A 115,343-nucleotide genomic window follows, 5' to 3' on the forward strand; every position below is an offset into this window, starting at 1 on the left:
TGTCGCCGAGCTCACCGGTCAGACCAGTCCGCCGTCGTTGGCCAGGTCCCGGCAGCGCCGCTTCCGAGGGGCGCTGCTCCCGGCACCGGAGGAGAACCCCAGGACGTCACCAATCGACGTGCTCAGCGTGACGACCACGATGGAGGTGGGGGTCGACATCGGGTCGCTCAGCGCGACGGTCATGGGCAACATGCCACCGCAGCGCTTCAACTACCAGCAGCGGGTGGGCCGGGCCGGCCGGGCCGGCCAGCCCTTCTCCTACGCTGCGACCCTGTGCCGCGACCGCTCGCACGACGACTACTACTTCAGCGATGCCCACCGCATCACGGGCGATCCGCCCCCGCAGCCGTTCCTCGACACCGCTCGGGAGACGATCTTGCGCCGGGTGGCAAGTGCTGAGGTGATGCGACAGGCGATGCGGGGCCTAGCTGAACCTCCGCCCTCACGTGGCAGCGTGCACGGGTCGTTCGGGCGGACCGACGAGTGGCCCTCCCGACGGTCGGGTATCGAGTCCTTCCTTCGGGGATCACCCGAGGTCGATCGGGTCGTGGAACGCCTTGCGGTACACACGGGCCTCTCCGGTGTGCAGGTCCGAGGCATCGCCTCATGGATCCGGAACGAGCTCGTCCCGACCGTCAACTCCGTGACGACCGACCCGTTGTTCACCCAGTGGGAGCTGTCGGAGCGGCTTGCCAATGCAGGGGTGCTGCCCATGTTCGGGTTCCCCACCCGAGTCCGGGAGCTCTACTACCCAGGGAGCGGAGGTGGGAAGGCCGAGGAGATCTCCCAGCGCCCCCTCAATCAGGCGGTATCCGTGTTCTCCCCGGGCTCGCTGGTGACGAGAGACGGTTGGGTCTACACCGTCGACGGCTTCGCTGACTACAAGCGGGGCGGCAGGTCGCGTGACCCGCTGGAGGCGAGCGTCGTCATCGAGCGCTGCGTCGAGTGCAGCTACGCGGTGAGCGGCTCCGAGATGGACCCGGGGTCCTGCCCGGTGTGCGGAGGATCGCTCCGGCGATCACGGATGTGGCAGCCGGCCGGGTTCCGCGCGTCCCCGGAGCGGAGCGACCGCCGGACCGAGGAGCACGTGTCCACCAGCGCGTCACGTCCCGTGCTGGGCTGGGTCGAGGCACCAGAGAATCCGACGAGGGTCGAGTGCATGGACGTCTGGGTCATCGACCAGGGCACGCTCCTCACGGTGAACGACAACGCCGGCAACCTCTTCGCCACCGAGCGGCAGCCCGACGGCAGTCACGTCGTGGTGGACGGCCCCGCAGGGCCCGGCCCCCGGGGCGCCATCGGTGACATCCGGGTAACCGACGCTCTGCTCGTCCTCCCCCGGGGGATCGGGCTCGCAGACGGTGTCGTCGCCACCGCGTCGCACAGGTGCGCCAACGGACTGGCGGCCCTGCAGTCGTTCGGCGAGGCCCTGCGGCGCGGGGTGCAGGCCGAGCTCGACATCGATCCGGGAGAGATCACCGTGGGCCTGCAAGGTCGTCGGGTCGCCGACGTCGTCACGGCCAACGTGTACGTGGCCGACATGCTCGAGAACGGGGCGGGGTACGCTTCTGAGCTCGGTCGACCCGAACGGCTCTCGGCCGTCGTCACCAAGATCACCGACGAACTAGGCGCCTCGTGGCTCGCGCTCGACCATGCGGACTGCGACTCATCGTGTCCTGACTGCCTCCGCTCCTACGACAACCGTCACCTGCACCCCGCCCTGGACTGGCGGCTGGCTCTCGACGTCGCCGAGCTGGTGCTGGGCCGGCCGCTGGTCGAGTCGCGCTGGATGGGTCTCGCGGAGGCCACCGCCGCCTCCTTCATCCGGGACTTCGGCGACGCACTGTCCACGCCGAGGGTGGAGGTGACGGAGGGGCTCGTCGTCGTCCTCAGCGGGAGCCGCGCAGTAGTGCTCACGCACCCGTTGTGGCGTCTCGACCCAGCCGGTTGGAACGGTGCACAGGCGGCGTGCAACCGCCGGCTGGCCGACGCGGGCGTGTCCGTCTCGATGAAGGACGTGAGGTCGGTCCGGGCGTACCCCGAGAGCCTTTACCAGCTGCTGGTCTGATCAGGGCGTCGGAGGCTAGGCATCGGGGGTGTCGCGTCGGCGCGCCGCGAACAACGCCTCGTACTGCTCCCGCTGCTTCGCGTAGAGGTTCGGCGGTTGTGAGACGGCGAAGTGCGCGAACCATGCGGGGAAAGCCGTGTAGAACCCCTCCGCCTTAGCCCCGAGCAGGAGCTCGCGAACGGCGACCGGGTCGAACGAGTGTGCCCGGTTGTTGGCCACCATGGGTACGTCGACCATCGCCGACGCGGGCACCACGTAGATGCCGGGGAGGAGGCTGGCGGGTCCGAGGGCGAGCTCAGCGCCCTGGGCGACACCGGCGAGCGGCCCGAGACCGGCGCGACCGTGGGCGTACTCGCGATCGAGCCACAGGTCGCGCTCGCCGATCCCCGGGCCGCCGAGGATGGGCCATAGGTCGTGGAATCCCAGGGACGTCCACTCGTCAGACCGCCACACCCGCTCGACCAGCAGCGTCCCCGGGTCCGACTGCCTGGCCAGGACGAGGGAACACGCTCCAGGCGCCTCGCGGCCAGCGATGGCCCTGCAACCGAGTGAACCGACAAGGGTCCCGCTCCGCGGTTCCGGCTCGCCGGACAAGCGGGGAGCGGCTAGTACGTCAGCGGACGCCGACCAGTCGAGGGCTCCGCAGCCGGAGTACACCATCACGATCGGGTGCTCGGCTGTGAACGTGCGGTACTCGGGCTTGGGCACGTAGCCCCTGGACGAACCAAGCCGGTCGCCAGCGGTCCACCAGACGGAGATGTTCGCGCTCAGGCTCTCCTTGTGGCTGAGGCGCAACCCGTCCACGCCGTAGTCCCACACCTCCTTGCCCGTCCTGCGCTCCAGTGCGACCGCAGGGTGGTTCTCGCGCACGAACATGCCGAGGGCGTCGAAGAAGAGGTCCTCGAGCAGGGCGGCCGACGCCATGTTGTAGTTGTCCTGCCGGAACTGTCGCTGTCCGGCCGCAAGCGGCAGCAGGTAGTCCGAACGCTCGAGCATCTCGCTGACCAGGTCGACGAACCGGCCGATGCGCAGGGCCTCCCGCGACGGCTCTGAGATCACTCCATCCACCGGTCGAACCTACCGTTCGCGCCGGTAAGCCGAGCGGGAATGGCGCGCCGCCCAGGATGGTTCGGCTCCCGGGGGCACGATGTGGATGGCGGCTTCGCGCGACGCCCAAACGGGGGTAAGCTTCGAACATGAGCTCGACGGCCACCTTCACCTTCGCCGACCTCTTCGCGGGGGTCGGTGGATTCCACGCCGCCTTGCACGCAGCCGGCGGAACGTGGGCCTTCGCTAGCGAGATCGATCGCGCAGCGGCAGCGGTCTACGACCACAACTGGCTGCGTCCCCTGCGGGAAGCCGCTGCGGAGCTGCCAGCCGGCGTGGACCGGTTCGCAGTGAGCGGGGACATCGTGGAGCTGACCGATCCGAGCGTCGCCGTGCCGCACGCCGACGTCCTGGCCGGGGGCTTCCCGTGCCAGCCGTTCTCCAAGAGCGGTTTTCAACGGGGGATGGACGAGACAAGAGGCACGCTGTTCTGGAACATCGCCCGGATCCTCGCCGAGCCCGCCGTGCGTCCGTCCGTGGTGCTCCTGGAGAACGTGCGCAACCTCGCCGGCCCCCGGCACAGGGACACGACCTTCCGCACGATCGTCCGGACCCTTCGCGAACTCGGGTACCGCACGGCCGACGCGCCGGCGGTCTTCTCGCCCCACCTGCTCCCGCGTGAGCTCGGGGGACGCCCACAGGTGCGCGAGCGGGTGTTCATCCTGGCCCACCACGTGGGGACGGACGTGTCGATGGACCCCTCGACCCGTGACGACCCGATCGTGTCGACCCGCGGCCTCGCGTTCGATTGGTCGAAGGAACGGTGGGACCTTGCCGCCGACCTGCCGTTGCAGCTGGATGCCGAGGTGCCCGACAAGTACTCCCTCGAGTCTGCCGAACTGAAGATGATCCAGACCTGGGACTCCCTCCTGACCGAGGTGGCGGCCAGCCTGGAGCCGGGGGAGCGGTTGCCGGGCTTCCCCATCTGGTACGACGCGTTCAAGCCCGTCGCCGATGCCGAGGACGAGATCGAGGCCGCGGCGCTGATGGGCGACCCCATTCCGCGCTGGAAGCAGGACTTCCTTCGCAAGAACGCCGCCTTCTACGAGCGTCACCGAGGGGTGATCGACCGGTTCGCGCCGATCCTCGACTCCTTCCCGCCGTCCCGTCGGAAGTTCGAGTGGCAGGCGGGTGAGCACCGTCCCCTCGGGGACACGATCATGCACTTCCGCCCATCCGGAATCCGCGCAAAGCGTCCCGACTACGTCCCTGCGCTGGTCGCGATCACACAGACGTCCATCCTCGGCGAACGGCGTCGTCTCACGCCGCGTGAAGCGGCGCGGCTACAAGGTCTGCCCGACTGGTTCGAGTTCTCGCAGAGCTCGCCCGACACCGGTGTCTCGGTCCCGCAGACAGACGCTGCGTCGTACAAGCAGATGGGCAACGGCGTGAACGTCGGGGCGGCCTACTACGTGTTCCGCGAGTACGTGAACCGGCACCGGCACGAGATCCCGGCCCACATCGTGGCCGCGGTCGATGCGTCGCCGACGAACCCGGACGTTCGACTCGCGCGCCCCGTCACCCGCTAGAACCCAGCGGCCTTGCGGTGGGCCTCGAGGGAGCTCGCTGCCGGCCGGTCCGCCGGCTCGGCCGGGAGTCTCAATGGCGCCTCGTGGAGCTCTTGGCCGAACTTCCTGCTGCGGATCTCGGGATGCGCCACGAGGGTCCATGCCGAGGTGTCCACTGCGATGAGCCGGAGATCGAACAGGGAGTGCAGGTCGGCCCGCAGGAGGATGCCGTTCGAGGTCTCGGTCGTGCCCCCGTCGGCGTGGGCAACGATGTGGGCCGCTTCCAACGTCTCCGGGACGTCGGTGTCCGTGACCGCGCAGCGCCCGCCGTAGGCGGCGAGGAGCCGTGCGCGGAAGGCAGGCTGGCCCATCCGCAACCGGATGCGTTGGAGGGACCACCGCGGCTCGGGCAGCTGCCCGCCGACCAGCGACTGCAGGGGATCGTCCGTCGCCGCGGGTCGGTGCTCCGAGGTGAGCAGACCGGACGTGTGGAGCAAGCCCCACAGGTCTTCAAAGGCCTCCCGTCGGACGTTGCCGCCAGCCTTCTTGCCGGGGACGTCCGAGCTGTGCCGGTCGGCGACCCACGTCCCGCCGACGGCCTGGATGATGGCCCGCATCGACCGGATGCGCTCGCCGGGGTAGTCAATGCCCAGCAGGTCGCACATGGCGTGGAACCATGCGAGATCGACCGTGTCACCGGTCGAGTGCCACGGGCCGGCCTTGCCTCGGATACTGGGGATGCCGAGGGCATCGGTGATGTGGACGGGCCACTCGGTCTTCTTCAGCTTCGGTGTGTCTGGCAACGTTCCCCCGTCAACAGATGCGGTCGAGGTATGCAGTCTCGACGGCGTCTGCTGCGGCGGCAACCGGCTCGTGCTCCCAGACTCGGAGGATCTCCCAGCCAGCGGCGCGCAGCTCGCGGTCGGTGTCGCGGTCCCGCTCCTTGTTCCGCTGGACCTTCCAGCGCCACCACTCGGCGTTGCCCTTCGGGGCGTGGTGGTGTTGCGGGCATCCGTGCCAGAAGCAGCCGTCGACGTAGACGGCCAGCCGGACCCGCGTGAACGCGGTGTCGATGGTGCGGCGGTTGTTGCCCGGGACCTTGACCTGGACGCGATAACGCAGTCCACGGCGGTGCAGCTCACGACGGAGCCCGAGCTCCGGCGCCGTGTCCCGGCGGGCGAGGGTGGACATCTTGCGGCTCAGCGCCTCGCCCGGGCTCGTGCGCGCCGGCTCGGCACCGGGGCTCCCGTCACCGCTCACCCTGCAAGGGAAGCACGGTGGGCTGACGTGGTCGCGGCAGGTGGGACGGCTCGCTGGACCGCCCCCGCTGGCGTGTCCGCCGACGACGCCGGTCCGGTCCTTCGGTGGAGGCGTACCGAACTTCGACGCGGTGCGCCGCGAGCACGTCCTGCAGGGGCTCGACAAGCACGACGCCGTGGGGGTTGACACGTTCCGCGACCGCTGCGGGTTCCGTGCAGCCCGCGAGCACGTCCTCCGCCACGAGGGATACGACTCGAAGTCTTCCTCGGTGTCGCGAGCCGGAGCATGCAGCGTCGGACCCGGCGCGGGTGAGGTGTGCTCGTTCTGTCACTACGAGACCCCCGCCTCAGGGGCCGCGCGACTGCGAACAAGACCCGTTCCCCGCGAGATGTAACAGCCGACGAGCTCGTCCAGCCCCTGACGCGACGGCCCCGTCGTGGCCGCGAGCGGTTACCCGAGTCCCGCCGTAGAGGGGCTTGACTGCCGTGCGGCGTCGTGATCCACGCGAGGCAGATTCGGGCGCAGGGGCCGCACTACAGAGTTGATTAGGTCCAATGCCCGACGCACGGGGACCCGCGGTGATAGGACAACGCTATGAACGCTTCGACGGAAGCCGCCCCGGCCACGCTTGTCGAGGTAGAGGGCTGTCCTGGACTGGCGCTCCTCTTCGCTGACGGGCCGGTTGCCGGCATCGACCTGGTACCCCAGGTGCTTCTTCCAGCCGGGGCCGCGCGCTCTGCGACCAACGCGGTCAGTGCACTCTCGGGCGCTGGAAGCGTCGTCGCCCAGGCCAGCCAGGCGACAGCTGGACTCCAGGGTCTGGTCCGGCTCACGCCAGAGACACTGAAGGCGCTGCAGACGGCGACGCCCTTGACCAATGCGGCAGGGGCCAACCTCGGCACCCTCGTCAATACCTCGGGGAAGTTCGCCCACTCCGTCCAGTGGGTCCCGGCAGGGACCGCAGGCGCCGTCACTGTGGCTGCCTCGTTGGGGCCTGCCATTGCGCTGCTCATGATCCAGATGCAGCTCGCCAGCATCACTCGTCTTGTGCGGGAGAACATCGAGCTGACCGACGAGCTGCTGCAGACGGTCAGACGCGAACAGTGGGCGAGCGTTGATGGGCTCCAAGGCGCGATGCACAAGGCCATCGAGGAGGCCGGACACGTCGGACTGGTGACCGGACACATCTGGGAGAACGTGGCGGGTCACGAAGCAGAGTTGCGCGCGAGCCGCGCACTCTTCCGCGCCAACGTGATGAATCACGCGATGGCGCTCGCCGCCAGGAAGGATGCCCGAGGTCGAGCGGACTACCTGACGCACCACGCGGAAGCCATAGTCACTGATGCGCAGGCAATGCTCCGGGCGCAGGCTGCGTGGTTCACTTATCAAGCAATCAGGGCTAGCCGTGTGCACGCCGATCCCAACGAACCCGACTCCCTGGTCGAGAAGATCGTGACCGACGCCCGCGCAGAGCACGACCGCGAGCTGGACGCTGTGGACACGCTGCTCCGCCAGCTTCATCGGGAGTGCTCGGTGCTCGCCGATCTTCCTGGGAAGAGGACGATCCCCTTCACCAAGGCTCGCCGCGATGCGAAGAACGTTGCCCGTGTTTCAGGTGCGTTGAGGAACCAGGTCGGCGCGCTGCGCGAGTCGGTGCGCGCCCAGGAACCGCCGGTTCCGCAGCCCGCGATCGTCGCGTTCGCGGGTGCGCCACCGGAGCACCTGACGAAGGTTGTCCGCTGGCACCTCGACGACGAGGACCTCCTCGCGATCGCCGGGACGAAGGTCAAGTGGTCTGGCCGGTCCTGGACGCACTACCTGGCGGTGACTGACAAGCGGCTGCTCGTCCTGGCGAAAGAAGACTTCGAGCGGTACGGCGAGATCAACCGGTCGGTCAGCCTCGATGCCGTCCGCTACGTGCGGTACCAACCTGAGGCAACACGCAAGAAGGCGCAGTTGACGGTGGTTACCCCAGACGACAACTTGCCGTACGACCTCGAGATCGGGGACTCGGCCCAGGAATCAGCCGCACGGATGCTTGCGGACCTGTTGGGCAGCCACATGAACCTCCCGCAGAGCGAGATTCCAGACTCCCCGATCGTAGGCCCGTCGTTGGCCGTCCCACCTGCTGACGGTGGATCCTCGACGGGTGTCACGGCGCGAGGCACGGAGGATTGAAGGGTGGAAGCGCCGGCCGGAGGAGAACGCGTCTGTGGCGGCACCAGGTGACGAGCCGATGCGGCCTCGTGCGGTCCGCGGATCTCGCGGACTACGAGAGCGACGCGTCGGTACCACGCGCACGCCAACACGGTCAACGAGCGGTACGGGGCGCGTGTCGCGGTGAAGATCGACAAGTGGCTGTGCTGCTGGGGACCCCTCTTGGTACGACGCGACTCAGCCGAGGCGCCCGCGGTAGTCGTCGAACGTCTTGATCTCCGGGGCCCGCGTCGCAACCTGCGTCCACTCCTCGCCCCCTGCGAACTGCGTGCGGTTGCCGTTCGCGAAGGGCTGCGTCACCCGCTGGAGCAGCGCCTCGAGGTCACGGATGGTGACTAGGTCCTCCGCCTCGAAGCTCTACCCCCCGCTCCATCTGCAGCACGCCGTCGTCGTCCGTCTCGTCGTCAGACGGCATGTCGAAGGCGAACCACGAGAAGCGCGACCAGCCGGCGCCGTGACTGTCTGCCGTATGATTTTGCAACCGCCCGCCCAGTCCCTGGCTCCCGGAAGCCAGCCCGACGAAATAGACCCCACTTCGTTGTAGAGCACGTAGACGCCACGCGCCGTCCGGAAGTCGGCGACCCGGAGAGTGCCAGCGTTGTTGTCGCGACGGCCGGGCAGACGCCACCCGCGGGAGGCGAAGTCGACAAGATCGCGGTCTCAGAACTGGCCGTACGCACCGATGATCACGTTCGTCGCTCCTCGTTCGCCTGGACAGGAACCTCTTGTCGCCACAGTAGGTGAAGGGCAAGGACTCGCCGGTCCGTTCAGGGGCCGGCGGGTCCCGTCGTCGCCCGGGTCGCAGCTCCCTCGCCGTTGTACGCCGGACGAGCCCGCGCGCTACACAGCGGTCGACTGCAGGACGGACGCCCATCTGTATGTCCGCGCCCGCCCGGCGCCATCTGAACGTGTGGTGCATCGCCAGGAACGGGTTGTGGTCTCTCACCACGACCGCGTCTCGAACCAGGTTGTGGATTGCTGGCTCAAGGTTCTCGGGCGGCAATCGGCTCACAGTGCGGATCGAATCCTCGTCCGTCCGCACCCTGTGACGTCCAGCGCGGTGCCGCCGCGATAGAAGTCATCGTCCTCGATGCGCACCGACAACCCGTTGACCTAGATCCGTTGCGCGACGAACACCCTTCGAGCAGCCTGAGCAGCCGCCGTACCCACCCGGTCACTACGAGCGGCGCCGTACGCAACGGACGCCACGGGCACGCCGAGCACCCCGGAGATGACGTCGACGACGTCCCCCTCCACCGCCTCGACCACGGGCCGCACGCCGAGCAGCGCCCGTGTCAACCGCTCCTGGTGCTCCAAGTCCTCCAGATCCCCGAGCGGCAGCGACGCGTACCCCCGGGCCACCCCGACCCGCCCCCCGGCAGCCTCGACCACATCGACGTGGCTCACCGCCACCCGATCGAGCCCCCCACTCACCCGGCAGACGCGCGCGGCGTACTCGAGGAGCACGAGGTCGAGGTGGCCGACGCGCCAGGAGCCCTGGTACTCGCCGTACCCGTTGTGGGGCTCGGGCAGGAACACGGCCAGGGCCGGGTCCTCCGTCGGGAACGGCCCCGCACCGTGCCGCGTGGCGTAAGCCCGCGTCGAACCCCAGACCTCGCCCCGCTCCAGCCCGGCCTCCGCCAACAGACGCTGCGCCGGCAAAGGTGTCACGGTCGACCACGTCGTGTGCGGGTGGAAGCCGCGCCACTCGTCGAGCAGCACGCCCTGCGACCCCTCGAACACCAGCGAGCCGCGCTCGGCGGCCGACCGCAGGTAGGCGGCGTCCGGCACGATCGCCACCGCGGCGCCGAACTCCAGCAGGTCGACCGCCATCTCCCGCACGCTCGGCACCTCGTGGGTGCCCTGCGCCAGGAGCGGCGCGTAGAAGTCGACCAGCGCCATCAGCTTCGTGCGCAGCCCGGCCGGGTCGAGGCAGTCGCGCACCCGGACGGCGGCGTGGCCGGCGGTCTCGGGGAGGGCGTACCACTGCGTCTCCCCGATCCCGAGCCCGCACGAGCCGTGCCGGCCGTCGCCGCGCAGGTCCTCGCGGGTGCGGTTCGCGGCGCGGTGCACCGGCGTCACCACGAGGGCGTCGGGGCTGACGGCGACGAGGCCGAGAGGATCCTCGACCCCGAGCGCCGCCAGCTCCTCCGCCTCCACCGCGAGCGCCTGCGGGCTCACCAGCACGTGCCGGCTCAGGTAGGACGCCACCCCCGCGAGCGTCCCCGACCCGAACTGCCGGAACGTGTGGTGCAGCCCGTCGACGACGACGTTGTGCGCCGCCTGCGCGCCGCCCGAGAACCGCACGACCGCGCTCACCCCGCCCTGCGCGCACAGGTGGTCGATGGTGGCGCCCTTGGCCTCGTCGCCGAACCCGAGGCCGACGACGATGCGGTGCGGCTGTGCCATGACGGATCTCCTCTCAGTGCAGCTCAGAACAGCTCAGACCGGGTCAAGCCAGGTCGTCGGGTGCGTCGAGGTCGCAGGCGAGCGCGGCGGGGAGGGTCGTCGTACCGGCCCCACCCGAGCCTCCGCGGGCGCCGACCGTGGCGAGCGCCCGACCGACCGCGGGGCCGCTGGCGCTGCCGACCTCGCGCAGGTCCTCGAGCCCCTCGTCGAGGTCGATGGCGTCCTCGAGCAGGCCGACGGTCAGCGCGATGAGGTCGCAGACCGCCGCCGGGTCCTCCAGGCGCAGCAGCCGCTCGCCGAGCACGTCGGCCCAGTAGCCGTTGACCTTCGGGTTGTCGAAGTGCGTCGTCTGCTTCGGCAGCACGAAGAACACCTCCCAGCGCTCCTGCACCTCGCGCCACAGCGCCGCGCTGTCGAGGTCGCGGGGGAGCCGGTCGCCGATGAGGTCGCGGACGTAGCGCGCCCGCAGCCTCGGCTTGCCCATCTCGTCGCCGATGACGAACAGGTAGCCCTTCTTGCCGCGCTTCTCCCACGCGTCGGTGGCGGTGTGGCGGGCCATGAAGTACGCCGCCAGCTCGTAGGACTCGCTCAGCTGCCCGCCGCCGTTGCCCTCGAGGAAGATCGAGCGCAGCTGCTCGTCCATCCGGTTGTCGGACTCGAACTGGCCCACCTGCAGCGGCACGTAGTCGGTGTCCGCGTCGCCGAGCGCGCCGAACATGATCTGCGGGTCCTCGGCGTACCCCTTGCGCTGCAGCAGCCCGTGCAGCTTGGCCAGCTCCGCCTGCATCTGCCGCGGCACCGTGCCCATCGAGCCGGTCACGTCGAAGAACACCGCGATCGGCGTGCTGTTGGGGTGCTCGACCGAGTCGCGCGACTCGCGCACGCCGACGTCCTTCGGGTCCAGCGTCGGGTGCGCCCGCCACTGCGACGCCGGCCGGCGCCGCACGTCGTCGCTGTAGCCGAAGTCCGCCGCCCCGCTGCGCCGGCGGAACGTCGCCGCCGCTCGGTAGCTCTCGTCGCTCCACGCTCCGTTGCCCATGGCTGTCTCCTTCTCTCGTCTCTTGTTCGTGTCGTCGGTGGTGGGTTGGTCGGTGGGTCGCGGCTCAGACCGCGACGGCGAAGGGGCGGAACCGCCGGGCGCCGTAGAGGCGGTCCAGCAGGTCGTCGTACTCCTCCAGCAGGTCCGCGGCCCGCGGCCGCATGGCCGGCGCCGCCTGCATGCAGCCCTCCGCGAACCGGCGCTGCGCCCGCTCCTCGGGTCGCAGCAGCGCGAGGCCGAGGGCGCCGAGCATGAAGAGGTCGCTCGCGGGGGTGAGTACGCCGGTGCTCGCCTCGGGCGGGTACGCCGCGGCCTGCGACGCCACGCGCCCCTCGGCCGGGCGCCCGGGCCGGGTCGCGAACGACCAGCCGGCCAGCACGACGCCGTGCTCGCGCGGGTGGATGAGCACGTTCTCCGGGAGGAGCGCGCCGTGCACGAGGCCCGCCGCGTGGGCGCCGGCCAGCGCGCGCAGCAGACGCCGCTGCATCCACGCCCAGTCGCGGCCGTCGAGCCCCTCAGGTGCGGCCTGCTGCACCTGGGCCAGCGAGTAGAACCCGTCCGCACGGCCCAGCGAGCCCAGCACGTTCGCCTCGCGGCGCTCGGTGGGGGAACCGACGGTGGCGGTGTCGAGCAGGCGCGGGAAGTACGGCGCCAGCCACCCGTTGCCGGGCTGGTCGGTGAAGGTCCGCAGCGCCTGCAGGGCGTCGCGCTCGTTGCGGACGAACCGCGACGAGGCCGGGCGCCGGGCGATCTTCACGACCGCGTCCTGGCCGGGTACGGCGTGCACGTTGGCGACCGTGCCCCGGGCGAGCAGCGGGCCGGCGGCGTAGGTGCCGCGGCGGCCCTGGAGCGCGTCCGTCGTGTCTCCGTCGGCCTCGCGTCCCCACGCCTCGTGGAGCTCGGTCGCCTTGGCGAAGGCGGCCGCCGCCCGGGCGCGGTCGACGCCGGGCGCCGCCGTGGCGAGGCGGTCGGGGTGGAGGTGGAACGCCAGCACGCGGAACGTACGACGCGCCCTCCGCCGCGCGCCCGCGTCGGCGCTCGGCGGGCCGAACAGGTCCGTGGCGGTCGTGGCCGCCTCGACCTGGCGGAGGAGGGTCTTGGTGTCGCTCATGACTAATAGTCTGGACGACAATTAATAGGATGGCAAGGGGTTCTGGTCAGAAAGACAAAAAAGATCCGGCGGGGCGGTGCGGGGCCTGGCGGGTCGCGGTAGGAGCGGTAGTGGATGACTACCGCTGATACCGCGACCCGGATGCGGCCCGGCAGAGCCATCTCGTCGCGGTAGGAGCGGTAGCGATCCACTACCGCTGACACCGCGACCCGGATGCGGCCCGGCGCGGCGGAGGCGTCAGTCGAGCCGCTCTACCAACGCTCGCCCCAGCTCGTGCCCGGAGCGCCACGCGGTCGCTACCCTCGGCTTCGGCCCCCACCCGTCGCCGCACACACCCACGCACCGCGGGTCCAGCAGGAACGGCTCGTCGCGCTCGCCCATCGGGCGCGCCAGCCCCCACCGCTTCACCTGCACCGCCGCGGGCTCGCCCAGCGACAGCACCGACCGCAGCGCCGCCACCATCTCCGCTCCTGCGGCGTCGGGGTCCTCGAGGTGCCGCCCAGCGAACTCCGGCGTCGAGTGCGCCACCAGCACGGGCGCGCCGTCGCCGCGGCGCTGCCCGTCGTCGGCCACGAACGACAGCACGCGGTCGCCGTTGACGAACACGCCGTCGACGTCCCAGGCGCGCTCCGGCCAGGTCGCGACGAGGGCCAGCACCGGCTCCCACTCCCGGTCCAGCCGCGCCGCCACGTCATCGAGCGACGCGTCGAGCAGCCGCCGCGCCTGCGGGTCCGGCATCGCCAGCACCACGGCCCGCGCCGGCTGGCCGTCCACGACGACCCCCGCGTCGCCGACGGCGACGGACGACACCGCGGCCCGCCGTACGTCGAGGGGCTCGGCCAGGTGCTCCACCAGCGACCGCAGCGCGCCCGCCGCGCCCCAGCGCACCGGCCCGTCCTTCGCCTCCAGCCGGCCGTCGTCGAGCGCGTGGAAGCGGCTCGTCCACTCCCGCGCCAGGCCGGCCGCGCGCCACTCCTCGGCCACGGCAGCGAAGGCGGGGTCGTCGTCGGGCACCGTGAAGTACGACGCGCCCAGGTCGACTGGGCGGTCGTCCACGCGCCGCGACGCCATCCGACCGCCGATCCGCATGCCGCGGTCGACCACGACGACTGGTACGCCGGCCTCCGTCAGCGCCCGCGCGCACGCCACCCCGGCGATGCCGGCACCGACGACGAGGACCGCGTCCTCGGGCCGGGTCACGCCGCGCCGCCGATCGCGCGTCGTACGGCGGTCGCAGCCCGGTGACCGCTCACCAGCGCGCCCTGGATCGAGGCGGTGTCGCGGTGGTCGCCGGCGACGAACACGCCGTCGCCGAGGTCGGTCGGGCGGGTCAGGGTCAACGGGGGCTCCTGGGCGGGTAGGGCGTGCGGGACCTCGTCGCGGCGCAGCAGCTCCCACCCGCGCGGGTCGCTGCCGAGCAGCTCGCCGGCGTGGTCGTGCATCGCCGCGGACGGGACGGGGCGGTCGGGGCCGAGCAGCGCCGATGCCCCGATCAGGTGCCGGCCGGGCGGCGCGTAGCTCGGCGCCGCCGCCGACATCACCGCCGCGTTGACGAGCGGCCCGTGCGGGCGGCCGCGGCCGTCGACGTGCAGCAGCCGCGCCCGGTCGCGGGGCGCCGGGGGCTCGGTCGTCGAGTACCACTCGGTGACCACCCCGTGCGACGCCGGCGCCGGTACGCCGAGCAGCGCCTCCGCGCCCGGCGCCGCGGTGGCGACGACGACGGCGCGCGCGACGTACTCACCCCCGGCGGTGCGGACCCGCGGCCCGCCGGAGCCCGTACTGCGCTCGACCGCCTCCACCTCGACACCCGTGCGGACGGGGCCGGACAGCCGCGCGGCGAGCTGGCGGGGGAGCGCCTCCATGCCGTCGCGGGGCAGCGCGGGCGTGGCCTGGAGGAACGAGCTCACGAGGAGGCGGGCGTACTGCGCCGAGCTCGCGCCCGCGTCCTCCAGCAGCACACCGGCGAGGAACCGGTCGAGCACGGTGCGCGGCAGGCCACCCACGCCGGCGGCGTCGAGGCTCGCCGCGAGCGTGGCGTCGGGCCGGGCCGCCAGGCGCCGCCCGAGCGACCCCCGCCCCGGCGTCAGCAGTGGCGCCGCCCAGCGCAGGAGGCCGAGCGTGCCCGGCACGCTGCCGGCCACCGCCCGCACCGAGGCCGGCAAGAGCCCCGGCGCGTGCCACGGGTGGCCGAGCCTGCGCACCCCGTCGGCGCCGCGCGCCGCCACGCCCGCGTCGAACGCGTGCAGGTCGAGGGCCGCGGTGTCGACCCAGCGTCGTACGGCGGGGTAGCCCGGGTTCAGCAGCTGGAAGCCGCGGTCAACCAGGTGCCCGTCGACGACGGCGGTGCGGATCCGCCCGCCCGGCGCGTCCTCGCGGTCGAGCACGACGACGTCGAGCCCGGCGCGCTCCAGCTCGTGCGCGCAGCGCAGCCCTGCGAGCCCCGCTCCGACGACCACGACGTCGGCCTCCGCCACCACAGCCATGACGACAGGATGGAGGGGCGCGCCAACCACGTGTTCCGACGTGACCGCCTCAAGTCGGAATAGCGGTGATCCTGTTCCGACTTGGCCCTCCTCCGCCCGCTCACGCGGCGCACCCGCAACCAGGTCTGGGTCGCCGCCGTCGCGGACGAGCTCGACGACCTCGGGGTGCGGATCGCCCAGCGCGCGCGGCTCGGGTGAGCTGCGCCGTACCACGCCACCCCGCTAGCCCACCGCCGCCCGCGTCACCTCGGCGTCACCTGGCGCACCCATACTGACCGGGTGGTGGACGAGAGGGCGTGGCTGCTCACGCGCACGGAGCGCGGCAACCCCGACACCGACATCGATCCCCCCGACGGCGACGTCGCCTGGTCGACGGGCAACCGGACGCTGGCCCACATCGACGGGGCGTCCTACTTCGAGGCGCTGCACCGCGTGCTCGAGGCGACCCGCGCAGGCGACCTGGTGCTCTTCACCGACTGGATGGGTGACGCCGACCTGCGCCTGACCGGCGAGCCCGGCAGCGAGGTCGTCGAGGTCATCGGTCGCGCCGAGCAGCGCGGCGTCGACGTGCGCGGGCTGGTGTGGCGCTCCCACACCGACCAGGCCGGGTTCTTCGCGAAGAACAACCGGCACCTCGGCGAGCAGCTCAGCCGCCGCGGCGCCGAGGTCTCCCTCGACATGCGCGTGCGCCCGGGCGGGTCGCACCACCAGAAGTTCGTCGTCGTGCGCCACGCCGACGACCCGTCGCGCGACGTCGCCTTCGTCGGCGGCATCGACCTGGCCCGCAACCGCCGCGACGACCAGCACCACGAGGGCGACCCGCAGGCGCGCCCGCTGACCGCGGAGTACGGCGAGCGCGCGCCGTGGCACGACGTGCAGCTCGAGCTGCGCGGTCCCGTCGTCCGTGACGTCGAGACCACCTTCCGCGAGCGCTGGGACGACCCCGCGCTCCTCACCCGGGCGCCGTGGCGGCGGGTGGCGGACGCCGTACGACGCGTCGAGACCGACCCCAGCCGCCTCCCCGCGCAGCGCCCCGCGCCCCCGCCGGTCGGCGGCGTGACCGTGCAGCTGCTCCGCGCGTACCCCCACCTCGGCCCCGGGCGCGGCTACGCGTTCGCCCGGCAGGGGGAGCGCAGCGTGGCCCGCGGCTACACCAAGGCGATCCGCCAGGCGCAGGAGCTCATCTACGTCGAGGACCAGTTCTTCTGGAGCCACCGCACGCAGCACAACGTGCCGTGGCGCCGCCGCAGCGACGACAACGAGCCGCGCGGCAACGACGTCGTCGCCGCCCTCGAGCAGCAGCTCCTCGCCCGGCCCGGGCTGCGCGTCGTCGTGGTCGTGCCCCGCCACCCCGACAAGGACGGCCTCAACCGCGCCGCGCAGCGGCTCGCGCGCCACCGGGCCCTCGCTCGCCTGTACGACGTCGCGCCGGGCCGCGTCGCGGCGTACTCGATCGAGAACCGCGCCGGCGTCCCCGTCTACGTGCACGCGAAGGTCTGCATCATCGACGACACGTGGGCCACGACCGGCTCCGACAACTTCAACCGCCGCTCCTGGACCCACGACTCCGAGCTGACCGCCGCCGTGCTCGACCCCACGCACGCGGCGACGCTGCGCCTGCGGCTAGCCGCCGAGCACCTCGGGCGCCTGCGCACCCGGCCGGCGTCCGGCGCCGACGGCACCGAGGACGCGCTGGCCACCGACGAGCTCGACGAGGTCGCCGACTGCAAGAGCGCCGAGGGGATGTTCGAGGCGTTCGTCCAGCACGCCGAGCGCCTCGACGCCTGGCACGCCGGCGGCCGGGTGGGGGAGCGCCCACCGGGGCACCTGCGCACGCTGCCGTTCCAGCAGCCGCCGCGCCGCGTGCGGCCCCTGGCCCGCTTCCTCCTCGCCGCCGTGCACGACCCCGACGGCCGCCCGCGCCAGATGCGGCGCGAGCACTCGTACTAGCCGGCGACCAGCCGCCGACCTGTCGGCAGACCCTCAGCCCACCGCGCGCCGCACGAGCTCGGTGATGCGGGCCGCGTCGTCGTCGGTGATGTCGCGCAGCGCGAAGGCGGTGGGCCACATCGTGCCGTCGTCGAGCGCGGCCGTGTCGTTGAAGCCGAGCGTGGCGTAGCGCGCCTCGAACTTCGCCGCGCCCTGGAAGAACACGACGACCTTGCCGTCGCGGGCGTAGGCGGGCATGCCGTACCAGGTCTTCGCGGCCAGCTCCGGCGCCACCTCGACGACGATGGCGTGCACCCGCTCGGCGAGTACGCGGTCGGCGTCGGGCATCGCGGCGATCGCGTCGAGGCACTTCTGCGCCTCGTCGGCCTTCTTCTTGCCCCCGCGTCCCTCGCTGCGCAGCTCGTCTGCACGCGCCCGCATCGCCTCGCGCTCGGCGTCGCTGAAGCCGCCCTGCGTCGTGTCGTCCCCGCTCATCGTCGTCTCCTCCCGTGCGCCGGCGCCCGTCGGCCGGTCGACGGGAGCGACGCTAACGACCCGGCCGCCCCGGGGCTTCTCGGATCCTGACCAGTGCGGGTCAGCACCGCACTCAGGCCACCCACTGCCCGGCGGCGAGCTCGATCCACGCGGCGAGGTCGGCGCCGCCGTCGACGGTGTAGAGCGAGAACGGCGGGCACCCCTCCCGCTGGCTCACGCCCGCGTAGGCGTGGTCGGGCGCGAACATCACGACCTCCCCGGTACGGCGGTGCGCGGCCGTCAGGTTGCCGTTCGCCTCCTTCGCGACGAGGGCGAACTCGGCGGGGTCGATCGGCACCTGCAGGTCCTCGTCCTCCCAGGCCCAGGCGTAGAGCTCCACCGCCTCGACGAACGTCCGCTCGTCGGCGGCGGACGACGCGGTCAGCACCTCGCGGTGGTTCGGGCTCCACCAGGTGTCGTCCCCGCCGTACGTGTTCTCGTGGGTGGGCGCCCCGAAGACGTTGATGATCCCGCCCCAGCTGCGCCACAGCTCCTGGTGCAGCGGCAGCACGTCGACCGGCAGCTCGCCCTGCGGCGGTCGGCACAGCCAGCCGCGGCGGCCCGCGGGCCCGTCCCAGGCCAGCAGCTCGGCGTCCTTGCTGCCCACGACGACCGGCGTCACGGTGGCGCTGGTCAGCAGCCCCGACAGCACGGGCAGGGCGTCGACGGCGCCGCGGTCCCACGCGTAGGGCTCACCCACCGTCACCGCGGTGTCGGGCCCGACGAGGCGGGGGTGGGCACGGACGTAGGTCTCCCAGTCGCTCACGGCCCGGGACCCTGCCCCGGTGCCGGCGGGGGAAACCCGTCGCTCAGGCGGGGTCGGTCGGGGCCGGGGCGAGCGGGTCCTCGCCGACCTCGGTGCCGACGGGCCGGCCGCGGGCGGCGCGCCGCAGGCTCTCCTCGAGGCCGGTGAAGCGGAAGTCGGGGGGCAGCAGCTCGCGTCGTACGTCGTCCTCGGCGCACACCATGTCGTGGCGCAGGCTCTCGACCAGCGAGCGCGTGGTGGAGGAGTCGAGGCCGGTGAGCAGCGACGCCGCGCGGCCGACCACCCACTGCGGCACGAGGGGCACGACGACCTGCGGCCGCCAGCGGCTGTCGAGGCGCGCCGTCAGGGCGACGAGATCGGGGTAGCTCAGCACCTCGTCCCCGCCCAGGTCGTAGTGCCGGTTGCGCGGCTCGCCCTCGAGCGCCGCGACGATGGTGGCCAGCACGTCGTCGACGGCCACCGGCTGCACGCGGCTCCGCATCCAGGTCGGCACCGGGGTGACGGGCACGCGGTGGGTGAGGCGCGCGAGCAGCTCGTACGACGTGGAGCCGGCGCCGATGACCATGGCCGCGCGGAGGACGGTCGCGGGGGTGGCCGCCTCGAGGAGGATCTCCTCGACCTCCAGCCGCGACGCGAGGTGGTCCGACAGCTCCCCGTCGGGCACGAGGCCCGAGAGGTAGACGATGCGCCCGACCCCGGCCCGGTCGCAGGCCGCCGCCACGAGGCGCGCGGCCTCGCGGTCCTTCTCGACGAAGTCCCCGCCGTCCATCGAGTGGATGAGGTAGACCACCGCGTCCGTGCCCGCGACCGCGGTGGCGATCGCCGCCGGGTCCTCGACGTCGAACTCGCGCACCTCGACCTGGTCGCCCCACGGGTAGTCGGCGACGCGCGCCGGGGTGCGGGCCGCCGCGACGACGTCGTGCCCCGCCTCCAGCAGCGCCGGGACGAGCCGGGAGCCGACGTAGCCGGTGGAGCCGGTGACGAGTACGCGCACAGGGGGTTCCTCTCGGGGTACGACGCCACGCGGCGCCTGCCGTCAGCATGCCCGCGCGGGGGTAACGGGGGCGCCGCTCGCGGGGCGAGGTGCATGAAGCACACACCTTCGGGTTACCGTCCCTGAGAACCGGCTGCGTTTTCTCAGCACCACTAGGCTCAGCCGTTACAGCAGCCAGCACCCCCCGGTGCCGGCTGGAAGAGGCACAACGACACACGGAGGTCCCTCATGAACACTCGTACCATCGCCATCGCCGCGCTCGTGATCGCCGTCGTCATCCTGCTGATCTTCCTGCTCTGAGCGAGCCGCTCCCTCGGGGGAGCACCAGGTGAGCGACGTTCCACGTGGAACATCGGCACCACCAGCAACGGGAGCGCCGTACCTCGGTACGGCGCTCCCGTCGCGTCCGGGCACGTTCCGGCGGGTGGGGCGAGCGGTCCGGTTCGGGCCCGGGTGCCGTCCGGCGCCGCGCTGTGCGGCGCCGGACGCACGGGTCACCGCACGGTGAAGGTGCGCGTCACGGTCGACGGCAGCACGTTGCTGTTGCCGCGGTGGTGGATCACGGCGCTGTAGGTGCCCCGCGGCAGGTTGGGGAGGCGGAACATGTTGTCGACCGTGCGGGGGTGCGACTGCACGATCCCCGAGTACCAGATCTCGCGCCGCCCCGAGAGCAGGGTCACCGTCATGCGGCCCGGCTGGGGTGCCGCGGTCGGACCGACGGGCGTGTAGAGGCCCTGGACGCGAAGCAGGCCGGTGTAGCGGGGGGTGGGGGTCCGCACGAACGACGAACCGACCCAGGCCTGACCGCGGTCGACCTGCATGTGGTGCGTGACGGTGAGGCCGTCGCCCGGCCGGCCGTCGGTGTCGAGCGTGAACGTGGCCTGGTGAGGCCCCGCGGGGACCTGGTAGGGGTCACGGACGATGCTGACGGGACCTGGCTCGTCCGGGTCGTTCTCCCGGGGACTGCGCAGGACGGTCTGCACCTCGGTGATGGTGCGCCCCAGGAGGTCGTCGGTCTTCGTCATGGTGCCGCACCAGCTCGCGACGCCCTCGGGGACGACGCGCACGACCGCTCCGGGCCAGAAGGACGGTCCGGCGGACTCCTGGTAGCGCCACGACGAGTCCGCCGTCAGCACGAGGCGTGGGGTCTCGGTGGTCTGCAGCAGTGTCTCGTCCACCTCGGGCAGCGGCAGCTCGACCTGCGAACCCTCGACGCCAGGACTGGCCGGCTGCGCGACGTACATCGAGAAGTCGCGCTGGGGATCGGTGTAGGCGCACGACGGCACCGGGAAGAACCGGCCCGGGGACCAGCCCGGGTGAGCGGGTAGGCGGTGGTCGGGCGCGGCGAGCGCGTCCTCGAGGCCGGACGGGGCTGCGAAGACCTGGATCGGCGCACCGCCCTGCTCCGCCGGGACGGCGCCGGACACGTTGATGGCGACCTCCACGCCGTCGACGAAGCTCACCCTGTCGACACGGCCGTACGACGCGGTGAGGTCGCCCTGCACCGGCTCGGCCGCTCCTGCGAGGGGAGCGGACAGCAGGCTGGCAGCCACCGCCAGCCCTGTACCGCCGGCCACGGCCGCCCCGCGCCGCCGCAGCTGCAACGTGCTCGTCGTCATGATGTGCCCCCGTCCCGGCGGCCGACGGCCGGCCGCCACCGCAGCCTAGGTCGCCCGGCGACCGAGGGCGAGCACTTCTCCCACGCGCAGGAGGGGGCCGTGAGTGGCCCCGCTCCGGCCGTCCTCAGGCCGGCTCGGTCTCCGGGATCGGCGGCGGCGTGCTCGGCACGACGTCCGGGTCGGGACCCGGCTCGATGACGGGGTCGGCGCCCGGCCCCGGGTCCGGCACAGGCTGGTCGGGCACCGGGTTGGGCGGCAGCGGATCGGTGGGCGTGGGCGGGGTCGGCACGGTGGTCATGCCGACCGGTACCCGCGGCCTCTCGGCACGACCCGGGTCCGCCGCCGCCCGTTCGTGGTAGCAGCGCCACGGAATGTCTGGCGCTGCTACCACGAACCGCCGGCGCCCCTCCACGAGCCGGGCGCCCCGGCGTACATGGATCCGCGCATGCTGCACGCCCGGACGGCTGCGCGTAACACGCGGGTGACGCGGCGCGCCTACCGTCCGGGAGCGTGACCGTGTTCCGACAGACCCTCGGGTCGACGACCTACCGCTTCGACCACCTGGTCGAGCTCATGGCGAAGGCGTCGCCGCGCCGCTCCGGCGACGAGCTGGCGGGCTGCGCCGCCGCGACGGACGCCGAGCGCGCGGCCGCGCAGTGGGCGCTCGCCGACGTGCCGCTCGACCTCTTCCTCACCGAGCTGCTCGTGCCCGGCGAGACCGACGACGTGACGCGCCTGATCCTGGAGCAGCACGACGCCGCGGCCTTCGCCGCGATCTCCCACCTCACCGTGGGCGGCCTGCGCGACTGGCTGCTCGACGTCGTCACGCAGCCCGACGCCGCGCAGCGGCTGGCCGCCGTGCGCTGGGCGCTCACCCCCGAGATGGTGGCGGCGGTCAGCAAGCTGATGCGCAACCAGGACCTCGTGCGGGTGGCGCGGGCGGTCGAGGTGGTCACGGCGTTCCGCACCACGATCGGCCTGCCGGGGCGCCTGTCCACGCGCCTGCAGCCCAACCACCCCACCGACGACCCGCGCGGCATCACCGCCGCGACCCTCGACGGGCTGCTCCTGGGCGCGGGCGACGCGGTCATCGGCATCAACCCGGCCACCGACTCCCCGCAGGCGGTGACCGACCTGCTCCACCTGCTCGACGACGTGCGCCGCCGCTACGACATCCCCACCCAGTCGTGCGTGCTCACCCACGTCACCACGGCCATCGGGCTCATGGAGGCCGGGGCGCCCGTCGACCTCGTCTTCCAGTCGATCGCCGGCACCCAGGGCGCCAACGAGGGCTTCGGCGTCACGCTGTCGATGCTCGCGGAGGCGAACGAGGCCGGGAAGGCGCTCGGGCGCGGCACGGTGGGCTCGGACGTCATGTACTTCGAGACCGGCCAGGGCTCCGCGCTGAGCGCCGGGGCCCACCTCGGCACCGGCGGCCGCCCGGTCGACCAGCAGACCCTCGAGACCCGCGCGTACGCCGTCGCCCGCGCCTTCGACCCCCTCCTCGTCAACACGGTGGTCGGGTTCATCGGCCCGGAGTACCTGTACGACGGCAAGCAGGTCGTGCGCGCCGGGCTGGAGGACCACTTCTGCGCCAAGCTGCTCGGCCTGCAGATGGGCGCCGACGTCTGCTACACCAACCACACCGAGGCCGACTCCGACGACATGGACGTGCTGCTGACGATGCTGGCCGCCGCCCGCGTCGGCTTCGTCATCTGCGTGCCGGGCGCCGACGACGTGATGCTCGGCTACCAGAGCCTGTCGTTCCACGACGCGCTCTACGCCCGCGAGGTGGTGGGCGCCCGCCCGGCGCCCGAGTTCGAGGCGTGGCTCTCGCGCGTGGGACTGATGTCACCGGAGGGACGGGTGCTGCCCGTGGACCCGCGCACCTCCGCGCTGCGCACCCTGGGGGCCGGGGCATGAGCGACGAGGACTTCTGGGCGGCGATGCGTCGCACCACGGCGTCCCGCATCGGGCTGGGCCGCACCGGCGACACCGTCGCGCTGCGCGACGTGCTCGCCTTCCGCGCCGCCCACGCCCAGGCCCGCGACGCCGTGCACGTCCCGGTCGACGTCGCGGCGCTGAGCGCCGACCTGGAGGCGCGCGGCCTGGGCACGCCGTACGTCGTGCGCAGCCGCGCCGGGGACCGGGGGGAGTACCTGCGCCGCCCCGACCTCGGTCGCGAGCCCCTCGACCTCTCGGCGCTGCCCGCAGCGGCGGAGGGGGAGGGTCCCGACATCGGCGTCGTGCTCGCCGACGGCCTGTCGGGCCAGGCGCTCACCGACCACGCGCCCGCGCTCGTGGCGGCCCTGCGCGCGACCCTGCCGTCGTCCCTCACCTGGGCGCCCCTCGTCGTGGCCACCGACGCCCGGGTCGCCCTCGGCGACCACGTCGGCGCGCGGATGGGCGTGGGCACCCTGCTCGTGGTCATCGGCGAGCGCCCGGGCCTGTCGGTGCCCAGCAGCCTGGGCGTCTACCTCACCCACCGGCCGCGGCCGGGGCGGCGCGACTCGGAGCGCAACTGCGTCTCCAACGTGCACCCGCCCGACGGCCTCGACCACGGTACGGCGGCCCGCGTCGTCGCCGCGCTCGTGACGGGTGCGCGCGCCCTGGGGGAGTCGGGGGTCCGGCTCAAGGACACCTCGGGTGCCCTCGCCGGGGGGCCCGGTGGCGTGCCCGACGCCCCCGCGGTGTCCGAGAACTGAGACGAGCACCGCCCGACGGCCCCCGCCGACGCCCTTCCACGGTGTCGGCGGGGGCCGTCGCACGCGGTCGTCGTGGCCTGGGTCACAGGCGCGCGGCCCTCAGTCGGGCGAGACCTGGATCACATCGCTGACCAGCGGAATCGCCTCCTGACGACCTCGCGAGCGACCCGGATCGCACCCGCCGTGACGCCGGCGTTGCCCTCGTGTCACCGGCGCATTACATAAGCGATCACCTATGTTGCTGGTCAACAGACGTATTAGACACGCATGTTGTCGCTCGCGCAGGATCCTCTCCGACCCCCCGCCTGACACTCGGATCGAGGCGGAACGCGTTCGGTACCGGCCGGCCCCCGCGGCCGGCCGGGACACCTCGAGAGGACCCCCATGCGCACCTCCACCACCACGCGCCTCCGTGCCGCCGCACGTCCCCGTGTCGCGGCGCTGACGGCCGCCGCCGTCGCCTCGCTGACCCTGGCCGCCTGCGGCGGCGGGAGCAGCTCCGCGAGCGAGAGCACCCTGCGCTTCGGCCTGTCGGCCGAGCCCGTCACCCTGACGACGGGCGTCTGGCAGGGCTCCGCGACCAACTTCGTGCTGACCCTCGTCCACCGCGGGCTCATGACGCTCGACGAGTCGGGCGAGCTCGTGCCCGGCCTCGCCGAGTCGGTCGAGACGCCCGACCCCACGACGTACGTCTTCACCCTCCACGAGGGCCTGACGTTCTCCGACGGCTCGCCGCTGACGGCGCAGAACGTGAAGAGCTCGCTGGAGTACTACGCGGACCCCGAGTCCGGCTCCACGCTCATCGCGGGCCTGCAGGACATCGCCGAGATCACCGCCGACAGCGACACCCAGGTCACCATCACGCTCGCCGCGCCCAACAACGCGTTCCTCGAGTACCTCGCGGTCCCGACCGCCGCGATCGTCCCCGACGCCAGCCTCAACGCCGACACGCCCAACAACGTCGGCGCCGGCCCGTTCGTCCTCGAGGACAGCCAGGCGGGCGTCGGCATGACGCTGGCGAAGTTCGACGACTACTACGACGCCGAGGACGTGGCGCTCGAGGAGATCGACGTCTCCTACTACGCCGACGGCGACGCCCGCGCCAACGCGCTCGTGAGCGGCGACGTCGACATGATCGACTACGTCACCTGGGAGAACTTCGACCGCGTCGGCGACACCGACGGCGTCGAGCTCGCCGCCCAGCCCGGCCCGTTCCAGTACGTGCAGTTCAACACCGTCGAGGGCCCCTTCGCCGACCCGCTGGTGCGCGAGGCCGTCGCCCACGCGATCAACCGCGACAACGCCCTGACCGCCGCCTTCCAGAGCAACGGCGAGCCGCTCTACGGCGTCGTGATGCCCGAGGACCCCGCGCTCGAGGGCGTCGGCGACGACCTGTGGAGCTACGACCCCGACCGGGCGAAGGAGCTGCTGGCCGAGGCCGGCTACCCCGACGGCTTCTCCGCCACGCTGCTCGCCACCTCGCAGTACACGTTCCTCCAGGACACCGCGCTGTCGGTGCAGCAGGACCTGCAGGCCATCGGCATCGACGTCACCCTCGACGCCCCCGACTGGTCGGGCCGCCTGGAGAAGGGCGCGGCCGGCGACTACGACCTCGCCGTCTCCGGCGACGTCGGCATCGTGACGAACCCGTCGTACCTGCTCGGCCACGTGCAGGGCCCGGACAACTTCAACCGCAGCTTCGGCTACCAGAACCCCGAGATCGCGGCGGCGCTGACCGACGGCCTGCGCGCCACCGACGACGCGGCCCGCGTGGCGGCGTACGAGGAGGCGTTCTCGATCTTCGCCACCGACGTGCCGTTCGCGACCATCGACACCCGCGACCAGGCCTGGGCCCACAGCGACGACGTCGAGGGCTTCGCCAACCTGCCGGGCTTCCACACGTTCTTCAGCGGCTACACGCTGGCGAACACCTCCATCGAGCGCTGAGCGACGCCGGAGAGGGACGACCGTGTTCTCGTACGTGCTGCGCAGGATCGGGGTGGGCGCCGGCCTGGTGCTCCTGGTCCTGACGCTCATCTTCCTGGCCCTGCACCTGGTGCCCGGCGACCCCGCGATGCTGCTGCTCTCCCAGGGTGACGGCGCGTCCGTCACCCCGGAGGCGGTCGCCCGGGTCCGGACCCAGCTCGGCCTCGACGAGCCGCTGCTCACGCAGTACTGGCAGTTCCTCTCCGGCGCGCTCACCGGCGACCTCGGCGAGTCGTTCCGCAACCAGCAGGCGGTCTCCGAGGCCATCGGCGAGCGTCTGCCGCGCACGCTGGAGCTCGTCGGCCTCGCGACGCTCATCGCGGTCGTCGTCGGCGTGCCGTGGGGCGCGCTGGCGGCCCGCAAGGGCGGCTGGTTCGACTCGCTGACCTCGGTGCTCACCTCCATCGGCGTCGCCCTGCCGGTCTTCGTGTTCGGCTCGGTGCTCATCCTCGTCTTCGCGCTGAACCTGGGTTGGCTGCCCGCCGGCGGCTTCGCCGAGTGGGGCGAGGACCCGGGCCGCCACGCCCAGGTGCTCGTGCTGCCGGCCATCGCCCTGGCGGTGGGCTTCGCCTCCACGGTGGCGCGGATGACCCGCTCCGCGGTGCTCGAGATGCTCCACCAGGACTGGGTGCGCACGGCCCGCTCGCTCGGCCTGTCGCGCCGGGCGGTGTTCCGCCGCTACGTGCTGCGCAACTCCCTGACCCCCGTGGTGACGACGGTGGGCATCGGCGTCGGCACGCTGCTGGGCTCGACCGTGCTCGTCGAGCGGGTCTTCAACTACCCGGGGCTCTCGAGCCTGCTGGTCGAGGCCGTCACCGCCCGCGACTACCCGGTCGTGCAGGGCATCGTCATCACGATCGCCGTCCTGTTCGTGTCCATCAACATCCTCGTCGACGTGCTCTACGGCGTGCTCGACCCGAGAGTGAGGCGATGAGGGTGCTGACCCGTCTCCGTCACGCGCTGAGCCCCCTGCGGGCCGTCGCCCTGGCCTACGTCGGCCTCATGCTGCTCGTGCTCCTGCTCGCCCCGGTGATCTCACCGCACGACCCGCTGACCCAGGACGTCGCGAACCGGCTGCAGTCGCCGGGTCTCGGCACCCACCTGCTCGGCACCGACGAGCTGGGCCGCGACATCCTCAGCCGCGTCGTGCACGGCGCCCGCGTCGAGCTGCTCATCGCGCTCGGCGCCACGCTCCTCGCGATGGTCCTCGGCACCCTGCTCGGCCTGCTGGGCGGCTACTTCGGCGGCCTCGTCGAGGTCCTCACCATGCGCGTGCTCGTCGACGTGCTGCTCGCCTTCCCGCCGATCATCCTGGTGCTGCTCGCGGTGACGCTGCGCGGCCCCGGTACGGCGACGCTCATCGTCGCGATGGGTGTGCTGTTCGCGCCCACCTTCGCCCGCATCGCGTACGGCCAGGTCATCTCGGTGAAGCGGCTGGAGTACGTCGAGGCCGCCACCGCGTTCGGCGCCCCGACCCGCACCCGGCTGCTCGGCGTGATCCTGCCGAACATCTCCGCGCCCCTCATCGTGCAGGTCTCGCTCACCATCGCCACGGCGATCCTGCTCGAGTCCGGTCTCAGCTACCTGGGCCTGGGGGTCGTGCCGCCGACCCCGTCGTGGGGCTCGATGGTGGCCCAGGGCCAGCGCTACCTGTCCAGCGACCCCCACGTCCTGCTCGTGCCCGGCGCCTTCGTCGTGCTCACCATCCTGGCCTTCGGCCTGGTCGGCGACGCGCTGCGCTCGGGGCTCGACCCGAAGTCGAGGAACCAGCGATGACCCAGCCCGTGCTCGAGAAGACCCCGACGACCACCGCGCTGCTCGAGATCTCCGACGTCAGCGTCGAGTTCGGCGGCCCGAAGCGGTTCACGGCCGTCACCCACGGCATCAGCTTCTCCGTCGCCCCCGGCGAGACGGTCGCGCTCGTCGGCGAGTCCGGCTCCGGCAAGTCGGTGACCGCCATGGCGGTGCTCGACCTGCTGCCGGAGGGCGCCCGCCGTACCGGCTCGATCCGGCTCGCCGGCGAGGAGCTGGTGGGCGCGTCGGAGCGGCGGATGCGGGAGGTGCGCGGCAACGACGTGGCCGTGATCTTCCAGGAGCCCATGACGGCGCTCAACCCCGTCTACACGATCGGCCACCACCTGGTGGAGGCCATCCGCAGCCACCGCGACGTCGACAAGGCCGCCGCCCGGGAGCGGGCCGTCGAGCTGCTGCGCCAGGTGCACATGCCCGACCCCGAGGTGAAGGTCGGCCACTACCCCCACCAGCTCTCCGGCGGGCAGCGGCAGCGGGCGATGATCGCCATGGCGATGGCCTCGGAGCCCCAGCTGCTCATCGCCGACGAGCCGACCACGGCGCTCGACGTCACGGTGCAGGCCGAGATCCTCGACCTCGTGCGCGAGCTGCAGCAGCGCACCGGCATGAGCGTCCTCGTCATCACCCACGACATGGGCGTCGTCGCCGACGTCGCCGACCGCGTCGTCGTGATGCGCGACGGCCGGGTCGTCGAGGAGGCGCCCGCCGTCGAGCTGTTCGCCCGCCCCCGCCACGAGTACACGCGGGCGCTCCTCGACGCCGTCCCCCGCCTCGGGTCGGGTACGACGAGCTCCGCCGTCGTCGACCGCGACGCCACCCCGGTGCTCGAGCTGTCCGGGGTCGCCATCGAGTACCCCGGCTCGTTCCGCCGGTCCGGCTTCCGGGCGGGTCACGACCTCGACATCCGCGTCGCGCCCGGCGAGATCGTGGGCCTGGTCGGCGAGTCCGGATCGGGCAAGTCGACGATCGGGCGCCTCGCCATGGGCCTCCTGCCCGTCGCGGAGGGCCGGATGAGCATCGCCGGGCGCGACGTGAGCGCCGGCGGCAAGGCCGACCTGCGCCACGTCCGCGAGCACGTGTCGATGGTCTTCCAGGACCCCGCGTCCTCGCTCGACCCCCGGCGCACCATCGGCCAGGTGGTCACCGACCCGCTGCGCTGGACCGGGAAGCTCACCGACCGCAAGGCCTGCCGCCTGCGGGCCGAGGAGCTGCTCGACCAGGTCCGGCTGCCGAAGGCGTGGGTCGACCGCTACCCCCACGAGCTCTCCGGCGGCCAGCGCCAGCGGGTCGGCATCGCCCGGGCGATGGCGACGAACCCCCGCCTCCTGGTGGCCGACGAGCCCACCTCGGCGCTCGACGTCTCGGTGCAGGCCGCGGTGCTCGACCTCTTCTCGGACCTGCAGCGCGAGTTCGGCTTCTCCTGCCTCTTCATCACCCACGACCTCTCGGTCGTGGAGCAGCTCGCCACCTCCGTGGTGGTGCTGCGCAGCGGCCGGGTGGTCGAGCAGGGCACCACGGCGCGGGTGCTGGACGCCCCGCAGGAGGACTACACGCGCCGGCTCATCGCCGCCGCCCCCGTCCCCGACCCCGAGCTGCAGGCCCGTCGTCGCTCCGAGCGGCTGGCCGGCTGACGTGGAGACCCGACGCCTCGAGATGTACGTGTCGCTCGTCGACGCGCAGAGCTTCCGCACGGCTGCGGACGCCCTCTTCATCAGCCAGCCCGCCCTCAGCCAGCAGATCATCCGCCTGGAGACGGACCTCGGCATCCAGCTGCTCGACCGCTCCACCCGGCCGTTCACCGTCACGGCGGCGGGCCGCGAGTTCTACATCCGCTGCCGCGCGGTGCTCGAGCACGTGAAGGACCTCGAGGGGCTCCTCGGGGAGATGCACGCCGGCGAGCTGGGGCGGGTGCGGGTCGCCATGGCCCACTCGCTCGTCTTCGGCCACCTGCCGAGCGTCATCAAGGAGTACCGCGACGCCTCGCCGCAGGTCGACGTGCCCATCACCTACTCCACCACCGCGCAGATCGTCGAGGAGCTCGAGGGCGGCCGCCAGGACGTCGCCGTCCTCCTGACCGAGCACACCGACAAGGGCTTCACGAGCCGCGAGCTCTTCCGCGAGCCGTACCTCGTGGCGCTGCCCGACGACCACCGGCTCGCCGCGCAGGACGAGGTCTCGGTCGCCGACCTGCGTCACGAGCGGATCATCACAATCCCGCGGCACTCGGCGCCCGAGAACCACGACGCCCTCGTCGTGGCCTGCATGAAGGCCGGGTTCAGCCCCCGCGGCCCCATCGCGGCGGGCTCGTACCTCGACCACATCGGCATGGTCTCGGCCGGCTCGGGCGTGGCGTTCCTGCCCCGGTCGCTGACGACGATGCAGATGCCGAACGTGGTCTACCGCCCGCTCGTGGCGCCGAGCATCCCGACGGTGGTGTCGCTGTCGTGGCACCCCGACCGCGTCACGCCGGCCGTCGCGAAGTTCATCGAGCACGTGTGCCTCGCCTACCGCCGGCCCGCGGACGCGAGCCGGCCGTGGCTGCCGGCGTACCAGGACCAGCTGGCCCGCACCCGGGCCGGCGCCCCCCACCAGGACCAGACCGACCCCCAGCCCGACCCCCAGCCCGACCCCCAGCACGACCCCCAGCACGACCCCCAGCACGACCCCCAGCAGCAGAGAGAGGACGTCACCCAGTGAAGATCGCGCTGTGCCAGATGCGCTCCAGCGAGGACAAGGCCGCCAACCTGGCCGAGATGCGCCGGCTCGCGGAGATCGCCGTGGCCCGCGGCGCTGAGCTGCTCGTCTACCCCGAGTGGGCCATGTACGAGCTGCCGGACCTCTCGCGCGCCTTCGTCGACAACGCCGAGCCGCTCGACGGCCCGTTCGCGGGCCAGGTCGGCCAGCTCGCGAAGGAGCACGGCGTCACCGTCGTGTTCGGCCTCGTCGAGACCTCGCCCGACCCCGACCGGGCCTACAACGCGCTGCTCGTGCTCGGACCCGACGGCGAGCGCGTCGCGGCGTACCGCAAGCAGCACCTCTACGACGCGTTCGGGTTCAAGGAGTCGGACTTCATCTGCCCCGGTGAGCTCGACGCCCCGGAGACGTTCGCCGTCGGCGGGGTCGAGGTCGGCATGCTGACCTGCTACGACCTCCGCTTCCCGGAGGCGTCGCGCCGCGTCGTGGACGCCGGCGCGCAGGTGGTGCTCTACCCGGCGTCGTGGGTGCCGGGGCCGCGCAAGGAGTTCCACTGGAAGACGCTGCTGCTGGCCCGCGCCATCGAGAACACGGTGTTCGTCGCGGGCGTCTCCCAGGCCCCGCCGCTCGGCATCGGCTCCGCCCTGGCCGTCGACCCGATGGGCTCGACGATCGCCGAGCTGGCGGAGGCGATCGACGTCGCCGTCTTCGAGGTCGACCCCGGCCGCACCGAGGTCGTGCGCGCCAGCAACCCCAGCCTCGCCAACCGCCGCTACCGGCTCGACGCCTGAGCGTCCGGCCCGCCCCGACCGACCCTCCGAGAGGACATCCCCACCCATGACCACGACCCCGCAGCTGGGCGCCTGGCTCTCCGACTCCAACACCGCCGTCGCGGAGATCGTGGCGAAGCTCGGCTACGACTTCGTCATCCTCGACATCGAGCACGGACCGTTCGACCTCGAGACGCTCGAGCGCTTCCTGCCGCTGCTCAAGGGCCTCGGCCTCACCGTGCTCGCCAAGGTGCTCGTGCCCGAGCGTGGCCCGATCCAGCAGGCGCTCGACTTCGGTGCGGACGGCGTGATCATCCCGCACGTCGAGAGCCTGGAGCACGCGAAGCTCGTCACGAGCTACGCCAAGTTCCCCCCGCTCGGCGACCGCAGCGCCGCCGGCGGCCGCACGGTGCAGTACGGCGGGTTCTCCGACGAGTGGTACCGCAACGCCGACGCCACCACCCTGTGCTTCCCGATGGTCGAGGACGCGGGCGCGTTCGACGACGTCGAGGCGATCCTGGCGCTCGACACCGTCGACGGCGTCTTCATCGGCCCGACGGACCTGTCGCTGCGCCGTGGCCGCGGCTCCTACACGCGCAGCGAGGAGGACTTCGCCGACATCGCCCACGTCGCGAAGTGCGCCGAGGTCGCGGGCAAGCCGTGGATCCTGCCCGCCTGGTCGGAGGCCGAGAAGAAGCTGGCCGCCGAGCACGGCGCGAGCTACATCGCGCTGCAGATGGTGCACGAGGCTGTCGTGCAGGGCTTCACCGCGCCCAAGCAGCTGATGGAGGGCATCCTCGGGCGGTCCTGACCCGCAGGACGACGGCGGGCGGGGGACGGACGGTCCCCCGCCCGCCGTCGTGCGTCAGACGGCCCCGCCCATGCGGTAGCCGACGCCCCGCACGGTGTGGATGAGGCCGCGGTCGCCCGAGGCCTGGGTGAGCTTGCGGCGCAGGTTGCCGATGTGGACCTCGACGAGGTGGGCGTCGCCGACCCAGTCGTTGCCCCACACGGTGCGCAGCAGCGCCTCGCGGGTCCACACGCGCGCCGGGGTGCGCATGAGGTGGGTGAGCAGGTCGAACTCGGTGCGCGTGAGGTCGACCTCCTCGTCGAGCACGAACGCGCGGCGCCCGTCGACGTCGATCGCGACGGGACCGTGGCGCAGGACCTCGTGGTCCGCGGGGACGGGCGCCCCACCGAGCACGACGGTCTCGACGGCGCTCGCGGGCGTCGCGTCCTCCACGACGGGGATCGCTCCGCTGCCGCTGCCGCTGCGGGGACGGCGGAACATCGCGGTCACCCGGGCCTGCAGCTCACGCGGGCTGAACGGCTTGACGAGGAAGTCGTCGGCGCCGGTCTGCAGGGCCATGAGGCGGTCCACCTCGTCCTGGCGCGCGGAGACGACGATCAGGTAGGCGTCGGAGAACTCGCGGACGCGGCGGCACACCTCCAGCCCGTCGATGCCGGGCAGGCCCAGGTCGAGGGTGATGAGGTCGGGCTCCCACTCCCGCGCGAGCTGCAACCCGTCGCGGCCGGTGGCCGCGGTGCGGATCACGAACCCCTGCGCCGAGAGGGTCAGGTCGATGAGCGAGCGGATGTCCGCATCGTCCTCCACCACGAGGGCACGACGGTCCGGGCTCCCGTCGCCCGCCACTCCTGGTTCCACAAGGGGTGATTCTTGCAGATGAACCCCTACCGGCGCGGGAGGACCGGCTGCTGGGTCCGTACTCTGGTGGAGTGTCCGGCCGTTCCGTCCCCCCCGCGCTGCGCGCGCGGGTGCTGCCGGTGCACCTGCTGGGCCTCGCGGCGGTCTCCGTGGCGACGGGCCTCGGACTCTGGCAGCACGACGCCTGGCAGGCCCACCGCGAGCTCGCCGCTCGCGAGGTGACGCAGCGCGAGCCCGTCGCCCTCGACGACGTGCTCGACCCCGGCACCCCGTTCCCCGGCTCGGACGTCGGCGTCCCCGTCACGGTGACGGGCACCTGGCAGGACGGCACGACGTTCCTCGTCTCCGACCGCGAGCGCGACGGCGTCGACGGCTGGTGGGTGGTGACGCCCGTCGCCACCGACGACGGCGACGGCGCCGTGCTCCCCCTCGTGCGCGGCTGGACCGACGACGCCGACGCGCTGCCCGCGGAGCCGAGCGGCGCCGTACGGGCCGTCGCTTGGCTGCAGCCCGGCGAGGGCACGGGGGCCACCGACGACGACCCCACCGACCGCGTGCTGCCCCAGCTGCGGATGGCGGACGTCGTGCGGTTCGTGGACGCGAGCCTCTACGACGGGTACGGCGTCGTCGACGCCACCGGCGAGATCCCGCTGGCCGAGGCCGCGCCGGCGCCCGAGAACACCGGCACGGACGGCCTAGCCGCGGTCGGGCCCGAGGAGGTGCCGTCGGTCGCCGGCGACACCGGACTGCGCAACCTGCTCTACGCGGTCGAGTGGTGGATCTTCGCCCTCTTCGCCGCCTTCGTGTGGTGGCGCTTCGTCAAGGACGAGGTCGATCGCGCCGCGGGCCGCACGGTGGGCCTCGTGCCCTCCGGCGCCGCCCCCGACGGTCAGCCCGGCGCGGAGCCGTCGGGGGAGGACCGGGACCGGGAGACGGCGACCCGGGCAGTACCGTCGAGCCCGTGAGAGGAACCCTGCTCCGCTACCGCGTCATGGCGACGATCGTCGGTGTCCTGCTGGTCGTGCTGATCCTCGTCGGCGTGCCGCTGGCGAACTTCGACGGCACCGAGATGTGGGGCTTCGTGCCCAGCACGCCCGCCTGGGTGACGCCCGGCTCGGGTGCCCAGGAGATCGGCGAGGCCATCACGCACCAGCTCGGCGTCGCGCACGGCTGGCTCTACATGATCTTCCTCGTCACGGCCTTCCTGCTGGCCCGCAAGGCGCTGTGGGAGCCCGGCTTCACCGTGCTCGTGCTGCTGTGCGGCACGGTCCCGCTGCTGTCGTTCTGGGCCGAGCACAAGGCGACGGCGCGCGTGAAGAAGGAGTACGCCGCCGAGCTCGCCGCCCCGCGCGGCGCGCCCGCGGCGTAGGCCGTCGTACTCCCCCCACCGCGCCGCCGTACCCCCGGACGCAGGACGGCGCCCGGCCTGCCGGAGCAGGACGGGCGCCGTTCGTCGTGCGGGGGAGCCTCAGGCGCGGTCGTCGTTGATGTCGACGACCTCGAGCGGCTCGTCCGGCGTGGTCGCCCGGTGGGGGGCCTCGCCGGCGTCGGCGAGCGCCTCGTCGGGCGAGGCACCCGCACCCTCCTGACCCGTGGTCGCCGGGGGAGCCGGCGGCGGGGGCGGGGTGTAGGTCGACTGCCAGTTGTCGCTGCCCGAGCCGGACAGCTTCTTCGCCACGACCGTGGCGCCACCGGCGACGAGCAGGAGGAGCACCAGGTTGCGCAGGCGGTGCTTCTTCTTCGGCGGGTCGGACTGGAGCGCGGCGACCTTGACCTCGGCGGCCTGCAGGCCGGCGAGCGCCTTGGCGGCCGCGAGGTCGCGGCCCTCGTCGAGCTTGGCCTTGCCCTTGGCCACGTGCGGGGCCGCGGCAGCGGCAGCGGCCGCCGCCGTGGTGGCGGCCTTCGCCTTGCCGGCGGTCACGTGGGGAGCCGCCTTCTCGCGGGCGTCGGCGATGACCGGGGCCGACTTCTCCTTGGCCGTGGTGACGGCGGCCTCGAGCTGCGGGCGCAGGGTGTCGGCGAAGTCGCTCGCCTGGTCCTTCGCCTGCTCCAGGAACGTCTTCTTCTTGCGGAAGCCCATCTGGTTCCTTCCTCTCGTCGCGTGTGGCCTTCATTCGACCATGCCGTGGCAAGCGGTGTCGCGGGACACCGCACGAGGGGGCCGGTACCCCGTCGTACCCCTCGGGGAACCATTGGCCGTGCGTGCGAGGATTCCCGGGGCGGCACGCGACCGTGCCGGCTCGACCCGATCGAAAGGCTGACATGGCTGACCTCAAGGCCACGCTGAAGACGAACCGCGGCGACATCGTGATCACGCTGTTCCCGAACCACGCGCCCAAGACGGTCGACAACTTCGTCGGTCTCGCGGAGGGCACGAAGGAGTTCTCCGACGACGCCGGCCGCAGCGGCGTGAAGTACTACGACGGCCTCGGCTTCCACCGGGTCATCGAGAACTTCATGATCCAGGGCGGTTGCCCGCTGGGCACCGGCACCGGCGGCCCCGGCTACACCTTCGACGACGAGATCCACCCCGAGCTCGTCTTCGACAAGCCCTACCTCCTCGCGATGGCGAACGCCGGCACGCGCATGGGCAAGGGCACGAACGGCTCGCAGTTCTTCATCACGGTGGACCGCACGCCGTGGCTGAACCGCAAGCACACCATCTTCGGCGAGGTGGCCGACCAGGCCTCGCGCGACGTCGTCGACGCCATCGGCACCACGCCGACCGCGGCGGGCGACCGCCCCGTCGAGCCGGTGGTCATCGAGTCCGTGGAGATCACCCGGTCGTGAGCTCGCCCCTCCCGGCCGGGGTGCCGGTCTGCTACCGCCACCCCGGCCGGGAGACGCACATCTCGTGCCAGCGCTGCGGGCGCCCCATCTGCCCCGAGTGCATGAACGACGCCGCCGTCGGCTTCCACTGCCCGGCCTGCGTGGCCGAGGGCCGCCGTACCGTGCGGGCCCCCACGACGCCGTACGGCGGCACCCGCCCCGGCAACCCCGCCCTCACCTCGATCGCGCTCGTCGTGGTCAACGTCGGCGTCTTCGTGGCCCTGCTGGCCACCGGCGGGATCGACGGCACGCTCGGCCGGCTGCTGACGCTCACCCCGCGCGGCGTGTGCGAGGCCGGCGACGGGCGCTTCTTCCCCGGCGTCTCGGTCGCGGCCGCGTGCCCCGGCACCTGGGTCGACGGCGTCGCCAGCGGCGCCTGGTGGCAGCTGGTGACCAGCGGGTTCGCGCACGTCGCGCCGCTGCACCTCGCCTTCAACATGCTGGCGCTCTACTTCCTCGGCCCCCAGGTCGAGCAGGTGATGGGACGGGCGCGGTTCCTCGCCCTGTACGTCGTGTCCCTGCTCGCCGGGTCCGTCGCCGTGCTGTGGCTGGCGGAGCCCTACTCCTCGACGCTCGGTGCCTCGGGCGCGGTCTTCGGCCTCATGGGGGCGCTGCTCCTGCTGATGCTCCGCCTGCGCGCCGACCCGCGCCCGCTCGCCGCGTGGCTGGCCATCAACGTGCTCATCACCGTCGCCGCCGGCAACGGCATCTCCTGGCAGGGCCACCTCGGCGGCTTCCTCGGCGGGGTCGCGGCCGCCGCCGTCATCGTCCTCGCCCCCCGCGTACGACGCGCCTGGTGGCAGGCCGCGGGCCTCCTGCTCGTCGTCGCCGCGCTGCTGGGCCTGGTGGCGCTCCGCGTCGCTGAGCTCGCCTGAGGCCGCGCCGACGGGCGGGTGACGCGACCGCCGCCCCCGGGGTGGCGGCGTACCTGCAGGTTCGTGCAGTGCGAAGACCTGCCCCGCGCGAGGGGGTCCGCCCGGTCGTGCGCCCCTTTACCTTTCTCTCCTCCGCTGCGGCTCCGCAGCACTCTCGGGAGAGGAACACCCCCATGCACGCACGTCCCCGCGCCCGCGCGCTCGGGCTGCTGGTCGCCGCCGGCGCCCTGGCCGTCCCCGCCGCCCTCGGCGTCCCCGCCACCGCCAGCCCGACGACCGCCGACGACGCCCTGACGCCGCGCGCGGCCGCGCCCGCCCCCGTCGCGGCCGCGGTGGTGACGCCGCGCTTCGACGCCGCGGAGGTCGCCCTCATGGCGCGCACCAGCGGCCGCACCGTCGCCCAGCAGGAGGCCCTGCTCGAGCGGCAGGCGGCCTCGAACAACACGCTGGCGCGGCTGCGGGCGGCGGGGCACGACTTCGACGGCGAGTTCCTCGACGGCAGCGGCCGACTCGTCGTGCGCGCCGCGAGCGCCTCGGCCGACGCCCGGGCAGCCCGCGCGGCCGGCGCCGTCGTGGCCCCCGCGGCCCACGGGGAGGAGGAGCTGCGGGCGCTGCAGGACCGCTTCGCCGCGGCCGACCTGACGGGCGTCTCCTCCCTCGAGGTGGACCTGCCGGGCGACCGGCTCGTGGTGGGCCGCTCGGGCGCGACCTCGCCCGAGGTCGAGGCGCTGGTCGCGCGGCACGCCGACGCCGTGCGGGTCGTGGAGACCCCGGCGCTGTCGGCCCAGCTGACCGTGCGCGGCGGGGACGCCGTCTACACCTCGTCGGGCGGGCGCTGCTCGGCCGGCTTCCCGGCGCGGGACTCCGCCGGCGCGCGCTACATGATCTGGGCGGGCCACTGCAACGAGGGCGGCGGCTCCTTCACCTCGGGCGGCAGCCGCATCGGCGTCTCCGCGGGCTCCGCGTTCACCAGCTACGACGGGCTCCCCGACCGCGACATCGGGGCCCTGCGCATCGACGCGGAGGACACGGTCGCCCGCACGGTCAACCCGTACGGCTCGGGCCGCAACCTCGACGCCCTCTCCGGCGCCTCCAAGCCGGCCGTCGGCACGCAGCTGTGCAAGTCGGGCTCCACGACGGGCGTGACCTGCGGCCAGGTCGCCAGCTACGGCAACACGGTGACCTACTCCGACGCCCAGGGCCGCACCGTGGCCCAGGTCAGCGGCCTCATGCGCTCCACCGTCTGCACCGAGGGCGGTGACTCGGGCGGAACCTACACCGCAGGCGGCTACGCGGTCGGCCTCACCTCGGGCGGGCCGAGCACGCAGCGCTGCACCTACAACGGCGGCTTCGAGAGCGGGAAGTCCTCCTACGTGCAGCCCGTCACCGACGCCCTGGCCTACTACGGCCTCACCTACGGCTGAGCGGGCCGCACCGGGTGGCCGCCACCCGGCGCACGGAATGACACACGTGTAGTTCTCCACAGGGTTTATCCACAGTGTGGAGAACCACCACGGTGGGATTCACCGGGAAGGTCCGGCAGGTCCCGGCACCCCCCGGAACGACGACGGACGCCGACCCCTCGGGGCGGCGTCCGTCGTGGTGTCCCAGGCGGGGAGCGGGCTCACTCCCACTTGGTGGCGTAGGAGAAGCCCACGGCCATGAAGGCGATGCCGACGACCAGGTTCCACTGGCCGAGGGCGCCGAGCACCCAGATGTCGGTGATGCTGTCGGCGAAGAGGTAGAACGTGCAGATCCACAGCAGGCCGATGCCGAAGCACGCGAGCATGCCGACGACCACGCCGTTGCCGCGGCCCAGCGGCGTCGAGCGGTGGGCGCCGATGACGAGGCCGAGCAGGATGGCGCCGAACCCGATGGCGTAGTTCCACAAGTCGAGGTCGTAGACCCAGCGCCGCGGCCCCTCGGTGACGAACGTGCCGTCCTCCTGGGGGACGCGGTAGCCCGACCACTCGGCCGGCGGGTTGGCGCCGAGCGAGCGCCAGGTGAGCACGACGTACGCGATGCCCGCGACGACCAGCGCCACCATCAGCACGAAGCGCGGCGTGATGAGCCGCTCGGTCCGGACGTCGAGCCCGGCGAGGTCGTCGCGCGGACGGGCGCCGCGGCCGAGCCGGCCCAGGCGGGTCACGGCCTCGTCGCCGTCACCGCCGGAGCGGCGCTTCGCGGCGCGCGTGGCACCCGACGCCCGGGCGGCGGCCTTCGCCGGGTCGCCCGACGTGCCGGCCTTCTTCTCGGGCTCGGACTTGCTCACGACTTCTCCTCGACGCAGACGGGGCGGTGCAGGTTCGCACGCCGCGGGCTAGCGTAGTGGTCGTGTCGAGCAGCCCTGACCCGAGCCCTGACGCCCCGGCGTCCCCGCGGGCGGGGGGCCGCGGCGCCTGGCGGTGGGGTACGCCGGTCGTCCTGCTGCTGAGCGGCGGCCTGTTCGTGGCGAGCGCGCTGAGCAGCGACGGCACCGACCTGCGCCCGGGCCGCTACCGCGACCTCTCCTCCGTCGTCCAGGCGGAGGGCGCCCAGGCCGAGGCGCTGACCGCCCGCGTCAACGAGCTGAACGAGGAGATCGCCCGGCTCTCGGAGGGCCTCGGTGACGGCGACGTCGACGACCGGGCCGCCGAGGCCGAGCGCCTGCGCGGCCCGGCGGGCCTGACCGCGACCTCCGGCGAGGGCCTGACGGTGACGCTGAGCGACAGCCCGGAGTCGGTGCGGGAGGCCGCGGCCGGCGTGGACGCCAACCTCTTCGTCGTGCACCAGCAGGACATCCAGAGCGTCGTCAACGCCCTGTGGGCCGGGGGCGCCGAGGCCATCACCATCCAGGGCCAGCGCATCATCAGCACGACCGGCATCAAGTGCGAGGGCAACGCGATCCTGCTGCAGGGCATCCCGTACCCCCAGCCCTACGAGATCTCCGCCATCGGCGACGTCGACGACCTGCGCCTGGCGCTGGACGACGATCCCCAGGTGGAGGACTACCGCGAGTACGCCGCGAACCCCGCCGTCGCCCTCGGCTGGGACCTCGAGGAGGAGTCCTCCCTCGAGGCGCCGGAGTACCAGGGTCTCCTCGACCTCGACCACGCCCAGCCCCTGACCTGACGGCGGGCGCAGCGGCCCGCCGTACCGGCGTCAGGGGAGCAGGCCGCCCAGCCCCGGGTCCGTGGGCTCGCCCGTCGGCGGCTGCGTGGTCGGCGGGGTGGTCGTCGGCGGCGGCGTCGCAGGCGCGACGTAGTCGTTGTAGAAGAACACCACCGGGCTGTCCTGCGGCAGCGTGCGGCCGTCGGCGACGGGGATCTGGCGCAGCACCTCGCCGGGCGCGCGGCTCGGGTCGGTCTGCGCGACCGCCTCGGGCCGGAAGCCGGCCTCGATGATGGCCTGCTCCGCCTGGCCCTTCTGCAGGCCCTCGACGTCCGGCACCGCCACGGGCCCGCGCGACACCGACAGCGTCACGGTCGTCGTCGTCGGGTCGTACATCCCGCCGTCCCCGCCCTGCGGCTCCATCGCCACGACCGTGTCGGCGGGCGCGTCGTTGTCGACGTCCTGCCGCCGGACGGTGAAGCCCAGGTCCTGCAGCTGGGCCGACGCCCGGTCGAAGGGGTCGTTGACGACGTCGGGGATGGCGATCGTGGCCGGGCCCGACGAGACCGTCAGGGTCACCTCGGTGTCGGCCGGCTCGTAGGTGTCGCCCGGCGGGTCCTGGGCGATGACGGTGCCCTCGGGCTCGTCGCTGTTCTCCTGACGGCTCTGGTCGGCGACCGTGAAGCCGGCGTCGGCGAGCTCGGCGCGCGCCTCGTCCTCGGCCATCGACACCACGTTCGGCACCCGCAGGTCCTCCGGCGGGTCCTCGAAGAGGTCCGTGGTCGCGGCGACGTAGACGGCGACGCCGACGAGCAGGGCGAGCAGCACGGCGATCGCGGCGACCCAGGGTCCCTTGCGGGGGCCCCGCTCCTCCTCGACCTCGTCGGGAGTACGGCGGGTGGGCGGCGCCGCGGCGACCGCCCCGACGGGCACACCGGTCGCCTCGTCGGGCTCGTCGCTGATCGCCGGCGCCTGCACCGGGCGGCCGGCGAGGTAGCGCTCGATGTCGCTGCGCATGGCCGCCGCGCTCTGGTAGCGGTCCTCGACGCGCTTCGCGAGGGACTTCATGACGATCTGGTCGATCTCGGGCGCGAGCGAGGGGTCGATCTCCGACGGGCGCGCCGCCTGCTCCCGCACGTGCTGGTAGGCCACCGCCACCGGGCTGTCGCCGACGAAGGGCGGGCGTCCGGTCAGCAGCTCGTAGACGAGGCAGCCGGCCGAGTAGACGTCGGACCGCGAGTCGACGGTCTCGCCGCGCGCCTGCTCGGGGGAGAGGTACTGGGCCGTGCCGACCACGGCGGCGGTCTGCGTCATCGTCGAGGACGCCTCGGAGACGGCGCGGGCGATGCCGAAGTCCATCACCTTGACGTCGCCGCTGGGGGTCAGCATGACGTTCCCCGGCTTGATGTCGCGGTGGATGATGCCCGCGCGGTGGCTGTAGTCGAGGGCGGACAGCACGCCGCTCGTGATCTCGAGCGCACGCTCGGGCAGGATCTTGCGGCCCTCGCGCAGCACGTCGCGCAGCGTGCGGCCGGCGACGAACTCCATGACGATGTAGGGCTGGGCGATGCCGTCGGGCGACATCTCCTCGCCGGTGTCGTAGACGGCGACGATGGAGGGGTGGTTGAGCGAGGCCGACGACTGGGCCTCCCGCCGGAAGCGGGCCTGGAAGGTGGCGTCGCTGGCGAGGTCGGTGCGCAGCCGCTTGACCGCCACGACCCGGCCCAGACGGGTGTCGGTGCCCTTGCGGACCTCCGCCATCCCGCCCCGGCCCAGCAGCCCGCCGAGCTCGTAGCGCCCGCCCACCAGGGTGGGGCTCTCCGCGTCGGTCATCCCTCTCCCTCCGTGCCCGCCGTCGGCGGGTGGCCGTCCATCGGGCCTGTCGTCGTCATCGCTCAGGGCGCAGCCGTCGTCGGGGCGGTCGTCTGGGCGCCCCCGTTGCCGTTGCCGTTCCCCGCACCGTTGCCGTTCCCGTTCCCGTTGCCGTTCCCGGCGCCCTCGTCCTCGTCCTCGGTGGGCTCGGGCTCCGGCTCCGGACCCCAGTAGCGCACCGTCACGGTGTCGCCGGCCTCGAGGTTCGTGGTCGGGGTGACGTCGGTGACGACCCCCTCGATCTCGCCGCCGGGGTTGTCGCGCTCGTCGCGGACGACGCGCAGGCCCTCCCCCTCCAGCTCGGAGGCGACGTCGTCGATGTCGCGGCCCACGTAGTCCTGGGCGTCGATGTCGAACGTCTCCGGCTCCGCCGGCTCCTCGCTCGTCGGCTCCTCGGTGGTCGGCTCCTCCTCCGTGGGCTCCTCGCTCGTGGGCTCGGTCGAGGGCGGCGCGGAGGTCGTCGCGGGCGTGGTCGGGGTGTCGACCGGGTCGTCGTCGTTCCCGCTCGTGGCGACGGCCAGCCAGATCAGCAGGCCGACGAGCAGCAGCGCGAGGGCGCCCGCGACCCACGGCAGGGCGCTCCTGCGCCGCGGCTCGTCGTCCACGCGCTCCACGGTGGTCGCGGCGACCGGGGCCACGGGGGCCGCCGCCGCGATCGGCCGCGACGGGGGCGGCAGCGGCGCGCCGACCCCGGTCAGGACCTGGGTGCTGTCGTCCGCCGCGCCCACGGCCGCGGCCGTGCCGGGCAGGGCGGAGGGGTCGCGCAGGGCGCGGGCGAACGTCGTACCGTCCGCGAAGCGGTCGCCGGGAGCCTTGGCCAGCGCGCGGCGCACGACGTTCGCGAGGCCGGGGGGCACGTCGCCGGGCAGGTCCGGCACGGGGTCGCGCAGGTGGGCCAGGGCGGTCGCGACCGCGGTCTCGGCCACGAAGGGCCGGCGGCCGGCGAGGCACTCGAAGGCGACGACGCCGAGCGAGTAGACGTCGGCCTCGGGGCCGGCGTTCTGGCCCTGGGCCTGCTCGGGCGAGATGTACTGCGGCGTGCCCATGACCATGCCGGTCTGGGTGAGCGAGACGGTGTCGCCGGCCCGCGCGATGCCGAAGTCGGTGATCTTGACCGTGCGGTCGCGGGTGACGAGCAGGTTCGCCGGCTTGATGTCGCGGTGCACGATGCCCGCGCGGTGCGCGGCCCCGATGCCGTCCGCCGCCTGCGCCAGGATGTCGGTCGCGATCGCCGGGTCCATCGGCTGGCCCGGACGCAGCAGCGCGGAGAGCGGCTGGCCCTCGACGAGCTCCATCACCAGGTAGGGGCGCGGGGTCGACGAGCCGTCGGTCGGCGCCGCCTGCCCGAAGTCGAAGACGCCCGCCACGTTGGGGTGGTGCAGGGCGGCCGCGTTGCGGGCCTCGGTCTCGAACCGGCCGCGGAACGACGGGTCGTCGGCGTACTCGGGCTTCAGCAGCTTCACCGCCACCGTGCGGCCGAGCACCGTGTCCTCGGCCCGCCAGACCTCGCCCATCCCCCCGGTCGCGATGCGCGACTCCAGCCGGTAGCGGCGGGCGTCGTCCGCGAAGCGCTCGGTCGTCGTCTGGTCGCTCATTCGTCTCCCACTCCCAGGGCCTGCTCCATGACGGCCTTCGCGATGGGGCCGCCGAGCCGGCCTCCCGCGATCTCCTCGGTGGCGGAGACGTTCTGCAGCATCACCGCGACCGCCACCTGCTCGCCGTCCCGTTCGGCGTACGACACGAACCAGGCGTACGGGCGGCACCCGTCGCAGTTCTCCGCCGTACCTGTCTTGCCCCCGACCTCGACGCCGTCGATGCGCGCCGGACCGGCCGTGCCGTCCTCGACGGTGTTCACCATCATCTCGCGCAGGACCCCGGCGGTGCGCTCGCTCGTCGCCCGGTCCATCTCCTCCGGGTCGGTGCGCGAGAGCACCTCGAGGTCGGGGGAGGTGATCTGGTCGACGACGTAGGGGCGCATGGGCACACCGTCGTTCGCGATCGTCGCGGCCACCATCGCCATCTGCAGCGGGGTGGCGCGCACGTCCTGCTGGCCGATGCCCGACTTGGCCAGCAGGTCGTCGGAGGCGTTGTCGGGGTACGCCGACTCCACCGCCCCCGGCAGGTCCTCGAGCTCGACCGCGTTGAAGCCGAAGGCCTCCGCGGTCTCGGTCATCTGCTCCTGGCCGACGTCGACGGCCATCCGGAGGAACGTGGTGTTGCACGACTGCTCGAGCGCCTGGCTGAAGGGGATCGTGTCCGTGCCGCAGCTGCGCCCGCCGTTCCCGATGGACGTGCTCGTCCCGGGCAGCGTGTAGGAGCTGCCGCCGGGCACCTGCGAGCCGGCGTCGAGGTCGGGATCGGCCTCGAGCGCGGCGGCGGCCGTGACCAGCTTGAACGTCGAGCCGGGCGGCAGCGTGGTGCCGACGGCTCGGTTGTCGAGCGGCGAGCCCTCGGCGTCCTGCAGCGCCTGGTAGTTGGCGTCGACCTGGCCGGCGTCGCGCAGCGCGAGGTCGTTGGGGTCGAACGAGGGCAGCGACACGGAGGCCAGGATGCGTCCGGTGCTCGGCTCCAGGGCGACGACCGCGCCCTGCACGTCGTCGCCGAGGCCGACGAGCTCCTCGTAGGCGACCTGCTGCACGGCGGGGTCGATGGTCAGCCCGACGTTGCTGCCCGCGGGGTCGCGGTTGGCGACGATGTCGCCCAGCTGGTTGACGAAGAGGCTGGGGTCGTCGCCCGACAGCACCGCGTTCTGCGAGCGCTCCAGGATCGTCTGGTTGCCGTAGTAGAACCAGCCGGTCAGGTGCGCGTAGGGCAGCGGCACCGGGTAGGTCCGCTGGAAGCGGTAGCGGTCGTCCACCGGCACGCTCTCCGCGATCGCCAGGTCGCCCGCGACGATCGAGCCGCGCTGCGCCGAGAAGCGGGCCTCGAGCACGCGGCCGTTTCCCGCCCGCTCGTTGAGCGACTCGGCGCGGAAGAACTGCAGGTTGGTCGCCTGGGCGAGCAGGGCGACGAAGAGGAGCAGGCAGAAGACGCCCACGGTGCGGATCGGCTTGTTCACGCCTTGACCACCTTCACGACCTGGGTGGCCTCGTCCGCGCCCGCGTCGGGGCCGTCGTACGCGTCCTCCATGCTCGGCAGCGGGCGCCGCGCCTGGTCGGAGATGCGCAGCAGCAGGGCGACGAGCACCCAGTTCGCGACGAGGGAGGACCCGCCGTACGACAGGAACGGCGTGGTGAGGCCGGTGAGCGGGATGAGCGTGGTGACGCCGCCGACGACGACGAAGACCTGCAGGGCGACGATCCCGGCCAGCCCCGTCGCGACCAGCTTGCCGAAGCCGTCGCGGCAGACCAGCGCGGTGCGCAGGCCGCGCTCGACGATGACGCCGAACATGAGGATGACCGCCATGACGCCGGTGAGGCCGAGCTCCTCGCCGATGGCGCCGAGGATGAAGTCGGACTCCGCGTAGGGGATGCGGTCGGGCCGGCCCTCACCGAAGCCGCGGCCCAGCAGCCCGCCCCACGCCATGCCGAACATCGACTCGACCAGCTGGTAGGAGCCGGGCGTGCGGTCGACGTAGTCGAACGGGTGCAGCCAGATCTCGAAGCGGTTCCGCACGTGGCTGAAGGCCTGGTAGCCGAAGAACGCGCCCGCGGCGAAGAGCGTGCCGCCGACCAGCAGCCAGCCCGCGCGCTCGGTCGCGACGTACAGCAGCGCCAGGAAGAGGCCGAAGAACAGCAGCGAGGAGCCGAGGTCGCGCTGGAAGACGAGGATGCCGAGGCTGATGAGCCACATGCCGAGGATCGGGCCGAGGTCGCGCCCGCGGGGCAGGTCGACGAACAGCACCCGGCGTCCCGCGAGGGCCAGGGCGTCGCGGTGGAGCACGAGGTAGCCGGAGAACGTGACGACGAGCAGGATCTTCGCGATCTCGCCGGGCTGGAAGCTGAAGCCGAGCACGTTGATCCAGATGCGCGCGCCGTTGATCGTGGTGCCGATGAACGGCAGCAGCGGCAGCAGCAGCAGCGCGATCGCCACCAGGCCCGAGGTGTAGGTGTAGCGCTGCAGCAGCCGGTGGTCGCGCAGCAGCGTGATGGTGGCGATGAAGAGCGCCACGCCGAGCGTCATCCAGATCAGCTGCTGGCGCGCGAAGCTCGAGTCGTCGGCGAGGTCGAGGCGGTGGATGACCGCGAGACCCAGGCCGTTCAGCGCGGCGACGACGGGCAGGAGGACCGGGTCGGCGTACTGCGCCGTCATCCGGATCGCCACGTGCGCCGCGATCATGAGGACGGCGAGCCAGCCGGTGTAGCCGACCATGTCGGCCGGGATGGTGCCCTCGATGCCGAGGCCCACCGCGGCGTACGCCCCCGCCCCGACGCACAGCGACAGGATGAGCAGGAAGAGCTCCGCCCCCCGGCGGGGACGGTGCACGAAGGCCGGGGTGGCGCCGCTGTCGCTCATCGCCCGGCCCCGGCGCCGAGGAGCGCCGCGCTCCCCGCGCCCGCCGCGGTGTCGGTGGTGCCCGTGTCGCCCGTCTGCGTGGTCGGCGGCTTCGAGGCGTCGTCACCCGGGGCCGAGGGGGTCGCGGGCGCCGTCGGGGTCGTGGGCGTCGGGTCGGCCGGGTCCGTCGGGTCGGTGGTCGAGCCGGCCTCGTCGGCGGCGTCGGCGGCGAACGCGGCCACCCGCTCCTCGGCGTCGGCCAGGTCGTCGGCGGCGATGCCCTCCTCGAGCCGGGTCGCGACGGAGTCGGACAGGTCGGCGACGTCGACGTCGCTCGTCTCGTAGGGCTCCGAGAGCGGGATCCCGAGCAGGTCGGTGGTGAGGCCGCGGTGGATCGCGACCTTCCCCTCGTGCTCACCCACGTAGAACTGCCGCTGGCTCCAGGCGTACGCCGCGCCCGCCGCCGCCGCGAGCAGGCCGAGCGCGACGAGGGTGAGGAAGAGCCGCTTCACCCACACGAAGCGACGCGGCGGCAGGGGCGCGTAGCGGGCGGCCTCGGGGTCGACGGGGTCGGACGGGATCACGAAGCCGACCGACTCCGGCAGGTCGGCCGGGACCGGGTCGATCTCGCCCGTGTCGCCGGAGCGGTGGCCGCGGAACAGGCCGGTGATGCCCGCGCCGCTGCCCGCGAGGGCACGGCGCGGCAGCTCGGCCGCGGCGCCCACGAGCTGGGGCTCGGCGTCGACCGCCTGGGTGGTCACGTCGGCCACGATGCAGGTGACGTTGTCGGTGCTGCCCGCCTCGAGGCTGGCGCGGACCAGCTCCACGGCGGCGAAGTCCGGCGTACCCGTGCCGAGGATGTCGGCGAGCCGGGCGTCGTCGAGCACGCCGCAGGCGCCGTCGCTGCACAGCAGCAGCCGGTCGCCCTGGGCCACGTCGACGGTGAACAGGTCGGGGTCGGTCTCGTGCACCCCGTCGAGGGCCTTGAGGATGAGGTTGCGGTGCGGGTGCGTGCGCGCCTCGTCCTCGGTGATGCGGCCCTCGTCGATGAGGCTCTGCACGAAGGTGTGGTCCTTCGTCAGCTGCGTGATCTCGCCGGAGCGGTAGAGGTACGCGCGGGAGTCGCCCACGTGCGCCACGCCGATGCGGGCGCCGTCGAACAGCGCGACCGTGGCCGTCGTGCTCGTGCCGTTGAGGTCGGGGTCGTCGTCGACGAGCTCGCCGATCCTGGTGTGGGCGCGCAGCAGACCGCCCGCGACCTGGCCGAGGAGGTCCTCGGAGGCGGCCGTCTCGTCGAGCCGGCGCAGCTGGGCGACCGCCGTGCTGGAGGCGACGTCGCCGCGTGCCGCGCCGCCCACGCCGTCGCAGACCGCGAGGAGGCGGGCGCCGGCGTACCCCGAGTCCTGGTTGTCCTTGCGCACCCGCCCCACGTCGGAGACGGCGGCGAAGTCGAGGTGGAGGCCCACCGGGTCGCCCGGCACCATCGGCACCTCGCCCGTGGTCTCCGTGGGGCTGATCTCGGTGTAGTCGGGGTGACCGGTGCCGTCGGCCCCCAGCCGCACCCGCTGGCTGGGGCGGGTGGCGTCGTCGAGGGGGGCGAGGGGCTGCTCGTCGGGGCGCAGGACGGGCACCTCGCGGGTGGGCTCGTCGTCGCCGGGAAGGCCCGGACCGCTGGGAGGAGTGGTCACGGGGGCCTACTTCCGCAGCTCGAGGATCGTCTTGCCGATGCGGACCTGCGCGCCGAGGGTGAGCGTGGTCGGCTGGGAGATCCGCGCGGAGCCGACGTACGTGCCGTTCGTGGAGCCGAGGTCCTCGACGAACCACTGGTCGCCCGACTGCGCGATCCGCGCGTGGCGGGTCGAGACGTAGTCGTCGTCGAGGCGGATCGCGGCGTCGGAGCCGCGGCCGATGAGGATGGGGCGGCCGTCGAGCTCGGCCCGCTCCCCGGAGTTGGCGCCCTGCACCACGAGCACGTGGGTCGGCGCGCCCCGCCGCTTGGGGGGCTGCTGCTTGGGGGCCTTCTTCGCCTTCGCGGCTCCGGCGGCGGCCGGCATGCGGGCGCCGAACATGTCGGCGCGCACCACGGAGACAGCGGCCAGCACGAAGATCCAGAGGATCGCCAGGTAGCCGAACCGGATCAGCAGCAGGGTCAGCTCGCTCACCAGGCGTCCTCCGTGACCAGTCGGACCGTCATCGTCGTGTTGCCGATCCGCACCTGCGTGCCGTCGTCGACCGGCGACTGCGCGAGCTTGCGCCCGTCCACGAGCATGCCGTTGGTCGAGCCGAGGTCGTGCACGGAGACGAGCAGCGGGCTGCCGTCCTCGGCGCGACCGGTGGCGACGCGGAACTCGATGTGCCGCCGGCTGACGCCGGGGTCGTTGATGCGGACGTCGGCGTCCGTGCCGCGGCCGATCACGAGACCGGGCGGCGCGAGCGGGTGGTGGGTGCCGTTGACCTCGAGGTACGCCGCCGCCCGCCCCAGCTGGGTGTCGGTGGCGTTGCTCGTGACCTTCGCCTGGGCGCGGCTGCGCACCCGCAGGCGCCCGGTCGGCAGGTCGTCGGCCAGCTCGAAGTCGATGCTGACGGGCCCGGGGAAGACGTAGGACTGCTGCTCGGCGTGGTCGCGGAGCGAGTCCGCCATCTCCTGGGCCAGCGTCGAGGAGTACGGCGCGAGCCGGTCCAGGTCGGAGCGGGAGAGCTCGACGTGGAAGTCGTTGGGCACCAGGCGGCGGTCGCGGCTGAGGATCTGCGCGTTGTTGTCGACCTCGCGCTGGAGCGCCGCGGAGATCTCCACCGGCTGCACGGCGCTGCGGAAGGCGCGGGCGAAGACGCCGGAGATCACCGACTCGAGCCGGTTCTCGAAGCGCTGGAAGCCGCCGCCGCTCATCCACCCTCCTCCCTGCGCCCCGTCGGGGCCGTCGTGTCTGGTCCGTGCTGGTCTGCGGGCACCCGCGACCGGCCCACCGGGCGCGGGCTGTGCCCGATCGTAACCATGGGGGGTGCGTCCACCTACGCCATCGGGTGGGGGTCGGGGTGCTTCCAGAGGTCTTCCCCGCCGACGCCGGGCGGATCGTGCCCGGGCCCGGTTTGGGAAAGGGAGCAGGGTCGGGATAACGTTGCCGGGCTTCACGCGCGAGTGGCGGAATAGGCAGACGCGCACGGTTCAGGTCCGTGTGTCCGAAAGGACGTGGGGGTTCAACTCCCCCCTCGCGCACGTGAGTGGCCCCGGGGATGACCTGGGGCTTTACTCATTTCCGGAGTTAGCCTGAGCCCCCAAGGGCGCACGAAGGGTGCACCAGCCTCTACTCGGAGAGGTTTGGACGTGGCATACATCGAGAAGCGGCGCCGCACCGACGGCGGGATCTCGGCGCGCGTGAAGTGGCGCCTGGGAGGCACGCGGGACGGCGCGGTACAGCTCGAGGTCTTCAGCGCGGGCACCGACGCGCAGAACCTCGCCCGGGCCGAGGGCTTCAAGAAGATGGTGGACGCTGCCGGCCAGCGATGGCCAGACGGCTGGGTGAAGGGCGAGGGCTTCGTCCGACCAGCCAGCGAGGCAGATCCGCTCACTGAGCCGCCGCGTTTCGTTGACATCGGCGAGGAATACGTCCGCCAGATCGTCGACCTCTCGCCCGGCCAGCGCAAGCGCTATCTGGGCCACCTCCGCGTGCTTGAAGTAACCAGGATCCGAGGATCGCTGATCTTCACCAAGCCGGTCACGGCGATCAGCGAGGCAGACCTCAAGGACTGGTTGATCGACTGGGACCGGTCCCTCAAGACGAAGGCGAACTATCACGGCCTGATCCACGGAGTCTTCGGATACGCAGTCAAGCGCGGCTGGCTGTCGGCGAACCCTGCCGTCGGGACGGCCCCACGGATGTCCAGGGTGAAGCAGTCACGACCGGAGCTGCGGTTCCTTACGGAACGAGAACTGCAGCGTGCGGTCGAGCTGGCCGGACCCTACGCCGACCTCCTGACCGTGGCCGTGGGCACCGGCATGCGGTTCGGCGAACTCGGAGCTCTCTGGGTTTCCGATGTGGACCTCGAGCGCCGCACAGTCCGAATCAACAAGGCGTGGAAGCGCAACGGAGAGGACGATGCCACTGACGTTCCAGGGTGGCTCGCCAAGCTGTTGAAGCCCAAGCACACGATGCGCGACCACCACTTGGGCGTGCCCAAGACAACCAAGTCGCGCCGGACGATCACCATCTCGCCCGCCCTGGTCACCGTCTTGCGCAAGCGCATTGAAGGCAAGGCTGCTGATGACTTCGTGTTCGTTTCAAACGCTGGATACCCGCTGCACAACGGGGACTTCAGCACGCACGTGTGGCGAAAGCTGATGACGGCGCTCGAGGCCGAAGGCATTGCTCGATTCCGATTCCATGACCTGCGGCATACCCACGTCGCGTGGTTGGTGGCTGGCGGCGCGCCCTTGCCTCACATCCAGGCCCGGTTAGGGCATGAGTCGATCACGACGACGATCGACACCTATGGCCACCTGCTCCCAGCTGGTGACGAACTCATCTCCGGCATCATCGACACTGCATTGACCGGAGGGACGATCCGCCCCGGCCCTGGATCGTCGATGGGAAAGAAGGGCAAGGGAAAGAAGTCCGAGAAGCGCACCAAGCCGGCTCGGGATCAGGGTGAACCGTCACGGGTTTGATGCCGCTTCCTTGTGAGTCAAGGAGGATGAGCACATGCCTAAGAAGGTGGATCCCGCTGTGAAGGAGCGGGCGATTCGGATGGTCGCGGAGCACCGCGGCGACTACAGGTCGTTGACCGCGGTCGCGCAGGTCGTGGCCGAGCAGCTCGGTCTCGGGAAGGAGACCGTGCGGCGGTGGGCGGTCCAGGCCGACATCGACGCCGGCGCCCGGCCCGGCGTGACGAGCGAAGAATCGGCTGAGATCAAGAAACTGAAGGCCGAGAACCGTCGACTGCGTGAGGACAACGAGATCTTGCGCAAGGCCTCGATTTTCTTCGCCGGGGAGCTCGACCCCCGCAACCGCTGATCATGTCCTTCATCGAAGACATGAGAGCCGAGGGCCACGCCGTCGAGTCGACCTGCCGGGTGCTCACCGCACACGGCTGCAGCGTCGCGGCGCGGACCTACAGGGCTTGGCGACGCTCGAACCAGCCGGTCGCGGCCAGGACCGTCTCGGACGCGATGATCGTCGACGCCCTGCTTGCCACCGTCGGGACACCTGAGGGGCTCTACGGGCGGCGGAAGATGACCGCGCACCTGCGCCGTCAAGGGCTGGACGTGGCGCACTGCACGGTGGACCGGTTGATGCGCGACCTCGGCATGAACGGCGTGCGCCGCGGCAAGAAACTGCGCACCACCATCCCCGGCCGTGACGGGCACCGGGCCGGTGACCTGCTGGACCGCGACTTCACCGCCACAGCGCCCAACACCAGGTGGGTCGCTGACTTCACCTACGTCCGCACCTGGGCCGGGTTCGTCTACGTCGCGTTCGTCGTCGACTGCTTCGCCCAGCGGATCGTGGGCTGGCACGCCGCCACGACGAAGGTCACCGACCTGGTGCTGACGCCGGTGCGGATCGCGATGTGGGACCGCGACCGCCACGGCCACCCGATCGAGCCCGGCACGCTGGTTTGTCACTCGGATGCGGGCAGTCAGTACACGTCGCTGCGGTACACCGAGCACCTCGCACTCGAGGGCATCGCGCCCTCGATCGGGACAGTCGGCGATGCCTATGACAACGGCCTCATGGAGTCCATCATCGGCCTGTACAAGACCGAGGCCATCGCCACCGACGTCTTCCACGAAGGTCCGTTCAAGACTCTCGTCGACGTCGAGTACGCCACCGCCGGCTGGGTCGACTGGTGGAACTACCGCCGCCTGCACTCCAGCATCGGCCAGATCCCACCAGCCGAGCACGAGCACGACTACTACGCTGCCCTCGACCGAGAGCCGCACCCCGTATAGAAGCGGCAGAGAACCCGTGACGGTTCACAGATCTTTCCGGCCATGGACGAGGCGCGCCGCATCATTCGGGGCAAGCGGCGGGGCTACAACATTCTTCGCTACCTGCTCCTACGGATGCGGAACGAGGTCCTCAAGGCGCAGTACTACTGGGAGCCGAACTCCCGGCTGTCGAACCTGAACCTCGGGTACGGGTGCATCCCCTTTGACGGCTCTTCACAGTTGAGGGTGTAGCAGGCGTGTGAGGTAGTCGGCGCGCGTAGGTCCTGGGGCAGGCGTCGAGGTCTCCCAAGGATGGAAGTTCTCACACTGCCCATCCGGAAGACCTCGACGTGCCTGACGCTACCCCGCAGGCGGGCTTCGCTTGCCCCGACCTGACCACCTTCGCTCGTCTCGATGAGCTCGGCCTGGTCGTCACCGGCCAACGACTCAGCCCCGACCGTGCCGTGCTCGCGTGCCGAGTTGAACCGCCCCGGCATGTCCGGAGGCTGGGTTTGGTGGCTCAGCCGGTCGGCTTGAGCTCGTTCTTTGCAGCGTAGTGGAGTTCTTCGGCGGCCATCGGGGTCAGGTCGTCGAGGGACTCGTGGGGACGCTCGTGGTTGAAGAAGTCGACCCAGTTCAAGGTCTCCAGTTCGACGTGCTCGACGCCGCGCCAGGGACCCTCGGGGCGGATCAGCTCGGCCTTGTAGAGCCCAATCTGCGACTCCGCGAGCGCGTTATCGTAGGCATCACCGACCGACCCCACCGACGGGTCGACACCCTCGTCGACAAGCCGCTGGGTGAAGGCGAAACTGACGTATTGCGACCCCGCGTCCGTGTGGTGGATCAGCCCCGACAAGTCGGTGATGCCGGCCTGCTGGCGGGTCCAGATCGCGTGCTCGAGGGTGTCGAGCACCAGGTCGGTGGTCATCCGGGTGGCTGCGCGCCATCCGACGATCCGGCGGGAGAAGACGTTGAAGACGAACGCGACGTAGACGGTGCCGGACCAGGTCGCGACATAGGTGAAGTCGGCTACCCACAGCTGGTCGGGACGGCTCGCCCAGAACTGCCGGTCGACCAGATCGCCCGGCCGTGCCGCCGCGGGGTCACCGATCGTGGTGCGGACCTTCTTCAACCGCAGCGCGCCGACCCAGCCCTGCTCGCGGTAGAGCCGCTCGATCGTGCACCGAGCCACGTCGTGACCCTTCCCGCGCAGGTGCAGCCACATCTTCCTCGCCCCGAACCTCGCGAGCAGCTTCTGCCGGGCACGCTCGGACTCGATCAGCGCGACCAGCTCCGCGTCCCGCAGCACTCGTTTCGAGGGCCGCCGCGAGACCGCCTCGTAGAAGGTGGACGGGGCGACCTTGATCCCGTGCTCTGCGAGCACGCGACAGATCGGCTCGACCCCGAACTCCCCGCGGTGATCGGCGATGAAGTCGATCAGAACCTGTTGGGGCGGTCGAGCTCCGCCGCGAAGAAAGCCGAGGCCGCCTTCAAGATCTCGTTGGCCCGCCGCAGCTCGGCGACCTCCTTCTTCAGCGACTTGATCTCCGCGATCTCCTCGCTGGTCTTGCCCGGACGGACCCCGCCGTCGATCTCGGCCTGCCGGATCCACTTGCGCAACGACTCGGTCGAGGTGATGCCCAACTTCGCAGCCACCGACCTGATCGCCGCGGCCTCATGCGGATAGTCCTGCCGGGACTCCATCGCCATCCGCACCGCGCGCTCACGCAGCTCGGTCGGGTACTTCGAGGGACGTGCCATGAGAGTGATCCTTCCAACGAATCAGCTCTCCGGACTCGCCGGGGCGGTTCAATCCGACCATGTGGTGACGGTTGAGTGCACGGACGAATCTCCGGCTCCGAAATTGCGAGCCCCTGTCCGTGTGCACGATGCAGCCGACCACGCCGCCGCGCCTGGCGACCGCGTTGTTGAGCGCCGCGACCGCGAGCCGGGACTTCATCCTCGAGTCGATCGAATAGCCCACGATCCGGTTGGAGTAGACGTCCTTGAACGCGCAGAGGTAGAGCTTGCCTTCGCCGGTGCGGTGTTCGGTGATGTCGCCGATCCACAGCTCGTTCGGCCCATCGGCATTGAACTCGTGCCGGATCACGCCGTGCTTGTCGACGGTGGCGCACAGGTCGTCGTGGACCGGTGGGCCGGGCCTCTTCGCCTTCCCGCGCTTGGGCTTGCCGAACGCGCTCCACCAGCCCATGTCCGAGCAGATCCGCCACGCGGTCCGCTCCGCCATAGGCTCGCCGGCTTCGCGTGCCTCGTCGACCAGGAACCGGTAGCCGAACTCGGGATCGTCACGGTGGGCGTCGAACAGCGCATTGGCGCGGTAGGCCTCCTCCAGCTCGGCGTCGGTGACCGGACGCTGGAGCCAGCGGTAGTAGGGCTGACGCGCGATCTTGAGCACCCGGCACGTCACCGTAACGGGGATCCCGTCCACGGCCAGCTCGCGGACGAGCGGGTACATCATTTTCCCGGCAGGTTCGCCTGCGACAGATAGGCCGCCGCGCGGCGCAGCACCTCGTTCTCCTGCTCCAGCAGCCGGATCCTCTTCCTCGCCTCACGAAGTTCGGCGCTCTCGGCAGCGGTCGTCCCCGGCTTCACGCCATCCTCGACGTCTGCGGTCTTCATCCAGTTCGTCAGGCACGACTCGCTGATGCCGAAGTCGGCAGCGATCTGCTTGAGGTGGACTCCCGGCTCACGGTTCCTCGCGACGCGAACGACGTCGTCGCGGAACTCCTTGGGGTACGGCTTCGGCACAGTGCACATCCTTCCAGCGGCACCTCTCGGCACCACAGATCAGATGTCACCTATTCGTGCAGCAGTCCCCAATCAAGGCTTGGCGTGGAGGCCGTTTCGCTCCGAGTTGGTCCTTCCATTTCGGCCTGGTTCTCGCGGGGTGGGGGATCTTCAACCTGTTGGAGGGCATCGTCAATCATCACCTGCTCGGTGTTCACCATGTGCGCGACGACATCGGCGCCCCACTGTCGTGGGATCTCGGGTTCCTAGCGTTCGGCGTGCCACTGGTCATCAGTGGGTGGCTGCTGCACAAGCGCGGTTCAGCGGTGATGGAGCGACGGGCACGAGCAGTGGCACGCCGAGCCTCGGTCGGCAGCTGAAGAGGAACTGCGTGTGGCTGTCGCCCGCGCCGGACCTTCCGCCGACCTGCGCTACTCCAGGGGCAGGGACAGGTAGCCGCGGATGGGGCCAGAGCGGAGTCGAACGGCCGAATCCAGGTCGACTTCCCAGTCCGGTTGGCGGGCGAGGAGTGCCTGCAGCGCGATGCGCGCTTCGAGCCGCGCCAGCGCCGCGCCGAGACAGAAGTGGATCCCACGTCCAAACGCGACCTGCCGTTCGGGAGCGCGATGGAGGTCGAAGTGGTCGGCGTCTGAGAATGCCTGGTCGTCTCGGTTGGCGGAGCCGAAGAGCAGCAGCACGGTTTCGCCAGTCGCCATGTGTTGTCCGTGCACGTCGACCGGCCGGGTAAGGGTGCGCGACAGGCCCTGGACGGGGGAGTCGTAGCGGAGCAGCTCTTCGACGGCGCCGGGAACGAGTTCTGGGCGGTCCGCCAGTTGCCGGCGGCTATCGGGCTGCTGAGCGAGCACGACCGCGCTGTTGGAGAGCAGGTTCGTGGTGGTCTCGTGTCCGGCCACGAGCAGCAGCAGACAGAAGCCGAGGAGCTCATCCTCGCTGAGGCGTTCGCCGTCGGCGTCGGCCTGGACCAGCGCGCTCATGAGGTCGTCCTGAGGGCGCGCGCGTCGTTCAGCAAGAAACTCTGAGAAGTAGTCGTAGAGGGATGTGGCGGCCTCCAGACCGGGGCCGAACTCGCCACGGGCGGGGTTGGACTGTATGAGAGTGGTGGACCACGTGCGGAAACGGTCACGGTCTGCCCGCGGCACGCCCAGCATGTCGGCGATCACGATGGCCGGCAGCGGTCCGGAGAACCCAGAGACAAAGTCCCACCCATCCGACTTCGGTGAATCATCGAGCAGATCGTCCACGATGGAGTGGATGTGGGGTTCGAGTGCGGCGATTCGCCGGGGGGTGAACGCCTTGCTGACGATCTTGCGCAGCGCGGTGTGTCGCGGTGGGTCGGTCATGATGAGCATGGGCAAGAACAACTGGGTCATGTCCACCCCGGGAGGGGTCGGGAAGATCCCGGACGCAGAGGAGTAGGTCGCCGGGTCGGCGAGCGCCGCGCAGACGTCGACGTATCGGCTGAGCACCCAGGTGTTCGCCTGCTCCGACCAGTAGGCGGGGACTTCACTGCGCAGCTGCCGGTAGACCGGGTAAGGGTCAGCGATGATGTCGGGATCGAACGGGCTGTAGGTCAGCTGCTGGTTGCTCATCGGTATCTCCAGGTGGCTTCATCGTCTGCTTCGTTCCCAGGCGCCCTCGACGCCGCTCCACCTTCGAACGGCCGGATCTGGTGTGGCGTGTGGTTCGCCTGTGCAGTGCCGCGAGGGGCGCAACGGCAGGAGGCGGCGATCGGCCTGGGGCCGTGGACTATCAGACAACCCTCTCAGTTTCAACAATGAGTTTGTACTCTGAGTACAGCACACCCCGTCATTCAAGTCGAGACTCCTGGCGGCGCCAAAGTGTCGTCCGGTGCCGACTCAGCGCACCCCAGACGGAGGACTCACCCACGCCGCGCCGCTCGCCTCATGGCGAGGCCCAGAGCAGCGGTGATGACGATCAGGTCTTGGCTCAGCAGGGCGGTCGGCATTCCGAGGATCCGCTGGGGGATGCTGTGCTGGTCGTAGGGCGAGCTGCCGGGTATGAACCGGGTCAGGTTGAACGGCGCCGCCCAGCAGGGCGATCGGCAGCAGTGCCGCGCCGGTGACCAGCCGCTCCGAGGAGGGGTCGCGCGGCCGGCGACTGCGCAGCGGCCGGTCCGGGGGGCCGCGACCAGAATGTGATGTGCAGATCAGGCAATTTTGCCTGTTGGGCAAGTGCCTGGGAGGCTATGGCCGTGACCCAAGGCCTGAGGGAGAGGAAGCGTGCGGCGACGGCACAGGCGCTTGCCGAGGCTGCCTTTGGCCTGGCGAAGGAGCGCGGCCTGGACGGGTTCGTGATCGACGAGGTCGCAGAGTTGGCCGGCTACTCGCGTCGTACATTCGCGAACCACTACCCCTGCAAGGAAGCGGCGGTGGCATCGGTCGCCTACGCCGGTATTGAGGCTGCCGCCGACGCACTCGAGGACGTGTCGGATGGGCGCCCGTTACTGGACGCGGTCGAGGTCGTGCTGCGGCTGCAGTTGACGACAGCGGGGCTTTCCCGGATGCGGGAGGTGCTGGCGTTGGCGCGCGCGCATCCATCGTTGGAGCCTCACGTCTATCACGTCCAGCACCGGATGCGGTTGGAGGTCGAGGAGCGGGTGGCCGCCGTGGCGGCCGGACGCTATCCGGCTTCCTACCTCACCCTGTTGGTCGGCGCCGTCTACGGCATGGTCTCCACCGCGCTGGAGGGGCTCGTCGACGTCCGCCTTCCTGGCGATCCGCCGAGTCGCGACGCCGTGGAGTTCGACGAGTTCCTGACTGAGGTCTTCAATCACCTCCGTACCGGGTTCTGACCCGCACATCACTCGCTGAGGAGCAGCCCATGTCCACGTTCTTGTACCGCCTCGGGCGCGGTTGCTTCGGCAAGCCCTGGCCCATCATCGTCGGGTGGGTGTTGGTGCTGGCTGCCGTCGTCGCTGCACTGGTGGTCAACGGGGTGAAGGTGACCTCGGAGATGAAGATCGACAACACCGAGGCCCAGCAGGTTCTCGATCGGGTCTCTCGGGAGCTGCCGGAGGCATCGGGAGGCCAGGCCAGTGTGGTGTTCACCGTTCCAGACGGCGACCGGCTGGATACCCCCGCGCGGATGGCCGCGATCGCTGAGACGGTCCAGGACGTCTACGAGCTGGACCAGGTCATCAACCCGGCTGACTTGAGCCAGGGTCAGGGGCAGCCGCCGGGAGGGCCTGGGGCTGACCAGCCGGAAAGCGGGCCGGGGACGGCGCCGCCGTACCAGCCGCTGGTCCTCGACGGGACCCCGGTGCCGGGGGTGCTGGTCTCGACTCAGGCGCCAGTGGCGCTGTTCCAGTTCCAGTTCACCGTGCCGTCCACGTCGCTGACCGACGATCAGGTCTCCGCGGTCTTGTCGGTCGTCGAGGATGCGGAGCGGGGCACCGGTCTGCGGGTCCTGCCGAGTGACTCGCTGAAGGCGATCGAGATCCCGGTCGGCGCCGCCGAGGTGGTCGGTCTCGCGGTCGCGGCCGTGGTCCTCGTTCTTACGCTTGGCTCGCTCGTCGCCGCTGGCCTTCCATTGATCACCGCCCTCGTCGGGGTCGGGGTGGGCGTGGGAACGGCGTTTGCCCTGTCGACGACGGTGGAGATGAACACCGCAACCCCTGTCCTGGCGTTGATGATCGGCCTCGCGGTGGGAATCGACTACGCGTTGTTCGTGGTCAACCGGCAGCGGCGACTGATCATCGATCGCGACCTCGACGCCCGCGAGGCGGCTGGCCGGGCGGTTGGAACGGCAGGCAGCGCCGTGCTCTTCGCCGGTCTCACCGTGATCGTGGCCTTGGTCGCGCTCACCGTCATTGGCATCTCCATGCTCACCACCATGGCTCTGGTCGCCGCGGCCACGGTGCTGCTCGCTGTCCTCATCGCGCTGACCCTGCTGCCGGCTCTGCTCGGACTGATCGGGGAGCGGATCGTGTCGGCCAAAGCCCGCAAGAAGGGGCATACCCGCCGGGAGGAGGACAGCCACAGCGTGGCCGACCACTGGGTCAAGGCGGTGGTGCGGTTCCGTTGGCCGGTGATCCTCGGTGTAGTGGCGGTCTTGGGGGTGGGTGCTGTTCCCGCGGCGAGCATGGACCTCGGCTTGCCGACGGGTGCCAGCGCAAACACCGACACCGCCGCGCGGCAGAGCTACGAGGCGGTCACCCGCGGGTTCGGTGAGGGGTACAACGGTCCGTTGCTGGTGACCGTGGAGTCCGCCGATGGCGCCGCCGTCACGCCTCGGACCCTCGGCGCGGTGACCCAACAGCTCCAGCAGCGCAAGGAGATCGTCGCTGCGGTGCCAGTGGGCACCAGTCAGGACGGGGAGATGGCAGTCCTCAGTGTCATCCCCACCTCGGGCCCAGACGACGATGCCACGGCCGACCTCGTTCAGGCGCTCCGTTCACCCAGCTCGGCTGTCGCCCAGGATCATGACGTCGTGATCGGCGTCACTGGCTTCACCGCTATCGGCATCGACATGTCCGACCGGCTCGCCGAGATCGTCCCGCTGTACCTGATCATCATTGTGGGGCTGTCGCTCCTGATTCTGCTGGTGGTGTTCCGGTCACTCGTCGTACCGATCCAGGCCACGCTCGGGTTCCTGCTCAGCATCTTGGCGACCTTCGGGGTGACCACTGCGGTGTTCTCTTGGGGATGGCTTGGCTGGATGGTGGGGGTCGACACCGGCGGGCCATTGTTCAGCTTCATCCCGGTCATTGTCACCGGAATCCTCTATGGGCTAGCGATGGACTACCAGGTCTTCCTGGTCTCCTCGATGCGCGAGTCCCACGTCCACGGCCACCACGGCGAGGCCGGCGTGGTTCACGGTTTCGATCAGGCCAGCCGTGTCGTGGTCGCCGCCGCGGTGATCATGGTCTCGGTGTTCGCCGGCTTCATCTTCAGCCATGACGTGATGATCAAGCAGATCGGCTTCGCGCTTGCGATCGGCATCCTCATCGACGCCTTCTTGGTCCGCATGACCTTGACTCCGGCGCTGATGTCGCTGTTCGGCGACAAGGCCTGGTGGTTGCCGCGTTGGCTGGACCGGATGCTGCCCGACCTCGATGTCGAGGGCGACAGGCTCCTGCGCATGCTCACGGAACGTCAGGACACGGAGGTGGCGCGTCGTCCTGAGGTCATCGGCAAGTAGTGGCCCGCCCTCACGGCCGCGTGCGAAGGAGGGGGCGGTGTGGCCGGGGCGCGTGCTGGTCTGCGTCACCGGCACATGTAGCGAGCCTGGCTCGGCCCGTACGGGATGAAGGGATCCGCCCGCTCGCGCGACTATCGAAGCGGCCTCGGTCGGCCGTGGCGTACCCTTGGCCGCGTCCCGCCGTGAGGCTCATTCACCGGCGGGGAGCACCGAAGCCGGAGGAATTCCTCGATCTCGCGCAGGCCGCGCGCGATGTCTCTGTCGATACGGCTCCTTCGTCGCTGCTCGCGCCGCTCAAGCCAGTCACGCTCCCATTGCTGCCACTCGCGGTAGCCGCCACATCCGAACCACCAGCAACTCCCGAAGGCCACCATTCCGCCATAGAGCCACCACGCCGCATGCCACACCACGTCGGAGAGCAGGTCCGCCATTGGCTGCCAGACAGGCCCGCGGTTCATTGGGTCACCCCCAACGGACGCGAACGGGAAGAGAGAAGCGTCCGGATGGCAGCACGCTACATGCCGTCGTGCATGCACGTAAGTCCGTCACGAGTGGGTAGCGCTCGGCCACCCGGATCACCAGAGGTTCGGGCCTGTCTTCTCATCGAGATTTCGCACATGCCGCGCGACACGTACGAGGATTCGCTGCAGTCGGTCGAAGTACCCGGGTAGCTGCTCGAGCACGGCGGTGCTCCGGTTGAGACGTTCCAGGCTCTCGGGGAGTGGCCCCGCGGTGTCTGCGAGCCTCCGCATCGGCCTCCTCACCTCCGTCAGTGGCTCGACGAGGTCGCGATCGAGCCGACGTAGCGAGGTCTGGAGGCCCTCGAGCTGCCCGGAGAGGGCCGCGATCTTGGGGGCGGCCTCGCCGAGCGGCTTGGAGGTCCGCTGCAGGGCCGCCAGGTCATCCAAGAGTTGGTTGATCTGGCCGGCGAGGGTTTCGATGTGCGGCGCGACCGCGGAGAGGTCCTCGGTCGCGGTGGCCACAGGGGGAGTGAGGCTCTCGACATTGCGGTCGATCCTCTCTACCTGGTCCAGGGTGTCCGGCGCTCGGTCAACCACTTCTAGGGCCGCCGGCATGTCGGAGGCCGCCCGCACCAGCCGGGGGATGTGCGGCAGCAGCAGGGCGACCGCAACGGTGAGGACGAACAGTGCCAGTGCGAGGACAGCGGTCAGTACGCGGACTGCCCAGATCGGCAGGGCTTGGTTTAGCACGTCGTAAGATCCTCGTCTGTCGGGACCGGCACCGTCGCTTGCGGCCGCGCGGTCGGGGTCAGCGCTGACGCAGCCGCAGGCCGTCGAGGACCAGGGTCGTCACGGCGCTCGCGATGCGCTCCTGGTCCAGGGCCTGGTCGGTGACAAGGTAGGACAGGGCGCTGATGGTGACCGCACCGAAGACCGCCATGGCACCCGACTCCGGATCGGGCACCTGCCGCAGCGAGCCCTCAGTCACGCCGTCCTCGATCAGCGACTGTACGGGCTGGTAGTAGGCCGCATGAATCATCGCTGCGATCTCAGGGATACGGCCCGCACGTCCTAGCTCACCCACCAAAGCCCGGCAGATCGCCGGCTGCTCCGCCATCACCCGCAACTGCGCTCGAATCACCTCGGCGAGCCGGGCCGCTGCCGACCCTTCCGACTCGACGGCGATGGCCACCTCATCCGCAACGCGGTTCAAGGTGTCGCGGAACAGAAAGGCAAGGATCTCCTCCTTGCCGGCGAAGTAGTAGTACAACGTCGCCTTGGGAATCCCAGTGGCAGCAGCGATGTCCTCGATCTTGGTCTGCTCGACACCGTGATCGGCGAACAGCTCCGCTGCGACGCTGAGTTTGACCGCCGTGTGAGCCGGGACAGTACGCACCGACGTGGATCCCTTCGCTGTGCTGGGCTTGTACCGAGAGTACAAACATGGCGTCCATCTGCACAACTGACCGCGTCAGCCGACGGCCCGGGGTCGGGGCCGGATTGGCGAGCCGCTCGAGTGGTCCCGATCCCGGGTGTGAGCGTCAGCGGATGCCCGGATTGGAGGCGCAGGCCGCAGGCCGCGAGCGATGGCCCGAGGCGGCCCTGCAAGGACGGGCGCGGTCAATCCGCAGGCACGCCAGGTGGACTGCCCTGAGCGAAGTGCTCGACAGACACTTTCACGAACACGGCCGTAGAAGTGATGACCGCGCGACCGGCTGGCTCGGTTGCACGGGCAGCGACGAACAGCTTGCGCCCTTCGCGCCGGACGACATCGGCCTGGAGTCGGTACTCCGCTCCGATGAGTACCGGTGCCAAATACTCGATCGTCAGTTGGCGGGTGACGGCAGGGCCTCCTTCGAGGAAAAGCAGGCAACCGTAAAGGTCATCGACAACGGTGGCGACTGCGCCGCCATGGACAATGCCCGGTGCGCCTACGTGACGATTGTCGAACGTGTGCCAAGCCTGCACACCATCCCCGTGCCGCAGGGCCCGGAGGTGGTGCCCATGGGGATTGTTCGGGCCGCACCCCAGGCAGTGGTCGTGGTGAGTCGGGAGTTCAGCCCCGTCCGGGTAGACGGTGAACTTCTCCGCCCACATGGCCAGCAGCGCTTGCATGTCAGCCACGAGGACCGCCCTGGAGGCGCTGCGCCCAGGCAGCCAAGACTTCGCTCTGCCGTTCATGGGAATGAGGAGCGAGCAGACCGCTAACCCCTCGACCGAGAAGGAGATCCAGGGTGAGTCGGATTTCGATGGGGTCCTGTGTGACGTAGGTGCGGCACATCTCGGCGAGCTCCGCGTTCACGCGGTCTTCGGTGGGGACCAACTCTGCCCGCAGCTCTTCGTGAGCGCGGGCGGCCACCCACAGTTCGAGGCTCGCCGCATACAAGGGCCCCGACAGCGCATCTGATAGCAGGCGGAGCGCCGTCCCTCGCCTCCTGTGGTCGGTCGCCCCCCCGTCCTCGGCGTCACGGAGCTCGAGCTGGGCCATCTGCTCTCGGACGCGGCGCAGGCGCTGCTGCGCCAAGTGCTCAACCGCCGCCACGACCAACTGGTCGCGTGTCCCGAAGTGGTGCAGCTGCGCGCCGCGAGAAAGGCCCGCTCGAGCCGCGACCGCGGCGCTGGTTGTCCCCGTATAGCCGAGCTCGGCAAGGCATGTGACCGTCGCGTCCAGCAATGCCCGACGGGTAGCAGCCGAGCGGTCTTCTTGTCGTCCTAGCTTCAGCGGCACAGCCTGAGTCTACATGCGTGCATGAATGCATGTAGATTCGCGCCCACCGTTTGACGGGCACACGCTCGCGCAGAGTGCTCCGACTACTCCAGGAGTTCCCATGTCAGTTGAGGTCGCTGCGCTTCGGCCGGAGCCGCGTCGAGTGCTGCTGGACTATCCCCACCGTCAGGCAGGTCATTGCGGGTCCGGAGCGCTGAGAGACCTCTTGGAGTGGGCCGGCCTGGGCTGGGAGGAGGTGCCGAGCGAAGGTCTGGTCTTCGGAATGGGCGGTGGGCTCGGCTTCACCTATCTGCGGGTGCCTGGTCTCACCCCGCCCATCTACGTCGTCGGGCGTAGCAGTGACCTTGAGGTGGATCTTCTTGCCAGGCTGGGTGCAGAGGTCGACGTCCGGCACACCGACGACCCCGCCACCGGTTGGGGTTGGGTCCGTGGGGAACTACGACAAGGTCGTCCCGTGCTGATGTGGGCAGACATCGCTGAGTTGCCCTACCTGAATGTCCGCCTCCAGATGAGTCGGCACGACATCGTCGTGATCGGTTACGACGACGAGACCCAGACCGCTTTCGTGGTTGACAACGACCGAGCCGAGGTGCAGGAGGTCCCCTACGATGCGCTTGCGCGGGCGCGCGCGTCACGATCCTTCCCCGTGCCCACCAGGCACACGACCTACTTCGTGAACTGGCCCCAGGTCCTGCCGGATCTCCGCCCGACCGCGGCTTCGGCCCTCGTCGCCTCCGTCGAGAACATGCAAGCGGCGGCGACCGCGATCATCCCGGACACCTCGGTGCTGCCGCCGGATGCCGTTGCTGGTGCCGGGATCGATGGAATCGGGGTCTTCGCGGAAGATGTCGGCCGGTGGCCGGAACTCATGCCCGAACCTGAGTTGGACGTCGCGCTGCGCTCTCTCCACGCCTTCGTGGAGAAGGCAGGGACCGGCGGCGGCCTGTTCCGCCGGTTGCAGGCGCAGTTCTGTGCCGACGTGGCGCGGCGAACGCGGTCCGCTGAGATGGCGAAGGCTGAAACTGCGCTCCTGCGCTGCGCGGCCACATGGTCGGCTCTAGCTGCCGCCGGCCGTAGCGACGGATCGACGCTCGCTCGCTGGCGACACGTCAATGAACTCGCCGCGACTCTCACCAGCGACGAGCACCATGCCATCTCCCAGATGCGCACTGCTGCGGGCGAACTCCGGGGTGGGTGACCGATCGTGGCCGGTCGGCGAACGCAATACGCGAACACCACCGCCGACGATCCCCGCTCCACAGCTTAAGCATTCCAAGCCGATCGCCGAGTCATCTCGACTCGTCTCCCATCGAGGTCCGCGGCGCGAACAGCTAGTGGCGGCGGCTGACGCGATCGAGGATCACGGCGCCGGGGTCGGCACCGCTCAGATCGCCGAACGCGCAGGCATGCGCGGCCCCACGTCTACCGCCACTTCGCAGCAAGGAAGATCTCGTCGGCGAGGTGCTGCGGTGCGCGGCGGACCAGGTCATCGACCACCCTTCGGCCCGCGATGCAGGTCAGTGGCACCGGCCCTGCCATCATCCGGGTGCCATCGGGGCTGCACTCGGTTGGGCGGCCGAGCATCCGACCCTCGATCGCTTCATGGCAGTGCGCCAGCAGAACAGGGAGATGCGTCGGGCCAGGCTTGGGGCGCACGCGGTTCCGGGGGAGTTGGTGGCCGCCGCGTCGGGCGTACCTGCGCAACCCCGAGGTCGACCTTCCGGGACGGCGTCATGGCGGGGCTGATGGGCACCCGGTCGATGCTGGGACCATCTGTTGGCTCGACTACCACGACGAGTCGCACGACGAGGTCGTCGCCCGGATCGCACACCAGGTGTGGTTGACCCGCGCAATCTCGCTGACAGCGTCGGGCTCGGCTTCGACGACGACAGCTACTTGAGCGTCCGATGAGGACCGCTCCAGCGTGTGGACGGCGCGCACTGTGCGCAGCCGCGTTGGGAAGAGGAGGCCGACGCATGGTCGTCGAGGTCGGGAAGGCCGACGACCACCTGGCGGTGGCGATGACGCCGACGGCGGGACCGCACCTTGAGTCGGCCTTCTTCCTCGATCACGACAGCGCTGCGGTGCGCGACTTCACGCAGCAGGTGGTCGCCGGCGCATCGACGCCGCGTGAGCGGGCGAGCCTGCTCTTCGCAGCGGTCCGGGACAGAGTCTGGTACGACCCCCATTCGGTGCCCCGAGACCCTGAGCACTACCGGGCCAGCTACGTGCTCGAGGCAGGCCGCGCCTACAGCGTTCCCAAGGCCGGTGCTGCTGACCGCAGCGCTGCGGGCCGTGGGCATCCCTGCCCGGGTGGGCTTCGCCGACTTCCTCAACCACCTGCGGACCGACAACCTGCGGGCCCTCATGGGTGGCGCGGACCTGTTCGTGTACCACGGGTACTGCAGCGTCCACCTCGACGACCGATGGTTGAAGGCGACGCCGGCCTTCAATGGCGAGCTGTGCGAGAGCTTCGACGTGCCCCGATGGACTTCGACAGCTTCGACGACCTCTCGCTGGACCGGACCCTGACGGCCCTCGACCAGGCCTACGGCCGCATGACCCCCGGCTTAGGGGTTGCGGACGACACCTTCGCTGCTCCTGCCGACACCGGGGAGGCCACCGAGCATGCAGCCGTGAACCCGTCGGTGAGCTCGGACTGAGCACTCTCGCCTCATCGGTGCTCGTGCTCACCTCGGAAGTGGCTCGGTGAGCTGCCGGTCCATCTCTTGAAGGCGTGCGAGAAGTTGGTGAGATCGCTGTAGCCGAGCTCGTTGGCGACCTCGCTGACCGACGTGGAGGGGTCGAGAAGCCGCTTCCTGGCGCGGTCGACCATCGACTGCTGCAGCAGCTCCCGGAAACTGGTCCCCTCAGCGGCGAGGCGGCGCTTCAGGGTGCTCGAGGACATCGAGAACTCGTTTGCGACGGACTGGATCGTCCTCGCCCCGGGCCCGTCGTCGAGCAACGCCCGGACCCTGCGGGCGAACTCCGGGGTGCCGGCTCGGCGCGCGAGCGCCTGCTGGAGCTCGGTGACGGCGAGTCCGTAGGTGATCGGGTCGGGGAAGCGGCAGGCAGCACGAAGCGTCCTCGCGGGCATGTGCAGGTAGGAGAAGGGGGCGTCGAACTCGAGTCGGGACCGGCTCTCGGCCTCTCGGGGTAGCCCGCTCGGCTCCGGCCAGTGGCTGTGCATGGTCGCCTCCGACGGCTCGCCGACCAGCAGGTCGATCAACCGCATGAGTGCCAGTCCGCAGTAAGTGACGACCAGACAGTCGAGATCGGGGTCGCCTGCGTTCCCCAACAGCCTGATCGTCAGGTCGTCCTGCCGCGGATGGAACTGCGTGGTGACCGCTTTGGTGATCAAGGGCAGGTAGGTCAGCAGCTCCACGACCTCTGCGACGGTGCACGCGCTGACCAACGGGACACTCAACGGTCCGAAGGACGTGAGCTGTGCGTGTTCTGCGCAGGCGATCCCGAGCCGGGTGGCCTGCTCGCCGTCGAGGTCGGGATAGACCTCGCGGAACCACCGCAGCGGTGCCTCGCCCTGGGTCTGGATGAGAGTCAGCTCACCGGTTCCCTCGCGCGCCATGACGACGCGAAAACGCTCGACGGCGTCCTCGTCGATCGCCGGACTGCTCAGCAGCTGCACGAAGGCCAGCGACGGGACGCCTGGCTCGTCTGTCCACACAGGCAACCCTCACGTGATCCGAATTCACAACATACTGACACGATACGACATGGCTTTGCCAGCGGACCGCCGACAACAATCATCGCCAGAACGTCCATCCAGTAGGCAAAGTCAGGAGAATTGTCGATGGCAGTGGTCACCTTCATGTCACACGACGGGGAGCAGCACGAGGCCCCGCTCGAGGAGGGCAGTTCGCTGATGCAGGTGGCGACGAACAACGCCATCCCGGGCATCGATGCCGACTGCGGCGGCGAGGCCGCATGCGGCACCTGTCACGTGATCGTTGATCCCGCCTGGGCCGACAAGGTCGGCCGGTCCGGTCCCGAGGAGGAGGAGATGCTCTCGATGAACCCCGAGCGACAGCCGACGTCTCGCCTGTCGTGCCAAGTCAAAGTCTGCGAATCGTGGGATGGCTTGACCGTGCAGTTGCCCGAGTTCCAGATGTAGCAGGAGGTCAAGCCAGATGAAGTTCCCAGAAGTCAAGATCCCAGAAACAGTGAAGACGAAGGTCGAGTCCGCAATCCCCCTGGAGCGACAGATCCAGGGCGCGCGCCTCTACGACAAGGGCCGGCGGTGGCTCACCGGCGCGAACGGGCCGATGTTCGTCGAGGCCCCGATCCCGCCGGTCGAAGAGGTCCCCCTCGCCGACATCGACCTCAGCAACCCGTTCCTCTACCGACAGGGGCGGTGGGCGTCCTACTTCGAACGTCTGCGCAACGAGGCTCCGGTCCACTACCAGCCCCACAGTCCCTTCGGCCCGTTCTGGTCGGTGACGCGTCACGCCGACATCATGGCGGTGGACAAGAACCACGAGGTCTTCTCCGCCGAGCCTCTCATCGTCATCGGAACACCCCCGCGGTTCATGGACGTCGCGATGTTCATCGCCATGGACCCACCCAAACACGACATACAGCGTCGCGCCGTCCAAGGTGTCGTTGCGCCGAAGAACCTCCATGAGATGGAGGACCTCATTCGCGAGCGCGTCAGGGACGTCCTGGACAACCTGCCCGTCAACGAACCGTTCGACTGGGTGAGCACGGTGTCGATCGAGCTGACCGCCCGCATGCTGGCCACGCTGCTGGACTTCCCCTTCGAGGAGCGGCACAAGCTCGTCGAGTGGTCGGACCTGGCAACCTCGATGGAGCAGACCAACGGCGGCCCCGCCACTACCGACAACGACGAGCTGTTCCGCGGCATGCTCGAGATGGCGCGAGGACTCACGGAACTCTGGCACGCCAAGGCCGCCCGGCTCGCGGCCGGCGAAGAGCCCGGGTTCGACCTGGTCACGATGCTGCAGAGCGATGAGAGCACCAAGGACCTGATCAAGCGTCCGATGGAGTTCATCGGCAACTTCGTTTTGCTGATCGTGGGCGGCAACGACACCACACGCAACTCGATGAGCGGCGGAGTTCTCGCGCTGAACCAGTACCCCGACCAGTTCGAGAAGCTCAAGGCCAACCCGGACCTGATCCCGAACATGGTCTCTGAGATCATCCGCTGGCAAACCCCCCTTGCCTACATGCGGCGGATCGCCAAGACCGACACCATGCTGAACGGCCAGTTCATCCGCAAGGGCGACAAGGTGGTCATGTGGTACGCGTCCGGCAACCGCGACGAGACGGTGTTCGAGCGACCGGACGAGCTGATCATCGACCGGCCCAACGCCCGCAACCACATTGCTTTCGGCTTCGGCGTGCATCGGTGCATGGGCAACCGGCTGGCCGAGCTGCAGCTGCGGATCCTCTGGGAGGAGCTGCTCCCGCGCTTCGAGAGGATCGATGTGGTCGGGGAGCCGCAGTACGTGCAGTCCAACTTCGTTCGCGGCATCAGCAAGCTGATGGTCGAGCTCACCCCCAAGGGCGCCGGATGAGCACGGAACGCGCGGTGGTGGTCGGCGCCAGCCATGCCGGGGTACAGCTGGTCACCAGCCTCCGCCAGGAGGGTTGGTCGGGTGACATCGTGCTGGTCGGTGACGAGTCGGCGCTGCCGTACCAAAGACCTCCGCTGTCGAAGGGATATCTGGCCGGGAAGTGCTCGCTGAAGGAGCTGGCCATCCGGTCTGAGGACTTCTACGTCAAGCAGGACGTCGAGCCCCTGACTGCCAGCGTGCAGTCGATCGACCGGTCGGCGGGCGAGCTCGTGCTCGGCACCGGGGACCGCCTGTCCTATGACGCTCTTGCTCTTTGCACGGGAGCGCACCCCCGACGTCTCCGTGCCGAGGGTGCCGACCTCGACGGGGTGCACTACCTGCGTCGGTCGTCGGACGTGGAGCGGATTCGCGAGGACGCGATCCCCGGACGCAACGCCGTCATAGTGGGTGGTGGGTATATAGGGCTGGAGACCGCTGCCTCGCTGCGCTCGTCGGGCCTCCACGTCACGGTCCTCGAGGCCGCAGACCGGGTCCTCGAGCGGGTCACCGCCCCTGAGGTGTCGGCCTTCTTCACGCGGATCCACCAAGAAGAGGGCGTCGACGTGCGGACGGACGCCTCGGTCGAGGCCCTGGTCGGCGACACCCGCCTGCGAGAGGTGGTCCTGGCCAGCGGCGAATCGGTCCGAGCCGATTTTGTGATCGTCGGCATCGGTATCGAGCCGACCACCGAGCTCGCCGAGGCAGCCGGCCTGGTCGTGGACGACGGGATCCTCATCGACGCCCACGCCCGCACCAGTGACCCTGACATCGTGGCGGCCGGGGACTGCACGTCGCAGGACATCCCCCGCTACGGCCGACGAATCAGGCTGGAGTCGGTCCCGAGCGCAGTGGAGCAGGCCAAGGTGGCAGCAGCGACCATCTGTGGAAAGGACAAGGAGCTGGCGGCGCTCCCGTGGTTCTGGTCGGACCAGTATGACCTCAAGCTCCAGATCGCGGGACTCAACACCGGCTATGACGACATCGTCGTGAGCGGTGACCCGACCCGTGACCGCCACTTCACCTGCTACTACCTCCGGAAGGGCGAGCCGATAGCCGCTGACTGTGTCAACCGTCCCCGCGACTTCATGGCCACCAAACGCATGCTCACCCAGGGGACCGCGATCGACATGGCCGCACTGAAAGCGGAGGTGGCGGTGTGAGAAGCCGCAGTAACCGCTGGTCGTGGTCACCACCGAGCCATCGCCCGCCGAGCTGAGCAAGGATGGCTTGGAGGTCGACGGTCTGGACGGCGGTGAGAGTCCTGCATATCGCTCCGGACTTGCGTGACTCGCGTCGGCCCGCGGGTGAGAGACGCGTCCCCGGAGACGCCCGCGGGCCTGCGTGGTGGCTGGCCTTGCTCGTCTGTAAACCGCTGCTCCTGCTGGGCAGGAGAGCGGACTGGCGCCGCACCGAACGCCTGCCCGGGTCGGGAGGCGCGGTGCTCGCCGCCAACCATGTCTCCCAGGCCGACCCGCTGTTCCTGGGGGAGATGATCCTCGCCCAGGGCCGGACCCCCCGGTTCATGGCCAAGGCGAGCCTGTTTCACCGTAGAGCAGTCGGCTGGTGGTTCCGGTCGGCCGGCCACGTCGAGGTCGATCGGTCCGACGGCCGGTCTGGGATCCGTGCCGCGGTCAAAGCCGTGGAGCGTGGCGCTCTTGTCGTCGTGTATCCGGAAGGATCGATCACGAAGCGACCGGATGGGCGCCTGATGTCGCTCAGGTCAGGTGCTGTTCGCATCGCGCTGGAGACGTCAGCTCCACTGATTCCCGTCGCTCAATGGGGCGTGCAGGCGATCGTGCCAGCCTACGAAGGGAGGGTAGTGCTAGGCCGCCGCCGCCGTCGTCGGGTCACCCTGCTGGTCGGGGACCCGGTGCCACTCGAGGACCTCCGAAATTTTCCGAGGGCGACGGCAGTGACTGTAGGGGTGCAGAGACTCCAGGACACCCTCGCCGCCATGGTCGACCAACTGGCCGACGAGCACGCTAGGTAGCGTGCGGGCGTGTCCAGGTCAGGGACGCGAGTCGGTCGCGAGACACATCGCTAACCTCTCTGTCATGCGGGCACCGTCCATGCGCGAACGGTTCAGGCAGCACATGCGCGCCGCTGTCCTCGAGGCTGCCCACGACCTGATCGTCGACCGCGGCTGGGACCGGGTGCGTATGGGGGAGGTCGCGGATCGTGCCGGGGTGTCCCGGGCGGTGCTCTACAAGGAGTTCGGTGACAAGGCCGGCCTCGGAGAAGCCGTCGTACTCCGCGAGGCCTCGCGCTTCCTGGAGGGCATCCAGAAGGCGCTGGAGGCACACATCGGCGATGCGAAACGCGGCATCGCAGCAGCCGTCGACTACACCTTGAACGAGGCCGAACGCAGCCCCCTGCTCAAGGCAGTGCTCATCTCCAACCGCGACCTGGATGCGGGCAGTCAGGCGTCCACGGGGATGCTCCCGCTGCTCACGACATCCGCGCGGCTTCTCGACCTCGCCTCCGACACCCTGGCCGGATGGGTGGCGGAGAGCTACCCGAGCCTTCCCCCAGACGACGTCGTCGACGCGGCCGACACCATGGTGCGCCTGACGGTCAGTCATCTGGCGCTGCCCAAGTGGGACCGGACCGCGACGGCGAGCAAGATCTCCGAAGTCGCCGTACGGTTCCTCTCCCTCGAATCGTGACCTGCACCAGCCGTCACAACCGCCGTCGACCGCGAGCCCCTGCGTGCCTGAGCTAAATGTAGAGTCGCGGAACCCACCGCGCCCGACCCACCGGCGTACGCACAGAGCGCTGCGAGCCGGTTCAGGAGTTGCCATGTCAGCTGAGATCCTGCCCCGACAACCGGAGCCGCGGCGGATCCTGCTGGACTATCCCCACCGTGAGGCCGGTCATTGCGGTTCCGGAGCGCTGAGAGACCTCCTGGAGTGGGCCGGTCTCGGCTGGGAGGAGGTACCGAGCGAAGGTCTGGTCTTCGGAATGGGCGGTGGTCTGGGTTTCACCTACCTGCGGATGCCCGGTCTCACCCCGCCCATCTACAGCGTCGGGCGTAGCAGTGACCTCGAGGTCGACCTTCTTTCGAGGCTGGGTGCCGAGGTCGACGTCCGTGGCACCGACGACCCCGTGACCGGCTGGGGCTGGGTCCGCCGCGAGCTTCAGCAAGGCCGTCCCGTGCTGATGTGGGCGGACATCGCTGAACTGCCCTACCTCAATGTCCGCCTTCAGATGAGTCGGCATGACATCGTCGTGATCGGTTACGACGACGACACCGAGGCGGCTTTCGTCGTGGACAACGACCGAGCCGACGTGCAGGAAGTCCCCTACGATGCTCTTGCGCGGGCGCGCGCGTCACGGTCCTTCCCTGTGCCCACGAGGCACACCACGTACTTCGTGAACTGGCCCCAGACCCTCCCCGATCTCCGCCCGACCGCAGCTTCGGCCCTCGTCGCCTCGGTCGAGAACATGCAAGCGGCGGTAACCGCAATTATCCCGGACACCTCGGCGCTGCCACCGGATGCCGTGGCGGCTGCCGGGATCAGCGGGGTCGCGGTCTTCGCCGAAGATGTCGACCGGTGGCCGGGACTCATGCCCGAACCGGAACTGGACGTCGCACTGCGTTCACTCCACGCCTTTGTGGAGAAGGCAGGGACCGGCGGCGGCCTGTTCCGCCGGTTGCAGGCACAGTTCTGTGCCGACGTGGCGCGGCTAACGGGGTCCGCTGAGATGGCCAAGGCCGGAACCGCGCTCCTGCGCTGCGCGGACACGTGGTCGGCTCTGGCTGCGGCCGGCCGTAGAGACGGAGCGACGTTCGACCGCTGGCGACGGGTGAATGAGCTCGCCGCGACGCTCCCCAGCGATGAAGACCATGCCATCTCTCAGATGCGCAAAGCGGCGGGCGAACTCAGGGATGGGTGACCAATCGTAGGCAAGTCAGCGGACGCAGCACGCGAGCACCACCGCCGAGGCTCCGTGCTTGGGGCAGTCCAGGCATTCCCAGGTCCATCGACCTTGACTGTTGTTTCTGCCATCGCTGCGCCGCCGTGCTGACGAACGCCTCTTGGAGCCATCTCGCCTTTCGACTTCCCCGAGATCTGAGGTCTCGTCACCCAGAGGATCGGGCTCGAGACGTAGGCTGGGGCGAACTGAATACGGCTGGTGCACCCCTGGGGTGCACGGAGCCGAGGAAACGGGAGGCAACCGGAGGTAACGGGACGCCGGTTTCACGCTCAGGACGGCGGTCGCGCGTGATCAGGCGTGGTGTTCCTACGTTCAACTCCCCCCTCGCGCACGTAGTGACTGGCCCCGGGTTCCAGATCCGGGGCTTCGTCCATTTCGGACTCGCCCGGCGAGGGCGGTATGCCCGATGTTCGGTTGCCGCCGTGGCCGCGGCGTCGTCCTCCTCGTTTCGGTTGCTGGTGCTCGTCTCAGTCACCAAAGTCTTGGCCGTGCCCGCGGGCGATCAATCTGCGGCAACTTTCTGAGGCGAATGGAGAATTTGGACCGGCCGTGCACCCCCAGGGTGCACGGCCTGCGGATCGAGTGGCCTCTGGCTGCTCGCGCACCGCCTGCAAGACCTCGTCAGCCGCGCCGGCGACATCGTCCACAACCCCTCGCCTGCCGACGAGTCCGTGGCTTTCACAGAAGCCTGGCCGACACCGCGGCCTCGGCCTGACAAGATCGACAACATGATCCCGAGCTCAGCGACCCAGCTGCTGATCACGCTGGTCCTGATCGTCCCGGGGTTCGTGTTCCTCGGTGTTCTGGTCCGGCTCCGGGGCCGCACGCCCGCCGACGCTGACCTCTCCTCCCGCCTGATGCGTGCCATCGTCGCAAGCACCGTCTTTGCGCTCGTCTATCTGGCTATCGCGGGACCGCAGATCGAGGCGCTCGCGAACCAGAATCCGGACGAGGCACTCAACCATCTGCAGAAGTACGCCCTCCTCGCCCTCCTTGCCGCGTTCGTTATCCCAGCGGTGGCGGCCGGGCTCTACTACTGGATCAGCACTTGGGGGTGGCTTCAGGACAAGTTCAGGGACTCGTGGGTTGACCAGCGATGGAACCGGATCGACCCCCGACCCTCCGGTTGGGACGTCGCGTTCGCGGACCTTTCTCCCTGTTTCGTTCGCGTGAGGATGAATGACGGCGGCTGGTACGCCGGCTGGTTCGGGAAAGCTTCATACGCATCGTCGTGGCCCGACCCGCGATCGCTCTATGTCGAGGTCAGCTTCCATGTCGACGACAACGGCACCCTCGGTCAAGCGGTCGAGAATTCGAACGGGGCCGTGATCGATTGCACCGACGCGGTCCTGGTCGAACTGCTGCTCCCCGGGCCGGATTCCGACGAGTGAGGCACAATGGAATCCGGAAGATGACGAGGAGGGCCTAGATGACGAGCTCGAAGACCCTGCCACCGCGCCACAGCGGTTACCGAGCGTCTGGCTCCACCACGACCGTCTCGCGGAGCGCCAAGTCCGGTGCGTATACCAAGCTCCCAAAGCCACCTAAGGGGCAAGGCGGCGGCTCCAAGAAGGACCAGGACAGTGACTGACCGCCGAGTGACCAAGGCAGTCCCGACCACCACCAAGATGGTCTCCAGCGGCGAGACCCACGGCTATAAGCCCACCGCTCACAAGCCGGCCCGACCCGTCGCCAAGCCCCCGACCCCACCGTCTGGCCAGGGCGGCGGCTCAAAGAAGGCGTAACTCTGGTGACCGACTCCGAGCGCCGTCCTGCCAAGGGCACCCTGAGCGGCTCCGCGATGAACGGTGACGGCCTGGAGCACGGCTACCGGGCAAAGGCTTCCTCGGCAAAGCCGCCCAAGCCGCCCGTCAGGCCTCCCGTCCCGCCGTCTGGCGAGGGTGGCGGATCCAAGTCCAAGTAGCCCGCTTCAGAACCTGACGGCAACTAGGATTGGTGCTGATGGGTTGGGCGGGGAGGTGGACCGGATGCGGGCGCTGGGTGTGCACGCTGCGAGCGATGTGCTCTGGTTCGCGGCTGTCGAGCCCGACGGGACGCTGATCGATCTCGGCAACGCTTATCGGCTCGACCTGCCCAAAGGGTTGGACACCGGCCAGGCGCTGATTATCGCCCGCAAGGACATCTGTCGGGTCCTGCGCGCGTACGACATCGGACTGGTCTGGCTGCTGTCGGCCGAGTACGACAAGCGCTTCAAGCAGGGTTACCACGCGCTTGTTCCGCGGATCACCATGGAGACGGTTGTCGCGTTCGCCGCCGCGGAGGAGGACGTCGAGTTCCGCCGGGTGGCGCGCGAGACCGTGCGGTCCCGCCTTGGCTACGACAGCGGCAAGCTGCAGGAGATCGCCGTCGAACTGGTCCCCGAGAAGATCACGCCCAACTGGGGACCGAACAAGCGTGACCTAGCCGTGGCGACCGTTCTGGCTGCGCTCAGCGAGCTGCAGGACTCACAGTGAGCGCCGAGCTGGGAGCCGCCGAGGCGAGCCTCCAGACGGCGAGCGAGGCCCCGGAGCTTCACGGCCAGTACTTGGCGAAGCCCTCGTACACCTTCTTGCAGAGCATCAACGAGGGTGCGGCTGGGGAGTGTTACCGGTACCGCCACGAGGTCTTCGAGCACGACGTCGTCGCGAAGACCGTGGCACTGTTCGGGATCCCTGGCTCACTCACCGAGCCTCAGCTCCTCAAGAACCTCAAGCACGACAACCTCCTGACGGTACGGGAGGCGCAGTGGACGCCGGACATGGACCCTGCGCTCAAGGTGGTCACGTTCACCACGGACTACTGCGAGGGGCAGAGCGTCTTCACCGCCCTCGAGGAGGGACACGTCTTCTCCATCCGGGAGGCCGTGACGATCTGCTCGCAGGTGCTCGCCGCGCTCGACTACATGCACCTTGACCACGAGCTGCTGCATCGCGACGTCAAGCCCGGCAACGTGATGCTCGACGGCTCCCGGACGACCGGCTTCCTGGGCGACCTGGGGAGCGTGGCCGCGCTGACCGACGGGAGTTCGCCCGCAGGGGCTGGAACGCTTGCCTACCTGCCGCCGGAGAGCGCGGCGGGGGAGCTCCACCCGTGCTCGGACGTGTACTCGACCGGCATGGTGCTAATCGAAATGCTCAACGGGCCCTACGACTGGGAGAGCGTCGACGAGGCCAAGATGGAGGCCAACGTCGACAGCAGCAAGCGAGCACTGCCGCAGAAGTTCTACAAGCTGGCGCCGTGGGTGCCGCCTGCCGTCGCAACCGTTGCGCGCGCGATGACTGACCCGGACCCTGGCCGTCGTCCTGGCTCAGCTGCCGAGGCGCGCCGGCGTCTGGACGACGCGCGGTACGTCGACTGGAGTCGGGTCGACGGGACGGGTCTCCTCGGGGTTTGGGAGGGCACCTGGCCGCCGGGTGCGCGCGCCCGGCAACTTCGCACGGTGCGGATCACGGCGGCGCCGGTCGAGAAGGGCCGGTACGCAGGGCAGGTCAAGCTGCAGGCCTCGTGGCGTGGTCCGGGTCCGGGGACGTGGCGACGCTATGCGAGGCTCGACCGGCGGGTCGCGCGAGGAGACTCAGCAGCGCTCGCCCGGTTCTTCCGTGTCGTCGAGGAGGCGGCCCAGGCAGCGCCAGTCCGGTAGACGAGTTCGGCTTCGTCGGCGGGCAGGGAGAGCAACAGCCGACGTCCGGCCACCTGCTGAGCGTGGGTGAGCACGTACGCGCCAGAGCCGTCCGCGTACTCGGTCGCGGTCATGGCACCGGAGTTCACCGCCGACCAGAGGGTCGCGGGGAGTCCGCGCACTTTGCTCTCGGAACTCACCACCTTGGGGCGTCCGCCGACTCGGGTCCAGAGTCGCTCTGCCGCGGGGGTGTCGTCGCCGGCGAGAGCCGCGAGCTCACGGTGCAGCAGCTGCTGGTCGTGAGCGAGTAGCGCACGGACTCCACCGGCCGCCATCATGGTGACGATGAGGTCAGACAGACCTCTGAAAGACATATTTCGATTCTACGAGATGGCACCGGCGTGACCCGCGAGCGACACTCAGTGAACCCAGATGAGCGCTTGCGTGACTCTGCCGACAAGCAGGTCTCGATTCGGTGGCCGATCGCGCTAGATCAACGTCTCGATGACCTGCTCGGCCGTGCTGATTCGGTTGGCGAGAACACCAGCCGGCGTGAGCTGCTAGCGGCGCTCCTCCTCGGCGCTGATCCTTCGGGTGACGAGTTAAGGGACCTTCTACAGAGGTATCGAACGGCGTTGGTTCGGGAGGCACCACTGGGTGATGTCGAGGTTGAGGGCGACGTCCTACTGTTCCGGAAGCACCGGCCAGGTCCGCGTACTGCGGGCTAGGTGTGAGGCCCAGCGCTGGTCCCCGGCCAGTACGACTAGCATTTGACGCCCGGCCGTCAAGGCTCCGCTCGCCATGAGCATCTGTGCCACGGTCCTTCAGCGTGGAGGACCCGGGGACCTCAACGTCCTCTTGCTGCTCTTCGCTTGGAACACCCTCAAGTTCGCGTTCGTGGCAGCCGTAGACGTGTCTAGGTTCCTTCTCGGGGTTCTCCGGAGCAGGCAGCATGCAACCTAGAGAGGGAGGCGGTCAGGACCGCGGCAGGACCAGGCTCGGTCCTCACGTCAGACGTTGTCAGGAGCTATCAGTGCAACTGGGTGGGTGCGCGCCCAAATCACGGCGGTCCGTGCTCCCTACATCGGCCACGCTCGAGCTGAGTTCGCGTTCGTTCTGCTCCAGCTGGGTTCGCGCGGCCTGGGCGGGGATGTCCCAGATTCCGGCAAGCGTGACGGCTGCGGACTCGAGGTCCCACGGGTGGATGGGATCGGTCTTCACACGCGCGAAAGGCGCATCGCTCTCCAGGACCATGCGTGCCCGCGGCATCTTGCTGACGAGCGCGCGTCCCTTCGCGCCGGCAAGCATTGCTGGTCCAACGCTGAACCAGCAGCCCAGGTCTATCGCCTGGTCGAGGTCCGACATGGAGCCGGAGAACCAGTGCAGAATTGGCACGCCGGAGTCTGGGTGTCGCTGAAGTGCTTCTAGGACGGGGCTGGCGGCTCGCCGGCTGTGGATCGAAAGTATCTTTCCTCCGGCTTGCGAGCAGGTGGTGAGAACGTGTTCGAGCACATCGAGCTGATCGTGCCGTGTGCTCTGGGCTGCTGCTCCGTCGAGGCCCACCTCGCCGACGAATGCAGTGTCGGCGAGGTAGGTCTCGAACAGGTCGAGCTCGGCACGCCGCGCCGTTGCCAACTCTGGGTGAAGCCCTAGCGCTGTCCGGACGCATGGCCTGCCGTTCTCGAGTGCCTTGGTTCCTGGCCATGCGGACGGAGTCGTGGTCACCGAGACGATCCCGATGCCCTCGTGTTGGACTCGGTCTGCGACCTTGTGCGGGTCGGGGTAGAGGTCGAGGTGGCAGTGGAAGTCGATCACGAGACTCCGAGGTGTCGATGGAGTGCAGCGAGTTCGTCGACTCCGCGGCCGAGCATCGCCCGGATGGCCTCGCGGTCCTCGATGTAGGGGCTACTCAGCGACGGGCCGATCCAACGGTCGATGCCATCGGCGTCTACTGATGCTCTTGCCATCGCGACTGACCGCACGTCGTCGAAGGCAGCGTGGTCCTCGTCGCGGCGCCCCAGGTCGCTGTAGACGTAATCGGTGGAGTCGGGGGTGCCCCACTTGAGGAAGGCTGCGCGCCTGACCTGACAGGGCACGCAGCGGCCGCAGTGTCGGTACCCGAAGCGCTGAAATCGCCCGCAGCTGGTCGACTCGCCAGCGAGCGAGGACAGCAGTGGCTGGTCGGAACAGTCGCGCAGCATCTCTCCCTTGGTGTGCTCGCGGAAGGGGTTCTCGATCACGACCTCGAGACCGACGGCTTGGAGGACTTCTTGGATGGCGCCCAGGAACTGCGGGTGGGCGGTGCGCGTGCTGAGACTGCCCAGCCGTGCCGGTGTGAGGGGCGGGTTGATCGCGATGAAGCCGTTCTCGCACAGGTACAGCGTGACGTCCTTGCCTGCGTAATACCGTGCGGTGGAGGAGGCCGCGAGGATGCCGAACGCGATGAACGCCAGTGATCGTGCTCGCTGAGAGGTCTCCTTCCCGGGCCGATGCGGGGTGGCGTTGTGGTTCAGCGCGAGGTGCTCGACGCCGCCGCCGATGCTGGCGGCGAACTTCGATTGGGTGCTGCGATCGCCGCGGACCGTCTGGCTGACCGCCAATAGCGACTGACCTCCCGCGGTGAGGTCGATGGCCCCGATCAGGCTGTCGAGGCCTCCCGAGAGCAAGGTGACCGCGTCTGCGTCGGGGCGATGCACCTTCGCCGGCGTCGAGGGATGTTGTGCACCGCCGGTGAAGTGCAGGCTCCACCGGTCGGTGGTGAGGAAGTTCAGCGCCCCGGTGAGGGGCTGGGTCACGCTGTTCCACAGTTCAGGATCCGAGACCGCTACGTTCAACTCCAGTTCGCGGGTCCATCCGTCGGGGCTGCTGGAGCGGTAGGCGGTGGTGTCGGCCACGACGGCGGCGAGAGCGAGCGAGGCGAAGTCCCAGGCCAACGTTGCGGGGGCGAGCTTGCGACTCCGGATGCGCGCGCTCGCGGCACCGCCGGCCCCGGCCAGGCCAGCACCCGGAGCGCCGTCGAAGAGGCAGATGCCCACTGCTCCATCGGCAGCGCTCTCGGCGACCGCGCGGGGACCGCATTCGAACCTCATCCCAGGTACTCCTCGAAAATCAACAACGTCTCGGCGAGCGCCGATCGCACCATCGCGGCTACGCCCCGCGAGGTTGGGGTCGCTCCCCGATCGCGGACTCGTCGGAAGCCGGCCGCGACCTGCTCCCTGATGTAGGCCTGGATCTGCTTCATCCGCGACAGGGCGGTGGTGGCGTCGGGTGCCTTCTCGATGACGGTGCGCTGCATGTCGAGGGCGAACCGGTTGTAGACGTCGAGAGCGGTGTAGCGCTCGATGACGAAGTCTCGCTGGGCTGCGTCCAAGGCGAGGGGGTCAGCGTCTGGGAACTGCTCGAGGAGGTCGGAGAGTGCATCGCGCACGGCGCGGCGTGACGCCTCGGCGTCCTGGGTGCCGTCGACGGGACGCACGGCTTCGACGATCGCGTCCACGATCTGGTTGGCGTCAGCGCCGGAGGCAAGGACCTGGTCGCGCAGGTCGGTGCCGTCGGGGCTCTGCCCGGACGTGACGACGCCGCCGAGTCGGCTCGCCGTCGCGGAGGTGGCTGCGAGGCGGCGGCCCATGGTGCTGGCTCCGCCGTACCCACTGCTGACGTAGTGGCCGACCGCTCGCCGTAGGTCGACGGTGTCGCCGCGGCGGGCGAAGCTGCCTAGTGAGCGTCGGGCGTCGCGGAACCTGCCAGGAACAGCCACGGGAGAGGTGGCGGGTCCCGGTGGTGAATCGTCGGTGTCGCTGGGCTCCGCATCACCGGGCTCGGTGTCGCTGGGATCCGGGGACGGCGAGTCCGGCTCGGGCTCGGGTTCGGGTGGCAGGTCGGCGGCCCATGGCGGAACAAGGGCAACACCTGCACCCGGCCCAGAGCTACTTTGCGAGGTTCCCACGGGTCTCCTGACGAGTGATGGCCGCCTTGACGGGCCCGCTCACGCCCTTGGATCGCCAGGCGGTGAAGACTTGGCCTGCCCAAGGCTGGTCGCCGATCTTGGGCACGATGCTGGCCTGGATCTGGTTGGGTGGTCGCTCGATGAGGAAGCCGGCCAGGCTGTCGGCGTGCATGGGTTCGCTGTGGGCGAGGGCCAGGCAGGCATCGAGGATCGGTGGTGCACCCCACTCCTGTTCCTGGCCGGCGCGATCGAGCAACCGGCGCATCATGACCGAGGTGTCCGCCGGCGCCAGCGGGGCGAGCCGGTCACCGAGCGAATGGGCCATGTCCGGGTGCTCGAGCAAGGCCGACAGGAGTTCGGCTGCCTCCGAGGAGAGGCGGTCCTCGGGGAACACCAGGGGCGCATGCTCCCGGCTGACGTAGAGCGCGCCACGCAGGTCCTCGTTGGCCAGCGCCGGCGGGAGCGCGAGCCACTCGATGAGCGGTGGGTCGCTCCAGCCGCCCTCAAGGTTGAGCTCCTCCCCAGCGACTGCAGCGGTCTCCCAGGGCTCCAGGAAGTTCGGTGTGCCTCGGTCGCTGCTGCTCACCGCGGCCACCAGCTCTGAGTAGACCCCGGCCGGTGCGAGCCGCTCGAAGAGCAGCAACTTGGTGAGCACCGCTTCATTCACGCCCACGCCCTGGGCCGCGGAGATGGCCATCCTGATGGACAGGGCGTTGAGGAACCTCTTGATGAGTCGCGGATTCCCGGCGATCCCGGTGGCCGTCGCCATCAGCGGTGCCAGCCGGTCGGCGGTGTCGAGGCGGGCCACCAGGTCCGCCGGAAGGGTCACCCCCAGGCCCTGGACAAACCCTCGATCGACCCGCTTGCCCTGCCACGCCCGCTTCAGTTGCTGGGCGACCGCGTCCCGGATCTTGTTCTTGTCCGGCAGGCTCAGCGTGCTGTTCTCGACGAACAGCATCATCAGGTACGCGCGGACTTCCTGGGTGCCGAGCCCTGGAACCTTGATCGGAATCTGGATGAGCTTGTCGAAGTAGTTGGTGACCAACGAGTCGTCCGGCAGGCCGTGGAAGTGCTGACGCACCGCGTACCTGATCATGTCGTCGTCCGCCGCGATCACGAACGCGGTGTTCTGCAGGAACAGGAAGAGCCGGATGGCCTCCAGCGTCGAGATCGTGGTCGACGGTAGGCAGCGGTCGAGGTCGTCGATCAGGACCACCAGGGTGATCCCAAGTGCCTCCAGCGCGGCCTCGAAGTCGTCGCGCAGAGCCTGGATCTCCTTGGGCGGCGTGGAGCTCTGCTTGGGGTCGAGCAGCCCGGATGCGGCGGCGGCCAGCTCCCCGGCTGCCTGATCGCCGGCGGCGAGCTCCGTGGCGTCGAGGTCTCCGCTAAGGGTTTCCTTCACCAGGCCAGCGACCGGCCCGGCAAGCCCCACGGGTGGGAGGCCCAGCGCCAGCGAGGCAGCCGGAGCGGCCACCAGCTTGATCAGTCGCAGCCAGCGGACCCGCTTGAGGAAGTCGTTGACCTTGTCCAGGCCGGTCTTGCGCGCCTGCGCCTCTTCGGCAAGCTTGGCCGCGATCACCTCCAGCAGCGCGGCCCGAGCGTCGTCGTAGCCCTGGTAGAGCCACGCGTTGAACTCAACGAAGACGTACCTGCTAGGCCCCTCCTTCGGCTGGTGCCGATCGAAGGCGACCTTGGTCAGCTTGATCATCGATGACTTGCCGACGCCCCAGGCACCGGAGATGCCGATCGAGACTGGTCGACCGCTCGCCTGCGCGACGAGCTCGGCGACGGTGGCCGCGACGCCATCGAAGTTCAGCAGATCGCGGTCCGTCTCATTGTCCGGCCACATCGAGATCCGGCTCCCTCCCCGCGACGGCTACACCTTGGACAACCGAGCTCTGACACCCGAGTCACCACTCTACGAAGACCCAAGGCCATGGACCGCACTTTCGTCGCCCGACCGCCCTGTTTCACCATGCATGCAACTCGGGACTGCGGAGATCCCGCACCGATGGTCGGAAGGCGTTTTCGGGTCGGATCGAAGGTCCGCCTGGCGTGTCGTCCGTCGGCAGGGCCAGTGCCGTCGGCCTTGAATCTGGGAATCTGGATGGACTTTGATGCGCGGAGATCTAGATGCCGCGGCGGTGTAGAACGGCTGATGAACGACGCGTCCCCTGGTCACTGGTCGCCGGGCGACCACCCCTACGCCATCGCGGCCTCAGAAGCACAGTGGTGGCTCTCCGCGGTCACGCTCGCCGAGGCGCCTGCGCGACCCGGACGAACCTGGTGCCGCACTGGTCAGCTCGCGTTAGGTCGATGCTCGCAACCTCAGGGATTCCGGCGGCCGCGCCTCAACTCCGCGCCTCAACTCCGCGCCATGACACGTAGGGTGAGGCGAGCAACTGGAGCTCGCTCAACTGAACACTGGCTGGTGCACCCCGGGGGTGCACGGACCCGAGGAAACGGGAGGCAACTGGAGGCAACGGACGCCGGTTTCACGCTCAGAACGGTCGTTCACGCGTGATCGAGCGTGTTGGTCTTACGGTTCAACTCCCCCCTCGCGCACGTGTGGCAAGACCCCCGGTCGGATCCGACCGGGGGTCTTCGCGTTCCCCGGGGTTTCGCCGCCGCCCGGCGCGCCCATCATGCGGGGCGTGAAGATCACCCTCGCCATCCTCAGCGGCCTGACGTTCCTCGCCGCCGCGTTCGTCTTCGCCCTCACCTTCGAGCAGCTGAACTCCGACCTCGACGCGGAGACCGAGTCCGAGTGCGTCACGCTCGTGCCGCCGCCCGGGGGTGCCACCACGCAGCGCTGCGACGGGACCGAGGAGGCCGGTGGCCTGATCCCCCTCGCCATCCTCGGCGGGTCGCTGGCCGTGGTCGGCTCGGCGCTGCTGCTCGCGTCGGTGAACGTGCGTCACCGCGACGAGCGCCGCCCGTACGCGTCGGTGCCCGGGCCGGGCGGCCCGCCGTGGAACCCGCCGGGGCGCTGATCCGGCGCTGCGGCGGCGCGTGGCGCCGTACGTCACCATGACCCGGTGAGCGGAGGTCAGCAGGAGCGACGGGGCAGCACCGCGGTGCTGGTCGTCGGCCTGCTGCTCGTCGCCGTCGCCTGGGTGGTCGGGGCGGTGGTCGCCTCCCACGACGCCCTGCACGACGCGCCCGTGCTGCTCGTCGGGCCCGACGTGGTGACGGCCCAGCTCGTCGCCGAGGTCGAGGCGCTCGACGGGCACCCCGTGCGCGCGGGCGCGACCGAGAACCCCGAGGCCGCCCGGGCTGCGCTCGACGCCGGACGCGCCGTGGCCGCGCTCGAGGTCGACCTCGCCGGCACCCGCGACACCCTGCTGCTCGCCCCCGACCACTCGCCCGACCGCGACGACGCCCTCGTGGCCCTGGTGCGCTCCGTGGAGGAGCAGCGCGGCCGCACGGTCGACGTCGTGCCCGGCGGCGGACCCCACGTGGCCGGCCTCGCCCACGCCGACCTCGCGCTCCTGGCGGCGCTCCTCGGCTTCCTGCTCGTGCTCGTCGTCTCGCTGGTGTGGGGCCCGTTCGCCCGCACGTTGCGGCGCGGCCTGGCCCGCCAGGCCGGGATCGGTACGGCGGCCCTCGCCGCCGCGGCCGTCGTCGCCGTGGTCGCCGACGCGCGGGGCGGGACGCTCGCGCTCGTCACCGCGGCCGTCGTCGTCGCCGCCGGCGGCGTCACCCTGCTGTGCGAGGCGCTCGCGGGGCTGCGGGGGCTGGTGGTCGCGGCCCTGCTGGTGCTCGTGCTGCCCCTGCCGCTCGCGCTGCTCGGCGACCCGCTGCTGCTGGCCGAGCCGTGGGCGGCCGTGAGCCGGTGGACGCTGGTCGGCGCCGGGGCGGACGCCGCGGGGGCGACCGGCCTCGACGGGGCCGTCGTCGTGCGGCCCGTCGTGGTGCTGGGCGGCACGGTCCTCCTCGCGTGGGTGCTGCTGCTGGCGGCGCGCTTTGCCGTCGGGCGACCCGGCTCGGGCGCCCACTCCGTCGGGGTGCCGGCGGGCGGGGATGCGCCGACGTCCCCCCGCGCCGTACCCGTCCCGCGGGCGTGGCGGGCGCAGCTCGCCGCGCTCGCCCTGGTGCTGGTGGCCGCGACGACGTCGGTGCTGACCGTCTGGTCGCGTGCCGACGAGGCGGCACTCGCCACGCCGCTGCCCAGCCTGGCGGCGACGACCGAGTGCGTCGCCTCCGGAGAGGTGCAGGACGTCGACGGCCTCAACCGCATCGCCGAGCTGCGCGGCACCTCGGCGTTCCAGGGCGGCGATGTGGGCGCGAGCGCCACGCTGCAGGACGGGCGCACCGTGTGGATGTTCGGCGACACCCTGCGCGGCGAAGGGGCCGACGGCGGGCGCTTCGTGCGCAACTCGATGCTGCTCGTCGAGCCCGGCTGCCTGCGCGTCGTGCTGCCGCGCGGTGACGGCGCGATCATCCCGGACCGCAGCGACGGCGTCGGCTACTGGCCGATGTCCGTCGTCACCGTGTCCGAGCCCGGCTACGACCTCGTGAGCGTCACGGCGCAGCGCGTGCACACCGTGGACGCCGACGACCCCTTCGGGTTCGAGGCGCTCGGCCCCGCGGTGGCGGTGTTCGTCGTACCCGTCGGGGGCACGCCCCAGCTCGTCTCGCGCACCGACGTCGGGGCCGACGACGCCGACACCACCAGCCCGATGTGGGGTGCGGCCACCGCGCTGTCGGCCGACGGGTGGCTCTACCTCTGGGGTACGTCGCGACCCGCCGACCCGCCGCCCGGCACCGGGTTCGCGCTGCGCGTCGCCCGGGTGCGCGCCGACGCGGTCAGCGACCCCTCGCGGTGGACCTACTGGAACGGGCTGGCGTGGGACGCGAGCCCGTCCGGCGCCGCCGAGCTCATCGGCTCCGTCGGCGGGGTGTCGCAGACGCTGAGCGTCTTCCAGCGCGACGGGGTCTGGTACGCGTTCTCCAAGCGCGACGAGGTGCTCGGCCAGGACCTCGTGTTCTGGACGGCGCCGACGCCGCAGGGCCCGTTCACCGCCACGGCCCCGGTCGCCCAGCTGCCGTCCGACGTCGCCGACGGGCGGCTGCGGTACATGCCGCTCGCCCACCCCGACCTCTTCCCGCAGCCGGGCACCGTCGTCGTGTCCTACAGCCGCAACAGCACCGACGTCGGCGAGGTGCTGGCGGACCCGCTGCTCTACCGCCCCCGGTTCGTGCGCGTGCCGCTGCCGCCGCCTGCGCTGCCGCCAGTGCCGTAGCCCGCGGGTGGTTTCGAGGGCCGCTGGGGCGGCCACCTCAACCACCGGGACCGGGCCGCTGGGGCGGCCACCTCGACCACCGGGACCGGGCCGCTGGGGCGGCCACCTCGACCACCGGCCGCCGCTCAGGCGTCGGTCGCCAGCGCCCCCGTCGACACCAGCACCTGCTCGGCGACGGCGGCGGGGTCGTCGAGCATGGGGACGTGGCCGAGGCCGGGCAGCTCGACGTACGCGGCCGCGGGCAGCAGCTCCTGGGCGCGGCGGCCGTTGCGGTGCGGCGGGAAGAGGCGGTCCTCGCCCGCCCAGACGAGGCGGACGGGGCAGGGGAGCGGGTCCATCGCCGCCACGTGCTCGGTCGTCGCGAGGGCGTCCTCGAGCACGGTGCAGGCGACGAGGTCGCGCGTGATCTCGACGGCGAGGTCGGCGGGCACCCGGGAGCCGCGGGTGGCGACCCCGGCGAGCGCGCGCTGGCGCACCACGGGCAGCTGCAGCGCCAACGGCGAGACGTGGCGGGTACGGCGGGCCAGCTCGGCCGCCCGCCGCAGCACCCGCGCCGCGCTCGGCGGCCGCCCGCCGCCGTCGGCGGTGGCCGGCGGCCAGAACCCGCCCGGCGAGATCGCGCAGACCGACGCGGCCCGGCCCCGGCGCGCGAGCTCGAGGGCCATCCAGCCGCCCAGCGAGTTGCCGGCGAGGTGCGGGGCGTCGAGGCCCTCCTGGTCGAGCCAGCGCTCGCAGTCGTCCACCAGGTCGGTGATGGTGACGGGGACCCGGCTCGGCACCCGGCCGCCGCGGTGACCCATCGTCGTGGGGGTGCGGACGTCGTGGTGCTCGGCCAGCAGCGGCACCACCTCCCGCCAGGCCAGGCCGCTCATGGTGACGCCGTGGAGCAAGACGAGGGGCGAGCGAGCCGTCACGGGGGCCTCCGAGTTGGTGGTCGTCAGGACGCCGCGTGGCGCCTGCGCCTAGATTGCACCAGTGACCACCGAGATCCCGAGCGCGGGCCTCCGTGCGCTCTACGCGGAGCGCGACTGGGCGGCCACCCCGCTCGGCGACCCCGCGGGGTGGTCCCCGGCGTTGCGCACCGCCCTCGAGATGGTGCTGTCGACCCAGTTCGCCTGCATCCTCCTGTGGGGCGACGAGTTCGCGTGCCTCTACAACGACGCCTACATCGACGTCATCGGCGACAAGCACCCGGCGGCCCTCGGCGAACGGGCCGTCGACGTCTTCCCCGAGGCGTGGCACGACATCGGGCCCCTCATGGAGGGGGTGCTCGGCGGCGGGCCGTCGTTCCGCATCGACGAGGCACACGTTCCGCTCCACCGCCGGGGGTTCCTCGAGGACTGCTGGTTCGTCTACTCCTACTCACCGGTGGCGGGACCCGACGGCGTCGAGGGCGTGCTCGACATCGTCGTCGAGATCACCCCGCACGTGCTGACCGAGCGGCGGCTCAGCGCCCTGACGCGGCTGACGACGGCGCTCGTGGGGGTGGAGTCGCGCGACGAGCTGCGGCGGGTGGCCCGGAAGCTGCTCGCGGACACCCCCGACCTGCCGGCCGCCGAGGTGCGGCTCCCGGGTGGCGACCCCGAGGCGGAACCGGCCGGCACGGACCTCCCCGCCGCGCCCCCCGCGGGGGCGCGGCCCGACGAGGCCGGGGTCGTGGTCGCAGAGGTCGACGGCGGGCGGACGGCCTGGCTGCCGCTCGGCACCGACGGTGACGACGCCCAGCTCGTGTGCCGGCTCTCCCCGCGGCTGCCGTACGACGCGGACTACCGCGACTACCTCCAGCTGCTGGCCACGGTGGTCACCGAGGGCCTGACCCGCATCGAGCTCCTCGCGAGCGAGCGCGCGCGGCACGAGCAGGAGCGCCACCTGTCGCTGGCCCTGCAGCGCAGCCTGCTGACGCCGCCCGCCGCCGTACCCGGCACGGAGGTCGCGGCCCGCTACGTCCCCGCCACCGAGACGGCGCAGATCGGCGGCGACTGGTTCGACGCCTTCCCCCGCGACGCCCACGCGCTCGTGCTGACCGTCGGCGACATCGCCGGCCACGACAGCGAGGCGGCCGTGACGATGGCGCAGGCGCGCAACATCGTGCGGGGCGTCGCGTTCGCGGTGGAGGACAGCCCGGGTCGCGTGCTCGAGGTGCTCGACCGCGCCCTCGAGCGCCTCGACGTCGCCACCGTCGCGACGGCGGTCGTGGCGCACGTCGACCAGGCGCCGTCGCAGGTGGGCACCGGGCGGTGGACCGTCCGGTGGTCGCGCGCCGGCCACCCGCCGCCGGTGGTGCTGCATCCCGACGGCTCCACGTCGCTGCTCGACACGGGCGGCGAGCTGCTGCTCGGGGTGGACGCCTCGGTGCCGCGCGCCGACCACGTGCTGCTGCTGGAGCCGGGCTCGGCGCTCGTGCTCTACACCGACGGCCTCGTCGAGCGCCGCGGCGAGACCCTCGACGTCGGCACCGACCGGCTCCGGGCCACGCTCACCGGCCGGCAGGACCTCGACGCCGACGCGCTGTGCGACCTGCTCGTCGACGGCCTCGACGTGCGCGAGGACGACGTGGCCGTGCTCGTGCTGCGGGTCTGAGCGGGGCCCGCGCTCACACGCGGACGGCGATCTCCTCCCCGAGCCGCGCGCCCTGGCGCAGCTCGAGGTGGTCGCCCGACCAGAACTTGCCGGGGTCGTAGTAGTTCGTCGGTCGCTGGCCGTCGAGCAGGCCCATGGCCTGGTACGTCGCGGCGACCACCTCGGCGCAGTAGGTCTCCTCGACGGGTGCGGTGCGCCGTACCCGGCCGCGGGCCCAGCGCCCCGCCAGCCGCGCGGTCGCGGGGAACGGGGTGCCGTCGAGGCGCGCGATCGTGCGGAGCACGGCGGCCTCCTGCTCGGCCGTCACCCCGCTCGGCCCGGCGCCGGGCACGTCGAGCTGGCGCAGCCACGCGTGCTGGGAGTAACGGTCGCACCACTGCACGACGGCGTCGTGCAGGTCGTGCAGCTGCACGCCGCGGTGGTGCGAGCCGGTCCACACGTCGAGCAGGCCCTTGCCCAGCTCGGCGTGCCACATCAGCGGCGGCATGTCGTCGAGCACCACCGCCATGCCGACGTGGTTGACGGGGGCGTTGGTGACGGCCCGGATGGCGCGGTCGGCGCCGGAGGACCCCCGGAAGAGCCAGAGGTCACCGGTGCGCGTCAGCTCGACGGCGCCGGACAGGCTGAGGCTGTATCCGCTCACCCCGGCATCCTCGCAGGCCCCGCGCCGACAGCGCCCCCGGCGCCCCGGGGCCCGCGGCGCGGCTAGCGCCGCCGGTGCACCTGCGCGTCGACGCCGCCACCGACGTCGATCAACGGGTCGTCGTCGACCGACTCCCGCCCGTCGGCCCCGCCGTGCGCGTCCTCGTCGCCGGCGTGGTCGCCCGCGCCCTCCGGCAGCGCGGCGAGCAGCCCGTCGGGGTCGACGAAGCTGACCGTGTGGCCGTCGAGGTGCAGGCGTCGCGCGCCCTCGAGCAGCATGCGCCGGCCCACCTCGCGCACCTCGTGCACGCGGGTCAGGTCGAGCACGACGGCGGAGGTGCGGGGCGCCTCGTCGGCGAGGTCGCGCAGGAGCCGCTCCATGCCGACGAAGTCGACCGAGCCCTGCAGCTCGAAGACCTCGCCCTCCTCCTCGCCGCCGGGCAGCGGGGAGCGCTCGCGCACCAGCGAGCGCGCGGGCGGCGGCACCTCCATCAGGTGCATGCCCATGTCGGCCGACAGGCGCTCGAAGACCTGCACGCCGCGCACCGAGTTGCCGTGCTTGTCGAGCCGCGGCGAGAACACGGCGAACCCGGCGCGGCCGGGCAGGGCGCCGATGAGGCCTCCGGAGACGCCGGACTTGGCGGGGATGCCGACGGTGGTGAACCAGTCGCCGGCGGCGTCGTACATGCCGCACGTCGCCATCACGCTCAGCACCTGTCGGGCCACCCACCGCGGCACGACCTGCTCGCCGGTGACCGGCTGCACGCCGCCGTTGGCCAGCGTCGCCGCCATCGTGGCGAGGTCGGAGACGGTGACGAGCAGCGAGCACTGCTCGGTGTAGCCGGCGACGACGTCCTGGGGGTCGGTCTCGACGATGCCGTGGTTGCGCAGCATGTAGGCGATCGCCCGGTTGCGGTCCGCCGTCTCGAGCTCGGAGGAGCGCACCTCCTCGTCGACCTCGAGCTCGCGGCCCGCGAAGGCGGCGAACCCCCGGCGTACCCGCTCGGCCTCGAGCATCGAGTGCACCGTGATCGCGCCGGCGTTGATCATCGGGTTCAGGGGCCGGCCGGACTCCTCCTCCAGCGACAGCTCGTTGAACGCCTCGCCCGAGGGCTCGACCCCGACCTTCGTCGAGACCTCCTCCAGCCCGTGGTCGGCGAGCGCGAGGGCGTAGGCGAACGGCTTCGAGATCGACTGGATGGTGAAGGCGGCCTCGGCGGCGTCGCCCACGGCGTACCCGGTGCCGTCGACGGTGCACAACGACAGGGCGAGCCGGTCGGGGTCCGCCTGGGCGAGCTCGGGGATGTACGACGCGAGCTCACCGCTGGTGTCGTCGCCGCAGGTGTCGAGCACCTCGGTCAGGTAGTCCGGCAGGGGGGTGCGCACGGGGACACCTCACCACGGCCCGCAAACCGGGGTGCGCCGTCCCGTGCCCGGCGGCGAGGATGGGCGGGTGGACCCCGCGAGCGACGCCGTCACCGAGAGCCCCGCCCCGCCGCCGCGCGCCGGGCTCGGCCGGGCCCTCGCGCCGTTCGGGATCCCGGCGTACCGGCGCCTCGCCCTCGCCCTCGTCTTCTCCACCTTCGCGAGCGGCACGTGGGCGGTGGCCCTGGTCTGGGAGGTCATCCGGCTCGGCGGCGGCCCGGGCGCGCTGTCGCTGGTCAGCGGCGCCTCGGCCGCCGGCATCCTGCTGCCCGCGCTGCTCGGCGGGGTGGTGGCCGACCGGGTGCCGCAGAAGGACGTGCTCGTCGTGGTCGCCCTCGTCGAGCTGGTCGGCATCGGGGTCGTCGCGGTGCTGGCCGCCACCGACGTCGCCGCGCTGTGGCACCTCGCGGTCGCCGCGTTCGCGACCGGGACGGGCATGGCGTTCTACTACCCGGCGTACTCGGCGTGGCTGCCCGCGCTCGTGCCCGAGCAGCACCTCATGGCGGTCAACGGCTTCGAGGGCGTCGTGCGCCCGCTCGTGCAGCAGGCCGGCGGGCCGGCCGTCGCGGGCCTCGTCATCGGCGCGGCCGCCCCGTCCGCCGCGTTCGGCGTCGGCGCGGCGAGCGTCGCCGTGGGCCTCCTGGTGCTGCTGACCGTGCCCCGCACGGCGGTACGACGCCTGGTCACCCCCGGGGCCGACGGGCCATGCGAGGAGCCCGTCGAGGAGCCCGTCGAGGAGCGGCTGCTCGGCCAGGCGCTCGGCGACGTGCGCGAGGGCTTCGCCTACATGGTGCGCACACCGTGGCTGCTCGGCACGCTGGCCTTCGCCTCGCTGATGACCCTGCTGGTGATGGGCCCGCTCGAGGTGCTGGTGCCGTTCCTGGTGAAGGACGGCCTGGGCGGCGACGCGGGCGACCACGCGGCGGTGCTGGCGGCGTTCGGCATCGGCGGGGCGCTGGGGTCGATGGCGATGGCGGCGTTCCCGATGCCGCGGCGCTACCTGACGACGATGAACGTGATGTGGGGCGTGGCCTGCGTGCCGTTCGTCGGCATGGCCGTGGCGACCGCGGTGTGGCAGCTCGTGGTCTGCGGCTTCGTGCTCGGCGCGCTCTTCGGCGCCCCGATGGTCATCTGGGGCACGCTCCTGCAGCGCCGGGTGCCGCCCCACCTGCTGGGCCGCGTCTCGAGCCTCGACTTCTTCGTGTCGCTCGCCCTCATGCCGGTCTCGATGGCGCTGGCGGGCCCGCTCGCGACGCTGGTCGGCCTGACGACGGTCTTCGTCGTGGCGGGCCTGCTGCCGGTCGGGCTCGCGGTCGCCGCCGTGGTCGTGTTCCGCATGCGCGCCGACGAGGTGGCGCACCCGCTGCGGGACTGACCGGCGCTAGTCCAGGTCCTGCCCGCGCAGCACCGGGAGCATCGCGGCGAGCAGCAGGGCCACCGCCAGGAGGGCCACGGAGGCGCCGCCCACGGCGGCGGCGCCGAGCACCGACGGCACGACGACCTGCCCGACCCGGTTGCCGGCCAGCCGCAGCGTGACGGCCTGGGCGCGCTGCTCTGCCGGCGCCCGCCGGGTCAGCCACGACATCGTCAGCGGCTGGCCGACGCCGAGCCCGAGCCCGACGACCGCGAGCACGACGAACATCACCGGCACCGGCAGGGGTACGGCGAGCAGGGCCAGGCCGCCCGCCGAGGCGACGATGCTCGTCAGCAGCACGGGGCCGCGGCCGAAGCGCCCCGTGAGCCGCCCCAGCCCGACGCGCGAGAGCATCGAGAAGACGGCCCGCACGGTGAGCATCGCGCCGACCGTGCCCGCGCCGAGGCCGCGCTCGGCGCCCAGCGCGGGGAGGTAGACGAGCGTCAGGTCGATCGCGGCGATCACCACGGCGCTCGTGGTCAGCGCGCGGGTGAGCCCGGGCAGGCGCAGCAGTCCCCGCAGGCCGCCGCCCCCGTCGGCCCCGTCCGTGCGGCGCGGCCGGCGCCGCAGGCCGAGCACCGGGGCGAGGAGCACCAGCGGCAGGGCGAGCAGCGCCGCCACCACGAGGATGCGGTCGGTGTCGGGCGCCAGGGCCGTGCCGCCGACCGCGGCGATGAGCAGCGGGCCGAGCGCCTGGCCGAGGGACGCCGCGAACGTGTAGTAGCCGAACGCCGCGTCCAGCCGCGACGCCTCGAACTGGTGGGCCACGTGGGTCTGCTGACCGATGACGCAGGCGAGCTGGCCCGCGCCGAGCAGCGCGTTGCCCCCGACGAGCGTCGCGGGCCCCGCCGGGGCCAGGACCAGGACGAGGCAGGCGCCGACGAGCACGAGGCCGCCGACGAGCTGCAGCGCACCCTCGCCGATCCGGTCCGCCACCGACCCGAGAGGTACGGCGAGCAGCAGCGGCGCCACCGCGAACGCGGCCCCGATCGCCCCCAGCGCCGCAGCGGGCACGTCGACGGCGATCGCGGCGTACGTGCTCGCGGGTCGGGCCAGGAAGACCACGGCCTGCACCACGAGGGAGGAGGCGAGCAGGGCGCCCAGTCGTGCCCCGGACGGCATCCGGGGGGCTCAGCCGCGCCGGGTGGCGCGGGCGAACAGGGTGAGCAGCACGCGGTTGACGCCGGCGAGCGCGAGCCGCTCGAGCACCGGCACGCGGGGCGAGGCCGTGAGCGTCCAGCGCACCTCGGTGGCGTCGAGGCCCCGCACGGTGAGCTCGATGGTGCCGGCGTAGTCGCGGAACGGGATGCCGCTGACCGCCTCGTAGCCCAGCCGGCGGCCGGGCACGAACGCGGTGATGCGCTCGACGATCGCGGGGCCGGGGCCGCCCTCGATCCGCCGTACGGCGCCCACCTCGCCCGGTGCGGTCGCGGCGGTGTCGTCCACCTCGACGCGCAGGCCCGGCGCCCAGCCGGAGATGCGCCGGTGGTCGGCCAGGGCCGCCCAGACCTCGTCGACCGGCCTGGCGATGACGGTGCTCGCGCTCGTCTGCATGCCTCGATCCTGCTGGGTGGTCGGTGGGCCGGTCTAGCGTCGCGGGTCGCGCCCGAGGAAGCAGAGGAGCCGCTCGCCGTGCGAGGCCGCGAACGGCGGCGGCACGGGCGGGGCGAAGCGGGCCGGCCGGTCCTGCGCCACGACGGTCGCGCCGGCCACGCCGAGCAGGTCCCGGGCCAGGGGCGCGGGCAGGGCGGGCCGGCGGGCGGGCGCGGGGTCCAGCGCGACTGCCACGTCCCAGCCGTGCACCGCCACCTCCAGCGCGGCCGCGGCGACGAGCACCGCGGTGGGCAGGGCGACCGACCCGGTCCGCACGGCGCGCGGCGTCGGCCGCGCCCACGCCCCGAGCAGCGCCGACGCCTTGGCCTGCAGGAGCGGCACGCGGGGGACGGGGTGGGCCTCGAGCCGCGGGTCCGGCACCGGTACGACGAACCCGGCCGCCGCCTCGGCGAACGCGTCGAGCGCGTCCTCCATGTGCGCCAGCAGGGCCGCGAGGTCCCAGCCGGCGCACGGGGTCGGCGCGCCCAGCTGCTCGGGCCGCACGCGGGCGAGCTGCCCGCACGTCCAGGCGAGCGCTCGCTCGAGGAGCTCGACCTCGCCGGGGACGACGAGGTCGCCGGCGGTCACGACACGCCTGCGGCGCCCGCCGGGTCGCGCGGGCGGGGGTCGTGGTCGGCCGGCAGCGTGGCGGGCAGCCCGAAGGTCTCGAACAGCCGCTGGTCGAAGAACGCGCTGACGTGGCGCACACGGTCGCCGTCGAGGTCGAGCACCTGGAGGTGGAACGGCTCGAAGTGGCCGGCGGGGGTGCGCATGTAGAGGCCGAACGCCGGCGCGCCGTTGGCCTGGGTGCGCACCATCGGCATGTCGTAGGTGCCGCCCGGGCACTTGGTGCCGATGAGGGTCGCGATGGTCTCGGCCCCGACGTACCAGCCGGTGAAGGGGGGCATCTCCCAGCTGGCCTCGGTGGTGAGGAGGTTGACGATCTCCGTGACGTCCTTGCGCCAGAACGCGTCGACGTAGCGGTCCAGCAGGCGCTGCTGCGCCGGGTTGAGGGACTCCTCGACCGTCTCGTCGGTCAGGCCCTGCTGGGTCATCTGCGCGTGGGCGCGCTGCAGGGCCGAGTTGACGGCGGCGACGGTGGTCTCGAGGGCCTCGGCGGTCTCCTTCGCGCTCCAGCGCAGCACGTCGCGCAGGATGAGGACGGCGCGCTGGCGGGCGGGCAGGTGCTGCAGGGCGGCGACGAACGCGAGGCGGATCGAGTCGCGCTCCGCCACCACCACCGCCGCGTCCGGCACCGGCTCGAGCCAGGGGACCTCGGGGTTCGGGTCCAGCTCGCCGACCACCGCCTCGGGGGTGCCGAGGGCGCTGGGCAGCGGCCGCTTCGGCTTGTTCTCCAGGTTGGTCAGGCAGACGTTCGTCGCGATGCGGTAGAGCCAGGTGCGCACCGAGCTGCGGCCCTCGAAGCTGCGCGCGGCCTTCCAGGCGCGCAGGAAGGTCTCCTGCACCAGGTCCTCCGCCTCGTGGGTCGAGCCGCTCATCCGGTAGCAGTGCGCGAGCAGCTCGCGGCGGTAGCGCTCGGTGAGCGCGTCGAAGTCGTCGAGCTCGGCGGGCGCGGTGGCAGCAGCCTCGGCGGCGGGCTCCGCGAGGGCGGTCGACGTGGTGGGGATGGTGGTCACCGGGGCGCTCCTGGTGGTCGGCGGCGGCAGGCCCTCATCATGACCCGGGGCGGCCCCGGAAATCATCGGTCCGGCCGGCGATGATTCGCGGTGCGCCGCCCGGTCGGAGCACCTGACCGGCCCGCAGGGGGCCGCCACCGAGAGGAACCACCATGACCACCACCCAGCAGGCCACCGACCGCATGCTCTTCGTGAACCTCCCGGTCGCGGACCCCGCGGCGACCCGCACGTTCTGGAGCGAGCTCGGGTTCTCGATCAACGAGGCGTTCAGCGACGAGAACGCCACGTCGGTGCAGCTCAACCCCCTCACCTCCGTCATGTTCCTGCGGACGGACTACTTCCACTCCTTCCACGGCACGACGTCGCCCACCGGCGGCACGAGCGCCCTCTACTGCCTGTCCGCGAACAGCGCCGACGACGTGCGCGCGCTCGTCGAGCGGGCCCTCGAGCTCGGCGCGTCGCCGGCCGGCGAGCCCCAGGAGCAGGGCCCGATGTTCGGCTGGTCGTTCCGCGACCTCGACGGCACCATCTGGGAGGTCATGTGGATGGACCCGGCCGCCCTGGGCTGAGCGCGCGGCGCTCTTCACGGGGCGCGCCGGCGTGCGACCGCCCGGACGTCACCACACCCCCCGGCGGCGGCCTGCAGTGGCGCGGCGTACCCACGGGGAGTGGATGCGGACGGGCGCCCCGCCCCTCACGCCTGCGGCGCACCCCCGGGCTCGGCGACGCAGACGGCGGGCCGGGGCAGGATGGCGTCGTCCGTCCCCGACCCCAGGAGGTCCCGTGAAGCTGTGGAAGGTGCTCGGCCTCGCCGGGCTGGCCGGTGTGACCGCCACCGGTGTCGTCATCGCGCGCGACGCGCGGGCGCGGGGCCAGCTGAGCCCCGACGAGGTCCGCGAGCGGCTGCACCAGCGGCTCGCCGAGGCCGACGGGCGTGACGACCCCGCGGAGGTCACGGGAGCAGGCGCAGACCCTTCGTGAGGCGGTCGACCACCCTCCGGGGCCCCACGAGGCTGACGGCGTAGTAGCCCAGGTGGGCCGACGGGGTGCGCCCGACGGCGAAGAGGTAGTCGTCGTACACGCGGGTGTGCTGCGCCTGCGTCGGCATGTCGGCCAGCGCGACGTCGTCGCGGGCGGCCGCGCGGGAACGCACCGCCGCGAGCCGGTCGGGCGCCGCGCCGAGCACCGTGCAGCCCAGCCACGGCAGCCCCGGGTGTGCGGAGCCGTCCGCGTCGTCGACGGCCGGCCCCAGCAGTCCGGGCACGCGGTCGACCGTGGCCCCGGCGACGCACACGGCCGCGTTGACGGCCCGGCCGGGCGGCAGCGTCTCGTCGACGACCACCACCCACTTCAGCGGTACGTCGCGGGTGGCGGCCGCGGTGTCGACCTCGTGCGGTCCGAAGCCGACGGGTGGGGCGCCGACGGGTGGGGCGCCGACGGGCGGGATGGCGGCGGTCTCGGTCACGGGTGTCTCCTGGTCGAGCGTCGGGCAGTACGCCGCTGACGCTAGGAAGACGTTCGCCACGACCGCAAGCAGCCCGGAGTTCGTCAGGCAGAATGGCCGGTGTGGCTGACATGGACGAGCTGGACCGGGCGATCCTGGCCGCCTGGGCGACGGATGCACGGCGGAGCCTGCGCGACATCGCGGCGGAGGTCGGCGTCTCGGCCACGACCGTCCACGACCGCGCCCGGGGCCTCCAGCGGCGCGGCGTCGTGCGGGGAGCGCGGCTCGACGTCGACCTGGCGAGCATCGGCCGGCCGGTGCAGGCGCTCATCGCGGTCCGGATCCGCCCGCCGTCGCGCGCGAGCATCGAGGCGTTCCGCGACTGGGTGAGCGCCCTGCCGGAGACGGTCGGGGTGTTCGTCACCTCGGGCGGCGCCGACTTCATGGTGCACGTCGCCGTGCCGGACAACGACCACCTCTACGCGTTCGTCATCGACCGGCTGACCTCGCGCGCGGAGATCGCGGACGTCGAGACGTCGGTCATCTACGAGCACCTGCGCAGCGACCGGGTGCCCCCGGCCTGAGGCGCCGCGCGCCCGGCTGGTCCGGGGACCGACCCATCCGCTCAGGCGTCGGCGTCGAACGCCCACACGACGAGCTCGGTCCCGTCGTCCCGGGGTACGACGACCTGCTCGCCGGCGTCCCGCAGGCGCCAGGCATCTCCCTCCCCCCCGCCTGGCGCCGCGGGTCCGTCGTACCCCCCGTCGGGCTGCGTCCCGAGCGGGCCGCGCTCGGGGAGGGTGACGGCGCCGCGGGCGACGTACAGGTGCAGGAGCGGAGCGTCGGGCAGGCGGAGCGGTACGCCGGCCCGCGGCCGCGCGACGAGCAGCCGGGCGCCGCGGGTGCCGAGGGGGAGCCCGCCCGCGCCGGCCAGCGGTGTGAAGCCGTCGGGGTCGAGGACGGCGGTGGTGCGGGTGGTGCGGGGCGGGCGGCCCGGCTCGTCGGGGCGCAGCCACACCTGCAGGAACCGGGTGGGGCCGGCGGCGGGGTCGACGAGCTCGCTGTGCCGGATGCCGGAGCCGGCGCTGGTCACCTGCACGGTGCCGGCGCCCAGCGCGGCGCGGGAGCCGTCCACGGTGTCGGTGTGGGTGAGCTCGCCGTCGAGCACCCACGTGACGATCTCGAGGTCGGTGTGCGGGTGGTCGGGGTAGCCGCCGCCCGGCGCGACCCGGTCGTCGTTGTGGCAGACCATCGGGCCGAAGCCGAGGTTCGCGGCGTCGTAGTGCGGCCCGAACGAGAAGGCGTGCACCGTGGTGCGGTCGTCCCGCACGGTGCGGAACGCGTCGGCGCCGCGCCGCACCTCGCCCGGGCCCCCGGCGGCGCTCACGTCAGCGCCCGGGCGATCCGCTCCACGAGGGCCTCCAGCCGCTCGGGGGTGGTGGCCAGGTTGAGCCGCACGTGACCCTCGAGCCCGGGCTCGTAGTCCTGGCCCGGTGCCGGCCAGGCGCCGTGCGCGCGGGCGGCGGCCGCGGGGTCGGGGACGCCGTACGCCCGCAGGTCGAGCCAGGCGAGGTACGTCGCCTCGAGCGGCCGCGTGCGCGCCTGCGGCAGGTGCGCGGCGAGGAGGTCGGCGAGCAGCGCGCGCTGGGCCGCGAGGCGCTCGACGAGCGCGGCGAGCCAGTCGTCGGCGTCGCTCCAGGCCGCGACGCCGGCGGCCACCCCGAGCCGCGAGACGCCGTGGTTGGCGGAGTGCACGACGCCGCGCAGCGCCGCGGCGTCGGCCGGGTCGGGGGTGACGAGGTGGGCGCAGGCGAGGCCCGGCACGTTGAACGCCTTCGACGCGCTCGTGACGGTGATGCCGCGCGGGTCGACCGCGAGGTACGGCGTGAAGCCGGCCCCTCCCGAGCCGTCGGGGGCCGCCGCGCCGTCGGGCTCGGGCAGCACGAGCGGGGCGTGCACCTCGTCGGCGACGACGCGGGCGCCGTGCCGCTCCGCGAGGTCGCGCACGGCCTCCAGCTCGGCGCGGGTCCAGCGGCGCCCGAGCGGGTTGTGGGGCGAGCAGAGCAGCAGTCCGCGGGCGCCGGCGGCGAAGGCGGCCTCGAGCCGGTCGAGGTCGAGCGTCGCGGTCGGCGCGTCGGGGTCGACCGGCAGGGCGACGACCTCGCGGGCGGCCAGCGCCAGCAGCTCGCGGAACGGCGGGTAGCAGGGGGTGGGCAGCACGACCGGACCGGGCGGCACGAGGGTCTCGACCGCGACGCGGAGGCCGGTGACGACGTCCGGGGTGAGGGTGAGCGAGCCGGCGGGCACGTCCCAGCCCCAGTGGCGGGCGGCGAAGCCGCGGAACGCCCCGGCCAGGGCCGCGGTGTCGGAGCCGTCGTCCTCGGCGCCGTCGAGGGAGAGGTGGGGGTAGCCGGTGCGGCCCGTGCGCAGCGCCGCGGCCACCGCGGCGGTCACGGCCGGCGCCGGGGCGTAGTCCATCTCGGCCACCCAGGCGGGGATGGTGCCCTCGGGGACCGCCGACCACTTGAGCAGGGCGGCGCGGGCCTCGGCGTCGGTGAGGTCGCGGATCACGGGATCGACCGTAGCCGGGTCAGCCGACCTCGCCCGCGAGCCGCCACGACGAGGTGCTGCGCGCCGTGGGGGTGAGACGTGATTCCCACGCTTCGAGACGCCCGGCGTAGCCTTCCCGGGTCCCCCGCCGCTGTCACGGAAAGACCCATGTCCACCGCACACGCCCCCTCCGCGACCGACGCCCCTGCCAATCCGCGCTCCCGCGTGCTGGTCGCGAGCCTCGTCGGCACGACGATCGAGTTCTACGACTTCTACATCTACGCCACCGCCGCGGTGCTGGTCTTCCCGCACCTGTTCTTCCCGGCGGGGAACGACACCACTGCGCTGCTCGCCTCGTTCGCCGTCTTCGGCGCCGCGATGGTCGCCCGCCCGCTCGGCGCGGTCTTCTTCGGCCACCTCGGTGACCGGAGGGGACGCAAGGTCACGCTCGTCGTCTCGCTCCTCACGATGGGCGTCGCCACCTTCGCGATCGGCCTGCTCCCGACGTACGCGCTCGTCGGCTGGTTCGCGCCGCTCCTGCTGGTGCTGATGCGCCTCGCGCAGGGCTTCGCGATCGGCGGTGAGTGGAGCGGCGCTGCCCTCGTGGCCACGGAGAACGCGCCGGCCGGCAAGCGCGCCTGGTACGGCACCTTCCCCCAGCTCGGCGCCCCGCTCGGCTTCATCCTCGCCAACGGGCTGTTCCTGACCATCGCCGCGCTGATGCCGTCGGACGACCCCTCCACGCCGTCCGACATGTTCCTGTCGTGGGGGTGGCGCATCCCGTTCCTCTTCTCCGCCGTCATGGTCGTGGTCGGCCTCTACGTCCGGCTGCGCCTCGTCGAGAGCGCCGCGTTCCAGCGCGCGGTGGAGAAGGGGAAGGTCACGAGGCTGCCGCTGGGCGAGGTCGTCCGCACGCACGGGCGAGAGCTGGTGCTCGGCACGTTCTACATGCTCGCCACCTACGTGCTCTTCTACCTGATGACGACCTACTCGCTGAGCTACGGCCGCGCCGCCACCGACGCCGAGGTGCCCGGACTGGGCTACACCTACAACGGTTTCGTGCTGATGATGATCGTGGGCGTCGTCTTCTTCGGCATCTTCACCATGGTCTCCGGCCCGGTCGCCGACCGCTTCGGGCGGCGCGCGCACCTGCTCGTCGTGACCGCCGGCATCATCGTGTTCGGCCTGTGCTGGGTGCCGCTGCTGGAGGCGGGCGACGTCGGCGTCATGGCGTGGCTCATCCTGGGATTCAGCCTGATGGGGCTCACCTTCGGCCCGATGGGCGCGCTGCTGCCCGAGCTGTTCGCGACGAACGTGCGCTACACGGGCTCCGGGTTGTCCTACAACGTCAGCTCGATCCTCGGCGCCGCCGTCGCCCCGTTCATCGCGGTGTGGCTGTGGGGCCTCGGGGACGGCAGCCCGTTCCTCGTCGGGGTCTACCTCTCGGTGATGGGCCTGCTCACCTTCGTCGCGCTGGCCGTGGGTCGCGACACCCGCAGCCTCGACATCGACCGCTGACCGGGGGCACCCACCACCCCCCGGCCCCCCCGGCCCCTCCGACCCCGGCCCGGTCGCGGTAGGAGCGATAGCCCTCGACTACCGCTCCTACCGCGACCCGGAGGAGTCGCCGCTCAGCCCGGCAGCGCCGCCACGACGCGGGTGGCCTGCTCGATGGCGCGCTTGGCGTCGAGCTCGGCCGCGACGTCGGCGCCGCCGACGAGGTGGCGCCCCGCCGCGGTGCCGGACGCGGCGGCGGTGAGCGCGTCGTACAGCCCGCGCACCGACTCCTGCCCGGCGCAGACCACGACGTGGTCGACGGCGTAGAGCCGCTGCTCCCCGTCGACGGTGACCCACAGACCCTCGTCGTCGATGCGGTCGTAGGTGACGCCCGCGACCTGCACGACGCCGGACTGCTTGAGCACGGCGCGGTGCGCCCACCCCGACGTCTTGCCGAGGCCCACGCCGATGGGGGTGGTCTTGCGCTGCAGCAGGTAGACCTCGCGGGGTACGGCGCGCGGCTTGCGGTCGGTGAGACCGCCGCGGTCGAGCGCAGGGTCGCCGACGCCCCAGTGGGACTTCCAGGCCTCGACGTCGTCGATGGTCTCGGCGGGGTCGTGGGTGAGGAAGTGGGCGACGTCGACCCCGATGCCGCCGGCGCCGATGACGGCGACGCGGCGCCCGCAGGTGACGCGGCGGGCGAGCACGTCGGCGTACGACACGGCCTTGGGGTGGTCGATGCCCGGGATGTCGGGCAGGCGCGGCTCGACGCCGGTGGCGACGACGACCTCGTCGAAGGCGGCCAGGTCGTCGGGGCGGGCCTCCGTGCCGAGGCGGACGTCGACGCCGAGCACCTCGAGCCGGCGGGTGTAGTAGCGCAGCGTCTCGGCGAACTCCTCCTTGCCGGGGATCTGCACGGCCAGCTGGAACTGGCCGCCGAGGTGGGGGTTGCGCTCGAAGACGGTGACCGCGAAACCGCGCTCGGCCGCGGAGGTGGCAGCGGCGAGGCCGGCCGGCCCGGCGCCGACGACGGCGAGCGTGCGGCGGCGCCGCGTCGGGGCGAGCACGAGCGTGGTCTCGCGGCACGCGCGCGGGTTGACGAGGCACGACGACTTCCGGTTGCTGAACGTGTGGTCGAGGCACGCCTGGTTGCACGCGATGCACGTGTTGATCTCGTCGGCGCGGCCCTCGGCGGCCTTGGCCACGAGGGCGGCGTCGGCGAGGAACGGCCGGGCCATCGAGACGAGGTCGGCCTCCCCGCCGGCGAGCAGCTCCTCGGCGACCTCGGGGGTGTTGATGCGGTTCGACGCGCAGACCGGGGTCGCGACGCCGGCGGCCCGCAGCGCCGCGCGCAGCCGCGCTGTCGAGTCGCGCCACGCGGCCCGCGGCACCTGCGTGATGATCGTCGGCACCCGCGCCTCGTGCCAGCCGATGCCCGTGTTGAACACGTCCACCCCGGCCTCGACGAGCCGCAGCGCCAGCTCCTCGGTCTCCTCCCACGTCTGGCCGTCCTCGACGAGGTCGAGCAGCGAGATGCGGTAGTCGAGGAGGAAGTCGTCGCCGACCAGCTCGCGGGTGCGGCGCACCACCTCGATCGGGAACCGCATCCGGTTCTCCGCGCTGCCGCCCCAGCGGTCGGTGCGGTCGTTGGTGCGGGCGGCGAGGAACTGGTTGACCAGGTACCCCTCCGAGCCCATGATCTCGACCCCGTCGTACCCGGCCTTCTGCGCCAGCCGCGCGGCGCGGGCGAAGTCGCTCGCGGTGCGGTCCACGGCCTTCGTGCTCAGCGCGCGCGGCGTGAACGGGGTGATGGGGCTCTTGCGGGCCGACGCGCCGACGCTGAGCGGGTGGTAGCCGTAGCGGCCCGCGTGCAGCACCTGCAGCACGATCTTCCCGCCGTGCTCGTGCACCGCGTCGGTGACCTGCACGTGGCGGGCGGCCTGCAGCCGGGTGGTCATCTCGGAGGCGAAGGGCTTGAGCCAGCCGCGCTTGTTCGGGGCGTAGCCGCCCGTGACGATCAGCCCGACCCCGCCGCGGGCCCGCTCGGCGAAGTACGCCGCCAGCTTCGCCACGTTCCAGGGCGCGTCCTCGAGCCCGGTGTGCATGGAGCCCATGACGCTGCGGTTGCGCAGCGTGACGCTCCCCGCGCCGTGGGCGGTCGGGATCGTCAGGGGGCTGAGGAACGTCGGGTACGGCGTGGGGCCGGTCATCGGGTCTCCTCCGGGTCGGCGGGGGTGGGGGTGAGCTGGTGGGCGGTGAGGTACTCGGACAGCCACGTCACCCAGAACTCCTCCATGAGGAGCCCGCCGCGCAGCACGAGCCAGCGGTCGAGCGCTGCGCCGCTGAGGGCGGACGGGTCGGGGAACTGCTCCGCGGCCATGCCGCGGAAGGTGGCGAGGCGCGCCTCGTGGTCGGCGAGCCGCGCGGCCAGGTGGGTGAGCAGGGCCTCGCGGTCGCCGTACGACGCCGCGCGCATCTTCACCGCGATCTCGGTGCGCAGACGCTCGGGCGGGCTGGGCTCGGCGAGCCAGGCGGCGAGGACGTCCTCGCCGGCGGGGGACACGGCGTACACCTTGCGATCGGGCTTGCCGGACTGCACGACGGTCTCGACGCCCACCCAGCCGTCGTCGGCCATGCGGGCCAGCGTCCGGTAGACCTGCTGGTGGCTGGCGTGCCAGAAGAACCCGATGGTGCGCTCGAAGCGCTGCGCCAGCTCGAGGCCGGACCCGCTCCGCTCGCGCAGCGCGACGAGGAGGACGTGCTCGAGGGCCATGACCGCAGCATGGCATGCAACGAGTTGCAGTGCAACGAGTTGCACCGCGGGAAGCCCGCCGAGTCGTCGCTGACCGCACGCCCAGGCCCGCCGAGTCGTCGCTGACCGCACGCGGCCGGCCCCCCGGGGTCGCGGTAGGAGCGATAGCGGACGACTACCGCTCGTACCGCGACCGCGCCGCGATCGCGCCGGCACACTGCCGGCCCCGGGGTCGCGGTAGGAGCGGTAGCGGACGACTACCGCTCGCACCGCGACCGCGCCGCGATCGCGCGGGCCGGGGCGCCCGTCCGCACCGGTGGGCGCCGGGGCCGCCCCTAGGGCAGGGGCGCCACGGCCCGCAGCGCCTCGCGCGACAGGACGGCGACGCTCGGGTAGCCGTTGATCGCCATCGTCAGGTCCGTCTCGGCGAGCAGGCACCGCAGCACGTGCTCGACGCCGGCCTGGCCGCCGACGGCGAGGCCGTAGGCGTAGGGCCGGCCCACCGCGACGGCGCGCGCCCCGAGCGCGAGGGCCTTGACGACGTCGGGCCCGCTGCGCACGCCCGAGTCGAAGACGACCGGCGCGTCGCCCGCGGCGTCGACGACCTCGGTGAGCACGTCGAGGGCGGGGAGGCCGCCGTTGGCCTGGCGACCGCCGTGGTTGGAGCAGTAGATGCCGTCGATCCCGGCGTCGACGGCGCGCCGGGCGTCGTCGGCCGAGCAGATGCCCTTGAGCAGGATGGGCAGGTCGGTCAGCGAGCGCAGCCAGGCGAGGTCGTCCCAGCCGAGGCTCTGGTTGCCGAAGATCATCGCCCAGTGGCCGACGGCGGCCTGCGGGTCCTCCTCGGGGGGCGCCGCCAGCCGCGAGCGGAACACGGGGTCGGAGGTGTAGTTGGCCAGGCAGAGCCCCTTGAGCTGCGGGAAGCTGGCGAGCGCGAGGTCGCGCGGGCGCCACCCGAGCGTCAGGGTGTCGAGGGTGATGACGAGGGCCGTGTAGCCCGCCGCCTCCGCGCGGCGCACCAGGCTCTCCGTCAGCTCGCGGTCGTTCGGCGGGTAGAGCTGGAACCACCCGGGCGTGTCCCCGAGCTGGGCCGCAACGTCCTCCAGCGGGTCCTGCGAGAGGGTCGAGGCGATCATCGGTACGCCGGTCGCGGCCGCCGCGCGGGCGGTCGTGAGGTCCCCGTGGCCCTCGGGCTCGCAGATGCCGAGGACGCCCACCGGCGCCAGCATCAGGGGCGTGGCGAACCGGCGCCCGAACAGCTCGACGCCGAGGTCGCGCTCGGCCGCGCCGGCGAGCATGCGCGGCACGAGGCCCCACCGCTCGAAGGCCCGCACGTTCGCGCGCTGGGTGTGCTCGTCGCCCGCGCCGCCCGCGACGTACGACCACACCTCGGGCGACATGGCCTCCTCGGCGGCGGCCTCGAGGGTGCGGAAGTCCATCGGCAGGCTCGGCATCGTGCCACCCAGTCCCTCGAGGTAGATGCCGAACTGCCAGTCGCCGTGGTTCGCCACGTCGGGCCCCCTTGCTCGTCGTCGGCGTCGACCCCCGGCGCCCGCGACGGAGCGTAGACCCGCCTCCCAGCCCCGGGGCGACGCTCAGTGCGCGAGCTTCAGCCCGATCACGCAGGCGACGATGCCGAGCAGCAGGAGCGCGCGGACCAGCGAGAACGCCTCGGCGCCGGTCACCATCGCGTACGACGCGGTGAGCGCCGCGCCGATCCCCACCCACACGGCGTACGACGTGCCCACCGGCAGCGTGCGCATCGCCCACGCCAGCCCGACCATGCTGGCCACGACCGACACGCCGAACACGACGCTCGGCCCGAGGCGCGTCAGCCCCTCCGAGCGCGACAGCGCGGTCGCCCAGACCGCCTCGAGACACCCCGACACCACCAGCACGACCCACGCCATGCCCGCATCCTGCCGCGCCTGCATGACGCCCACGTGTCGTGCCGGGACCGAGCGGACGCTCGGTGACCCCTCGCGACGTTGACAGTAGATCTGTCATGATCCGGCCCATGGTGCTCTCCCTGGGACACGGAACCGGCCCCCTCGCGGGCCTCAAGGTCGTCGAGCTGGCCGGCATCGGCCCGGGCCCGCACGCCTGCATGATCCTGGCGGACCTCGGCGCCGACGTGATCCGTGTCGACCGTCCGGGCGGGGGCGCGCTGAGCGTCGTGGCGGACCCGCGTCACGACCTGCTGACCCGCGGGCGACCCAGCGTGGCGGCGAACCTCAAGGACCCGGCGGCCTGCGACACGGTGCTCGAGCTGGTCGCGGGCGCCGACGTGCTCGTCGAGGGCCTGCGCCCCGGGGTCACCGAGCGCCTCGGGCTCGGGCCGGACGACTGCCTGGCCCGCAACCCGCGTCTCGTCTACGGCCGGATGACCGGGTGGGGCCAGACGGGTCCGCTGGCGCAGGTGGCGGGCCACGACATGGACTACGTCGCGATCGCCGGCGCGCTGCACGGGCTCGGCCAGGACAAGAGCCGGCCCCACTTCCCGGCCAACCTGGTGGGCGACTTCGGCGGCGGCTCGACGTACCTCGTCATCGGCATCCTCGCCGCGCTGCTGGAGCGGGGGGTCAGCGGGAAGGGGCAGGTCGTCGACGCCGCCATCGTCGACGGCACCGCGCACCTCAACGCGATGGCCTCCGCGATGCTCGCCGGCGGGGCGCTCAAGGAGGAGCGCGCGGCGAACGTGCTCGACGGCGGGATCCCCTACTACGACGTCTACGAGACCTCCGACGGCGAGCACGTCGCGGTCGGGGCGCTCGAGCCGCAGTTCTTCACCGCGCTGGTCCGCACCCTGGGGATCGAGGAATCCGCGCCCGGCCAGGCCGACTTCGACCGGTACGACGACCTCCGCGAGGCGCTGGCGGACACGTTCCGCACCCGCACCCGGGACGAGTGGGCCGAGGTGTTCGACGGCAGCGACGCCTGCGTCGCCCCGATCCTGCGGCTCAGCGAGGCCGCGCAGCACCCGCACATGGTGGCGCGCGGCGTGTTCGTGGAGCACGAGGGCGTCGTGCAGCCCGCCCCGGCGCCGCGCTTCTCCCGCACGCAGCCGACGCTGACGCTCGCCCCGTCACGTGCGGGCGAGCACACCCGCGAGGCCCTCGCCGCGTGGGGAGTCGAGGGCGTCGACGAGCTCCTCGCCTCGGGGGCCTTCGTCCAGGCCTGAGGCCCCCGGGGGGCACCTGGCACCCTGACCCGGTGACCGTGCTCGCCGTCCTCGCCGCGGGCGCGTGCCTCCTCGCGGCGCTGGCGCTGCAGGGCTGGCGCCAGCTCGCCGTGGGCGTCGTCGCGGCCGTGGCGGTGCTCGCCGCCGGCGCCGTCGACCTCGCGGCGGCCCGCGCGACGGTCGCGGACCTGGGCCCGGTCGTCGGCTACCTCGTCGCCATCCTGCTGCTCGCGGGGCTCGTCGAGCGCGGCGGGCTCTTCGCCTGGCTCGGGTACGCCGTCGCGCACCGGTCCCGCGCCCGCCCGGGCCGCCTGCTCCCGCTCGCCGTGGCCGCGGCCGCCGGCGTGACCGTGCTGCTGACGCTCGACGCCACCGTCGTGCTCCTCGTGCCGGTGCTCGTCGTCGCCGCCCGCGTGCTGGCCGTCGACCCCTGGCCCGTCGACCTGGCCGCGGTGCGGCTGGCGAACAGCGCCTCGATCCTCCTGCCGATCTCGAACCTGACGAACCTCGTCGCCTTCGAGGCGTCCGGGCTGTCCTTCGCCCGCTTCACGCTGCTGATGGCCCCGGCCTGGGTGGTGGTCGTGGGCCTCGAGCTCGCCCTGCTCCGTGCGGTCGCGCGCCGTTCCGCCGGCCCTGCCTCCCGCAGCGCCCCCGCCGCCGACCCCGCCCCCGCCGTCACGACGCCGCCCGCGGCCGCGCCGCGCCCCGACGGCCCGACGGTCGTCGTGCTGGTCCTGGCCCTCGCCGCGATCGTCGCCGGGGGCCAGGTGCACCTCGACCCGGTCTGGCCCGCGCTCGCCGCGGCGGCCCTGCTGGGCGCGCGGGCGGTGACCACGCGCCGTACCGGCCTGCGGGTCGCGCCCGCCACCCTCCTACGGGAGGCGGGCCTGCCGTTCGCCTCCTTCGTGCTGTGCTGGGCCGTCGCGGTCGCGGCGCTGGCCGAGCAGGGCGGGGCCGACCTGCTGGCCCGCCTGCTGCCCGACGGCACGGGACCGGTCGCCCTCGTCGCCACGGCACTGCTGGCCACCGTCGTCGCGAACGTCGTCAACAACCTCCCCGCGACGTTGCTGCTCGTGCCGCTCGCCGCCCCGCTCGGCGCCCCGGCCGTGCTGGCGGTGCTGGTGGGCGTCGGCGTGGGGGCGGGCGCGACGTACGCCGGGTCGCTCGCCAACCTGCTGTGGCTGCGCAACCCCGCCGTCGACCACCCGGTCGACGTCGGCCGCCGCTTCCACCTCGCCGGCCTGCTCGCCACCCCCGTGCTCGTCGTCGCCGCGGCCCTCGCGCTGGCCGCCACGGTGGGGTTGACCGGCGGCGGCACGGGGTAGGGGCGGCGGGTGCCCGTCGAGCTGCTGCGCCCCGCCACCTCCGACGACGTCCGGGGACTCGCCGACTGGACGTGGCTGCCCGGCCTGGTCGACCAGCGGCCGCTGCTGGTGACCGCGTTCGCCGACGTCGTCCTCGCGGGCGACGACGGGCTCTGGTTCCTGTCGACCGTCGAGGGCAGCCTGGAGCGCTGCTGGGCCGACCTCGACGACCTGCGCGCCGCGCTCGACGACGTGGAGGCCCAGGACCGGTTCCTCCACGCCTGGCTCGTCGAGGGCGCCGCCCGCCGGGGCCTCGAGCCCGGGCCCGGCCAGTCCTACGCCTTCACGGTCGCGCCCGTGCTCGGCGGCGCCTTCACCGCGGCCAACGTGCAGGTGCTCGACAGCGTCGTGGCCCTGTCGCTGAACGGCCAGCTGCACCGCCAGGTCGGGACAGGCAACCCGCCCGCCTGGTAGAGAAGTGACGTGGACCTCACCCTCAGCCCCGACCAGGAGGCGTTCCGCGCCGCCGCCCGCGAGTTCTGCGACCGGGAGGTCGTGCCGTTCCGTGCCGAGTGGGACCGGGCGGAGGCCGTGGACCTCGCCATCGTTCCCAAGCTGGGAAAGCAGGGCTTCCTCGGGCTGATGATCCCGGCGGAGTACGGCGGGCTCGAGCTCGACCTGCTCATTTACTGCCTGGCGATGGAGGAGCTCGGCCGCGCCGACTCCGCCATCCGCGGGATCGTCTCGGTCTCCGCGGGCCTCGTCGGCAAGCCCCTGCTGGCCCACGGCACGGAGGAGCAGAAGCAGCGCTGGCTGCCCGGCATCGCGAGCGGCGAGCTGCTCGGCTGCTTCGGTCTCACCGAGCCGGGCCACGGCTCGGACGCGGCCAACCTCCGCACCCGTGCGGTGCGCGACGGCGACGACTGGGTCCTCGACGGCGAGAAGATCTTCATCACGAACGGCACGTGGGCCGACGTGTGCCTCGTGTTCGCCCGCACCGGCGGCCCCGGCCCCCGAGGCGTCTCCGCCTTCCTCGTGCCCACCGACACTCCCGGCTTCGAGCGGCGCGAGGTGAAGGGCAAGCTCGGGCTGCGTGGCCAGGCCACCGCCGCGCTGTCGTTCTCCGGCGTCCGCGTGCCCGCCGACGCGCTGCTGGGCGAGGAGGGCGGCGGCTTCCGCATCGCGATGTCGACGCTCGACACGGGCCGCATCGGCATCGCCGCGAGCTGCACCGGCATCATCGCCGGCTGCCTGGAGGCGACGGTGGCCTACACGGGCGAGCGCGAGCAGTTCGGCAAGCCGATCGCGGCCCACCAGCTGGTGCAGGAGCTGATCGCCGACATGGCGGTCGACGTCGACGCCGCGCGGCTGCTCGTCTGGCGCGCCGCCGACCTGGCCATGCGCGGCGAGCCCTTCTCGACCGCTGCCTCCAAGGCCAAGCTGTTCGCCTCCGAGGCCGCGGTCCGCGCCGCGAACAACGCGATCCAGGCGTTCGGCGGCTACGGGTACGTCGACGAGTACCCGGTGTCGAAGTACATGCGGGACGCCCGCGTCATGACGCTCTACGAGGGCACGAGCCAGGTCCAGAAGCTGCTCATCGGCCGCGCCGAGACGGGCATCGCCGCGTTCGGGTGAGCCGCTGCCTAGGCTGACGCCCATGTACCGACTCCGCAACGGCGTGCAGACCTACTCGTGGGGCTCCCCGGACGCGATCCCGCGGTTCCTGGGCGAGCGCCCCGACGGCACCCCGGTCGCGGAGGTCTGGATCGGCACGCACCCGCTGCAGCCCTCGACCGCGGTCGACGCCGCGGGCGACGCGAAGCCGCTGTCGGACCTGACGGGCGACCTGCCCTTCATGCTCAAGGTGCTCGCCGCCGCCCAGCCGCTCTCGCTGCAGGTGCACCCGAGCAAGTCGCAGGCCGAGGACGGGTACGCCGAGGAGGAGCGCGCGGGCATCCCGCTGGACGCCCCGAACCGGGTCTACAAGGACGCGAACCACAAGCCCGAGATGGTCTACGCGCTGACCACCTTCGACAGCCTCATCGGCTTCCGTCCCACGGTCGAGATCCTCCGGGTGCTGGCCCCGCTGGAGACGCCGCTGACGCAGCGCCTCGCCGAGGACCTGCGCGCCGACCCCGGGTTCGCCGGCATCGTGCGCCGCGTCGAGTGGCTGCTGTCGCAGGACGTCACGGCGGCCCAGGTCGGCGAGGTCGTCGGGGCGTGCCGCGCGCTCGGCAAGATGGGCATGGACATCAAGCGGGCCTACTCCACGGCCGTCGAGATCTCGGAGTACTACCCCGACGACGTCGGCGTCGTGCTCTCCCTCATGCTCAACCGGATGACGCTGCAGCCGGGCGAGGCGGCGTACCTCGGGGCGGGCATCATCCACGCCCACCTCAAGGGCCTCTGCCTGGAGGTCATGGCCTCGTCCGACAACGTGCTGCGCGCGGGCCTGACGAAGAAGCACGTCGACCCGGCGGGCCTCGTCACCTGCCTCGGGGCGACGGGCATGGCCCGCATCGCGCGGGTGAACCCCGAGTTCGTGCTGGCGGAGACCGAGGTCTTCAGCCCCGCCGACGTCGAGTTCGCGCTCGCCGTCACGCAGGTCTCCCACGCCGACCCCGACGGGGTCGCGGTCGTGAGCGCCAAGCAGTCGCTGCTCATCTGCACCGGCGGCGAGGTCGAGGTGCGCTCGGCCGAGGGCGAGAAGGTGGCGCTGGCCCGGGGCGAGTCGGTGTTCCTCGGCCCCGACGACCGCGACTGCGTGGTCGTCGGCCTGGGCGAGGTGGCGCAGGCGTTCGAGCCCGCGCGCCGCGCCGTGCACTCCCGCCTGGTCGACGTCGTCTGAGGACGGGCCGGGCTCAGTCCGGCGCCTGCACCGGCCGCATCGTGCGGGTCAGCCGGGTGCGCGACGCCGCCAGTCCGGCGCAGACGGCCGCGACGATGGCCTCGCCCTCGAGCACGCCACAGGTCAGCAGGTCGACGTTCGCCAGCCGGTGCTCGGGCCAGGTGTGCACGGCGAGGTGCGACTGCGAGAGCACCAGCGAGGCGGTGACCGCGCCGTTCGGGAAGACGTGCCCGGCCTCGCCCAGCACCACCGCACCGCCGGCCGCGGCGGCCGCGCGCAGCAGCGCCCGGAGGGCGACCTCGTCGGTGAGCAGCGTCGGGTGGTCGGTCCACACGTCGAGGGCGTAGGAGCACATCTCGTCGCCCGACGGCGCCGTCACCAGCGCGCCGAGGGCGGACGGGACGGGCGGGGCGGTGGGCTCGGGCACGGCGGTGCAGCCTGCGTCGTGGCGGTGGGGCTCAAACCCCGCGCGGCTCACGCGGTGGCCGGACCCTCCTCGCGCAGCTCGGTCGGCGTCCGCCCGTCGTGGGTGTGCGGTACGTCGGGCAGCGCCGGGTGGGCGCCCGCGGGTCCGTCCGGGCCGTCGGCGCCGGCCGCGTCCTGCGGGTGGGCGTCGTCGGCGACCGCGTCGTCGATCCGCTCGTTGAGGTAGCGCAGCACCTCGGCGACGGTCGCCGCGACGGGCACGGCGAGGAAGGCGCCGGTGATGCCGAACAGGGTGGAGCCGGCGGTGACGGCCATGAGCACGACGGCGGCGTGCAGGTTCATCGACTTGCCCTGCAGCCACGGGGAGAGCACGTTGCCCTCGAGCTGCTGCACCACGACGATGATGATGAGCACGATGAGGGCGTCGCCGGGGCCGTTGGTCACGAGGGTGACGAGGCCGGCCAGCGCACCGGCGGAGACCGCGCCGACGATCGGGATGAAGCCGGCGAAGAAGGTGAGGATCGCCAGCGGGATCGCCAGGGGCACCCCGATGATGACGAGGCCGAGGCCGATGAGCACCGCGTCGATGAGGGAGACGAGCGCCTGGGTGCGGATGAAGCCGCCGAGGGTGTTCCACGCCCGGGCGCTGACCTCGACGAGGTGGCCGCCGGCGCGGTGGCCGCCGATGGCGGAGACCCAGGGCAGGAAGCGGTGGCCGTCCTTGATGAAGAGGAACGTGAGGATCAGCATCAGCACGAGGTTGATGAGGATGTTCGTCACCGCGCTGATGCCGGTGATGACGCCCGAGCTGATCGCGGACGCCTGGCTGGAGATCTCGTCCTGGAGGGTGGAGAGCGCGTCGGTGATCTGACCGTCGCTGACCCCGAGCGGGCCGTCGGTGAGCCAGGTCCGGATCTGCCCGACGCCGTCGACGGCCGAGTCGGCGATGTCGTTGGACTGCCCGGCGATCTGGGGGGCGAGGAGGAACCCGACGAGCACGAGGCTGCCGAGGAACCCGAGCATCACCCCGGCCGCCGCGAGGCCGGACGGCACACCGCGCTTGCGCAGGAACGCGGTCGGCGGTCCGAGGACGGTGGAGAGCACGAGGGCCAGCGAGACGGGGAACCACACCATCCACGTGTGGCCGACGGCCCAGCCGAGGATGAACAGGGCGGCGGCGCCGACGACGACGCGCACGCCCCAGACGTTGATGCGCGAGAGCCCGCGGTCGATCACGTCCGCGCGGTCGGGCACGGTGCGGGGATGGCGGTCGGGCGCGGGGCTCGTCACGCCCACCACCCTAGGTGTCGCCTCCCGAGCCGGGTCGTGCGGAGGCGCCTTGTTACCGACGAGTCACCTAAATCACGTGCCCCCGTTCCCACGATGACAGTAATGGTGTCATTATCGGATCCGGACCTGGATCTCCCCGAGCTGCGACGCGGGTGCAGATCCCCACACGACCATCGAGGCAGGCAAGGACCGACATGGCAGAAGCATTCGTGTACGACCACGTTCGTACGCCGCGCGGCAAGGGCAAGAAGACCGGCTCCCTCCACGAGGTGAAGCCCATCGACCTGGTCGTCGGCCTGATCGACGAGACCCGCAAGCGCAACCCCGACCTCGACCCCGCCCTCGTCGACGACGTCGTGCTGGGCGTCGTCAGCCCGATCGGTGACCAGGGCGGCGACATCGCGAAGGCGGCGGCGCTGAAGGCGGGCCTGCCCGACGAGGTCGCCGGCGTGCAGCTGAACCGCTTCTGCGCCTCGGGCCTCGAGGCCGTCAACCAGGCCGCCTCGCGCGTGCGCGGCGGGTTCGAGGAGCTGATCCTCGCCGGTGGTGTCGAGTCGATGAGCCGCGTGCCCATGGGCTCCGACGGCGGCGCCTGGGCGATGGACCCGCGCACCGCGCTGCAGTCGAGCTTCGTGCCCCAGGGCATCGGCGCCGACCTCATCGCGACCGTCGAGGGCTTCAGCCGCGAGGACGTCGACGCCTACGCCGCCGAGTCCAACGCCCGGGCCGCCCGCGCCCGCGAGGCCGGCTACTTCAAGCGGTCGGTCATCCCGGTCGTCGACGAGAACGGCCTGACGGTCCTCGACCACGACGAGTTCATCCGCCCCGGCACGACGGTGGAGAGCCTCGCGGGCCTCAAGCCCTCCTTCGCCGACATCGGCAAGGGCGCCGGCTTCGACGACGTGGCCCTGGAGAAGTACCACTGGCTGGAGAAGATCGACCACGTCCACCACGCCGGCAACAGCTCGGGCATCGTGGACGGCGCGGCCATCATGGCGATCGGCACGGAGGACGCGGGCAAGCGCGCCGGCCTCACCCCCCGCGCCCGCATCGTCTCGGCCGCCGTCTCCGGCGCCGACCCGGTCATCATGCTGACCGGTCCGGCCCCCGCCGCACGCAAGGCGCTGGCGAAGGCCGGCCTGACGGTCGACGACATCGACCTGTTCGAGATCAACGAGGCGTTCGCCGCCGTCGCGATGCGCTTCATGCGCGACATGGGCATCGGCCCCGAGATCACCAACGTCAACGGCGGCGCCATCGCCATGGGCCACCCGCTCGGCGCGACCGGCGCGATGATCCTCGGCACGCTGATCGACGAGCTCGAGCGCCGCGAGCTCAAGCGCGGCCTCGCCACCCTGTGCGTGGGCGGCGGCATGGGCATCGCCACCATCGTCGAGCTCGTCTGAGCGTCGTACCGGACATCGAGAGAGGAACCCATGACCGAGCAGAGCGCCGTCCGCTACGACAAGGACGCCGACGGGATCGTCACGCTGACGCTGGACGACCCGAACCAGAGCGCCAACACCATGAACGAGCTCTACCGCACGTCGATGACCGACGCGGTGGAGAAGCTGTACGCCGAGCCGGAGGGCTCGGTGAAGGGTGTCGTCATCGCCAGCGCCAAGAAGACCTTCTTCGCCGGCGGTGACCTCAAGGGCATGGTGCAGACCACGCCGGACGACGCCGCCGACGTGTTCGCGATGGTCGAGGACGTCAAGGCCGCGCTGCGTCGCCTCGAGCTCCACCCCGCGCCCGTGGTCGCCGCCATCAACGGCGCCGCGCTCGGTGGCGGGCTGGAGATCGCGCTCGCCGCGAACCACCGGGTCGCGTGGGACAGCCCGAAGGTGCAGATCGGCCTGCCCGAGGTGCAGCTGGGGCTCCTGCCCGGCGGCGGCGGCGTCACCCGCACGGTGCGCATGTTCGGCCTGCAGACCGCGCTGATGGACGTCCTGCTCCAGGGCACGCGCTTCAAGCCGGCCCAGGCGAAGGAGAAGGGCCTGGTCGACGAGCTGGTCGCCGACCTCGACGGCCTCCTGCCCGCCGCGAAGGCGTGGCTCGCGTCGGTCGCGGGCGACGCGGACGCGGGCAAGCAGCCCTGGGACCGCCCGGGCTACAAGATGCCCGGCGGCACCCCGTCCACCCCGAAGCTCGCCCAGTTCCTCCCGGCCTTCCCGGCGCTGCTGCGCCAGCAGGTCAAGGGCGCGCCGTACCAGGCGCCGCGGGCGATCCTGTCCGCCGCCGTCGAGGGCGCGCAGGTCGACTTCGACACCGCCTCGCGCATCGAGTCGCGCTACCTGACCGGCCTCGTCGTCGGCCAGCAGAGCAAGAACATGATCCAGGCGTTCTTCTTCGACCTGCAGGCGATCAACGGCGGCTCGCTGCGTCCTGACGGCCACGAGAAGTACGTCGGCCGCAAGGTCGGCGTGCTCGGCGCCGGCATGATGGGCGCGGGCATCGCGTACGTGTTCGCCAAGTCGGGCGCGCAGGTCGTGCTGAAGGACGTCACGACCGAGGCCGCCGAGCGCGGCAAGGCGTACTCGGAGAAGCTGCTCGACAAGGCGGTCTCCCGCGGTCGCGAGACCGAGGAGGGCAAGGCCGAGTTCCTCTCGCGCATCCACGCCACCGCCGACCCGGCCGACTTCGCGGGCGTCGACGTGGTCGTCGAGGCCGTCTTCGAGGACCCGTCGCTGAAGGCCAAGGTGTTCGCCGAGATCGCCGAGCACGTCAACCCGGACGCGCTGCTGTGCTCGAACACCTCGACGCTGCCCATCACCGAGCTGGCCCAGGGCGTCGACCGTCCGAAGGACTTCATCGGCCTGCACTTCTTCAGCCCCGTCGACAAGATGCCGCTGGTGGAGATCATCCGCGGCGAGGAGACCGACGACGCGGCGCTGGCGAAGGCCTACGACCTGGTGCAGCAGATCAAGAAGACGCCGATCGTCGTCAACGACAGCCGCGGCTTCTACACCTCCCGCGTCATCGGCTTCATGGTCAACGAGGGCCTGCAGCTGCTCGCCGAGGGCGTGCACCCGCAGACCCTGGAGCGCGCGGTCACGCAGGCCGGCTACCCGGTCGGCACGCTGCAGCTCTCCGACGAGCTCAACATGGAGCTCATGGCCAAGATCGCCAAGGCCACGGCGGACGCGGCCGAGCGCGACGGCCTCGACTACGTGCCGCACCCGGGGCTGAAGGTCGTCGAGAAGATGATCGAGATCGGTCGTCCCTCGCGCCTCAAGGGCGCCGGCTTCTACGAGTACGACGAGTCCGGCAAGCGCCAGGGCCTGTGGAAGGGCCTCGCCGAGACCTTCCCGGTCGCGGAGCAGCAGCCGCCGCTGCGCGACGTGCAGGACCGCGTGCTCGTGCTCGAGGCGCTCGAGACGGCCAAGTGCTTCGAGGAGGACGTCATCACCTCGGCGGCCGCCGCGAACATCGGCTCGATCATGGGCATCGGCTTCCCGCCGTACACGGGTGGCGCGGCCCAGTTCATGACCGGCTACGAGGGCGCCGACGGCGAGATCGGCCTCGCGGCCTTCGTCAAGCGCGCCGACGAGCTGGCGGAGAAGTACGGCGACCGCTTCCGGCCGACCGACCACCT

102 protein-coding genes, 1 tRNA gene, 1 pseudogene and 1 other annotated feature (2 of these 105 cut by a window edge) are annotated in these 115,343 nt (G+C 71.7%); of the genes and pseudogenes, 52 read left to right on the forward strand and 52 right to left on the reverse strand.

Annotated features, from left to right (window positions below; translation table 11 throughout):
- Positions 1–2,068: the 3' end of a DEAD/DEAH box helicase gene (locus tag INN71_RS08820; protein WP_301800102.1), read on the forward strand. Its footprint begins 3,104 nt before the window's first position; the window shows 2,068 of its 5,172 coding nt (coding positions 3,105–5,172); its start codon lies beyond the left edge, outside the window; its stop codon occupies positions 2,066–2,068.
- A gap of 15 nt (positions 2,069–2,083) precedes the next feature.
- Here the strand turns inward: INN71_RS08820 and INN71_RS08825 are convergent, their stop codons facing one another.
- Entirely contained in the window at positions 2,084–3,136 is a 1,053-nt protein-coding gene (locus tag INN71_RS08825) for a hypothetical protein (RefSeq protein ID WP_301800103.1), read from the reverse strand.
- Positions 3,137–3,264: 128 nt separating this feature from the next.
- Here INN71_RS08825 and dcm point away from each other — a divergent pair, with 128 nt between their 5' ends.
- Positions 3,265–4,704 (forward strand): DNA (cytosine-5-)-methyltransferase, encoded by a 1,440-nt coding sequence (dcm, locus tag INN71_RS08830; protein ID WP_301800104.1) that lies wholly within the window; start codon positions 3,265–3,267, stop codon positions 4,702–4,704.
- On the opposite strand, the gene INN71_RS08835 is transcribed toward dcm, so the two are convergent.
- Both INN71_RS08835 and INN71_RS08840 read right to left on the reverse strand, forming a co-directional pair.
- On the reverse strand, positions 4,701–5,486 hold the full coding sequence (locus INN71_RS08835; RefSeq protein ID WP_301800105.1) for an HNH endonuclease: 786 nt from the start codon (positions 5,484–5,486) through the stop codon (positions 4,701–4,703). The two genes, dcm and INN71_RS08835, sit on opposite strands and share 4 nt — an antisense overlap.
- 10 nt (positions 5,487–5,496) lie before the next feature.
- The gene (locus tag INN71_RS08840) at positions 5,497–5,943 is read right to left on the reverse strand and encodes a very short patch repair endonuclease (RefSeq protein ID WP_301800106.1); all 447 of its coding nucleotides are present in this window, start codon (positions 5,941–5,943) and stop codon (positions 5,497–5,499) included.
- A gap of 594 nt (positions 5,944–6,537) precedes the next feature.
- Here INN71_RS08840 and INN71_RS08845 point away from each other — a divergent pair.
- The gene (locus INN71_RS08845; RefSeq protein ID WP_301800107.1) at positions 6,538–8,121 is read left to right on the forward strand and encodes a hypothetical protein; all 1,584 of its coding nucleotides are present in this window, start codon (positions 6,538–6,540) and stop codon (positions 8,119–8,121) included.
- 216 nt (positions 8,122–8,337) lie between these two features.
- On the opposite strand, the gene INN71_RS08850 is transcribed toward INN71_RS08845, so the two are convergent.
- The 6 genes from INN71_RS08850 to INN71_RS08875 all read right to left on the reverse strand — a co-directional run bounded on the left by INN71_RS08850 (position 8,338) and on the right by INN71_RS08875 (position 15,202).
- Entirely contained in the window at positions 8,338–8,460 is a 123-nt protein-coding gene (locus INN71_RS08850; RefSeq protein ID WP_301800108.1) for a hypothetical protein, read from the reverse strand.
- An 813-nt stretch (positions 8,461–9,273) separates the two neighbouring features.
- Positions 9,274–10,569, reverse strand: a complete 1,296-nt coding sequence (locus tag INN71_RS08855; protein WP_301800109.1) for an adenylosuccinate synthetase — start codon at positions 10,567–10,569, stop codon at positions 9,274–9,276.
- A gap of 43 nt (positions 10,570–10,612) precedes the next feature.
- Positions 10,613–11,608, reverse strand: coding sequence for a hypothetical protein (locus INN71_RS08860; RefSeq protein WP_301800110.1), 996 nt, complete (start codon positions 11,606–11,608; stop codon positions 10,613–10,615).
- A gap of 64 nt (positions 11,609–11,672) precedes the next feature.
- Positions 11,673–12,719 carry a hypothetical protein gene (locus INN71_RS08865; protein WP_301800111.1) on the reverse strand — a complete coding sequence of 349 codons (1,047 nt, stop codon included), beginning with the start codon at positions 12,717–12,719 and terminating at the stop codon, positions 11,673–11,675.
- Positions 12,720–12,956: 237 nt separating this feature from the next.
- Positions 12,957–13,919, reverse strand: a complete 963-nt coding sequence (locus INN71_RS08870) for an NAD(P)/FAD-dependent oxidoreductase (RefSeq protein WP_301800112.1) — start codon at positions 13,917–13,919, stop codon at positions 12,957–12,959.
- On the reverse strand, positions 13,916–15,202 hold the full coding sequence (locus INN71_RS08875) for an FAD-dependent oxidoreductase (RefSeq protein ID WP_301800113.1): 1,287 nt from the start codon (positions 15,200–15,202) through the stop codon (positions 13,916–13,918). Before INN71_RS08875 ends, INN71_RS08870 begins: the two co-directional genes overlap by 4 nt.
- Positions 15,203–15,481: 279 nt before the next feature.
- On the opposite strand from INN71_RS08875, the gene INN71_RS08880 reads away from it, so the two are divergent.
- A complete protein-coding gene (locus tag INN71_RS08880) occupies positions 15,482–17,152 on the forward strand; it encodes a phospholipase D family protein (protein ID WP_301800114.1) in 1,671 nt (556 codons plus the stop codon).
- 33 nt (positions 17,153–17,185) lie between these two features.
- On the opposite strand, the gene INN71_RS08885 is transcribed toward INN71_RS08880, so the two are convergent.
- The 5 genes from INN71_RS08885 to INN71_RS08905 form a co-directional block, all read right to left on the reverse strand.
- Positions 17,186–17,626, reverse strand: coding sequence for an iron chaperone (locus INN71_RS08885; protein WP_301800115.1), 441 nt, complete (start codon positions 17,624–17,626; stop codon positions 17,186–17,188).
- Between the two features lie 112 nt (positions 17,627–17,738).
- On the reverse strand, positions 17,739–18,431 hold the full coding sequence (locus INN71_RS08890; protein ID WP_301800116.1) for a hypothetical protein: 693 nt from the start codon (positions 18,429–18,431) through the stop codon (positions 17,739–17,741).
- A 43-nt stretch (positions 18,432–18,474) separates the two neighbouring features.
- A complete protein-coding gene (locus tag INN71_RS08895) occupies positions 18,475–19,425 on the reverse strand; it encodes an NAD(P)H-binding protein (RefSeq protein WP_301800117.1) in 951 nt (316 codons plus the stop codon).
- Positions 19,426–19,919: 494 nt separating this feature from the next.
- Positions 19,920–21,044 (reverse strand): hypothetical protein, encoded by a 1,125-nt coding sequence (locus tag INN71_RS08900; RefSeq protein WP_301800118.1) that lies wholly within the window; start codon positions 21,042–21,044, stop codon positions 19,920–19,922.
- Between the two features lie 124 nt (positions 21,045–21,168).
- Complete coding sequence (locus INN71_RS08905; RefSeq protein WP_301800119.1) at positions 21,169–21,342, reverse strand: hypothetical protein; 174 nt, start codon at positions 21,340–21,342, stop codon at positions 21,169–21,171.
- 212 nt (positions 21,343–21,554) lie between these two features.
- Between INN71_RS08905 and INN71_RS08910 the strand changes: the two genes are divergently transcribed.
- The 9 genes from INN71_RS08910 to INN71_RS08950 all read left to right on the forward strand — a co-directional run bounded on the left by INN71_RS08910 (position 21,555) and on the right by INN71_RS08950 (position 31,822).
- Positions 21,555–22,967 (forward strand): ethanolamine ammonia-lyase subunit EutB, encoded by a 1,413-nt coding sequence (locus INN71_RS08910; protein WP_301800120.1) that lies wholly within the window; start codon positions 21,555–21,557, stop codon positions 22,965–22,967.
- Positions 22,964–23,749, forward strand: coding sequence for an ethanolamine ammonia-lyase subunit EutC (gene eutC, locus INN71_RS08915; protein ID WP_277500481.1), 786 nt, complete (start codon positions 22,964–22,966; stop codon positions 23,747–23,749). The genes INN71_RS08910 and eutC overlap by 4 nt, the downstream gene beginning before the upstream one ends.
- 384 nt (positions 23,750–24,133) lie before the next feature.
- The gene (locus INN71_RS08920) at positions 24,134–25,696 is read left to right on the forward strand and encodes an ABC transporter substrate-binding protein (RefSeq protein ID WP_277500482.1); all 1,563 of its coding nucleotides are present in this window, start codon (positions 24,134–24,136) and stop codon (positions 25,694–25,696) included.
- A gap of 22 nt (positions 25,697–25,718) precedes the next feature.
- Positions 25,719–26,669: an ABC transporter permease gene (locus tag INN71_RS08925; protein WP_277500483.1), complete on the forward strand. Its 951-nt coding sequence runs from the start codon at positions 25,719–25,721 to the stop codon at positions 26,667–26,669.
- Positions 26,666–27,511 carry an ABC transporter permease gene (locus INN71_RS08930; RefSeq protein ID WP_277500484.1) on the forward strand — a complete coding sequence of 282 codons (846 nt, stop codon included), beginning with the start codon at positions 26,666–26,668 and terminating at the stop codon, positions 27,509–27,511. Before INN71_RS08925 ends, INN71_RS08930 begins: the two co-directional genes overlap by 4 nt.
- Positions 27,508–29,178 (forward strand): ABC transporter ATP-binding protein, encoded by a 1,671-nt coding sequence (locus tag INN71_RS08935; RefSeq protein WP_301800121.1) that lies wholly within the window; start codon positions 27,508–27,510, stop codon positions 29,176–29,178. Before INN71_RS08930 ends, INN71_RS08935 begins: the two co-directional genes overlap by 4 nt.
- Before the next feature lies 1 nt (position 29,179).
- Positions 29,180–30,244 (forward strand): LysR family transcriptional regulator, encoded by a 1,065-nt coding sequence (locus tag INN71_RS08940; RefSeq protein WP_277500485.1) that lies wholly within the window; start codon positions 29,180–29,182, stop codon positions 30,242–30,244.
- The gene (locus tag INN71_RS08945) at positions 30,241–31,032 is read left to right on the forward strand and encodes a carbon-nitrogen hydrolase family protein (RefSeq protein WP_277500487.1); all 792 of its coding nucleotides are present in this window, start codon (positions 30,241–30,243) and stop codon (positions 31,030–31,032) included. Before INN71_RS08940 ends, INN71_RS08945 begins: the two co-directional genes overlap by 4 nt.
- Before the next feature lie 46 nt (positions 31,033–31,078).
- Positions 31,079–31,822 carry an HpcH/HpaI aldolase/citrate lyase family protein gene (locus INN71_RS08950; RefSeq protein ID WP_277500488.1) on the forward strand — a complete coding sequence of 248 codons (744 nt, stop codon included), beginning with the start codon at positions 31,079–31,081 and terminating at the stop codon, positions 31,820–31,822.
- A gap of 54 nt (positions 31,823–31,876) precedes the next feature.
- Here the strand turns inward: INN71_RS08950 and INN71_RS08955 are convergent, their stop codons facing one another.
- A complete protein-coding gene (locus INN71_RS08955) occupies positions 31,877–32,629 on the reverse strand; it encodes a response regulator transcription factor (RefSeq protein WP_277500489.1) in 753 nt (250 codons plus the stop codon).
- A 119-nt stretch (positions 32,630–32,748) separates the two neighbouring features.
- Between INN71_RS08955 and INN71_RS08960 the strand changes: the two genes are divergently transcribed.
- Both INN71_RS08960 and INN71_RS08965 read left to right on the forward strand, forming a co-directional pair.
- Complete coding sequence (locus INN71_RS08960) at positions 32,749–33,642, forward strand: SURF1 family protein (RefSeq protein WP_277500490.1); 894 nt, start codon at positions 32,749–32,751, stop codon at positions 33,640–33,642.
- The gene (locus INN71_RS08965) at positions 33,639–34,046 is read left to right on the forward strand and encodes a DUF3817 domain-containing protein (protein ID WP_277500492.1); all 408 of its coding nucleotides are present in this window, start codon (positions 33,639–33,641) and stop codon (positions 34,044–34,046) included. The genes INN71_RS08960 and INN71_RS08965 overlap by 4 nt, the downstream gene beginning before the upstream one ends.
- A 99-nt stretch (positions 34,047–34,145) precedes the next feature.
- Here INN71_RS08965 and INN71_RS08970 read toward each other — a convergent pair whose 3' ends face one another.
- Positions 34,146–34,757: a hypothetical protein gene (locus tag INN71_RS08970; protein WP_277500493.1), complete on the reverse strand. Its 612-nt coding sequence runs from the start codon at positions 34,755–34,757 to the stop codon at positions 34,146–34,148.
- Between the two features lie 182 nt (positions 34,758–34,939).
- Here INN71_RS08970 and INN71_RS08975 point away from each other — a divergent pair, with 182 nt between their 5' ends.
- The 3 genes from INN71_RS08975 (at position 34,940) to INN71_RS08985 (ending at position 37,805) form a co-directional block, all read left to right on the forward strand.
- Positions 34,940–35,467: a peptidylprolyl isomerase gene (locus tag INN71_RS08975; protein ID WP_277500494.1), complete on the forward strand. Its 528-nt coding sequence runs from the start codon at positions 34,940–34,942 to the stop codon at positions 35,465–35,467.
- Positions 35,464–36,381: a rhomboid family intramembrane serine protease gene (locus INN71_RS08980; RefSeq protein ID WP_277500495.1), complete on the forward strand. Its 918-nt coding sequence runs from the start codon at positions 35,464–35,466 to the stop codon at positions 36,379–36,381. The genes INN71_RS08975 and INN71_RS08980 overlap by 4 nt, the downstream gene beginning before the upstream one ends.
- Positions 36,382–36,554: 173 nt before the next feature.
- Positions 36,555–37,805, forward strand: a complete 1,251-nt coding sequence (locus tag INN71_RS08985) for a S1 family peptidase (protein WP_277500496.1) — start codon at positions 36,555–36,557, stop codon at positions 37,803–37,805.
- 200 nt (positions 37,806–38,005) lie between these two features.
- Here the strand turns inward: INN71_RS08985 and INN71_RS08990 are convergent, their stop codons facing one another.
- Entirely contained in the window at positions 38,006–38,653 is a 648-nt protein-coding gene (locus INN71_RS08990; RefSeq protein ID WP_277500497.1) for a cell division protein CrgA, read from the reverse strand.
- A 62-nt stretch (positions 38,654–38,715) separates the two neighbouring features.
- On the opposite strand from INN71_RS08990, the gene INN71_RS08995 reads away from it, so the two are divergent.
- Positions 38,716–39,492 carry a DUF881 domain-containing protein gene (locus tag INN71_RS08995; protein WP_277500498.1) on the forward strand — a complete coding sequence of 259 codons (777 nt, stop codon included), beginning with the start codon at positions 38,716–38,718 and terminating at the stop codon, positions 39,490–39,492.
- Positions 39,493–39,522: 30 nt separating this feature from the next.
- Here INN71_RS08995 and pknB read toward each other — a convergent pair whose 3' ends face one another.
- The 7 genes from pknB to INN71_RS09030 form a co-directional block, all read right to left on the reverse strand.
- Positions 39,523–41,304 carry a Stk1 family PASTA domain-containing Ser/Thr kinase gene (pknB, locus tag INN71_RS09000; protein WP_277500500.1) on the reverse strand — a complete coding sequence of 594 codons (1,782 nt, stop codon included), beginning with the start codon at positions 41,302–41,304 and terminating at the stop codon, positions 39,523–39,525.
- A gap of 62 nt (positions 41,305–41,366) precedes the next feature.
- Positions 41,367–42,938, reverse strand: a complete 1,572-nt coding sequence (locus tag INN71_RS09005) for a serine/threonine-protein kinase (protein ID WP_277500501.1) — start codon at positions 42,936–42,938, stop codon at positions 41,367–41,369.
- On the reverse strand, positions 42,935–44,401 hold the full coding sequence (locus tag INN71_RS09010) for a penicillin-binding protein 2 (protein ID WP_277500502.1): 1,467 nt from the start codon (positions 44,399–44,401) through the stop codon (positions 42,935–42,937). The genes INN71_RS09005 and INN71_RS09010 overlap by 4 nt, the downstream gene beginning before the upstream one ends.
- A complete protein-coding gene (locus tag INN71_RS09015) occupies positions 44,398–45,798 on the reverse strand; it encodes an FtsW/RodA/SpoVE family cell cycle protein (protein WP_277500503.1) in 1,401 nt (466 codons plus the stop codon). Before INN71_RS09015 ends, INN71_RS09010 begins: the two co-directional genes overlap by 4 nt.
- Entirely contained in the window at positions 45,795–47,465 is a 1,671-nt protein-coding gene (locus INN71_RS09020; RefSeq protein ID WP_277500504.1) for a PP2C family serine/threonine-protein phosphatase, read from the reverse strand. The genes INN71_RS09015 and INN71_RS09020 overlap by 4 nt, the downstream gene beginning before the upstream one ends.
- Before the next feature lie 6 nt (positions 47,466–47,471).
- Entirely contained in the window at positions 47,472–47,939 is a 468-nt protein-coding gene (locus INN71_RS09025; RefSeq protein ID WP_277500505.1) for an FHA domain-containing protein, read from the reverse strand.
- Positions 47,936–48,664 carry a DUF3662 and FHA domain-containing protein gene (locus tag INN71_RS09030; protein ID WP_277500506.1) on the reverse strand — a complete coding sequence of 243 codons (729 nt, stop codon included), beginning with the start codon at positions 48,662–48,664 and terminating at the stop codon, positions 47,936–47,938. Before INN71_RS09030 ends, INN71_RS09025 begins: the two co-directional genes overlap by 4 nt.
- A 243-nt stretch (positions 48,665–48,907) precedes the next feature.
- On the opposite strand from INN71_RS09030, the gene INN71_RS09035 reads away from it, so the two are divergent.
- The 4 genes from INN71_RS09035 (at position 48,908) to INN71_RS09050 (ending at position 51,955) form a co-directional block, all read left to right on the forward strand.
- Positions 48,908–48,991 (forward strand) — tRNA-Leu (locus INN71_RS09035).
- A 108-nt stretch (positions 48,992–49,099) separates the two neighbouring features.
- Positions 49,100–50,440 carry a site-specific integrase gene (locus INN71_RS09040; protein ID WP_277500507.1) on the forward strand — a complete coding sequence of 447 codons (1,341 nt, stop codon included), beginning with the start codon at positions 49,100–49,102 and terminating at the stop codon, positions 50,438–50,440.
- 34 nt (positions 50,441–50,474) lie between these two features.
- Positions 50,475–51,724 (forward strand): IS3 family transposase gene (locus INN71_RS09045; RefSeq protein WP_277501680.1). Its coding sequence is split into 2 segments (ribosomal slippage): positions 50,475–50,748 and positions 50,748–51,724, totalling 1,251 coding nucleotides; the frame shifts between segments, so codons are not numbered across the junction.
- Positions 51,725–51,766: 42 nt separating this feature from the next.
- Entirely contained in the window at positions 51,767–51,955 is a 189-nt protein-coding gene (locus INN71_RS09050; protein ID WP_277500436.1) for a hypothetical protein, read from the forward strand.
- A gap of 268 nt (positions 51,956–52,223) precedes the next feature.
- On the opposite strand, the gene INN71_RS09055 is transcribed toward INN71_RS09050, so the two are convergent.
- Together INN71_RS09055 and INN71_RS09060 are read right to left on the reverse strand one after the other, a co-directional pair.
- Positions 52,224–53,464, reverse strand: a protein-coding gene (locus tag INN71_RS09055) for an IS3 family transposase (protein WP_277500435.1) whose coding sequence is annotated in 2 segments (ribosomal slippage) — positions 52,224–53,182 and positions 53,182–53,464 — 1,242 coding nt in all. Because the reading frame shifts where the segments join, the coding sequence is not laid out codon by codon here.
- Positions 53,055–53,183, reverse strand: a sequence feature (AL1L pseudoknot). Its footprint overlaps the gene before it by 129 nt.
- A 37-nt stretch (positions 53,465–53,501) precedes the next feature.
- Positions 53,502–54,481: pseudogene (locus INN71_RS09060) on the reverse strand (IS3 family transposase); the annotation flags it as partial.
- 47 nt (positions 54,482–54,528) lie between these two features.
- Between INN71_RS09060 and INN71_RS09065 the strand changes: the two are divergent.
- On the forward strand, positions 54,529–54,831 hold the full coding sequence (locus INN71_RS09065) for a DUF2243 domain-containing protein (RefSeq protein WP_218848686.1): 303 nt from the start codon (positions 54,529–54,531) through the stop codon (positions 54,829–54,831).
- A 51-nt stretch (positions 54,832–54,882) separates the two neighbouring features.
- Here INN71_RS09065 and INN71_RS09070 read toward each other — a convergent pair whose 3' ends face one another.
- Complete coding sequence (locus INN71_RS09070; RefSeq protein ID WP_179516874.1) at positions 54,883–56,061, reverse strand: cytochrome P450; 1,179 nt, start codon at positions 56,059–56,061, stop codon at positions 54,883–54,885.
- A 623-nt stretch (positions 56,062–56,684) separates the two neighbouring features.
- On the opposite strand from INN71_RS09070, the gene INN71_RS09075 reads away from it, so the two are divergent.
- Together INN71_RS09075 and INN71_RS09080 are read left to right on the forward strand one after the other, a co-directional pair.
- A complete protein-coding gene (locus INN71_RS09075) occupies positions 56,685–57,284 on the forward strand; it encodes a TetR/AcrR family transcriptional regulator (RefSeq protein WP_181642504.1) in 600 nt (199 codons plus the stop codon).
- A 29-nt stretch (positions 57,285–57,313) separates the two neighbouring features.
- A complete protein-coding gene (locus INN71_RS09080; protein ID WP_277500433.1) occupies positions 57,314–59,632 on the forward strand; it encodes an MMPL family transporter in 2,319 nt (772 codons plus the stop codon).
- Positions 59,633–60,207: 575 nt separating this feature from the next.
- On the opposite strand, the gene INN71_RS09085 is transcribed toward INN71_RS09080, so the two are convergent.
- The 4 genes from INN71_RS09085 to INN71_RS09100 form a co-directional block, all read right to left on the reverse strand.
- Complete coding sequence (locus tag INN71_RS09085) at positions 60,208–60,843, reverse strand: hypothetical protein (RefSeq protein ID WP_277500432.1); 636 nt, start codon at positions 60,841–60,843, stop codon at positions 60,208–60,210.
- A 58-nt stretch (positions 60,844–60,901) separates the two neighbouring features.
- Positions 60,902–61,489, reverse strand: a complete 588-nt coding sequence (locus INN71_RS09090) for a TetR/AcrR family transcriptional regulator (RefSeq protein WP_068124016.1) — start codon at positions 61,487–61,489, stop codon at positions 60,902–60,904.
- A 224-nt stretch (positions 61,490–61,713) separates the two neighbouring features.
- Positions 61,714–62,208, reverse strand: a complete 495-nt coding sequence (locus tag INN71_RS09095) for a PaaI family thioesterase (protein ID WP_179519313.1) — start codon at positions 62,206–62,208, stop codon at positions 61,714–61,716.
- Between the two features lies 1 nt (position 62,209).
- On the reverse strand, positions 62,210–62,821 hold the full coding sequence (locus tag INN71_RS09100) for a TetR/AcrR family transcriptional regulator (RefSeq protein WP_179516878.1): 612 nt from the start codon (positions 62,819–62,821) through the stop codon (positions 62,210–62,212).
- Positions 62,822–62,921: 100 nt separating this feature from the next.
- On the opposite strand from INN71_RS09100, the gene INN71_RS09105 reads away from it, so the two are divergent.
- Positions 62,922–64,019 (forward strand): BtrH N-terminal domain-containing protein, encoded by a 1,098-nt coding sequence (locus tag INN71_RS09105; protein ID WP_068124011.1) that lies wholly within the window; start codon positions 62,922–62,924, stop codon positions 64,017–64,019.
- Positions 64,020–64,797: 778 nt separating this feature from the next.
- On the forward strand, positions 64,798–65,484 hold the full coding sequence (locus INN71_RS09110; protein WP_277500431.1) for a transglutaminase-like domain-containing protein: 687 nt from the start codon (positions 64,798–64,800) through the stop codon (positions 65,482–65,484).
- A gap of 11 nt (positions 65,485–65,495) precedes the next feature.
- Here INN71_RS09110 and INN71_RS09115 read toward each other — a convergent pair whose 3' ends face one another.
- The gene (locus INN71_RS09115; protein ID WP_277500430.1) at positions 65,496–66,467 is read right to left on the reverse strand and encodes an AraC family transcriptional regulator; all 972 of its coding nucleotides are present in this window, start codon (positions 66,465–66,467) and stop codon (positions 65,496–65,498) included.
- A 165-nt stretch (positions 66,468–66,632) separates the two neighbouring features.
- On the opposite strand from INN71_RS09115, the gene INN71_RS09120 reads away from it, so the two are divergent.
- The 9 genes from INN71_RS09120 to INN71_RS09160 all read left to right on the forward strand — a co-directional run bounded on the left by INN71_RS09120 (position 66,633) and on the right by INN71_RS09160 (position 75,994).
- Positions 66,633–66,953 carry a 2Fe-2S iron-sulfur cluster-binding protein gene (locus INN71_RS09120; protein ID WP_068121188.1) on the forward strand — a complete coding sequence of 107 codons (321 nt, stop codon included), beginning with the start codon at positions 66,633–66,635 and terminating at the stop codon, positions 66,951–66,953.
- A gap of 16 nt (positions 66,954–66,969) precedes the next feature.
- On the forward strand, positions 66,970–68,376 hold the full coding sequence (locus tag INN71_RS09125) for a cytochrome P450 (RefSeq protein ID WP_277500428.1): 1,407 nt from the start codon (positions 66,970–66,972) through the stop codon (positions 68,374–68,376).
- On the forward strand, positions 68,373–69,575 hold the full coding sequence (locus tag INN71_RS09130) for an NAD(P)/FAD-dependent oxidoreductase (protein ID WP_277500427.1): 1,203 nt from the start codon (positions 68,373–68,375) through the stop codon (positions 69,573–69,575). The genes INN71_RS09125 and INN71_RS09130 overlap by 4 nt, the downstream gene beginning before the upstream one ends.
- A gap of 62 nt (positions 69,576–69,637) precedes the next feature.
- On the forward strand, positions 69,638–70,405 hold the full coding sequence (locus INN71_RS09135) for a 1-acyl-sn-glycerol-3-phosphate acyltransferase (RefSeq protein ID WP_300960121.1): 768 nt from the start codon (positions 69,638–69,640) through the stop codon (positions 70,403–70,405).
- Between the two features lie 64 nt (positions 70,406–70,469).
- Positions 70,470–71,081, forward strand: a complete 612-nt coding sequence (locus tag INN71_RS09140; RefSeq protein ID WP_277500426.1) for a TetR/AcrR family transcriptional regulator — start codon at positions 70,470–70,472, stop codon at positions 71,079–71,081.
- 133 nt (positions 71,082–71,214) lie between these two features.
- Positions 71,215–72,312: a BtrH N-terminal domain-containing protein gene (locus tag INN71_RS09145; RefSeq protein WP_179516883.1), complete on the forward strand. Its 1,098-nt coding sequence runs from the start codon at positions 71,215–71,217 to the stop codon at positions 72,310–72,312.
- A 770-nt stretch (positions 72,313–73,082) separates the two neighbouring features.
- Positions 73,083–73,745 (forward strand): DUF6338 family protein, encoded by a 663-nt coding sequence (locus INN71_RS09150; protein ID WP_277500425.1) that lies wholly within the window; start codon positions 73,083–73,085, stop codon positions 73,743–73,745.
- A gap of 597 nt (positions 73,746–74,342) precedes the next feature.
- On the forward strand, positions 74,343–74,828 hold the full coding sequence (locus INN71_RS09155; protein ID WP_277500424.1) for a hypothetical protein: 486 nt from the start codon (positions 74,343–74,345) through the stop codon (positions 74,826–74,828).
- Entirely contained in the window at positions 74,825–75,994 is a 1,170-nt protein-coding gene (locus INN71_RS09160) for a serine/threonine-protein kinase (RefSeq protein ID WP_277500423.1), read from the forward strand. Before INN71_RS09155 ends, INN71_RS09160 begins: the two co-directional genes overlap by 4 nt.
- A gap of 999 nt (positions 75,995–76,993) precedes the next feature.
- Here INN71_RS09160 and qatD read toward each other — a convergent pair.
- From qatD to INN71_RS09180, 4 genes are read right to left on the reverse strand one after another with little or no spacing between them, the layout of a single operon-like run.
- The gene (gene qatD / locus INN71_RS09165) at positions 76,994–77,788 is read right to left on the reverse strand and encodes a Qat anti-phage system TatD family nuclease QatD (protein WP_277500422.1); all 795 of its coding nucleotides are present in this window, start codon (positions 77,786–77,788) and stop codon (positions 76,994–76,996) included.
- A complete protein-coding gene (gene qatC, locus INN71_RS09170) occupies positions 77,785–79,062 on the reverse strand; it encodes a Qat anti-phage system QueC-like protein QatC (protein ID WP_277500421.1) in 1,278 nt (425 codons plus the stop codon). Before qatC ends, qatD begins: the two co-directional genes overlap by 4 nt.
- Positions 79,059–79,919: a Qat anti-phage system associated protein QatB gene (qatB, locus tag INN71_RS18115; protein WP_336621832.1), complete on the reverse strand. Its 861-nt coding sequence runs from the start codon at positions 79,917–79,919 to the stop codon at positions 79,059–79,061. The genes qatC and qatB overlap by 4 nt, the downstream gene beginning before the upstream one ends.
- Positions 79,900–81,768 (reverse strand): P-loop NTPase fold protein, encoded by a 1,869-nt coding sequence (locus tag INN71_RS09180; RefSeq protein ID WP_277500418.1) that lies wholly within the window; start codon positions 81,766–81,768, stop codon positions 79,900–79,902. Before INN71_RS09180 ends, qatB begins: the two co-directional genes overlap by 20 nt.
- A gap of 805 nt (positions 81,769–82,573) precedes the next feature.
- On the opposite strand from INN71_RS09180, the gene INN71_RS09185 reads away from it, so the two are divergent.
- Together INN71_RS09185 and INN71_RS09190 are read left to right on the forward strand one after the other, a co-directional pair.
- Positions 82,574–82,912 carry a hypothetical protein gene (locus INN71_RS09185; RefSeq protein ID WP_277500417.1) on the forward strand — a complete coding sequence of 113 codons (339 nt, stop codon included), beginning with the start codon at positions 82,574–82,576 and terminating at the stop codon, positions 82,910–82,912.
- A gap of 45 nt (positions 82,913–82,957) precedes the next feature.
- A complete protein-coding gene (locus tag INN71_RS09190) occupies positions 82,958–85,165 on the forward strand; it encodes a hypothetical protein (protein WP_277500416.1) in 2,208 nt (735 codons plus the stop codon).
- A 125-nt stretch (positions 85,166–85,290) separates the two neighbouring features.
- Here the strand turns inward: INN71_RS09190 and INN71_RS09195 are convergent, their stop codons facing one another.
- Positions 85,291–86,079, reverse strand: coding sequence for an alpha/beta fold hydrolase (locus INN71_RS09195; RefSeq protein WP_301800122.1), 789 nt, complete (start codon positions 86,077–86,079; stop codon positions 85,291–85,293).
- A 61-nt stretch (positions 86,080–86,140) separates the two neighbouring features.
- Here INN71_RS09195 and INN71_RS09200 point away from each other — a divergent pair, with 61 nt between their 5' ends.
- Positions 86,141–87,745, forward strand: a complete 1,605-nt coding sequence (locus INN71_RS09200) for a PP2C family protein-serine/threonine phosphatase (protein ID WP_277499440.1) — start codon at positions 86,141–86,143, stop codon at positions 87,743–87,745.
- A gap of 13 nt (positions 87,746–87,758) precedes the next feature.
- On the opposite strand, the gene INN71_RS09205 is transcribed toward INN71_RS09200, so the two are convergent.
- Positions 87,759–88,388 carry a hypothetical protein gene (locus tag INN71_RS09205; protein WP_277499441.1) on the reverse strand — a complete coding sequence of 210 codons (630 nt, stop codon included), beginning with the start codon at positions 88,386–88,388 and terminating at the stop codon, positions 87,759–87,761.
- A gap of 62 nt (positions 88,389–88,450) precedes the next feature.
- On the reverse strand, positions 88,451–89,773 hold the full coding sequence (locus tag INN71_RS09210) for a glutaminase (protein ID WP_277499442.1): 1,323 nt from the start codon (positions 89,771–89,773) through the stop codon (positions 88,451–88,453).
- 67 nt (positions 89,774–89,840) lie between these two features.
- On the opposite strand from INN71_RS09210, the gene INN71_RS09215 reads away from it, so the two are divergent.
- The gene (locus INN71_RS09215; protein ID WP_277499443.1) at positions 89,841–91,187 is read left to right on the forward strand and encodes an MFS transporter; all 1,347 of its coding nucleotides are present in this window, start codon (positions 89,841–89,843) and stop codon (positions 91,185–91,187) included.
- Positions 91,188–91,193: 6 nt separating this feature from the next.
- On the opposite strand, the gene INN71_RS09220 is transcribed toward INN71_RS09215, so the two are convergent.
- Genes INN71_RS09220 through INN71_RS09235 form a run of 4 tightly spaced genes read right to left on the reverse strand, consistent with a single transcriptional unit; the run spans position 91,194 to position 94,456 of the window.
- On the reverse strand, positions 91,194–92,348 hold the full coding sequence (locus INN71_RS09220; protein WP_277499444.1) for an MFS transporter: 1,155 nt from the start codon (positions 92,346–92,348) through the stop codon (positions 91,194–91,196).
- A 9-nt stretch (positions 92,349–92,357) separates the two neighbouring features.
- Positions 92,358–92,780 carry an SRPBCC family protein gene (locus INN71_RS09225; protein WP_277499445.1) on the reverse strand — a complete coding sequence of 141 codons (423 nt, stop codon included), beginning with the start codon at positions 92,778–92,780 and terminating at the stop codon, positions 92,358–92,360.
- Between the two features lie 33 nt (positions 92,781–92,813).
- The gene (locus tag INN71_RS09230) at positions 92,814–93,407 is read right to left on the reverse strand and encodes a TIGR03086 family metal-binding protein (protein ID WP_277499446.1); all 594 of its coding nucleotides are present in this window, start codon (positions 93,405–93,407) and stop codon (positions 92,814–92,816) included.
- Complete coding sequence (locus INN71_RS09235) at positions 93,404–94,456, reverse strand: sigma-70 family RNA polymerase sigma factor (protein WP_277499448.1); 1,053 nt, start codon at positions 94,454–94,456, stop codon at positions 93,404–93,406. Before INN71_RS09235 ends, INN71_RS09230 begins: the two co-directional genes overlap by 4 nt.
- A 152-nt stretch (positions 94,457–94,608) precedes the next feature.
- Here INN71_RS09235 and INN71_RS09240 point away from each other — a divergent pair, with 152 nt between their 5' ends.
- A complete protein-coding gene (locus tag INN71_RS09240) occupies positions 94,609–95,025 on the forward strand; it encodes a VOC family protein (protein ID WP_277499449.1) in 417 nt (138 codons plus the stop codon).
- Between the two features lie 214 nt (positions 95,026–95,239).
- Positions 95,240–95,437 (forward strand): hypothetical protein, encoded by a 198-nt coding sequence (locus INN71_RS09245; protein WP_277499450.1) that lies wholly within the window; start codon positions 95,240–95,242, stop codon positions 95,435–95,437.
- Here the strand turns inward: INN71_RS09245 and INN71_RS09250 are convergent.
- Positions 95,409–95,921, reverse strand: a complete 513-nt coding sequence (locus INN71_RS09250; RefSeq protein ID WP_277499451.1) for a DUF2000 domain-containing protein — start codon at positions 95,919–95,921, stop codon at positions 95,409–95,411. The genes INN71_RS09245 and INN71_RS09250 overlap by 29 nt on opposite strands.
- A gap of 110 nt (positions 95,922–96,031) precedes the next feature.
- Between INN71_RS09250 and INN71_RS09255 the strand changes: the two genes are divergently transcribed.
- Positions 96,032–96,484 carry an Lrp/AsnC family transcriptional regulator gene (locus INN71_RS09255; RefSeq protein WP_277499504.1) on the forward strand — a complete coding sequence of 151 codons (453 nt, stop codon included), beginning with the start codon at positions 96,032–96,034 and terminating at the stop codon, positions 96,482–96,484.
- A 41-nt stretch (positions 96,485–96,525) separates the two neighbouring features.
- On the opposite strand, the gene INN71_RS09260 is transcribed toward INN71_RS09255, so the two are convergent.
- Positions 96,526–97,287: a pirin family protein gene (locus INN71_RS09260; protein ID WP_277499452.1), complete on the reverse strand. Its 762-nt coding sequence runs from the start codon at positions 97,285–97,287 to the stop codon at positions 96,526–96,528.
- The gene (locus tag INN71_RS09265) at positions 97,284–98,471 is read right to left on the reverse strand and encodes a MalY/PatB family protein (RefSeq protein WP_277499453.1); all 1,188 of its coding nucleotides are present in this window, start codon (positions 98,469–98,471) and stop codon (positions 97,284–97,286) included. Before INN71_RS09265 ends, INN71_RS09260 begins: the two co-directional genes overlap by 4 nt.
- 147 nt (positions 98,472–98,618) lie before the next feature.
- Between INN71_RS09265 and INN71_RS09270 the strand changes: the two genes are divergently transcribed.
- A complete protein-coding gene (locus INN71_RS09270) occupies positions 98,619–99,968 on the forward strand; it encodes an MFS transporter (protein ID WP_277499454.1) in 1,350 nt (449 codons plus the stop codon).
- A gap of 113 nt (positions 99,969–100,081) precedes the next feature.
- Here INN71_RS09270 and INN71_RS09275 read toward each other — a convergent pair whose 3' ends face one another.
- The 4 genes from INN71_RS09275 to INN71_RS09290 all read right to left on the reverse strand — a co-directional run bounded on the left by INN71_RS09275 (position 100,082) and on the right by INN71_RS09290 (position 104,609).
- A complete protein-coding gene (locus INN71_RS09275) occupies positions 100,082–102,157 on the reverse strand; it encodes an NADPH-dependent 2,4-dienoyl-CoA reductase (RefSeq protein ID WP_277499455.1) in 2,076 nt (691 codons plus the stop codon).
- Complete coding sequence (locus INN71_RS09280; protein ID WP_277499456.1) at positions 102,154–102,720, reverse strand: PadR family transcriptional regulator; 567 nt, start codon at positions 102,718–102,720, stop codon at positions 102,154–102,156. The genes INN71_RS09275 and INN71_RS09280 overlap by 4 nt, the downstream gene beginning before the upstream one ends.
- A gap of 314 nt (positions 102,721–103,034) precedes the next feature.
- Entirely contained in the window at positions 103,035–104,210 is a 1,176-nt protein-coding gene (locus tag INN71_RS09285; protein WP_277499457.1) for a lactate 2-monooxygenase, read from the reverse strand.
- 84 nt (positions 104,211–104,294) lie between these two features.
- Complete coding sequence (locus INN71_RS09290; protein WP_277499458.1) at positions 104,295–104,609, reverse strand: multidrug efflux SMR transporter; 315 nt, start codon at positions 104,607–104,609, stop codon at positions 104,295–104,297.
- Between the two features lie 107 nt (positions 104,610–104,716).
- Here INN71_RS09290 and INN71_RS09295 point away from each other — a divergent pair, with 107 nt between their 5' ends.
- From INN71_RS09295 to manA, 5 genes are read left to right on the forward strand one after another with little or no spacing between them, the layout of a single operon-like run.
- Positions 104,717–105,880, forward strand: a complete 1,164-nt coding sequence (locus INN71_RS09295; protein WP_277499459.1) for a CaiB/BaiF CoA-transferase family protein — start codon at positions 104,717–104,719, stop codon at positions 105,878–105,880.
- Between the two features lie 32 nt (positions 105,881–105,912).
- Positions 105,913–107,205, forward strand: coding sequence for an SLC13 family permease (locus INN71_RS09300; protein WP_277499460.1), 1,293 nt, complete (start codon positions 105,913–105,915; stop codon positions 107,203–107,205).
- A 9-nt stretch (positions 107,206–107,214) separates the two neighbouring features.
- Entirely contained in the window at positions 107,215–107,658 is a 444-nt protein-coding gene (locus INN71_RS09305) for a T6SS immunity protein Tdi1 domain-containing protein (protein ID WP_277499461.1), read from the forward strand.
- Positions 107,659–107,667: 9 nt separating this feature from the next.
- Positions 107,668–108,819 carry an acyl-CoA dehydrogenase family protein gene (locus tag INN71_RS09310; protein WP_277499462.1) on the forward strand — a complete coding sequence of 384 codons (1,152 nt, stop codon included), beginning with the start codon at positions 107,668–107,670 and terminating at the stop codon, positions 108,817–108,819.
- Positions 108,820–108,841: 22 nt separating this feature from the next.
- Positions 108,842–110,032 (forward strand): mannose-6-phosphate isomerase, class I, encoded by a 1,191-nt coding sequence (gene manA, locus INN71_RS09315; RefSeq protein WP_277499463.1) that lies wholly within the window; start codon positions 108,842–108,844, stop codon positions 110,030–110,032.
- A gap of 13 nt (positions 110,033–110,045) precedes the next feature.
- Here the strand turns inward: manA and INN71_RS09320 are convergent, their stop codons facing one another.
- Together INN71_RS09320 and INN71_RS09325 are read right to left on the reverse strand one after the other, a co-directional pair.
- Positions 110,046–110,459 (reverse strand): S-adenosylmethionine decarboxylase, encoded by a 414-nt coding sequence (locus INN71_RS09320; RefSeq protein WP_277499464.1) that lies wholly within the window; start codon positions 110,457–110,459, stop codon positions 110,046–110,048.
- A 47-nt stretch (positions 110,460–110,506) separates the two neighbouring features.
- The gene (locus INN71_RS09325; protein ID WP_277499465.1) at positions 110,507–111,748 is read right to left on the reverse strand and encodes an AI-2E family transporter; all 1,242 of its coding nucleotides are present in this window, start codon (positions 111,746–111,748) and stop codon (positions 110,507–110,509) included.
- A 194-nt stretch (positions 111,749–111,942) separates the two neighbouring features.
- Here INN71_RS09325 and INN71_RS09330 point away from each other — a divergent pair, with 194 nt between their 5' ends.
- A complete protein-coding gene (locus INN71_RS09330; protein ID WP_277499466.1) occupies positions 111,943–113,154 on the forward strand; it encodes an acetyl-CoA C-acetyltransferase in 1,212 nt (403 codons plus the stop codon).
- Between the two features lie 30 nt (positions 113,155–113,184).
- Positions 113,185–115,343: the 5' portion of a 3-hydroxyacyl-CoA dehydrogenase NAD-binding domain-containing protein gene (locus INN71_RS09335; RefSeq protein WP_277499467.1), read on the forward strand. 40 nt of this gene lie beyond the right edge of the window; the window shows 2,159 of its 2,199 coding nt (coding positions 1–2,159); the start codon lies at positions 113,185–113,187; the stop codon falls past the right edge of the window.

This window comes from Nocardioides sp. ChNu-153, assembly GCF_030466625.1.
Taxonomy (GTDB): domain Bacteria; phylum Actinomycetota; class Actinomycetes; order Propionibacteriales; family Nocardioidaceae; genus Nocardioides.

Coding starts and splice junctions, on each gene's coding strand:
- dcm (WP_301800104.1), top strand. CDS start 3,265: ATGAGCTCGACGGCCACCTTCACCTTCGCCGACCTCTTCGCGGGGGTC.
- INN71_RS08845 (WP_301800107.1), top strand. CDS start 6,538: ATGAACGCTTCGACGGAAGCCGCCCCGGCCACGCTTGTCGAGGTAGAG.
- INN71_RS08855 (WP_301800109.1), bottom strand. CDS start 10,569: ATGGCACAGCCGCACCGCATCGTCGTCGGCCTCGGGTTCGGCGACGAG.
- INN71_RS08860 (WP_301800110.1), bottom strand. CDS start 11,608: ATGGGCAACGGAGCGTGGAGCGACGAGAGCTACCGAGCGGCGGCGACG.
- INN71_RS08865 (WP_301800111.1), bottom strand. CDS start 12,719: ATGAGCGACACCAAGACCCTCCTCCGCCAGGTCGAGGCGGCCACGACC.
- INN71_RS08875 (WP_301800113.1), bottom strand. CDS start 15,202: ATGGCTGTGGTGGCGGAGGCCGACGTCGTGGTCGTCGGAGCGGGGCTC.
- INN71_RS08885 (WP_301800115.1), bottom strand. CDS start 17,626: ATGAGCGGGGACGACACGACGCAGGGCGGCTTCAGCGACGCCGAGCGC.
- INN71_RS08900 (WP_301800118.1), bottom strand. CDS start 21,044: ATGACGACGAGCACGTTGCAGCTGCGGCGGCGCGGGGCGGCCGTGGCC.
- INN71_RS08905 (WP_301800119.1), bottom strand. CDS start 21,342: ATGACCACCGTGCCGACCCCGCCCACGCCCACCGATCCGCTGCCGCCC.
- eutC (WP_277500481.1), top strand. CDS start 22,964: ATGAGCGACGAGGACTTCTGGGCGGCGATGCGTCGCACCACGGCGTCC.
- INN71_RS08920 (WP_277500482.1), top strand. CDS start 24,134: ATGCGCACCTCCACCACCACGCGCCTCCGTGCCGCCGCACGTCCCCGT.
- INN71_RS08930 (WP_277500484.1), top strand. CDS start 26,666: ATGAGGGTGCTGACCCGTCTCCGTCACGCGCTGAGCCCCCTGCGGGCC.
- INN71_RS08935 (WP_301800121.1), top strand. CDS start 27,508: ATGACCCAGCCCGTGCTCGAGAAGACCCCGACGACCACCGCGCTGCTC.
- INN71_RS08950 (WP_277500488.1), top strand. CDS start 31,079: ATGACCACGACCCCGCAGCTGGGCGCCTGGCTCTCCGACTCCAACACC.
- INN71_RS08970 (WP_277500493.1), bottom strand. CDS start 34,757: ATGGGCTTCCGCAAGAAGAAGACGTTCCTGGAGCAGGCGAAGGACCAG.
- INN71_RS08975 (WP_277500494.1), top strand. CDS start 34,940: ATGGCTGACCTCAAGGCCACGCTGAAGACGAACCGCGGCGACATCGTG.
- INN71_RS08985 (WP_277500496.1), top strand. CDS start 36,555: ATGCACGCACGTCCCCGCGCCCGCGCGCTCGGGCTGCTGGTCGCCGCC.
- pknB (WP_277500500.1), bottom strand. CDS start 41,304: ATGACCGACGCGGAGAGCCCCACCCTGGTGGGCGGGCGCTACGAGCTC.
- INN71_RS09005 (WP_277500501.1), bottom strand. CDS start 42,938: ATGAGCGACCAGACGACGACCGAGCGCTTCGCGGACGACGCCCGCCGC.
- INN71_RS09015 (WP_277500503.1), bottom strand. CDS start 45,798: ATGAGCGACAGCGGCGCCACCCCGGCCTTCGTGCACCGTCCCCGCCGG.
- INN71_RS09030 (WP_277500506.1), bottom strand. CDS start 48,664: ATGAGCGGCGGCGGCTTCCAGCGCTTCGAGAACCGGCTCGAGTCGGTG.
- INN71_RS09050 (WP_277500436.1), top strand. CDS start 51,767: ATGGACGAGGCGCGCCGCATCATTCGGGGCAAGCGGCGGGGCTACAAC.
- INN71_RS09070 (WP_179516874.1), bottom strand. CDS start 56,061: ATGAGCAACCAGCAGCTGACCTACAGCCCGTTCGATCCCGACATCATC.
- INN71_RS09080 (WP_277500433.1), top strand. CDS start 57,314: ATGTCCACGTTCTTGTACCGCCTCGGGCGCGGTTGCTTCGGCAAGCCC.
- INN71_RS09095 (WP_179519313.1), bottom strand. CDS start 62,208: ATGCAAGCGCTGCTGGCCATGTGGGCGGAGAAGTTCACCGTCTACCCG.
- INN71_RS09105 (WP_068124011.1), top strand. CDS start 62,922: ATGTCAGTTGAGGTCGCTGCGCTTCGGCCGGAGCCGCGTCGAGTGCTG.
- INN71_RS09110 (WP_277500431.1), top strand. CDS start 64,798: ATGGTCGTCGAGGTCGGGAAGGCCGACGACCACCTGGCGGTGGCGATG.
- INN71_RS09120 (WP_068121188.1), top strand. CDS start 66,633: ATGGCAGTGGTCACCTTCATGTCACACGACGGGGAGCAGCACGAGGCC.
- INN71_RS09125 (WP_277500428.1), top strand. CDS start 66,970: ATGAAGTTCCCAGAAGTCAAGATCCCAGAAACAGTGAAGACGAAGGTC.
- INN71_RS09130 (WP_277500427.1), top strand. CDS start 68,373: ATGAGCACGGAACGCGCGGTGGTGGTCGGCGCCAGCCATGCCGGGGTA.
- INN71_RS09135 (WP_300960121.1), top strand. CDS start 69,638: ATGGCTTGGAGGTCGACGGTCTGGACGGCGGTGAGAGTCCTGCATATC.
- INN71_RS09140 (WP_277500426.1), top strand. CDS start 70,470: ATGCGGGCACCGTCCATGCGCGAACGGTTCAGGCAGCACATGCGCGCC.
- INN71_RS09145 (WP_179516883.1), top strand. CDS start 71,215: ATGTCAGCTGAGATCCTGCCCCGACAACCGGAGCCGCGGCGGATCCTG.
- INN71_RS09150 (WP_277500425.1), top strand. CDS start 73,083: ATGATCCCGAGCTCAGCGACCCAGCTGCTGATCACGCTGGTCCTGATC.
- INN71_RS09155 (WP_277500424.1), top strand. CDS start 74,343: ATGCGGGCGCTGGGTGTGCACGCTGCGAGCGATGTGCTCTGGTTCGCG.
- qatC (WP_277500421.1), bottom strand. CDS start 79,062: ATGAGGTTCGAATGCGGTCCCCGCGCGGTCGCCGAGAGCGCTGCCGAT.
- INN71_RS09180 (WP_277500418.1), bottom strand. CDS start 81,768: ATGTGGCCGGACAATGAGACGGACCGCGATCTGCTGAACTTCGATGGC.
- INN71_RS09220 (WP_277499444.1), bottom strand. CDS start 92,348: ATGCCGTCCGGGGCACGACTGGGCGCCCTGCTCGCCTCCTCCCTCGTG.
- INN71_RS09225 (WP_277499445.1), bottom strand. CDS start 92,780: ATGCAGACGAGCGCGAGCACCGTCATCGCCAGGCCGGTCGACGAGGTC.
- INN71_RS09240 (WP_277499449.1), top strand. CDS start 94,609: ATGACCACCACCCAGCAGGCCACCGACCGCATGCTCTTCGTGAACCTC.
- INN71_RS09255 (WP_277499504.1), top strand. CDS start 96,032: ATGGACGAGCTGGACCGGGCGATCCTGGCCGCCTGGGCGACGGATGCA.
- INN71_RS09270 (WP_277499454.1), top strand. CDS start 98,619: ATGTCCACCGCACACGCCCCCTCCGCGACCGACGCCCCTGCCAATCCG.
- INN71_RS09275 (WP_277499455.1), bottom strand. CDS start 102,157: ATGACCGGCCCCACGCCGTACCCGACGTTCCTCAGCCCCCTGACGATC.
- INN71_RS09280 (WP_277499456.1), bottom strand. CDS start 102,720: ATGGCCCTCGAGCACGTCCTCCTCGTCGCGCTGCGCGAGCGGAGCGGG.
- INN71_RS09290 (WP_277499458.1), bottom strand. CDS start 104,609: ATGGCGTGGGTCGTGCTGGTGGTGTCGGGGTGTCTCGAGGCGGTCTGG.
- INN71_RS09295 (WP_277499459.1), top strand. CDS start 104,717: ATGGTGCTCTCCCTGGGACACGGAACCGGCCCCCTCGCGGGCCTCAAG.
- manA (WP_277499463.1), top strand. CDS start 108,842: ATGTACCGACTCCGCAACGGCGTGCAGACCTACTCGTGGGGCTCCCCG.
- INN71_RS09330 (WP_277499466.1), top strand. CDS start 111,943: ATGGCAGAAGCATTCGTGTACGACCACGTTCGTACGCCGCGCGGCAAG.